The organism is Pseudomonas sp. Leaf59 (assembly GCF_920984685.1).
Lineage (GTDB): Bacteria > Pseudomonadota > Gammaproteobacteria > Pseudomonadales > Pseudomonadaceae > Aquipseudomonas.
On the sequence record NZ_CAKLBR010000010.1, the window covers coordinates 1 to 111,891 of the forward strand.

Annotated in this window: 111 protein-coding genes; 48 read left to right on the forward strand and 63 right to left on the reverse strand. The window is 62.4% G+C overall.

Going from position 1 to position 111,891, the window contains the following annotated elements; translation table 11 throughout:
• Window positions 1–301 precede the first annotated feature (301 nt).
• Both LUB09_RS12690 and LUB09_RS12695 read right to left on the reverse strand, forming a co-directional pair.
• Window positions 302–721 (reverse strand): hypothetical protein, encoded by a 420-nt coding sequence (locus LUB09_RS12690; protein WP_231422726.1) that lies wholly within the window; start codon window positions 719–721, stop codon window positions 302–304.
• Window positions 699–1,082, reverse strand: a complete 384-nt coding sequence (locus tag LUB09_RS12695) for a polymorphic toxin type 44 domain-containing protein (RefSeq protein ID WP_231422727.1) — start codon at window positions 1,080–1,082, stop codon at window positions 699–701. The genes LUB09_RS12690 and LUB09_RS12695 overlap by 23 nt, the downstream gene beginning before the upstream one ends.
• Before the next feature lie 211 nt (window positions 1,083–1,293).
• On the opposite strand from LUB09_RS12695, the gene LUB09_RS12700 reads away from it, so the two are divergent.
• Window positions 1,294–1,581 carry a HigA family addiction module antitoxin gene (locus LUB09_RS12700; protein ID WP_231422798.1) on the forward strand — a complete coding sequence of 96 codons (288 nt, stop codon included), beginning with the start codon at window positions 1,294–1,296 and terminating at the stop codon, window positions 1,579–1,581.
• Between the two features lie 136 nt (window positions 1,582–1,717).
• Here the strand turns inward: LUB09_RS12700 and LUB09_RS12705 are convergent, their stop codons facing one another.
• From LUB09_RS12705 to pilG, 6 genes are all read right to left on the reverse strand, one after another.
• A complete protein-coding gene (locus tag LUB09_RS12705; protein WP_209985903.1) occupies window positions 1,718–2,173 on the reverse strand; it encodes a chemotaxis protein CheW in 456 nt (151 codons plus the stop codon).
• Window positions 2,166–7,985, reverse strand: a complete 5,820-nt coding sequence (locus tag LUB09_RS12710; RefSeq protein WP_231422728.1) for an Hpt domain-containing protein — start codon at window positions 7,983–7,985, stop codon at window positions 2,166–2,168. Before LUB09_RS12710 ends, LUB09_RS12705 begins: the two co-directional genes overlap by 8 nt.
• 169 nt (window positions 7,986–8,154) lie before the next feature.
• Window positions 8,155–10,206: a methyl-accepting chemotaxis protein gene (locus tag LUB09_RS12715; RefSeq protein WP_231422729.1), complete on the reverse strand. Its 2,052-nt coding sequence runs from the start codon at window positions 10,204–10,206 to the stop codon at window positions 8,155–8,157.
• Window positions 10,203–10,727: a chemotaxis protein CheW gene (locus tag LUB09_RS12720; RefSeq protein ID WP_209985911.1), complete on the reverse strand. Its 525-nt coding sequence runs from the start codon at window positions 10,725–10,727 to the stop codon at window positions 10,203–10,205. The genes LUB09_RS12715 and LUB09_RS12720 overlap by 4 nt, the downstream gene beginning before the upstream one ends.
• Before the next feature lie 12 nt (window positions 10,728–10,739).
• Window positions 10,740–11,105, reverse strand: a complete 366-nt coding sequence (pilH, locus tag LUB09_RS12725) for a twitching motility response regulator PilH (protein WP_003234583.1) — start codon at window positions 11,103–11,105, stop codon at window positions 10,740–10,742.
• A 45-nt stretch (window positions 11,106–11,150) separates the two neighbouring features.
• Complete coding sequence (gene pilG, locus LUB09_RS12730) at window positions 11,151–11,558, reverse strand: twitching motility response regulator PilG (protein ID WP_003234584.1); 408 nt, start codon at window positions 11,556–11,558, stop codon at window positions 11,151–11,153.
• Window positions 11,559–11,795: 237 nt separating this feature from the next.
• Here pilG and gshB point away from each other — a divergent pair, with 237 nt between their 5' ends.
• The 7 genes from gshB to LUB09_RS12765 all read left to right on the forward strand — a co-directional run bounded on the left by gshB (window position 11,796) and on the right by LUB09_RS12765 (window position 17,682).
• Window positions 11,796–12,749, forward strand: a complete 954-nt coding sequence (gene gshB / locus LUB09_RS12735) for a glutathione synthase (RefSeq protein WP_057006529.1) — start codon at window positions 11,796–11,798, stop codon at window positions 12,747–12,749.
• A gap of 76 nt (window positions 12,750–12,825) precedes the next feature.
• Entirely contained in the window at window positions 12,826–13,731 is a 906-nt protein-coding gene (locus LUB09_RS12740; protein WP_209985913.1) for an energy transducer TonB, read from the forward strand.
• 67 nt (window positions 13,732–13,798) lie between these two features.
• Complete coding sequence (locus LUB09_RS12745) at window positions 13,799–14,368, forward strand: YqgE/AlgH family protein (RefSeq protein WP_231422799.1); 570 nt, start codon at window positions 13,799–13,801, stop codon at window positions 14,366–14,368.
• Window positions 14,368–14,805: a Holliday junction resolvase RuvX gene (ruvX, locus tag LUB09_RS12750; protein ID WP_003234589.1), complete on the forward strand. Its 438-nt coding sequence runs from the start codon at window positions 14,368–14,370 to the stop codon at window positions 14,803–14,805. Before LUB09_RS12745 ends, ruvX begins: the two co-directional genes overlap by 1 nt.
• Window positions 14,806–14,878: 73 nt before the next feature.
• On the forward strand, window positions 14,879–15,385 hold the full coding sequence (pyrR, locus tag LUB09_RS12755) for a bifunctional pyr operon transcriptional regulator/uracil phosphoribosyltransferase PyrR (protein ID WP_231422730.1): 507 nt from the start codon (window positions 14,879–14,881) through the stop codon (window positions 15,383–15,385).
• 24 nt (window positions 15,386–15,409) lie between these two features.
• Entirely contained in the window at window positions 15,410–16,414 is a 1,005-nt protein-coding gene (locus LUB09_RS12760; protein ID WP_209985919.1) for an aspartate carbamoyltransferase catalytic subunit, read from the forward strand.
• The gene (locus tag LUB09_RS12765) at window positions 16,411–17,682 is read left to right on the forward strand and encodes a dihydroorotase (protein WP_209985920.1); all 1,272 of its coding nucleotides are present in this window, start codon (window positions 16,411–16,413) and stop codon (window positions 17,680–17,682) included. Before LUB09_RS12760 ends, LUB09_RS12765 begins: the two co-directional genes overlap by 4 nt.
• Window positions 17,683–17,840: 158 nt before the next feature.
• On the opposite strand, the gene LUB09_RS12770 is transcribed toward LUB09_RS12765, so the two are convergent.
• Window positions 17,841–18,251: an NINE protein gene (locus LUB09_RS12770; protein ID WP_169793778.1), complete on the reverse strand. Its 411-nt coding sequence runs from the start codon at window positions 18,249–18,251 to the stop codon at window positions 17,841–17,843.
• Between the two features lie 268 nt (window positions 18,252–18,519).
• Here LUB09_RS12770 and LUB09_RS12775 point away from each other — a divergent pair, with 268 nt between their 5' ends.
• Window positions 18,520–19,158, forward strand: a complete 639-nt coding sequence (locus LUB09_RS12775) for a C40 family peptidase (RefSeq protein ID WP_209990544.1) — start codon at window positions 18,520–18,522, stop codon at window positions 19,156–19,158.
• 137 nt (window positions 19,159–19,295) lie between these two features.
• Here the strand turns inward: LUB09_RS12775 and LUB09_RS12780 are convergent, their stop codons facing one another.
• Window positions 19,296–20,330: a type IV pilus twitching motility protein PilT gene (locus LUB09_RS12780; RefSeq protein WP_231422731.1), complete on the reverse strand. Its 1,035-nt coding sequence runs from the start codon at window positions 20,328–20,330 to the stop codon at window positions 19,296–19,298.
• A gap of 57 nt (window positions 20,331–20,387) precedes the next feature.
• Between LUB09_RS12780 and LUB09_RS12785 the strand changes: the two genes are divergently transcribed.
• The 9 genes from LUB09_RS12785 (at window position 20,388) to LUB09_RS12825 (ending at window position 27,091) form a co-directional block, all read left to right on the forward strand.
• A complete protein-coding gene (locus LUB09_RS12785) occupies window positions 20,388–21,083 on the forward strand; it encodes a YggS family pyridoxal phosphate-dependent enzyme (RefSeq protein WP_231422732.1) in 696 nt (231 codons plus the stop codon).
• 24 nt (window positions 21,084–21,107) lie between these two features.
• Window positions 21,108–21,926, forward strand: a complete 819-nt coding sequence (gene proC, locus LUB09_RS12790; protein WP_231422733.1) for a pyrroline-5-carboxylate reductase — start codon at window positions 21,108–21,110, stop codon at window positions 21,924–21,926.
• Between the two features lie 25 nt (window positions 21,927–21,951).
• Window positions 21,952–22,539 (forward strand): YggT family protein, encoded by a 588-nt coding sequence (locus tag LUB09_RS12795; RefSeq protein ID WP_057006518.1) that lies wholly within the window; start codon window positions 21,952–21,954, stop codon window positions 22,537–22,539.
• A gap of 193 nt (window positions 22,540–22,732) precedes the next feature.
• The gene (metX, locus tag LUB09_RS12800) at window positions 22,733–23,872 is read left to right on the forward strand and encodes a homoserine O-succinyltransferase MetX (protein ID WP_209985929.1); all 1,140 of its coding nucleotides are present in this window, start codon (window positions 22,733–22,735) and stop codon (window positions 23,870–23,872) included.
• A 7-nt stretch (window positions 23,873–23,879) separates the two neighbouring features.
• Window positions 23,880–24,500: a methionine biosynthesis protein MetW gene (metW, locus tag LUB09_RS12805; protein WP_003234603.1), complete on the forward strand. Its 621-nt coding sequence runs from the start codon at window positions 23,880–23,882 to the stop codon at window positions 24,498–24,500.
• Between the two features lie 21 nt (window positions 24,501–24,521).
• Window positions 24,522–24,956, forward strand: coding sequence for a DUF4426 domain-containing protein (locus LUB09_RS12810; protein ID WP_209985931.1), 435 nt, complete (start codon window positions 24,522–24,524; stop codon window positions 24,954–24,956).
• Window positions 24,953–25,549 (forward strand): RdgB/HAM1 family non-canonical purine NTP pyrophosphatase, encoded by a 597-nt coding sequence (gene rdgB, locus LUB09_RS12815; protein WP_209985933.1) that lies wholly within the window; start codon window positions 24,953–24,955, stop codon window positions 25,547–25,549. Before LUB09_RS12810 ends, rdgB begins: the two co-directional genes overlap by 4 nt.
• Window positions 25,546–26,748 carry a radical SAM family heme chaperone HemW gene (gene hemW / locus LUB09_RS12820; RefSeq protein ID WP_231422734.1) on the forward strand — a complete coding sequence of 401 codons (1,203 nt, stop codon included), beginning with the start codon at window positions 25,546–25,548 and terminating at the stop codon, window positions 26,746–26,748. The genes rdgB and hemW overlap by 4 nt, the downstream gene beginning before the upstream one ends.
• Before the next feature lie 19 nt (window positions 26,749–26,767).
• Complete coding sequence (locus LUB09_RS12825) at window positions 26,768–27,091, forward strand: DUF3392 domain-containing protein (RefSeq protein WP_231422735.1); 324 nt, start codon at window positions 26,768–26,770, stop codon at window positions 27,089–27,091.
• Window positions 27,092–27,235: 144 nt separating this feature from the next.
• Here the strand turns inward: LUB09_RS12825 and trmB are convergent, their stop codons facing one another.
• The 4 genes from trmB to LUB09_RS12845 all read right to left on the reverse strand — a co-directional run bounded on the left by trmB (window position 27,236) and on the right by LUB09_RS12845 (window position 29,463).
• Complete coding sequence (gene trmB / locus LUB09_RS12830) at window positions 27,236–27,961, reverse strand: tRNA (guanosine(46)-N7)-methyltransferase TrmB (protein ID WP_209985936.1); 726 nt, start codon at window positions 27,959–27,961, stop codon at window positions 27,236–27,238.
• Between the two features lie 9 nt (window positions 27,962–27,970).
• Complete coding sequence (locus LUB09_RS12835; protein ID WP_209985938.1) at window positions 27,971–28,765, reverse strand: thiazole synthase; 795 nt, start codon at window positions 28,763–28,765, stop codon at window positions 27,971–27,973.
• A 48-nt stretch (window positions 28,766–28,813) separates the two neighbouring features.
• Entirely contained in the window at window positions 28,814–29,014 is a 201-nt protein-coding gene (gene thiS, locus LUB09_RS12840; protein ID WP_057006510.1) for a sulfur carrier protein ThiS, read from the reverse strand.
• Between the two features lie 71 nt (window positions 29,015–29,085).
• Window positions 29,086–29,463: a DUF423 domain-containing protein gene (locus LUB09_RS12845; RefSeq protein ID WP_209985941.1), complete on the reverse strand. Its 378-nt coding sequence runs from the start codon at window positions 29,461–29,463 to the stop codon at window positions 29,086–29,088.
• Between the two features lie 74 nt (window positions 29,464–29,537).
• Between LUB09_RS12845 and mtgA the strand changes: the two genes are divergently transcribed.
• The gene (gene mtgA / locus LUB09_RS12850; protein ID WP_231422736.1) at window positions 29,538–30,260 is read left to right on the forward strand and encodes a monofunctional biosynthetic peptidoglycan transglycosylase; all 723 of its coding nucleotides are present in this window, start codon (window positions 29,538–29,540) and stop codon (window positions 30,258–30,260) included.
• A 109-nt stretch (window positions 30,261–30,369) separates the two neighbouring features.
• On the opposite strand, the gene rpoH is transcribed toward mtgA, so the two are convergent.
• The 4 genes from rpoH to ftsY all read right to left on the reverse strand — a co-directional run bounded on the left by rpoH (window position 30,370) and on the right by ftsY (window position 34,406).
• Window positions 30,370–31,224: an RNA polymerase sigma factor RpoH gene (gene rpoH / locus LUB09_RS12855; protein ID WP_003234621.1), complete on the reverse strand. Its 855-nt coding sequence runs from the start codon at window positions 31,222–31,224 to the stop codon at window positions 30,370–30,372.
• Between the two features lie 130 nt (window positions 31,225–31,354).
• Window positions 31,355–32,377 carry a permease-like cell division protein FtsX gene (gene ftsX, locus LUB09_RS12860; protein ID WP_209985947.1) on the reverse strand — a complete coding sequence of 341 codons (1,023 nt, stop codon included), beginning with the start codon at window positions 32,375–32,377 and terminating at the stop codon, window positions 31,355–31,357.
• Window positions 32,374–33,045: a cell division ATP-binding protein FtsE gene (ftsE, locus tag LUB09_RS12865; protein ID WP_003176700.1), complete on the reverse strand. Its 672-nt coding sequence runs from the start codon at window positions 33,043–33,045 to the stop codon at window positions 32,374–32,376. Before ftsE ends, ftsX begins: the two co-directional genes overlap by 4 nt.
• Window positions 33,042–34,406: a signal recognition particle-docking protein FtsY gene (gene ftsY, locus LUB09_RS12870; RefSeq protein WP_209985951.1), complete on the reverse strand. Its 1,365-nt coding sequence runs from the start codon at window positions 34,404–34,406 to the stop codon at window positions 33,042–33,044. The genes ftsE and ftsY overlap by 4 nt, the downstream gene beginning before the upstream one ends.
• A 231-nt stretch (window positions 34,407–34,637) precedes the next feature.
• Between ftsY and LUB09_RS12875 the strand changes: the two genes are divergently transcribed.
• The 4 genes from LUB09_RS12875 to LUB09_RS12890 all read left to right on the forward strand — a co-directional run bounded on the left by LUB09_RS12875 (window position 34,638) and on the right by LUB09_RS12890 (window position 39,278).
• Entirely contained in the window at window positions 34,638–35,993 is a 1,356-nt protein-coding gene (locus LUB09_RS12875; RefSeq protein WP_231422737.1) for a M16 family metallopeptidase, read from the forward strand.
• Window positions 35,986–37,470, forward strand: coding sequence for a M16 family metallopeptidase (locus LUB09_RS12880; RefSeq protein WP_231422738.1), 1,485 nt, complete (start codon window positions 35,986–35,988; stop codon window positions 37,468–37,470). The genes LUB09_RS12875 and LUB09_RS12880 overlap by 8 nt, the downstream gene beginning before the upstream one ends.
• Window positions 37,470–38,087, forward strand: coding sequence for a 16S rRNA (guanine(966)-N(2))-methyltransferase RsmD (gene rsmD / locus LUB09_RS12885; RefSeq protein ID WP_209985960.1), 618 nt, complete (start codon window positions 37,470–37,472; stop codon window positions 38,085–38,087). The genes LUB09_RS12880 and rsmD overlap by 1 nt, the downstream gene beginning before the upstream one ends.
• 195 nt (window positions 38,088–38,282) lie before the next feature.
• Window positions 38,283–39,278, forward strand: coding sequence for a hydrolase (locus LUB09_RS12890; RefSeq protein ID WP_209985965.1), 996 nt, complete (start codon window positions 38,283–38,285; stop codon window positions 39,276–39,278).
• A gap of 58 nt (window positions 39,279–39,336) precedes the next feature.
• On the opposite strand, the gene LUB09_RS12895 is transcribed toward LUB09_RS12890, so the two are convergent.
• Window positions 39,337–40,191, reverse strand: coding sequence for a sulfurtransferase (locus LUB09_RS12895; protein ID WP_231422739.1), 855 nt, complete (start codon window positions 40,189–40,191; stop codon window positions 39,337–39,339).
• Between the two features lie 33 nt (window positions 40,192–40,224).
• Complete coding sequence (locus LUB09_RS12900) at window positions 40,225–40,896, reverse strand: TetR/AcrR family transcriptional regulator (protein ID WP_209985970.1); 672 nt, start codon at window positions 40,894–40,896, stop codon at window positions 40,225–40,227.
• Between the two features lie 145 nt (window positions 40,897–41,041).
• Here LUB09_RS12900 and LUB09_RS12905 point away from each other — a divergent pair, with 145 nt between their 5' ends.
• The 5 genes from LUB09_RS12905 (at window position 41,042) to LUB09_RS12925 (ending at window position 45,645) form a co-directional block, all read left to right on the forward strand.
• Window positions 41,042–42,469 (forward strand): coniferyl aldehyde dehydrogenase, encoded by a 1,428-nt coding sequence (locus tag LUB09_RS12905; RefSeq protein ID WP_231422740.1) that lies wholly within the window; start codon window positions 41,042–41,044, stop codon window positions 42,467–42,469.
• A 28-nt stretch (window positions 42,470–42,497) separates the two neighbouring features.
• Window positions 42,498–43,043, forward strand: coding sequence for a twin-arginine translocation pathway signal protein (locus LUB09_RS12910; RefSeq protein ID WP_209985977.1), 546 nt, complete (start codon window positions 42,498–42,500; stop codon window positions 43,041–43,043).
• A 43-nt stretch (window positions 43,044–43,086) separates the two neighbouring features.
• Window positions 43,087–44,682, forward strand: a complete 1,596-nt coding sequence (locus tag LUB09_RS12915; RefSeq protein ID WP_209985980.1) for a GMC family oxidoreductase — start codon at window positions 43,087–43,089, stop codon at window positions 44,680–44,682.
• Between the two features lie 103 nt (window positions 44,683–44,785).
• A complete protein-coding gene (gene coaD, locus LUB09_RS12920) occupies window positions 44,786–45,265 on the forward strand; it encodes a pantetheine-phosphate adenylyltransferase (RefSeq protein WP_003234650.1) in 480 nt (159 codons plus the stop codon).
• Between the two features lie 128 nt (window positions 45,266–45,393).
• A complete protein-coding gene (locus LUB09_RS12925) occupies window positions 45,394–45,645 on the forward strand; it encodes a YfhL family 4Fe-4S dicluster ferredoxin (RefSeq protein ID WP_003213796.1) in 252 nt (83 codons plus the stop codon).
• Window positions 45,646–45,769: 124 nt separating this feature from the next.
• Here the strand turns inward: LUB09_RS12925 and mutM are convergent, their stop codons facing one another.
• Window positions 45,770–46,582: a bifunctional DNA-formamidopyrimidine glycosylase/DNA-(apurinic or apyrimidinic site) lyase gene (mutM, locus tag LUB09_RS12930; protein WP_231422741.1), complete on the reverse strand. Its 813-nt coding sequence runs from the start codon at window positions 46,580–46,582 to the stop codon at window positions 45,770–45,772.
• 21 nt (window positions 46,583–46,603) lie between these two features.
• Complete coding sequence (locus LUB09_RS12935; RefSeq protein ID WP_231422742.1) at window positions 46,604–47,470, reverse strand: HDOD domain-containing protein; 867 nt, start codon at window positions 47,468–47,470, stop codon at window positions 46,604–46,606.
• A gap of 153 nt (window positions 47,471–47,623) precedes the next feature.
• On the opposite strand from LUB09_RS12935, the gene LUB09_RS12940 reads away from it, so the two are divergent.
• From LUB09_RS12940 to ilvD, 3 genes are all read left to right on the forward strand, one after another.
• A complete protein-coding gene (locus LUB09_RS12940; protein ID WP_209985989.1) occupies window positions 47,624–48,820 on the forward strand; it encodes a class I SAM-dependent rRNA methyltransferase in 1,197 nt (398 codons plus the stop codon).
• 176 nt (window positions 48,821–48,996) lie between these two features.
• On the forward strand, window positions 48,997–50,187 hold the full coding sequence (locus LUB09_RS12945; protein WP_209985992.1) for an MFS transporter: 1,191 nt from the start codon (window positions 48,997–48,999) through the stop codon (window positions 50,185–50,187).
• Between the two features lie 225 nt (window positions 50,188–50,412).
• Window positions 50,413–52,254 carry a dihydroxy-acid dehydratase gene (gene ilvD, locus LUB09_RS12950; protein ID WP_231422743.1) on the forward strand — a complete coding sequence of 614 codons (1,842 nt, stop codon included), beginning with the start codon at window positions 50,413–50,415 and terminating at the stop codon, window positions 52,252–52,254.
• A gap of 127 nt (window positions 52,255–52,381) precedes the next feature.
• Here the strand turns inward: ilvD and LUB09_RS12955 are convergent, their stop codons facing one another.
• Complete coding sequence (locus LUB09_RS12955) at window positions 52,382–53,440, reverse strand: haloacid dehalogenase-like hydrolase (RefSeq protein ID WP_209985998.1); 1,059 nt, start codon at window positions 53,438–53,440, stop codon at window positions 52,382–52,384.
• A gap of 242 nt (window positions 53,441–53,682) precedes the next feature.
• On the opposite strand from LUB09_RS12955, the gene LUB09_RS12960 reads away from it, so the two are divergent.
• Window positions 53,683–55,074: an L-cystine transporter gene (locus tag LUB09_RS12960; RefSeq protein WP_231422744.1), complete on the forward strand. Its 1,392-nt coding sequence runs from the start codon at window positions 53,683–53,685 to the stop codon at window positions 55,072–55,074.
• A gap of 34 nt (window positions 55,075–55,108) precedes the next feature.
• On the opposite strand, the gene LUB09_RS12965 is transcribed toward LUB09_RS12960, so the two are convergent.
• From LUB09_RS12965 to LUB09_RS12975, 3 genes are all read right to left on the reverse strand, one after another.
• Window positions 55,109–55,396: a type II toxin-antitoxin system RelE family toxin gene (locus LUB09_RS12965; RefSeq protein ID WP_209986002.1), complete on the reverse strand. Its 288-nt coding sequence runs from the start codon at window positions 55,394–55,396 to the stop codon at window positions 55,109–55,111.
• Window positions 55,386–55,625 carry a type II toxin-antitoxin system RelB/DinJ family antitoxin gene (locus LUB09_RS12970; protein WP_209986004.1) on the reverse strand — a complete coding sequence of 80 codons (240 nt, stop codon included), beginning with the start codon at window positions 55,623–55,625 and terminating at the stop codon, window positions 55,386–55,388. The genes LUB09_RS12965 and LUB09_RS12970 overlap by 11 nt, the downstream gene beginning before the upstream one ends.
• Before the next feature lie 63 nt (window positions 55,626–55,688).
• Window positions 55,689–56,201 (reverse strand): dihydrofolate reductase, encoded by a 513-nt coding sequence (locus LUB09_RS12975; RefSeq protein ID WP_209986006.1) that lies wholly within the window; start codon window positions 56,199–56,201, stop codon window positions 55,689–55,691.
• A 69-nt stretch (window positions 56,202–56,270) separates the two neighbouring features.
• Here LUB09_RS12975 and LUB09_RS12980 point away from each other — a divergent pair, with 69 nt between their 5' ends.
• Together LUB09_RS12980 and LUB09_RS12985 are read left to right on the forward strand one after the other, a co-directional pair.
• Window positions 56,271–57,650: a DUF2868 domain-containing protein gene (locus LUB09_RS12980; RefSeq protein WP_231422745.1), complete on the forward strand. Its 1,380-nt coding sequence runs from the start codon at window positions 56,271–56,273 to the stop codon at window positions 57,648–57,650.
• A complete protein-coding gene (locus tag LUB09_RS12985; protein ID WP_231422746.1) occupies window positions 57,643–59,010 on the forward strand; it encodes a DUF3482 domain-containing protein in 1,368 nt (455 codons plus the stop codon). The genes LUB09_RS12980 and LUB09_RS12985 overlap by 8 nt, the downstream gene beginning before the upstream one ends.
• Here LUB09_RS12985 and LUB09_RS12990 read toward each other — a convergent pair.
• The 7 genes from LUB09_RS12990 to LUB09_RS13020 form a co-directional block, all read right to left on the reverse strand.
• Window positions 59,007–59,561 carry a phosphonate degradation HD-domain oxygenase gene (locus LUB09_RS12990; RefSeq protein ID WP_231422747.1) on the reverse strand — a complete coding sequence of 185 codons (555 nt, stop codon included), beginning with the start codon at window positions 59,559–59,561 and terminating at the stop codon, window positions 59,007–59,009. The genes LUB09_RS12985 and LUB09_RS12990 overlap by 4 nt on opposite strands.
• Window positions 59,561–60,694, reverse strand: coding sequence for a TIGR03364 family FAD-dependent oxidoreductase (locus tag LUB09_RS12995; RefSeq protein WP_231422748.1), 1,134 nt, complete (start codon window positions 60,692–60,694; stop codon window positions 59,561–59,563). The genes LUB09_RS12990 and LUB09_RS12995 overlap by 1 nt, the downstream gene beginning before the upstream one ends.
• A gap of 124 nt (window positions 60,695–60,818) precedes the next feature.
• A complete protein-coding gene (locus LUB09_RS13000; protein ID WP_231422749.1) occupies window positions 60,819–61,841 on the reverse strand; it encodes a putative 2-aminoethylphosphonate ABC transporter substrate-binding protein in 1,023 nt (340 codons plus the stop codon).
• Window positions 61,842–61,860: 19 nt separating this feature from the next.
• Window positions 61,861–63,567, reverse strand: coding sequence for a putative 2-aminoethylphosphonate ABC transporter permease subunit (locus tag LUB09_RS13005; RefSeq protein WP_231422750.1), 1,707 nt, complete (start codon window positions 63,565–63,567; stop codon window positions 61,861–61,863).
• Window position 63,568: 1 nt separating this feature from the next.
• Window positions 63,569–64,633, reverse strand: a complete 1,065-nt coding sequence (locus LUB09_RS13010; protein WP_231422751.1) for a putative 2-aminoethylphosphonate ABC transporter ATP-binding protein — start codon at window positions 64,631–64,633, stop codon at window positions 63,569–63,571.
• A gap of 143 nt (window positions 64,634–64,776) precedes the next feature.
• Window positions 64,777–65,640: a LysR family transcriptional regulator gene (locus LUB09_RS13015; RefSeq protein ID WP_209986024.1), complete on the reverse strand. Its 864-nt coding sequence runs from the start codon at window positions 65,638–65,640 to the stop codon at window positions 64,777–64,779.
• A 16-nt stretch (window positions 65,641–65,656) separates the two neighbouring features.
• Window positions 65,657–67,882: a heavy metal translocating P-type ATPase gene (locus LUB09_RS13020; protein WP_231422752.1), complete on the reverse strand. Its 2,226-nt coding sequence runs from the start codon at window positions 67,880–67,882 to the stop codon at window positions 65,657–65,659.
• Between the two features lie 86 nt (window positions 67,883–67,968).
• Here LUB09_RS13020 and cadR point away from each other — a divergent pair, with 86 nt between their 5' ends.
• Window positions 67,969–68,409 (forward strand): Cd(II)/Pb(II)-responsive transcriptional regulator, encoded by a 441-nt coding sequence (gene cadR / locus LUB09_RS13025; protein WP_209986031.1) that lies wholly within the window; start codon window positions 67,969–67,971, stop codon window positions 68,407–68,409.
• Between the two features lie 135 nt (window positions 68,410–68,544).
• Here the strand turns inward: cadR and LUB09_RS13030 are convergent, their stop codons facing one another.
• Window positions 68,545–69,378, reverse strand: a complete 834-nt coding sequence (locus LUB09_RS13030; protein WP_122307967.1) for a thymidylate synthase — start codon at window positions 69,376–69,378, stop codon at window positions 68,545–68,547.
• Window positions 69,379–69,425: 47 nt separating this feature from the next.
• Window positions 69,426–70,238 carry a prolipoprotein diacylglyceryl transferase gene (lgt, locus tag LUB09_RS13035; RefSeq protein ID WP_003234701.1) on the reverse strand — a complete coding sequence of 271 codons (813 nt, stop codon included), beginning with the start codon at window positions 70,236–70,238 and terminating at the stop codon, window positions 69,426–69,428.
• A gap of 219 nt (window positions 70,239–70,457) precedes the next feature.
• On the opposite strand from lgt, the gene LUB09_RS13040 reads away from it, so the two are divergent.
• Complete coding sequence (locus LUB09_RS13040; protein ID WP_231422753.1) at window positions 70,458–71,204, forward strand: NRDE family protein; 747 nt, start codon at window positions 70,458–70,460, stop codon at window positions 71,202–71,204.
• A 125-nt stretch (window positions 71,205–71,329) separates the two neighbouring features.
• Here LUB09_RS13040 and ptsP read toward each other — a convergent pair whose 3' ends face one another.
• Together ptsP and LUB09_RS13050 are read right to left on the reverse strand one after the other, a co-directional pair.
• Entirely contained in the window at window positions 71,330–73,609 is a 2,280-nt protein-coding gene (gene ptsP, locus LUB09_RS13045; RefSeq protein ID WP_209986037.1) for a phosphoenolpyruvate--protein phosphotransferase, read from the reverse strand.
• 22 nt (window positions 73,610–73,631) lie between these two features.
• Window positions 73,632–74,111 carry an RNA pyrophosphohydrolase gene (locus tag LUB09_RS13050; RefSeq protein ID WP_003234706.1) on the reverse strand — a complete coding sequence of 160 codons (480 nt, stop codon included), beginning with the start codon at window positions 74,109–74,111 and terminating at the stop codon, window positions 73,632–73,634.
• Between the two features lie 143 nt (window positions 74,112–74,254).
• Between LUB09_RS13050 and LUB09_RS13055 the strand changes: the two genes are divergently transcribed.
• On the forward strand, window positions 74,255–74,911 hold the full coding sequence (locus LUB09_RS13055) for an HAD family hydrolase (protein ID WP_231422754.1): 657 nt from the start codon (window positions 74,255–74,257) through the stop codon (window positions 74,909–74,911).
• A gap of 200 nt (window positions 74,912–75,111) precedes the next feature.
• Here the strand turns inward: LUB09_RS13055 and LUB09_RS13060 are convergent, their stop codons facing one another.
• Both LUB09_RS13060 and ilvA read right to left on the reverse strand, forming a co-directional pair.
• Entirely contained in the window at window positions 75,112–75,525 is a 414-nt protein-coding gene (locus LUB09_RS13060; RefSeq protein WP_209986043.1) for a DUF2269 family protein, read from the reverse strand.
• Between the two features lie 40 nt (window positions 75,526–75,565).
• Window positions 75,566–77,080 carry a threonine ammonia-lyase, biosynthetic gene (gene ilvA / locus LUB09_RS13065; RefSeq protein WP_209986046.1) on the reverse strand — a complete coding sequence of 505 codons (1,515 nt, stop codon included), beginning with the start codon at window positions 77,078–77,080 and terminating at the stop codon, window positions 75,566–75,568.
• A gap of 137 nt (window positions 77,081–77,217) precedes the next feature.
• Here ilvA and rpiA point away from each other — a divergent pair, with 137 nt between their 5' ends.
• Complete coding sequence (gene rpiA / locus LUB09_RS13070) at window positions 77,218–77,889, forward strand: ribose-5-phosphate isomerase RpiA (RefSeq protein ID WP_231422755.1); 672 nt, start codon at window positions 77,218–77,220, stop codon at window positions 77,887–77,889.
• Window positions 77,890–78,021: 132 nt separating this feature from the next.
• Here rpiA and LUB09_RS13075 read toward each other — a convergent pair whose 3' ends face one another.
• The 4 genes from LUB09_RS13075 to LUB09_RS13090 form a co-directional block, all read right to left on the reverse strand.
• A complete protein-coding gene (locus tag LUB09_RS13075) occupies window positions 78,022–78,936 on the reverse strand; it encodes an SdiA-regulated domain-containing protein (protein WP_209986052.1) in 915 nt (304 codons plus the stop codon).
• A gap of 122 nt (window positions 78,937–79,058) precedes the next feature.
• Entirely contained in the window at window positions 79,059–79,985 is a 927-nt protein-coding gene (locus LUB09_RS13080; RefSeq protein ID WP_209986055.1) for an SdiA-regulated domain-containing protein, read from the reverse strand.
• A 358-nt stretch (window positions 79,986–80,343) separates the two neighbouring features.
• Window positions 80,344–81,009 carry a fumarylacetoacetate hydrolase family protein gene (locus tag LUB09_RS13085; protein ID WP_057006468.1) on the reverse strand — a complete coding sequence of 222 codons (666 nt, stop codon included), beginning with the start codon at window positions 81,007–81,009 and terminating at the stop codon, window positions 80,344–80,346.
• A gap of 22 nt (window positions 81,010–81,031) precedes the next feature.
• The gene (locus tag LUB09_RS13090) at window positions 81,032–82,426 is read right to left on the reverse strand and encodes an FAD-binding oxidoreductase (protein WP_231422756.1); all 1,395 of its coding nucleotides are present in this window, start codon (window positions 82,424–82,426) and stop codon (window positions 81,032–81,034) included.
• Between the two features lie 366 nt (window positions 82,427–82,792).
• Here LUB09_RS13090 and serA point away from each other — a divergent pair, with 366 nt between their 5' ends.
• On the forward strand, window positions 82,793–84,022 hold the full coding sequence (serA, locus tag LUB09_RS13095; RefSeq protein WP_057006466.1) for a phosphoglycerate dehydrogenase: 1,230 nt from the start codon (window positions 82,793–82,795) through the stop codon (window positions 84,020–84,022).
• A gap of 66 nt (window positions 84,023–84,088) precedes the next feature.
• On the opposite strand, the gene LUB09_RS13100 is transcribed toward serA, so the two are convergent.
• Window positions 84,089–84,529, reverse strand: coding sequence for a DUF4399 domain-containing protein (locus LUB09_RS13100; RefSeq protein WP_209986065.1), 441 nt, complete (start codon window positions 84,527–84,529; stop codon window positions 84,089–84,091).
• Window positions 84,530–84,659: 130 nt separating this feature from the next.
• Here LUB09_RS13100 and LUB09_RS13105 point away from each other — a divergent pair, with 130 nt between their 5' ends.
• Window positions 84,660–85,133 carry a transporter substrate-binding domain-containing protein gene (locus LUB09_RS13105; RefSeq protein ID WP_231422757.1) on the forward strand — a complete coding sequence of 158 codons (474 nt, stop codon included), beginning with the start codon at window positions 84,660–84,662 and terminating at the stop codon, window positions 85,131–85,133.
• A gap of 266 nt (window positions 85,134–85,399) precedes the next feature.
• On the opposite strand, the gene LUB09_RS13110 is transcribed toward LUB09_RS13105, so the two are convergent.
• A complete protein-coding gene (locus LUB09_RS13110) occupies window positions 85,400–86,032 on the reverse strand; it encodes a 2OG-Fe(II) oxygenase (RefSeq protein WP_209986070.1) in 633 nt (210 codons plus the stop codon).
• A 131-nt stretch (window positions 86,033–86,163) separates the two neighbouring features.
• Between LUB09_RS13110 and LUB09_RS13115 the strand changes: the two genes are divergently transcribed.
• Window positions 86,164–86,916 (forward strand): DUF2059 domain-containing protein, encoded by a 753-nt coding sequence (locus LUB09_RS13115; RefSeq protein WP_209986074.1) that lies wholly within the window; start codon window positions 86,164–86,166, stop codon window positions 86,914–86,916.
• A gap of 105 nt (window positions 86,917–87,021) precedes the next feature.
• On the opposite strand, the gene LUB09_RS13120 is transcribed toward LUB09_RS13115, so the two are convergent.
• On the reverse strand, window positions 87,022–87,957 hold the full coding sequence (locus tag LUB09_RS13120) for an alpha/beta hydrolase (RefSeq protein ID WP_209986077.1): 936 nt from the start codon (window positions 87,955–87,957) through the stop codon (window positions 87,022–87,024).
• A gap of 99 nt (window positions 87,958–88,056) precedes the next feature.
• On the opposite strand from LUB09_RS13120, the gene LUB09_RS13125 reads away from it, so the two are divergent.
• The 3 genes from LUB09_RS13125 to LUB09_RS13135 all read left to right on the forward strand — a co-directional run bounded on the left by LUB09_RS13125 (window position 88,057) and on the right by LUB09_RS13135 (window position 89,507).
• Window positions 88,057–88,641 carry a DUF6436 domain-containing protein gene (locus tag LUB09_RS13125; protein ID WP_231422758.1) on the forward strand — a complete coding sequence of 195 codons (585 nt, stop codon included), beginning with the start codon at window positions 88,057–88,059 and terminating at the stop codon, window positions 88,639–88,641.
• Window positions 88,642–88,740: 99 nt separating this feature from the next.
• Complete coding sequence (locus tag LUB09_RS13130; RefSeq protein WP_209986083.1) at window positions 88,741–89,097, forward strand: EamA family transporter; 357 nt, start codon at window positions 88,741–88,743, stop codon at window positions 89,095–89,097.
• Window positions 89,097–89,507, forward strand: a complete 411-nt coding sequence (locus tag LUB09_RS13135) for a DMT family transporter (RefSeq protein ID WP_209986087.1) — start codon at window positions 89,097–89,099, stop codon at window positions 89,505–89,507. Before LUB09_RS13130 ends, LUB09_RS13135 begins: the two co-directional genes overlap by 1 nt.
• A 3-nt stretch (window positions 89,508–89,510) precedes the next feature.
• Here LUB09_RS13135 and LUB09_RS13140 read toward each other — a convergent pair whose 3' ends face one another.
• Together LUB09_RS13140 and LUB09_RS13145 are read right to left on the reverse strand one after the other, a co-directional pair.
• A complete protein-coding gene (locus LUB09_RS13140; RefSeq protein ID WP_231422759.1) occupies window positions 89,511–90,389 on the reverse strand; it encodes a hypothetical protein in 879 nt (292 codons plus the stop codon).
• Window positions 90,386–91,492 (reverse strand): GNAT family N-acetyltransferase, encoded by a 1,107-nt coding sequence (locus LUB09_RS13145; RefSeq protein ID WP_231422760.1) that lies wholly within the window; start codon window positions 91,490–91,492, stop codon window positions 90,386–90,388. The genes LUB09_RS13140 and LUB09_RS13145 overlap by 4 nt, the downstream gene beginning before the upstream one ends.
• A 149-nt stretch (window positions 91,493–91,641) precedes the next feature.
• On the opposite strand from LUB09_RS13145, the gene LUB09_RS13150 reads away from it, so the two are divergent.
• Window positions 91,642–93,996, forward strand: a complete 2,355-nt coding sequence (locus LUB09_RS13150) for a penicillin acylase family protein (RefSeq protein WP_231422761.1) — start codon at window positions 91,642–91,644, stop codon at window positions 93,994–93,996.
• Window positions 93,997–94,029: 33 nt separating this feature from the next.
• Here LUB09_RS13150 and LUB09_RS13155 read toward each other — a convergent pair whose 3' ends face one another.
• Window positions 94,030–94,995 carry a GlxA family transcriptional regulator gene (locus LUB09_RS13155; RefSeq protein ID WP_231422762.1) on the reverse strand — a complete coding sequence of 322 codons (966 nt, stop codon included), beginning with the start codon at window positions 94,993–94,995 and terminating at the stop codon, window positions 94,030–94,032.
• Window positions 94,996–95,232: 237 nt separating this feature from the next.
• Between LUB09_RS13155 and LUB09_RS13160 the strand changes: the two genes are divergently transcribed.
• On the forward strand, window positions 95,233–95,874 hold the full coding sequence (locus tag LUB09_RS13160) for an HD domain-containing protein (RefSeq protein WP_231422763.1): 642 nt from the start codon (window positions 95,233–95,235) through the stop codon (window positions 95,872–95,874).
• Between the two features lie 112 nt (window positions 95,875–95,986).
• On the opposite strand, the gene LUB09_RS13165 is transcribed toward LUB09_RS13160, so the two are convergent.
• The 8 genes from LUB09_RS13165 to LUB09_RS13200 form a co-directional block, all read right to left on the reverse strand.
• A complete protein-coding gene (locus LUB09_RS13165) occupies window positions 95,987–96,871 on the reverse strand; it encodes an ABC transporter permease subunit (RefSeq protein ID WP_231422764.1) in 885 nt (294 codons plus the stop codon).
• Entirely contained in the window at window positions 96,868–97,788 is a 921-nt protein-coding gene (locus LUB09_RS13170) for an ABC transporter permease subunit (protein WP_057006456.1), read from the reverse strand. The genes LUB09_RS13165 and LUB09_RS13170 overlap by 4 nt, the downstream gene beginning before the upstream one ends.
• Entirely contained in the window at window positions 97,785–98,927 is a 1,143-nt protein-coding gene (locus LUB09_RS13175) for an ABC transporter ATP-binding protein (protein WP_057006455.1), read from the reverse strand. Before LUB09_RS13175 ends, LUB09_RS13170 begins: the two co-directional genes overlap by 4 nt.
• Window positions 98,928–98,992: 65 nt before the next feature.
• Window positions 98,993–100,087 (reverse strand): polyamine ABC transporter substrate-binding protein, encoded by a 1,095-nt coding sequence (locus tag LUB09_RS13180; protein ID WP_209986121.1) that lies wholly within the window; start codon window positions 100,085–100,087, stop codon window positions 98,993–98,995.
• A gap of 151 nt (window positions 100,088–100,238) precedes the next feature.
• Window positions 100,239–101,333 (reverse strand): polyamine ABC transporter substrate-binding protein, encoded by a 1,095-nt coding sequence (locus LUB09_RS13185; RefSeq protein ID WP_209990556.1) that lies wholly within the window; start codon window positions 101,331–101,333, stop codon window positions 100,239–100,241.
• Window positions 101,334–101,418: 85 nt separating this feature from the next.
• Window positions 101,419–102,783 (reverse strand): aspartate aminotransferase family protein, encoded by a 1,365-nt coding sequence (locus LUB09_RS13190; protein ID WP_231422766.1) that lies wholly within the window; start codon window positions 102,781–102,783, stop codon window positions 101,419–101,421.
• Between the two features lie 54 nt (window positions 102,784–102,837).
• The gene (locus LUB09_RS13195) at window positions 102,838–104,196 is read right to left on the reverse strand and encodes a glutamine synthetase family protein (protein WP_057006451.1); all 1,359 of its coding nucleotides are present in this window, start codon (window positions 104,194–104,196) and stop codon (window positions 102,838–102,840) included.
• A gap of 79 nt (window positions 104,197–104,275) precedes the next feature.
• On the reverse strand, window positions 104,276–104,515 hold the full coding sequence (locus LUB09_RS13200) for a hypothetical protein (protein ID WP_231422767.1): 240 nt from the start codon (window positions 104,513–104,515) through the stop codon (window positions 104,276–104,278).
• Between the two features lie 278 nt (window positions 104,516–104,793).
• Here LUB09_RS13200 and LUB09_RS13205 point away from each other — a divergent pair, with 278 nt between their 5' ends.
• Window positions 104,794–106,170 (forward strand): glutamine synthetase family protein, encoded by a 1,377-nt coding sequence (locus LUB09_RS13205; protein ID WP_003234758.1) that lies wholly within the window; start codon window positions 104,794–104,796, stop codon window positions 106,168–106,170.
• A 220-nt stretch (window positions 106,171–106,390) separates the two neighbouring features.
• Window positions 106,391–107,020, forward strand: coding sequence for a TetR/AcrR family transcriptional regulator (locus LUB09_RS13210; RefSeq protein ID WP_209986129.1), 630 nt, complete (start codon window positions 106,391–106,393; stop codon window positions 107,018–107,020).
• Window positions 107,021–107,129: 109 nt separating this feature from the next.
• Here LUB09_RS13210 and LUB09_RS13215 read toward each other — a convergent pair whose 3' ends face one another.
• The 6 genes from LUB09_RS13215 to ssuE all read right to left on the reverse strand — a co-directional run bounded on the left by LUB09_RS13215 (window position 107,130) and on the right by ssuE (window position 111,799).
• The gene (locus LUB09_RS13215; RefSeq protein ID WP_003176783.1) at window positions 107,130–107,345 is read right to left on the reverse strand and encodes a TOBE domain-containing protein; all 216 of its coding nucleotides are present in this window, start codon (window positions 107,343–107,345) and stop codon (window positions 107,130–107,132) included.
• A gap of 19 nt (window positions 107,346–107,364) precedes the next feature.
• Complete coding sequence (ssuB, locus tag LUB09_RS13220) at window positions 107,365–108,171, reverse strand: aliphatic sulfonates ABC transporter ATP-binding protein (protein WP_209986133.1); 807 nt, start codon at window positions 108,169–108,171, stop codon at window positions 107,365–107,367.
• Window positions 108,168–108,956: an aliphatic sulfonate ABC transporter permease SsuC gene (ssuC, locus tag LUB09_RS13225; protein ID WP_209986136.1), complete on the reverse strand. Its 789-nt coding sequence runs from the start codon at window positions 108,954–108,956 to the stop codon at window positions 108,168–108,170. Before ssuC ends, ssuB begins: the two co-directional genes overlap by 4 nt.
• 9 nt (window positions 108,957–108,965) lie before the next feature.
• Window positions 108,966–110,114 carry an FMNH2-dependent alkanesulfonate monooxygenase gene (gene ssuD / locus LUB09_RS13230; protein WP_231422768.1) on the reverse strand — a complete coding sequence of 383 codons (1,149 nt, stop codon included), beginning with the start codon at window positions 110,112–110,114 and terminating at the stop codon, window positions 108,966–108,968.
• 25 nt (window positions 110,115–110,139) lie between these two features.
• The gene (locus LUB09_RS13235) at window positions 110,140–111,108 is read right to left on the reverse strand and encodes a sulfonate ABC transporter substrate-binding protein (protein ID WP_209986141.1); all 969 of its coding nucleotides are present in this window, start codon (window positions 111,106–111,108) and stop codon (window positions 110,140–110,142) included.
• 97 nt (window positions 111,109–111,205) lie between these two features.
• Complete coding sequence (ssuE, locus tag LUB09_RS13240; protein WP_057006445.1) at window positions 111,206–111,799, reverse strand: NADPH-dependent FMN reductase; 594 nt, start codon at window positions 111,797–111,799, stop codon at window positions 111,206–111,208.
• Window positions 111,800–111,891 lie beyond the last annotated feature (92 nt).

Consider the following 111,891-nt stretch of genomic DNA (forward strand, 5'->3'; position numbering starts at 1 on the left):
CACCCTTGCCTCTGGCTAACACTTCCCCTTGCCGGGTGTGTAGAGGACTTTCACCTCCAAGTCACCAGCGTGGCCACCACAGCCAAACTGGTTGCGCTTCGCGCAACGCGCCATGCCTGGCGCACCATAAAAAACGCCCGCTGAATGGCTATGGGCGTTTATGCGCCGACATGTAACCGGACTTGCACGTCCGTGTCACCGTTTTTTGCGATGACGGGACGAAGACTAGGCGCGCGGGCCGTGCTCAACAAGTTCATGCTCAGCCCAAAATCCTGCAGGAAAATTCCGAGAGCCCGCCGCTCTACAATTTCATTTCTATGTTCAAAGCCCCCAAACCCTCAAGCGGGTAGCTGCGGTACTCATAAACCTCCCCGCGCACTATGAGGTGGGTGATTCCATCCACTTGACTCACTTGGACATCAGGCTCTTTGGTTTTCAAAAAGAAGGGTGCCGAAACCAGCGTTGTCAGTATTTCCTGATCGCTACCCAAGTTCTTGTGAACGTAGTACCTGTAGGAAAATCCCACTGTCGCGCCGCCCTGGCCGTCGCGTACCCCATAAATTGAGCTGCCGTTGCCCAAGGTGTATTTCAAAACCACTTCGTCCAGATCCGGGGTACCGGATGACATGATCCAATTGCCCCCTATGTAAATCAGGCAGGCCACCAGCAAGCAGTTTCGCAGGACCGGCAAGAGCCCCTTAATAGCCCTGAGAAATTGCATATTCAATACCTCTTTTTATCCAATATTGATCACGAGGGTCATCGCCAAAAGGGTCACCGCCCCACCATGATCCAAACTCAGGCCTGGTAGTTTTTGCGAATGTTTGAGCGACACCTGCTGCCCGTAACAGCACATGCTCGGGAATACCCAATACCGTACCTGTAGCACCGTAATTGAAATTACCAAAAGCTTCGTACTGACGCCCTCGCTTCTTGTAGTTCCATGGCCCGGCAGCCCTGACCTGGGAATAGAACCAGGAATAGGCGAATGCCGAGCCTGGCTGAAGATGAATACGCTTGCATTCGGATATCGCCATGTTTTCAAAAATTGAAACACCAGGCGGCATAAGTGGTACGGCCATTTGCGGGTCCTTGCTGGCAGTGAGGAGCGCAGAAATTAACCACTTCACTCACGCCTGAAAACCCAATAAATCAAAGTGCGGAACACGCCTACAGCAATGACATACTATTCTGACAAGACCTTCAGGTTGTTACTCGGAACCTGTCTCTCTAGTCTTTTTTCGTCCAAACCCATCACGGGCGAACATCATGAATCCGAACCCTAAACCCAATATTGGCATGCACAACCCACCTCACCCAGGCGAAATTTTGCTTGAGGATGTGATCCCTGCCGTAGGCATCACCATCACTGAAATGGCAAGGCGCCTGGGCTTCGCCCGTGAGACGTTTTCCAGGATCTTGCATGGCCATGCCCCAATCAGCCCGGACCTTGCAGTCAGGTTGGAGCGCGCCGGTGTGAGTACCGCACAGCTATGGTTATCGATGCAAAGCGCCTACGACCTGTGGCAGGCAGAACACCATGAGCAGCCGTTGATTGAGCGGTTTGCGCGGATCGATTGAAGGCTGAAGCCGAGCGCAATTCACTGTGGGAGGGGGCTTGCTCCCGATAGCAGGCGATCGGTTGATGAATAGGCAACTGACCCACCGCTATCGGGAGCGGCCCCCCTCCCACATGGAATCTTCACACGGCATGTCATCAGGCGAGGCCGGACTCGACCAGCAGCGCTTCAAGCCCCATCAAATCCGGCACTCTCGCCACATGCTCGCCCACCTGCACCGCCGCCAGCTCCAGCGGGCACAGCGGCACGTCGACGTAGCTCAATTCGCTGTCGAGTTTGTACGAGCGGGGAATGCCCTGGATCACCAGCGCAATGAACTTCAGCGTTGGCCGCCCGCCGAGGGCGTTCAGCACCACGATGCGCGAACGCTCGCCGGTCAGGCTGGCTTCGCCGCACACCGCTTCAAAGCTGATCAACGGAATCTGCCGATCACGCCAGGTCACTTGCCGCAGATACCACGGCGGCGCATCACTGGCCGGCTCTCCACGCTGAAAGTCGATCAACTCGGCAATGGCGACGTTAGGCAACACCAGGTGCCGATCAGCCAGGGGCAGCAGCAGGCCGGTAAGTTGGCTGGCGCGGTGGTCAAGCATGGGACTTGCTCCAATAGGCGATGCTTTCCAGCAGCACCGACTCCTGGTACGGCTTGCCCAGGTAGTCGTTGACGCCGATGGCCATGGCGCGGTCGCGGTGTTTCTGGCCGGTGCGCGAGGTGATCATGATGATCGGCAGGCGCATCAGCCGTGGGTCGTTGCGCATCTGGATCGCCACTTCGAAACCGTCCATGCGCGGCATTTCGATGTCGAGCAGCATCAGGTCCGGGGTGTGCTCCTCAAGCACGGCCAGGGCGTCGATGCCGTCCTTGGCGGTGAGCACGTTCATGCCGTTGCGCTCCAGCAGGCGGCTGGTGACTTTGCGCACGGTGACCGAATCGTCCACCACCAGCACCAGCAGCGGACGCTTTTTCAGCGGGTCGTTGAGCACCAGCGGCACGTCCAGCGCCTGCGCCGGCAAGGCCGGTTGCCGCACGCGGATATGCGCCAGCAGGTCGATGATCAACACCACGCGACCATCGCCCAGGATCGTTGCGCCGGACAGCCCCTGCACCCCGGCAAACTGCGGCCCCAAGCCCTTGACCACAATCTCGCGTGTGCCCGCCATGGCATCCACATGCACCGCCACGCGGCGCTCATTGCAGTGCACCAGCAACACCGGTACCGGTTGGTACTCGCCCAGCAGTTTCGGGCGGCCGACGGTGTGCAACAGGTCGCCCAGGTAGAACAGCTCATAGCGCTGGCCGGCGTATTCGTAACACGGCGGGTCCTGCTGATAATGCCCGGCCAGTTCATGGGGGGGCACGCGCACCAGGCCTTCAATGGTGTTGAGCGGGATCGCGTATTGATCGTCCGCGCACTGCACCATCAACGCCCGGTTGACCGACACGGTGAACGGCAGGCGAATGCGAAAGTGCACGCCCGCTCCCGAGGTCGAATCGATCACCATCGAGCCGCCCAGCTGGCGCACCTCTTCATGCACCACGTCCATGCCCACGCCACGCCCGGAAATCTGCGTGATTTTCTCGGCGGTAGAAAACCCCGGCTGCAGGATGAACTGCAACACGTCGCGGTCGCTCATCTCCTGATCGGGCTTGAGCAGCCCGCGCTTGATCGCCTTGCGCCGCACCGCGTCGAGGGGCACGCCGGCGCCGTCGTCGCGCATGTCGAACACGATGTCGCCGCCTTCGTGGGTCAGGTCCAGGGTGATGCGGCCCGTCTCGGGCTTGCCCGCCAACAGGCGCGCCTCACGCGATTCCAGGCCGTGGTCGACGGCGTTGCGCAGCATATGCTCGAGCGGCGCAACCATGCGCTCCAGCACGTTGCGGTCCATCTCGCCCTCGGCATTGCCGACCACGAACTCCACGTCCTTGCCCAACTCTTGCGCCACCTGGCGCACGATGCGCTTGAGGCGTGGCAGCATGCGTTCGAACGGCACCATGCGGGTGCGCATCAGGCCTTCCTGCAAGGCGGTGTTGATGCGCGCCTGTTGCTGCAACAGGTCATGGGCATCCTGGTTGCGGCGCTCAAGGGTTTCCTTGAGATCCAGCAGGTCGCTGGCCGACTCGGACAGCGCGCGGGACAACTGCTGCAACTGTGAATGGCGGTCCATTTCCAGCGGATCGAATTCTTCATAGCCCAGGCGCTCGGCCTCGGCCTGCTGGCGGCTGAGCAGGCGGCCCTGGGTTTCGATGTCGAGCCGGCGCAGTTGGTCGCGCATGCGCTCGATGGTGGTTTCCACCTCGCTCAACGCGGCGCGCGCGTCGTTGACCTGCTGTTCGATGCGGCCCCGGAAGATCGAGGTTTCGCCGGCCAAATTGACCAGATCGTCGAGCAGGTCGGCGGAGATCTTCACCATGTCGGCGTTGGGGTCGACGGCCGTTTCGGTCTTGCCCGCCGGCAACGCCACCGGCCCCAGCGGTTCCGCGCTGGGCTGCACCAGGCTTCTGATGCGCGTGATCAGTTTGTCCACCGAGCCCACCGGCAGGCCATCGGCGACCGCGTCGATCATCTGCGCCAGGCGGTCGTGGCAGCCTTGCAGCAAAGCGAACAGCTCGGCCGACGGCGCAAGCAACCCGGCCGACAGCCCTTCGTAGAGAAATTCCAGCTCATGGGCCAGGTCGCCAATCGGCGCGATCTCGACCATGCGCGCGCCGCCCTTGAGGGTGTGCAGGTCGCGCAGCAGGGTTTCCACTTCCTGGCGACCGCCCGGCTCGGCCTGCCAGCGCAGCAGCGCGGCGCCGGAACTGTCGAGGATATCGGCCGCTTCTTCGAGGAAGATATCCAGCAGCTCGGGGTCGGCACTGGCGGCCTGCGGTGCGGCAACCGGTGCAGCCGGCGTACTGGCCTGGCGAAACGCACGCAACGCGTCGATCAGTTCGCGGCTGTCGCCCAACGGCTGATGGTCGTGCAGCTCTTCCAACTGCAAGGCCAACTGCTCGTGACTGGCCATCAGCAGGCGCGACAGTTCGGCCGAGTAGCTGTAGCGGCGGTCCACCAGGCCTTCGTACAGGCACTCAAGTTCCTGGGCGAGGTCGCCCACCGGCTCGATTTCGGCCATGCGCGCGCCACCCTTGAGGGTGTGCAGGTCGCGTTGCAGGGAGGACAGCGGCGCGGCGTTTTCCGGGTCCAGCAGCCAGCGTTTGAGCGACTGGCCGGCACTGTCGAGAATGTCCACCGCCTCTTCGAGGAAGATCTCGACGATCTCGTCGTCCATCGCCGTTGCCTGCTCCAACTGCGCCGTGGCGGCGCCCAGTTCGGCGATGTTCGGGGCGTTGTGGCCGTCGCGGGTGATCAGCCCGGTGGCGGACGGGTCGAGTGCATCGTCAAGCAGCTCGCGCAGGGCCTGCAAACGGGCCGGTGCCGGGCTGATTTCCTGGCCGGCGGCCAACTGGTCGAGCATGTTGATCAATGCTTCGTGGGCCTGTTCGGCCTCATGAAAAAACCGCGCGCTGACCGCCAGGCTGCTTTCTTCCACCGCGCCATACAGGTCAAGCAAGGCTTCACACAGGGCATCGATGGGGTGCAGGTCAGCAAGGTGCGCGCCCTCCCCCAGGGTGGTCAATTCGTCCAGCAGCGCGCTCAGCTCCTGGCGCTCGCCGGGGTGCTGCTGCCAGCGGCGCAGCAGGCTTTCGGCATCCAGCAAAATGTCCATGCCCTGGGCCAGGAAGTTGCTGATCAACTGCGGGTCGCGCTTGATGCGCAGGCCCGTGCCGGGGGCGTCGAGCAAGGCTTGAAGCTGCTGGTCGAGCAGCGCCTGGGTGCGGTTGATCAGCGCTGCCGCGCCTTTGATCGGCGCCAGCGGGTCGCGGTGCAACTGGCGCAGGCCTTGCTGGAACAGGCCTTCGGCTTCCAGCAGCAATTCCACTTCGTCCAGGTCCAGCGGCAGGCGGTGGGCCTTGTATTCACGGGTCAGGTGATCGAGCGGACGCGCCAGTTCGGCGATGGGCAACACACCGGCCATGTAGGCGCTGCCCTTGAGGGTGTGCAGCGCGCGTTGCAGGGCGTCGCTGACGTGCAGCGGAACGTGCTCGGCGGCCTGGTGCAGAAAGTGATTGAGGCTCTCGAGGTGGCTCTGGGCTTCGTTGCGGAAAATCTCCAGCAGCATCGGGTCGTGGGGTTCGACCGTGTGGGTCGGCGTGCCGCTGGCCAAGGCGTGGGCACGCGCAGCCAGGGCGTCGACTTCATCGCGCTGGCGCTGGTCGCCGCTGGCAAAATCGGCGATCAGTTCCGGCAGCAGGGCCACGGTTTCATCCAGCACCTCTTGCACGTCGGCGCCGAGGACCACGCTGCGCTCCAGCACGCGGTTGAGCAGGTTTTCCACCGCCCAGGCCAGCTCGGCCAGTACCAGCGCGCGCACCATGCGGCCGCTGCCCTTGAGGGTGTGAAAGGCGCGGCGCATTTCGGCCTGGGCGGTTTTGTCGGCACTGTTGGGCAGGTCACGGTGCAGCACCTCGAGGACTTCGTCGGTTTCTTCGAGGAAGACTTCGCGCAGTTCGTCGTCGATGGGGGCTTCGTCGGCCGGCGGCGGCAACAGGCTGCCGGGGCGTTGTCGGGCCGGCGGGTTCAGGCGTGAGGTGGGGCTGGCCAGGGCGTCGAACTGCGACTGGCTCGGCGCCTCATCGCTCGAAAGCGCACCCTCCGGCGCCACCAGCGCCTGGCGCCAGGGTTTGGCCGCAGGCAGGTAACCCAGCGCGGTCAGGCCCTGGGTGGCCATCTCCAGCACCCGTTCGCCGTCGGCGTCGGGGTCCTGGAGCATGCGTTCGAGGTAGTACTCCAGGCCGCTGATCACCTCGGCGAAATGCTCCAGCTGCACCTCGGACGGTGCGCCATCGTTGACCATCAGCTGTTCATTCACGTAGTCGGCGCAGCCGCGCATCAGGCTCGCCGCGCGGGGCAAAGGGATCATGGCCAGCGCGCCACGCACCTGGCTCAGCAGCTCCGGCAGCGACTCCAGGTGCTGGCGGTCCCAATCCGCTTCGAGGCAATCGATCACCAGCTCTCTGGCCTGCTTGAGGCACTGGCAGGATTCGCGGATCACCAACTGGTGAATCTGGGTCAGGTCGGTGGTGGGCAGGCGGCTCTCCTCGCGGCCCTGCGCCTCCACGGTGCCGACCATGCCCGCCAGCGTGGCTTCGACGTAGAGCAACGCGCCCGCCACGTCCATCAGCACCGGATCATTGGGCTCGCGCTGACCCTGGGCCAGGCTCTGCACCACGGCCAACTGGTCGATGATCACTTTGCGCGGCTGACCGAAGCCCAGTACCGCCAGGGTGTCGGCGATCTGGCGCAGCGGCGCCAGCAGCGCGTCGAGGTCGCCGATGTGCTGGCGGTCGCTGCGCACGAACAGGTCCAGCCGTTCCTTGACCCGCACCAGCTCTTCACACAACGCACCGAGCACCGACCCCATGGCATTGCGGTCCGGTCCGGCCAGGCGCGCACGCTCGGCATCCACCAGCGCGCTGTCGGGCAAGGCGTCATCCAGGCCGTAGCGTTCCTTCAAACTCTGCATGCGCGGGGTTGGCCGGGTGACCTTGGCCACATAAAACAACAGGCTCTTGAGCAAGCCATCCGGTGCGGGCTGGTTGATGCCGCCAATGCCTTGGGCGAGCAGGCGCTTGAGTTGTTTGCCACTGGCCTTGAGCAGGCTGCGCAACGCCGGGCTGTTGGCGATTACGCCGGTGAGCATGCCCTCGACCAGCGCCGAGGTGACTTGCCACAAGGGCAACAGCGGCGCGCCCTGGCACAGCGCTTCGAGGCGCGCGAACACCCGCGCCATGTCTTCCAGGTTGCTCGGGCCGTGGTCCTCGCGCAGCAACCCGGCCAGCGCCTGCTGCAACCATTGCTGCCACTGGCGCAATTGCTCGTGAAGCTCGGGCTGATCGCGCTGGGCCAGGGCGTCGTCGGGCAGCGGCGCAATCGACAGCAACTGCGGGCTGAACAGGCTGGTTTCCGACAGCAGGCTTTCGCCACGGGCGCTGCGCAGGTCGTTGAGCAACGGCAGCACCACCAGCGGCAAATCGCGGCGGGCGCTGTGCACGCGGTCCAGGTACAGCGGCAGCTGGCCGAGGGCCTGTTGCAGCAGGCGGAGGCTTTCGTCGCGCTGGCTGACGCGCTCGGCCTGCAGCGCCAGGGCCAGTTCCTCGATCTCTTCGGCGAGCAGCGCCGCGCCGTAGAACTCGACCATTTGCAGCGCGCCATGCACTTGATGGATGCACGCCAGGCACTCGCCCAGGGCGTCGGCGTCGCGGGTTTCGACAAACGCGTCCAGCGCCGAACGGGCCTGCTTCAGGGTTTCGGCAATGTCGCCCTTGACCCATTCGAGGGCCACGTAGTCGTGCCGATCAACCATAACTGCTCCGCTTAGAATTCGTGGGTTGCTGGTGTTGCCAAGATCTCGACAGTAAAGGAGATCCCAGGTGGCAGGGGGCTTGCTCCCGATGGCGGTGGGTCAGGCACCTGATTCATTGACTGATGTACCGCTATCGGGAGCAAGCCCCCTCTCACCTTTGAATCGCATTTCAATCGTCGACCGGTTTGGGCGGCGGAAGAGTGAATCCCGACACCGAACGCCGCAACTGGCTGGCCATTTTTGCCAGGTTGCCGATGCTCTCGGCGGTCGCCGTCGAGCCCGAGGAGGTCTGGGTGGTGATCTGCTGAATCACGTTCATGGTCAGGGAGATCTGCCCCGCCGACGACGTCTGTTGCTGCGCCGCATTGGAAATACTCTGGATCAGCGCCGCCAGGGTCTTGGACACGCCTTCGATCTCCTCCAGCGCCACGCCGGCGTCCTGGGCCAATCGCGCGCCACGCACCACTTCGGTGGTGGTCTGCTCCATGGAAATCACGGCTTCGTTGGTGTCGGCCTGGATCGCCCGCACCAGGGTTTCAATCTGCCGGGTGGCCGCCGATGAGCGCTCGGCAAGGCGCTGCACTTCATCGGCTACCACGGCGAACCCGCGCCCGGCGTCACCGGCCATGCTCGCCTGGATCGCGGCGTTCAGGGCGAGGATGTTGGTCTGGTCGGCGATGTCGTCGATCAGGCTGACGATATCGCCGATTTCCTGGGACGACTCGCCCAGGCGCTTGATGCGCTTGGCGGTGTCCTGGATCTGTTCGCGAATGTTGTCCATGCCGTGGATGGTGTTGTGCACCACCTCGTTACCCTTGTTGGCGATCTCCACCGAGCGCTCGGCCACCGCCGAGGATTCGGCGGCGTTGGCCGAGACGTGGTCGATGGACTGGGCCATCTGGTTGATGGCGGTGGAAGCTTCGGCGATCTGCTGGGCCTGATGCTCCGAGGCCTGCGCCAGGTGCATGGCGGTGGCCTGGGTCTCTTGCACGGCACCGGCCACCTGGCCCGCCGTGAGGTTGATGGTGGCGACCAGATCGCGCAATTGATCCACGGAATAGTTGATCGAGTCGGCAATGGTGCCGGTGAAGTCCTCGGTCACCGAGGCCGTTACGGTGAGGTCGCCATCGGCCAGGTCTTCGATCTCATCGAGCAGGCGCATGATCGCGTTCTGATTGCGCTCGTTCTTCTCGGCGGTTTCACGCAGTTGACGGTTGGTTTCGCGCACCATCACCAGGCCGATCAGGATGATCGAGGTCAGCGCCAGCAAGCCCAGCATGTAGCCGCCTAGGGTGTCGAAGCTGCGTCCGCTGGCGAGGTTTTCGAAACCGATGGCCAGGTGCGAGGCTTCATCGAGCAGGGTCTGCGACAGGTTGAAGATATTGCTCGCCGAGGCGCGCACCTGGAACAATTGCGGCGAGGTCTCGAGGATTTCATCCACCGAGCCGGACACGAACTCGAACAGCTCGGCGATTTCTGTCAGCCGCGCGCGGGCGTCACGGTCTTCGACCTGGGTGATGCGCAGCCCGGGATTGCCGTTGAGCATGCCATTGAGCACCACGCCAAAGCGGTTGGCGTCGCGGCCGAAGGCATCGGCGGCCTGCACGGCGGTTTCGTCGCCGGCAAGCACGGTGTTGACCGCACCCAGGATGCGTTCGGCCAGCAACGACTGGCGCTGGGCCAGGGCCACCTGGCTGGCTGGGGCGCCGCGCTGCAGCAGGATGTCGACGACCTTCTCCGATTCCATCTGCAATTGCGGCACGGTTTCGGCCAGGGTCGCGGCCACCTGATGCAGGGACAGCACCGTCTGTTCGCTGGCGAGGATTGCGTCGGTGTTTTTCAGCAGCGCTTCCCAGTCGGTCTGCACCGCGCGCATTTCGTTGCGCACGGCGCTGGGCGCGGCGGGCAGGCCGGTGTCGCGGTCGCCTTTTTTCAGGTAGCCCCAGCGCTGCGCGAAGTCGTTGCGCGCTTCGGTGAGCAGCTTGAACGCCGCCGCCTTGCCGGCGGCGGCTTCGGTCGCGTTCTTGGCGATGCGCTGGGACAGCACGCGCAGCTCGCCGGCGTGGCCGATGTACTGTTTGTCGTAGGTGGACTGGGTGTTGAGGTACGCGAAGTTGGCGAACAGCAGCATGATGAACACGATCAACGCGATGAACAGCACGATGATCTGTGAACGGCTGCGCGACGCGGCCTGGGGCCTGGGCGTGGTCGGGGTGGTCATGCGGCAACATCCATAAAGCCCGGGGCCTCGGCCAGGGCGAAGGGGCTGAACACCTGCCATTGCGGCTCGCCGTCGAAGCGGCCCTGGATATACGGCGCGTCGGGGCGGGCATCGCTCACCCGCGCGTCTTGTGCGAAATGCTGCATCCCCACCACCTCATCCACCAGCAGACCGACAAACAGCTCGTTGACCTCCACCACCAATACCCGCCGCTGCTTGCGCACCCTGGACAGCGGCAGGCCGAGGAACCCGCCCAGGTCCATCACCGGCAACAGTCGCCCGCGCAGGTTGGCCACGCCCTTGACCCAGGGTTTCACGCCGGGCATCAAGGTGCAGCGCGGTTCATGCAGCACCTCGGCGACTTCGCCGATGGGTGCCACGTACCAGTGCTGCCCCAGGCGAAAGCCGATGCCGCTCCAGCGTTGCAGGCGGGTTTCCTGGGACGGCAGGTCGGCGGCCAGCAGGCGACAGCGGCGGTCGATGTCCAGCAGCAGCTCGAAGGCAGTGTGCGACTCGGTCATGATGGCGTGCCGTCAGCCGGCCAGCACCTTGTTGAGGGTGGCAATCAGGGTGTCTTCGTCGACCGGCTTGGTCAGGTAATCCTTGGCGCCCTGGCGCGCGCCCCAAATCTTGTCGGTTTCCTGGTCTTTGGTGGTGATGATGATGATCGGGATGCCGTTGGTTTCCGGCTCCTTGGACAGTTGGCGCGTGGCCTGGAAGCCGTTGAGGCCAGGCATCACGATGTCCATCAGCACGGCGTCGGGTTTTTCCTGACGGGCCAGGGCCACGCCGTCCGCGCCGTTCTCGGCTTTCAGCACCTGATGGCCGTGCTTTTCCAGCATGCCGGTGAGTTTGTACATTTCGGTCGGCGAATCGTCGACGATCAGAACACGTGCCATGGTTTTCCCCACTACATTGGTCGGCGCCGGCCCACGGGGGCGGCGTCAGTGTGCTTGTTCTACTGCGGCGAACCCGGGCACGCAGGCCTTGATCGCGCCCAGCAGTTCTTCCTTGCTGAACGGCTTGGTCAAAAACTGATCGACCCCCACGATGCGCCCCTTGGCCTTGTCGAACAGACCGTCCTTGGACGACAGCATGATCACCGGGATCGCCTTGAACGCCGGGTTGTTCTTCACCAGCGCGCAGGTCTGGTAGCCATCCAGGCGCGGCATCATGATGTCGACGAAAATAATGTGCGGGTGATGATCGACAATCCGGGCCAGGGCATCGAAACCGTCGATGGCCGTGATCACGTCGCAGCCCACGTTCTTCAACAGGGTTTCGGCGGTGCGGCGGATCGTTTTCGAATCGTCGATCACCATCACTCTCAAGGCGTTGGAATGCTGTTCCATAGTTGCTCTACCATCGCCACAGCGAATCGGTTTTTCGTGCGTGCTGCCTGATGACGCACAGCATGAGCGCCGCAAGCCTTGGAATTCAAGGGCTGGTGCGCCGTGGCAGTCTTTTTAGCACAGTCTCGGGGTGCAATCTATCGAGGCACCCGCGCGGTGGTTTTTCCTTGACCCACAACAGCCGCAGCGCCACTCTGACGCCACTTTTTATGCGCCTATCTGCAGAGGAAATCCCCCATGAGCGTTCGCGTCGGCATTGTCATGGACCCTATCGCCAGCATCTCCTATAAAAAGGACAGCTCGCTGGCCATGCTGCTGGCCGCCCAGGCACGCGGCTGGACGCTGTTCTATATGGAGCAGCGCGACCTTTACCAGGGCGACGGCGAGGCCCGTGCGCGCATGCGCCCGCTGCAGGTGTTTGCCAACCCCGGGAAGTGGTTCGAGCTGCAAGACGAAATCGACAGCCCGCTGAGCGATCTGGACGTGATCCTGATGCGCAAGGACCCGCCGTTCGACATGGAATTCGTCTATTCCACCTACCTGCTGGAGCAGGCCGAGCGCGCCGGCGTGCTGATCGTCAACAAGCCGCAGAGCCTGCGCGACTGCAACGAAAAACTGTTTGCCACGCTGTTCCCGCAGTGCACGCCGCCCACCGTGGTCAGCCGTCGTGCCGATGTGCTGCGTGAATTTGCCGCCAAACATGGGGATGTGATTCTCAAGCCGCTGGACGGCATGGGCGGCACCTCGATTTTCCGTCACCGCGCCGGCGACCCCAACCTGTCGGTGATCCTGGAGACCCTGACCGTGCTGGGCACCCAGCAGATCATGGGCCAGGCCTACCTGCCGGCGATCAAGGACGGCGACAAGCGCATCCTGATGATCGACGGCGAGCCGGTGGATTACTGCCTGGCGCGGATTCCGGCGGCGGGCGAGACCCGCGGCAACCTGGCGGCGGGTGGCCGTGGTGAAGCGCGTCCGCTGTCGGACAAGGATCGCTGGATTGCAGAGCAGGTCGGCCCGACCCTGCGCGAGAAGGGCCTGCTGTTTGTCGGCCTGGACGTGATCGGTGAGAACCTCACCGAAATCAACGTGACCAGCCCGACCTGTATTCGCGAGATCGATAATGCATTTGGCACGAACATCGGCGAAATGCTGATGGCTGCGATTGAGCGCAAGCTGCAATCCAAGTGACATAGACAGCCGGACACACACCAACATTGCGTTATCATGCCCCACCTGTGAAACGCGCGATGTTGGTTTTTTTGTCATGACGCTCCCGCCCGAACTGCCCCCAGAACTCTCCCACAGCGGCGTGCGCCCGGCTGATCGGCTCGGCTTTACCCTGTTTATGGCAGCGTTGATTCACCTGGCATTGATCCTCGGTGTGGGCTTTACCATGGTCGAGCCCAGACAGATCACCCAGACGCTGGAAATCACCCTCGCCACGTTCAAGAGCGAAAAGGCGCCCGAGAAGGCCGATTTTCTCGCCCAGGAAAACCAGCAGGGCAGCGGCACGCTCGACAAGAAAGCCGTGCCCAAGACCACTGAAGTGGCGCCCTTCCAGGACAACAAGGTCAATAAGGTCTCCCCGCCGCCGGCGCCAAAGCCCGAGGTCAGGCAGGCCGCGCCCAAGCCTGCGGTGACTACCGTCGCGCCCAAACCGCAGAAAGCGCCGGTGCAGCGCGAAAAGACCAAAACCGACCCGCAGCCCGAACCGGCAAAGCCGGCACCGACGTTCGACAGCTCGACCCTGTCCGACGAGATTTCCAGCCTGGAAGCCGAACTGGCCCACGAACAACAGCTGTACGCCAAGCGCCCGCGTATCTACCGGCTCAACGCTGCTTCGACCATGCGCGACAAAGGTGCCTGGTATAAGGACGAGTGGCGCAAAAAGGTCGAGCGCATCGGCAACCTGAACTACCCGGAAGAAGCGCGGCGTCAGCAGATTTACGGGAATTTGCGCCTATTGGTGTCAATCAACCGTGATGGCACGCTGTATGAAGTGCAGGTGCTGGAGTCCTCCGGCCAGCCGCTGCTGGACCAGGCCGCCCAGCGCATCGTGCGCCTGGCCGCGCCTTTTGCGCCGTTTTCCGGCGACCTGAACGACGTGGACCGCCTGGAAATCATCCGCACCTGGAAATTCGCCAAGGGTGATCGGCTGTACAGCAACTGATGACAATTGCCTTGTGCAATTCATCCCCGGCTTGTCAGGTCGCCCCTCCACCGCCACACTACCGGACATGAAAAATGTCAGCCCGACCTACCTCAAGCACCACTTCCTGATCGCCATGCCCCACATGGCCGACCCGAACTTTGCGCAGACCTTGACCTACATCGTCGAGCACACCGCCAATGGTGCCATGGGGTTGGTGGTGAACCGCCCGCAGGAACTGAACCTGGCCGATATCCTTGAGCAACTGCGCCCGGACATCGACGCGCCCGCCCGTTGCCAGGACGTGCCGATCTACATCGGCGGGCCGGTGCAGACCGATCGCGGCTTCGTGCTGCATCCGACCGGGCCGACGTTCCAGGCCACGGTGGACCTGGACGGTGTGTCGCTGTCCACCTCCCAGGACGTGCTGTTCGCCATCGCCGACGGCGTGGGCCCGGAGCAAAGCGTGATCACCCTGGGCTACGCCGGCTGGGAAGCCGGGCAACTTGAAGCGGAGCTGGCGAGCAACGCCTGGCTGACCTGCCCGTTCGACGCCGACATCCTGTTCAACACCGCCAGCGAACTGCGCCTGGAAGCGGCCGCCGCCAAGCTGCGGGTCAACCTCAATCTGCTGACCAGCCAGGCGGGGCACGCCTGATGGCCTTGCGCTTGATCCTCGGGTTTGACTACGGCACCAAACAGATCGGCGTGGCCGTCGGCCAGGTGATCACCGGCCAGGCACGCGAGCTGTGCACTTTGAAGGCCCAGAACGGCGTACCGGACTGGAATCAGGTCGAAGCCCTGATCAATGAATGGAAGCCCGACGCGGTGGTGGTCGGCCTGCCTTTGAACATGGACGGCACCCCCAGCGAGATGTGCCTGCGCGCCGAAAAATTCGCGCGCCGCCTCAATGGCCGCTACAACCTGCCCTTCTATACCCACGATGAACGCCTGACCACCTTTGAAGCCAAGGGTGAACGCCGCGACCGTGGTGGGCAGAAGGGCAGCTACCGCGACAACCCGGTAGACGCCATCGCCGCCGCCCTGTTGTTGCAGGGCTGGCTGGATGAAAACACGGCTTTATTTGCATCCTGACTGACGCGGCATGCCGCGTCTTTTTACGTTTGAGCCCGGACCTTGCCTGCGCGAGGCCTACCAAGGAGCCCCCATGAGCCTGCCCAATCCCGCCGAACTGATCACCCAGATGGCGACACGCCTCAGGGCCCACCTGGAACACCGTGGCATCAGCGAACCGCGCTTCATCGGCATTCGCACCGGCGGCGTGTGGGTGGCCCAGGCGTTGCTGACCGAGCTGGGCAGCGAGTCGCCGCTGGGCACTCTGGACGTGTCGTTCTACCGCGACGACTTCAGCCAGAACGGCCTGCACCCGCAAGTGCAACCTTCGGCGCTGCCGTTTGAGGTGGACGGCCAGCACCTGGTGCTGATCGACGACGTGCTGATGAGCGGCCGCACCATTCGCGCAGCCCTCAACGAGCTGTTCGACTACGGGCGCCCGGCCAGCGTGACGCTGGTGTGCCTGCTGGACCTGGACGCCGGCGAGTTGCCGATCAGCCCCGACGTGGTCGGCGCGACACTGTCTTTGGCTGCCCACCAGCGGGTAAAATTGTCCGGTCCCACGCCGCTCGAACTCGAACTGCAAGACCTCGCCCTTTAAACCGCCTTGTAAAGAGTCCCCGCGATGACGCCTCTAGATGCCAAGCGCCCGCTGCAGCTCAATGCTCAGGGTCAGTTGCAACATTTCTTGTCCCTCGACGGTTTGCCCCGCGAACTGCTCACCGAAATCCTCGACACCGCCGACTCGTTCCTCGAAGTCGGCGGACGCGCGGTGAAGAAGGTCCCGCTGCTGCGCGGCAAGACCATCTGCAATGTGTTCTTCGAGAACTCCACGCGCACCCGCACCACCTTTGAACTGGCGGCCCAGCGCCTGTCGGCCGACGTGATCACGCTGAACGTGTCCACCTCGTCGGCGAGCAAGGGCGAAACCCTGCTCGACACCCTGCGCAACCTCGAAGCCATGGCCGCCGACATGTTCGTGGTGCGCCACGGCGACTCCGGCGCCGCGCACTTCATCGCCGAGCACGTGTGCCCGCAGGTGGCGATCATCAACGGCGGCGACGGCCGTCACGCCCACCCGACCCAGGGCATGCTCGACATGCTCACCATCCGGCGGCACAAGGGCAGCTTTGAAAACCTTTCGGTGGCCATCGTCGGCGACATCCTGCACTCGCGTGTGGCGCGCTCGAACATGCTGGCCCTCAAAGCCCTGGGCTGCCCGGATATCCGCGTGATTGCGCCCAAGACCCTGCTGCCGATCGGCATCGAGCAATACGGCGTCAAGGTCTACACCAACATGACAGAAGGCCTCAAGGACGTGGACGTGGTGATCATGCTGCGCCTGCAACGCGAACGCATGTCCGGTGGCCTGCTGCCGAGCGAGGGCGAGTTCTACCGCCTGTTCGGCCTGACCACCGCACGCCTGGCCGGCGCGAAACCGGATGCCATCGTGATGCACCCGGGCCCGATCAACCGGGGCGTGGAGATCGAGTCGGCGGTGGCCGACGGCAACCAGTCGGTGATTCTCAACCAGGTGACCTACGGCATCGCCGTGCGCATGGCGGTGATGTCCATGGCCATGAGCGGGCAAACCGCGCAACGTCAATTCGAGCAGGAGAACGCCCAGTGAAGCTCAGCATTCTTGGCGCGCGCGTAATCGACCCGGCCAGTGGCCGGGATCACGTCACCGATCTGCATCTGGAAGCCGGCAAGATCATTGCCATCGGCGCCGCCCCCGGCGGCTTCAGCCCCAGCCAAACCATCGACGCCAACGGCCTGGTGGCCGCGCCGGGCCTGGTGGACCTGAACGTCGCCCTGCGCGAGCCGGGCTACAGCCGCAAGGGCAGCATCGCCAGCGAAACCCGCGCCGCCGCTGCCGGCGGCGTGACCAGCCTGTGCTGCCCGCCGCACACCAAGCCAGTGCTGGACACCTCGGCGGTGACCGAGCTGATCCTCGACCGCGCCCGCGAGGCCGGCAATTGCAAGGTGTTCCCCATCGGCGCGCTGAGCAAAGGCCTGGACGGCGAGCAGCTTGCAGAACTGATCGCCCTGCGCGACGCCGGTTGCGTGGCCTTCGGCAACGGCCTGGAAAGCTTTCGCAGCACCCGCACCCTGTGCCGTGCCCTGGAATACGCGGCCACGTTCGACCTGACGGTGATCTTCCATTCCCAGGACCGCGACCTGGCCGAAGGCGGCCTGGCCCATGAGGGCGCCGTGGCCAGCTTCCTCGGCCTGCCCGGCATCCCGGAAACCGCCGAGACCGTGGCCCTGGCGCGCGACCTGCTGCTGGTGGAACAAAGCGGCGTGCGCGCGCATTTCAGCCAGCTGACCAGCGCACGCGGGGTTGCCCTGATCGCCCAGGCCCAGGCCCGTGGCTTGCCGGTGACGGCGGACGTGGCGCTGTACCAGTTGATCCTCACGGATGAAGCGCTGATCGACTTCTCCAGCCTGTACCACGTGCAGCCGCCACTGCGCACATTGACCGACCGCGAGGGTTTGCGGGCGGCGGTCAAATCCGGCGTGGTCTCGGCGATTTCCAGCCATCACCAGCCCCACGAACGCGACGCCAAGCTGGCGCCGTTTGGCGCGACCGAGCCGGGTATCAGCAGCGTTGAGCTGTTGCTGCCCCTGGCGATGACCCTGGTGGAAGACGGCTTGCTGGACTTGCCGACGTTACTGGCACGCCTGAGCAGCGGCCCGGCCGAGGCCTTGCGCCTGCCGGCGGGCAAACTGGCAGTGGGTGCGGCGGCGGACCTGGTGCTCTTTGACCCGGCCAGCTCGACGATTGCCGGGGAGCATTGGTTGTCCAAGGGTGAGAATTGCCCGTTTATCGGGCATAGCCTGCCGGCGACGGTGCGTTATACCTTGGTCGACGGCCGCATCAGCTACCAGGCCTAAGCCTATCTGCAGTGGGCACAGTAAATGTGGGAGGGGGCTTGCTCCCGATTGCAGTGGGTCAGCAACAGATGAGCTGACGGGTCCACCGCTATCGGGAGCAAGCCCCCTCCCACATTTGAGCTCCATCAGGCTTATGAGCGCCATCAGGGTTACGCGATTTATCGGCCGCTGTTGCGCTCGGCATTGCGGATCGAAATCTGCGTATTCAAGGTCCAGAAGTCATACAAAACCCCTACCAGGAACAACCCGCCGGTCAGCAGGTAGATCAGGCCGGTGATCCATTTGCCCTGGTACATGCGGTGCACACCGAACACGCCCAGAAACGCCAGCAGAATCCACGCAATGTTGTATTCGACAGGCCCGGCGGTAAAACGCAGGTCGGCTTCACGGTCCATGGCCGGGATCAGGAAGAAGTCGATCAGCCAGCCGATACCCAGTAAGCCCAGGGTGAAAAACCAGATCGTTCCGGTCACGGGTTTGCCGTAATAAAAGCGATGGGCGCCGGTAAAGCCGAAAATCCACAGCAGGTAACCGATCACCTTGCTGTGGGTGTCTTGCTGCTGGCCAATCTGTTGATAGGTGTTCATCGCGTACCTCATTTGCCTCGATAGATAAATTTTTTCACTTTCTTTGTGACTTTTTTACAGGCGCCCGACGTACGGCAAATGGTATCTTCCCTGCCCTGAAAGCCTTATGCCACCTGACTTGTGTCCGACAATGGCCGTCAATCGTCGCCGTTTTCCTGATTTTGCCGTCAAGGTCCAGTCGACAAACGGCCTGAGATCGACACAAAAAGCTGTTATAAAGTTGCGCGCTAACCCATATGAGCCACGCCGAATGCGACCTTTCTTCAAGACATGGCTAACCATCTGCCTATTAATGCCACTGGCCGCCCACGCCACCAATCGTGAGCAACGTCTTCCCAACGTTAACGGTTTCACCCCTAAAGTTCATAGCACCCCAGTCAACGCCAAATCAGCCAAGCTGACCGTCAAGCGCCCGACTCAACTGAGCAAGGCACACGGTAAAGCCACTCCAGCGCTGATGGCCGGCAACGCCAAACAGAGCAGCACCGTTCTCAGCCGCGCCGTGAATGTGCTCGGTACTCCTTATCGTTGGGGCGGCAGCAGCCCAAGTAAAGGGTTCGACTGCAGCGGCTTGGTGAAATATGCCTTCAATGACGTCAAGGCGGTGGATTTGCCGCGTACCTCCAACGCCATGGCCGCCGGCCACGGGCAGAAGGTTGACCGCAAGGACCTGAAGCCGGGCGACCTGCTGTTCTTCAAGCTGAAGAGCCGCCAGGTTAACCACGTTGCCATTTACCTGGGCAACGACCGCTTCATCCACGCACCACGCCGTGGCAAGTCGGTGAGCATCGACACGCTGAAAAAGCCGTTCTGGGACAAGAACTACGTGATCGCCAAGCGCGTGCTGCCCAAAGAGCAGAACAACAACCTGCGGATCGTGCAGCGCTGATTTTCCAGGCTCATAGGCAGTAAATGTGGGAGGGGGCTTGCTCCCGATGGCAGTGGGTCAGCTAAAGATGAGCTGACTGGTACACCGCTATCGGGGGCAAGCCCCCTCCCACATTTGGGTTTCATTGTCCTTGAGACCTATATATCCCCAGGCACCGTTGCCTTCTCGCGTGCGTCCTCCCGGCTGATCAGCCCCTCGCTCACCAGCGCCTTCAGGCTCATGTCCAGCGTCTTCATCCCCACCGCCCCGCCGGTCTGAATCGCCGAAACCATCTGCGCCACCTTGTCCTCGCGGATCAGATTACGAATGGCCGGCGTGCACAGCATGATTTCATGGGCCGCCACGCGCCCACCGCCAGGTTTCCTGACCAGCACCTGTGACACCACTGCCTGCAGCGATTCCGCCAGCATCGAGCGCACCATGGCCTTTTCCCCCGCCGGGAATACATCCACCAGCCGGTTCACGCTCTTGGCCGCCGAGGTGGTGTGCAGGGTGCCGAACACCAGGTGCCCGGTCTCCGCCGCCGTCAACGCCAGGCGAATGGTTTCCAGGTCGCGCAGTTCGCCGATCAGGATCACGTCCGGGTCTTCGCGCAGCGCCGAGCGCAGCGCCGTCGAGAAGCTGTGGGTATCGCGGTGCACCTGGCGCTGGCTGATCAAGGCCATGTTCGGCCGGTGGATAAACTCGATGGGGTCCTCCAGCGTAAGGATGTGCTGGCGCCGATGCCGATTGAGGTCATCGATCATCGCCGCCAGCGTGGTGGACTTGCCCGAGCCTGTGGGCCCGGTCACCAGCACCAGGCCGCGCGGCAAGCGGGCGATGCGCTGGAAGACTTCGCCCAGCCCCAAACTTTGCAGGCTCCGGACCTCGCAGGGAATGGTGCGAAACACCGCCCCCACGCCACGCGACTGCTGGAATACGTTTACCCGGAACCGCGCCACGCCCGGCAGCTCGAACGCAAAATCCGTTTCAAGAGATGTTTCGAAATCCTTTTGCTGGTGTTGATTGAGCAAAGGGCTCAACAAGTCCGCTACTTGCGGTGGTGAAAGCACCGGCCAATCCAATGGCCATACCTCGCCATCAATACGCAACATCGGCACCAGACCCGCCGACAGATGCAGGTCGGAGGCGCCACGGCGCACGCTGGCCGCCAGCAATTGAGTGATATCCATAGGGCTTTCCATTTCCAGTAGAATGCCGCGGACTCCATATCCACGGGTGCATCTTGAATGTCGACGATAGCAGACAACATCGGCCAGGTTAGCCAGCGCATCCGCGCCGCCGCCGAGGCCGTGCAACGTGACCCGAGCAGCATCCACCTGCTGGCCGTGAGCAAGACCAAACCCGCCGAGGCCGTGCGCGAGGCCTATGCCGCCGGGGTGCGCGACTTCGGCGAGAACTACCTGCAGGAAGCGCTGGGCAAACAGGCGCAATTGTCCGACCTGCCCTTGAGTTGGCACTTCATCGGCCCCATTCAATCGAACAAGACGCGCGCGATCGCCGAAAACTTCGCCTGGGTGCATTCCGTGGACCGCCTGAAAATTGCACAACGCCTGTCCGAACAACGCCCGGCTGACCTGCCGCCGCTCAATATCTGCATCCAGGTCAACGTCAGTGGCGAAGCCAGCAAGTCCGGCTGCACGCCCGCCGACCTGCCGGCCCTGGCGAACGCCATCAGCGCCCTGCCGCACCTGACGCTGCGAGGCCTGATGGCGATCCCTGAGCCGACTGAAGATCGCGCCGCACAGGACGCCGCGTTCGCCAGCGTGCGCGAGTTGCAAGCCAGCCTGAATCTGGCGCTGGACACACTTTCCATGGGCATGAGCCACGACCTCGCGTCGGCCATCGCCCAGGGCGCCACCTGGGTGCGGGTCGGTACCGCGCTGTTTGGCGCCCGCGACTACGGCCAGCCGTCACATGGCTGACGTTCATTTAGCTAAGGACCTGTCATGAAAGACACGCGTATTGCCTTTATCGGTGCCGGTAACATGGCGGCCAGCCTGATCGGCGGCCTGCGGGCCAAGGGCCTGGACGCCGCGCAGATCCGCGCCAGCGACCCGGGCGAAGAGACCCGCGCGCGCGTCAGCGCCGAGCACGGTATCGAGACCTTCGCCGACAATGCCGAGGCCATCCAAGGCGTCGATGTCATCGTGCTGGCGGTCAAGCCACAGGCCATGAAGGCTGTGTGCGAAAGTCTGCGGCCAAGCCTGCAGCCGCATCAGCTTGTGGTATCGATTGCCGCCGGTATCACCTGTGCCAGCATGCACCACTGGCTCGGCGCCCAGCCGATCGTGCGTTGCATGCCCAATACCCCGTCGCTGCTGCGCCAGGGCGTGAGCGGCCTGTACGCCACCGCCGAAGTCAGCGCCACACAGCGCGACCAGGCCCAGGCGTTGCTGTCTGCCGTGGGCATCGCTGTATGGCTTGCGCAGGAGCAGCAACTGGATGCGGTCACCGCCGTGTCCGGCAGCGGCCCGGCGTACTTTTTCCTGCTGATCGAAGCCATGACCGCCGCCGGCGTCAAACTGGGCCTGCCCCATGACGTGGCAGAACAGCTGGCCGAGCAAACAGCGCTGGGCGCGGCAAAAATGGCTGTCGCCAGCGAGGTGGACGCCGCCGAACTGCGCCGTCGCGTGACCTCGCCGGGCGGCACCACGCAAGCGGCCATCGAATCGTTCCAGGCCGGGGGCTTTGAAGCCCTGGTTGAAACAGCACTGAGTGCTGCGGCACATCGTTCGGCCGAGATGGCCGAGCAACTGGGCAAATAGTCGTCCCTTACCAAGGTAATCAAACATGCTCGGAATCAATGACGCTGCCATCTTCATCATCCAGACCCTGGGCAGCCTGTACCTGCTGATCGTGCTGATGCGCTTTATCCTGCAACTGGTGCGGGCGAACTTCTACAACCCGCTGTGCCAGTTTGTGGTCAAGGCCACGCAGCCGCTGCTCAAGCCACTGCGCCGGGTGATCCCGAGCCTCTTCGGCCTGGACATGTCGTCGCTGGTGCTTGCGCTGCTGCTGCAAATGCTGCTGTTCGTGGTGATCCTGATGCTCAGTGGCTATCAGGCCTTTACACCGCTGCTGTTGCCGTGGGCGCTGATCGGGGTGTTCTCGCTGTTTTTGAAGATCATTTTCTGGTCGATGATCATCAGCGTGATCCTCTCGTGGGTTGCACCGGGTAGCCGCAGCCCGGGCGCGGAGCTGGTGTATCAGATCACCGAGCCGGTGCTCGCGCCGTTCCGTCGCCTGATTCCCAACCTGGGCGGCCTGGATATTTCGCCGATCTTTGCGTTTATCGCCATCCAGCTGCTGCAAAGCTGGGTGATTCCGCGCCTGGCGTTTTATGCGTTCATGCCAAAAGAGCTGTTCGGTCTGATCTGACAATGCGGTAAAAAATGTGGGAGGGGGCTTGCTCCCGATTGCGATGCATCAGTCAAATACATGCTGACTGACCCACCGCAATCGGGAGCAAGCCCCCTCCCACATTTGTATCTGTGCACTGGCGCAGGCCTTTGCTTGCCGCTGGCCCCCCCGCTCTTTAGACTTACGCCTCATTTAAACGAGAGCAGGGTCGATGTCAGCTGCCTTCCCCCCCGATTCTGTTGGACTGGTCGTGCCCCAAGTGGCGCACTTCAGCGAACCGCTGGCCCTTGCCTGCGGCCGGTCGCTGCCGGCCTATGACCTGATCTATGAAACCTACGGCCAGCTGAATGCCACGGCGAGCAACGCCGTGCTGATCTGCCACGCCCTGTCCGGCCATCACCACGCCGCCGGCTTCCACAGCGCCGACGAGCGCAAGCCGGGCTGGTGGGACAGCTGCATCGGCCCCGGCAAGCCCATCGATACCCATAAGTTCTTCGTGGTGAGCCTCAACAACCTCGGCGGCTGCAACGGATCCACCGGCCCGAGCAGCCTCAACCCGGAAACCGGCAAGCCGTTCGGCGCCGACTTTCCGGTGCTCACCGTGGAAGACTGGGTGCACAGCCAGGCGCGCCTGGCCGACCTGCTCGGCATCAAGCAGTGGGCAGCGGTCATCGGCGGCAGCCTGGGCGGCATGCAGGCCCTGCAATGGACCATCACTTACCCGGATCGCGTGCGCCACTGCCTGGCTATCGCCTCGGCGCCAAAGCTGTCGGCGCAGAACATCGCCTTCAACGAAGTGGCACGCCAGGCGATCCTCACCGACCCCGAATTCCACGGTGGTTCGTTCCAGGAAGCCGGCGTGATTCCCAAGCGCGGCCTGATGCTGGCGCGTATGGTCGGGCACATCACTTACCTGTCCGATGACTCCATGGGCGAGAAATTCGGCCGGGGTCTCAAGAGCGAAAAGCTCAACTATGACTTCCACAGCGTCGAGTTCCAGGTGGAAAGCTACCTGCGTTATCAGGGCGAGGAGTTCTCCGGACGCTTTGACGCCAACACCTACCTGCTGATGACCAAGGCCCTGGACTACTTCGACCCGGCGGCCAACCATGACGATGACCTGGCGAAAACCTTCGAGCACGTCACCGCCAGCTTCTGCGTGATGTCGTTCACCACCGACTGGCGCTTCTCGCCGGCACGCTCACGCGAGCTGGTGGACGCCCTGATGGCCGCCAAAAAGGATGTCTGCTACCTGGAGATCGACGCACCGCAAGGCCATGACGCCTTCCTGATTCCGATCCCGCGTTACTTGCAGGCCTTCAGCAATTACATGAACCGCATCATTTTGTGAGAACGCCATGAGAGCCGACCTGGACATCATCCAAGACTGGATCCCCGCCGGCAGCCGCGTGCTCGACCTGGGCTGCGGCGATGGCGAACTGCTGAGCTGGCTGCGCGACCACAAGCAAGTCACCGGCTACGGCCTGGAAAACGACCCGGACAACATCGCCCAGTGCGTGGCCAAGGGCATCAACGTGATCGAGCAGGACCTGGACAAGGGCCTGGGCAACTTTGCCAGCAACAGCTTCGACATCGTGGTGATGACCCAGGCCCTGCAAGCGGTGCACTACCCGGACCGCATCCTCGACGAAATGCTGCGGGTCGGTCGCCAGTGCATCATCACCTTCCCCAACTTCGGCCACTGGCGCTGCCGCTGGTACCTGGCCACCAAGGGCCGCATGCCGGTCTCGGATTTCCTGCCCTACACCTGGTACAACACGCCGAACATCCACTTCTGCACCTTCGAAGACTTCGAAGCCCTGTGCGGCGAGCGTGAAGCCAAGGTGATCAACCGCCTTGCCGTCGATCAACAGCACCGCCACGGCTGGGCGAGCAAGCTATGGCCCAACCTGCTGGGCGAAATTGGTATCTACCGGGTCAGCAGTCCTGGCCTGACCGACCACAAGATTGCCGTCTAATCATTTTCAAGAGGAACGCTCATGAGTCGCCTGGCTGTTTTTCTATTGACCGCATGCCTGGGCGCCAGCGCCATGGCCGCCGACGTTATCGATCCCAACCGCACCAAGGAATTCGGCGATATCACCGTGCGTTACAACACCTTCACCTCCAGCTTCCTGCAACCTGAAACCGCCCAGGCCGTGGGTGTGGTACGCAGCAAGAACAAGGGTTTGATCAACGTGTCGGTGTTCAAGGGCGTGACCCCGGTGACGGCGCAGGTGACGGGCACCCTCAAGGACTTGAGCGGCAAGAGCGAAGTGCTGACGTTCAAGCAGATCACTGAAAAGGGCGCGACCAACTACCTCGCGCCCTACTCGGTGCCGCAACAGGAATACAAGACTTTCACGATCAACGTTGAAACCGGCGGCAAGGCCCACAGTTTCAACTTTGTCCAAGAACTTTTCCCGGCCGAATGATGAACCTCACCCAACTCGTACTGGCCAGCCATAACGCCGGCAAACTCAAAGAACTCCAGGCCATGCTCGGTGAATCCGTGCAACTGCGCTCGGTTGGCGAATTCAGCCAGGTTGAGCCGGAAGAGACCGGCCTGTCATTCGTCGAGAATGCCATCCTCAAGGCACGCAACGCAGCACGCCTCTCGGGCCTGCCGGCGCTGGCGGATGATTCGGGGCTGGCGGTGGATTTCCTCGGCGGCGCGCCGGGCATCTACTCGGCGCGCTATGCCGACGGCAAGGGCGACGCGGCCAACAACGCCAAGCTGCTGGACGCCCTCAAGGACGTGCCGGACGCGATGCGTGGCGCGCAGTTCGTCTGCGTGCTGGCGCTGGTGCGCCATGCCGATGACCCGTTGCCGATTCTGTGTGAAGGCCTGTGGCACGGGCGTATCCTGCACGCCGCCAGCGGTGAGCATGGTTTTGGTTATGACCCGCTGTTCTGGGTGCCGGAGCGCAATGTCTCCAGCGCCGAGCTGAGCCCGGCCGACAAGAACCAGATCAGCCATCGCGCCCGCGCCATGGTGTTGCTGCGTCAGCGCCTGGGCTTGAAATGACGCAGAACACCTCTGCGCAGCCGCTGATCCACGGCGGCGCGCAAACACCCCGGGCGGCCTTGCCGGTGCTGCCGCCCCTGGCGCTGTACATCCACATTCCGTGGTGCGTGCGCAAATGCCCGTATTGCGATTTCAACTCCCACACCGCGAGCGCCGTGCTACCGGAAGAGGAGTACGTGGACGCGCTGCTGGCCGACCTCGACCAGGACCTGCACGCCGTTTACGGCCGGCAACTGAGTTCGATCTTCTTCGGCGGCGGCACGCCCAGCCTGTTCAGCGCGGCGGCGCTGGGACGCCTGCTCGAAGGCGTGCAGGCGCGCATCCCGTTTGCCAGCGATATCGAGATCACCCTGGAAGCCAACCCCGGCACGTTCGAGCAAGAGAAGTTCGTGGCGTACCGCAAACTGGGGATCAATCGCCTGTCCATCGGCATCCAGAGCTTCCAGCAGCAAAAACTCCAGGCCCTGGGCCGCATCCATAATGGCGACGAAGCGGTCCGCGCGGCGGGTATGGCGCGCCAGGCCGGGTTCGACAACTTCAACCTGGACCTGATGCACGGCCTGCCGGACCAGTCCCTGGACGATGCGTTGAGCGACCTGCGCCAGGCCATTGCGCTGAAGCCGACGCACCTGTCCTGGTACCAGTTGACCCTGGAACCCAACACCGTGTTCTGGAACCAGCCGCCCGCGTTGCCGGAAGACGACACGCTGTGGGATATCCAGGAAGCCGGTCAGGCGCTGCTCGCCGAGCACGGTTATGCGCAATATGAAGTGTCGGCCTATGCCCAGCCGGGCCGCCCGGCGCGGCATAACCTCAATTACTGGAGCTTTGGCGACTTTATCGGCATCGGTGCCGGCGCCCACGGCAAGCTCAGCCACCCGAACGGGCGCATCGTGCGCACCTGGAAAACCCGCGCGCCGAAGGACTACCTCAACCCGGCCAAAAGCTTCCAGGCCGGGGCGAAAGAGCTGACTAACGACGAGCTGCCGTTCGAGTTCCTGATGAACGCCCTGCGCCTCACCGAAGGTGTCGACGCCCGGCTCTACGCCGAACGCACCGGCCTCGACCTGGCCAGCCTCGACGCGGCGCGCCGCGACGCAGAACAAAGTGGCTTAATGCAGGTCGAACCGTCACGCCTGGCGGCGACCGACCGCGGGCAACTCTTTCTCAATGACCTGCTGCAGAAATTTCTGAGCTGACGCTTCTTAAGGAAATCGAATGGATCTGGTACTCGACCTGCTCGCCACCGCATCCCGCTGGAGCCGCAGCAACCTGTCGGAAATCTCACTGGCCCTTGTGGGCTGCTTGCTGGTGCTGTTCGGCGCCGACATCAAAGGCTGGGTGGAAGGCCGCCTGGGCAGCATCGCCGGCGCCTTGCGCGTGCCCTTGATGGCGTTGCTGTGCCTGATCGGCAGCGGCGCCGCACTGATCTACGCCACGCCGTGGATTGTGCGCGGGCTGGGCCAGTTCAATAACTACAGCCTGGCGCCGGTGCTGCTGGTGGTGCTGGTGTTGATTGGGGTTGTGGCGGACCGTCGCTGACCTCCAACTCAGCACAAAGATACAAGCGGGAGGGGGCTTGTTCCCGATAGCGGTACATCAGTCACTTCAATGTCGACTGACACTCTGCTATCGGGAGCAAGCCCCCTCCCACATTGGATTGCATTTCAAGTCAGGGCCGGCGGGTCAAGCCAGCTTTTCGAACTTCAAATCCCACACTCCATGCCCCAACCGCTCGCCGCGACGTTCGAACTTGGTGATCGGCCGCTCGGCCGGGCGGGGTACGCATTTGCCGTCTTCAGCGAGGTTGCGATAGCCCGGCGCGACGTTCATCACTTCCAGCATGTATTCGGCATAGGGCTCCCAGTCGGTGGCCATGTGCAGGATGCCGCCGACTTTCAGCTTGCTGCGCACCAGTTCCGCGAAAGAAGCCTGGACGATGCGGCGCTTGTGGTGACGGGCTTTGTGCCATGGGTCGGGGAAAAACAGCATCAGGCGGTCGAGGCTGTTGTCGGCGATGCAGCGGTTGAGCACTTCAATCGCGTCGCAGTCATAGACTCGCAGGTTGGTCAGGCCCTGGGTGAGCACGCCATTGAGCAGCGCGCCGACACCTGGGCGGTGCACTTCCACACCGATGAAGTCCTGCTCCGGCGCGGCGGCGGCCATTTCCAGCAGGGAGTGACCCATGCCGAAGCCGATTTCCAGGGAACGCGGGGCCGAGCGGCCGAACACCTGGTCGTAGTCCACCGGCGCGTCGGCCAAGGGCAGCACGAACAAAGGCGTGCCCTGCTCCAGGCCCTTCTGCTGGCCTTCGGTCATGCGGCCGGCGCGCATCACGAAGCTCTTGATGCGGCGGTGTTTGGAGTCGTCGGCAGCGTCCACGGTGTTCGGCGTTTCGTTTGATTCAGTCATCAATGGCTCTTACTTGATCAGACCATCCAGCGGCGAAGAGGCGCTGGCGTAGAGTTTTTTCGGCATGCGCCCGGCGAGGTAAGCCAGACGGCCCGCGACGATGGCGTGTTTCATGGCTTCGGCCATCATGATCGGTTGCTGGGCATTGGCGATGGCCGAGTTCATCAGCACCGCTTCGCAGCCCAGCTCCATGGCGATGGTGGCGTCGGAGGCGGTGCCCACGCCGGCATCCACCAGCACCGGAATGTTCGCTTCTTCGAGGATGATCTGCAGGTTGTACGGATTGCAGATCCCCAGGCCCGTGCCGATCAGGCCGGCCAGCGGCATCACGGCGATGCAGCCGATTTCGGCGAGTTGGCGGGCGATGATCGGGTCGTCGCTGGTGTAGACCATCACGTCGAAGCCTTCCTTGACCAGGGTCTCGGCGGCCTTGAGGGTTTCGATCACGTTGGGAAACAGGGTTTTCTGGTCGGCCAGCACTTCCAGCTTCACCAGGTTGTGGCCGTCCAGCAGCTCGCGGGCCAGGCGGCAGGTGCGCACGGCTTCGATTGCGTCGTAGCAACCGGCGGTGTTGGGCAGGATGGTGTAGCGATCCGGCGGCAGGATATCCAGCAGGTTCGGTTCGCCCGGGTTCTGGCCGATATTGGTGCGGCGCACGGCAACAGTCACGATTTCGGCGCCCGAGGCTTCGATGGCCAGGCGGGTTTCTTCCATGTCGCGGTATTTGCCGGTGCCGACCAGCAGGCGGGACTGGTAGGTACGACCGGCCAGGACGAAGGGCTTGTCGCTACGAACGATGCTCATGGGAAATCCTCGTGATGGGGTGAGGTTCTGCAGAATGCGAGGTGGCGATTAGCCGCCGCCGATGGCGTGGACCACTTCGACCTGGTCACCGTCGGCGAGCGCAGTGGCGGCGTGCTGACTGCGCGGGACGATATCCTGATTGAGCTCCACTGCGACACGGCGCCCGGTCAGTTCCAGGCGGGTCAGCAGGGCCTCGACGGAGGCGCCGTCGGGCAGTTCAAAGGGGTCGCCGTTCAACTGAATGCGCATGCCAGGGGCCGCCATCGTTTTTAGGGGCCAGCATTCTAGCTTGATTGGCGTTGCCGGCCCAAGCCCCTCGGTCAGATCGCCTGCAAGCGCCACGCCGCCAGACCGAGGAAGAACCAGCCAAGCAGGAATGCCAGCCCGCCGAACGGGGTGATGATACCGAGCTTGCTGATGCCGGTCAGGGTCAGTGCGTACAGGCTGCCGGAAAACAGCAGGATGCCGACCACAAACGCGATGCCCGCCCAGGTCACCATACGGCCGGGGATATGCGCGGCCAGCAGCGCCACCCCGAACAGCGCCAGGGCGTGCACCAGCTGGTAGGTCACGCCGGTCTGGAAAATCGCCAGGTACTCGGCGCTCAGGCGGTTTTTCAGGCCATGGGCGGCAAAAGCTCCCAGGGCCACGCCGGTAAAGCCGAAAAAGGCAGCCAACATCAGAAAGCTACGCAGCATGTGGAACTCCAATCAGACGCATCGGGCAGGGTCTGTATAATGGCCCGCTCAACGGGTTCGGCCAAGCCATCTCTATGCTGCGTGTCCTCTTCAGTCGTTTTCTCAAAGTCGTGAAATGGTTTGCCATCGGCAGCGTTTTGCTGGTGCTGCTGCTGCGCGTCGTGCCGCCGCCGTTTACGGCGCTGATGGTGGAGCGCAAGGTCGAGTCGTGGTTCGACGGCGAACCCATTGACCTGCAACGCAGCTGGGCGCCGTGGGATGACATTTCCGACGACCTCAAGCTGGCGGTGATGGCCGGTGAAGACCAGCGCTTCCCGCAGCATTGGGGGTTCGATTTCGGCGCGATCCAGGCGGCCATCGTGCACAACGAGCGCGGTGGGTCGATTCGCGGTGCCAGCACGTTGAGCCAGCAGGTGTCGAAGAACCTGTTTCTGTGGTCTGGCCGCAGTTATCTGCGCAAGGGCCTGGAGGCCTGGTTTACCGGCCTGATCGAGGTGCTGTGGCCCAAGCAACGGATTCTTGAGGTGTACCTCAACAGCGTGGAATGGGATGACGGCGTGTTTGGCGCAGAGGCGGCGGCGCGGCATCATTTTGGGGTGAGTGCCAAGGGGCTTTCGCGGCAGCAGGCCAGCTATCTGGCGGCGGTGTTGCCCAACCCACGGGTGTGGAGCGCCAGCCATCCAACGGCGTATGTGGCGCGGCGGGCGGCGTGGATTCGTCAGCAGATGAATCAACTCGGTGGCGATGGCTACCTGCTTGAGCTGAACAACTCCCGCAAGGCACCCTGGTCCGACTGACACAACACCTGAACCAATGTGAGAGGGGGCTTGCTCCCGATAGCGGTGGATCAGTCAGCTTATCTGTAGCTGACCCACCGCAACCGGGAGCAAGCCCCCTCCCACCTATTTAAGCGGCGATCGACAGCTTCAGCTTGTTCATCGCGCTTTTCTCAAGCTGACGAATCCGCTCAGCCGACACGTTGTACTTCTGCGCCAGGTCGTGCAGCGTGGCTTTTTCTTCCGCCAGCCAGCGCTGGTAGAGGATGTCACGGCTGCGGTCGTCCAGCACTTCCAGCGCTTCGTGCAGGTTGTGATTGGCGTTGTCGCTCCAGTCGGCGTCTTCCAGTTGACGCGCCGGGTCGTACCGGTGGTCTTCCAGGTAGTTGGCCGGCGATTGAAAAGCGCTGTCGTCGTCCGCTTCCGCGGCCGGGTCGAAGGCCATGTCATGGCCTGTCAGGCGGCTTTCCATCTCGCGCACTTCACGGGGCTCCACACCAAGGCTTTCGGCCACGCGGTGGACTTCCTCGTTGTTCAGCCACGCCAGGCGCTTTTTCTGGCTGCGCAGGTTGAAGAACAGCTTGCGCTGGGCCTTGGTGGTCGCGACTTTCACGATGCGCCAGTTGCGCAGGATGAACTCGTGGATTTCCGCCTTGATCCAGTGCACGGCAAACGACACCAGGCGCACACCCATTTCGGGGTTGAAACGCTTGACCGCCTTCATCAGGCCCACATTGCCTTCCTGAATCAGGTCAGCCTGGGCCAGCCCGTAGCCGCTATAGCTACGGGCGATATGTACGACAAAACGCAGGTGGGCGAGCACCATCTGCCGAGCCGCCCCCAAATCCTGCTCATAGTAGAGACTCTCGGCCAGTTCACGCTCCTGCTCGGGCGTCAGCAATGGAATGCTGTTGACCGTGTGCACATAGGCTTCCAGGTTTCCACCCGGAACCAGGGCATACGCAGGTTGCAAAGAAGTGGTCATACGAAAAAACCTCCGACTCACATAACTCGTGCAGTTCAGCACTGCGAAAATTGACCGGGGAACCGTAGGACAAGTTCCCTAAACCGCTGATACGGTCAATAGAAACGAAACCACATTAATCCGGCATTAACTACTTGGGCGCCAGCTCACGTAAATGCCGCGCCACGGCAATCCAGGCACCGATATAACCCAACAATACCGCGCCAAGCAAGAGCGAGAGACCATCGGCCACCGGCACCCCGGCCAGGGCAAAATCACTGCCGTACAAGCCGGCAAGCCCTGTTACCGCGTCATTCAGCCAGTCCAGGCCAAAAGCCAGCACGCCCCAGGATAAAAACCCGGCACCCAGGCCATAAAGCGCGCCCATGTACAGAAAAGGACGACGCACATAGCTGTCTGTGCCGCCGACCAGTTTAATCACTTCTATCTCGGTGCGACGGTTTTCAATATGAAGACGAATGGTATTGCCTATCACCAAAAGTAATGCAGACACCAACAACACCGTCAACCCGAACACAAAGCGGTCACCCAGCTTGAGAATCGCGGCCAGCCGCTCTACCCAGACCAGATCAAGTTGCGCCTGTTGCACCTTGGGCATCTGCGCCAGTTTCTGGCGCAGGGCCTCCAGGGTCGGCTTGTCGACTTCATCGGGCGTCACCAGCACCACGCCCGGCAGCGGGTTCTGCGGCAGCTCCTTGAGCGCCTCACCCAGGCCGGACTGCTGCTGGAATTCTTCAAGGGCCTGGTCGCGGCTGACGTACTCGGCATCCGCTACGCCCGGCATATTCTTGATTTCATCGCGCAACGCTTCACCCTGCTGGGTGCTGGCATCCAGATTCAGGTACAGCGAAATCTGCGCCGCACGCTGCCACGAACCGCCCAGGCGCTCCACGTTATTGAGCAGCAGCGACAAGCCCATCGGCAGGCTGAGGGCCACGGCCATCACCAGGCAGGTAAAAAAGCTGCCAACCGGCTGCTTGCCCAGCCGGCGCAAGCTGTCGAGCAGGCTGGCGCGATGGCTTTCGATCCAGGCGTGCAGCAGGGTGCTGAAGTCCGGGCCGTCATCGTCGTCGCGTTTTTTCTTGCTCGGTTGCGGATCGGCCGGTTTCGGCGCCACGCGTTCGGATACTTTTGGACTGCGTGTAGCACTCATACGCCTGCCTCCCCATCACCAATCAGGCGACCGCGCTGCAACGTAAGCATGCGGTGGCGCATGCGCGCGATCAGCGCCAGGTCGTGGCTGGCGATCAGCACGCTGGTGCCCAGGCGGTTGATGTCTTCGAACACGCCCATGATCTCGGCCGCCAGGCGCGGGTCGAGGTTACCGGTAGGTTCGTCCGCCAGCAGCAGGGCCGGACGGTGCACGATGGCGCGGGCGATGCCGACGCGCTGTTGCTGACCGGTGGAGAGGTCACCGGGGTAGAGGTCGGTCTTGTCCGACAGCGCCACACGCTCCAGGGCCGAATCCACGCGTTTGATGATCTCGGCCTTGGACAGCCCGAGAATCTGCAATGGCAGGGCAACGTTGTTGAACACCGTGCGATCGAACAGCAACTGGTGATTCTGGAACACTACGCCGATCTGGCGGCGCAGAAACGGGATCTGCGCATTGCTGATGGTGGCCAGGTCCTGGCCGGCCAGCAGCAGTTTGCCGGTGGTCGGGCGCTCCATGGCCAGCAGCAGACGCAATAACGTACTTTTACCGGCACCGGAGTGACCGGTGACGAAAAGAAACTCGCCGCGCCGCACCCGAAAGCTCAGCTCATGCAAGCCCACATGCCCGTTGGCATAGCGTTTACCGACTTGCTCGAATCGAATCATGAACGCTCCCGCTCGGCAAACAGTGCCTGTACAAAGGGTTCGGCTTCAAAGGTGCGCAGGTCGTCGATGCCCTCACCGACGCCGATATAACGAATCGGCAACCCGAACTGCTTGGCCAGGGCAAAAATCACACCGCCCTTGGCCGTGCCGTCGAGCTTGGTCAGGGCCAGGCCGGTCAGTTGCACCGTCTGATTGAATTGCTTGGCCTGGCTGATGGCGTTCTGACCGGTCCCGGCGTCGAGCACCAGCAGCACTTCATGGGGGGCGTCGGCATCCAGCTTGCCGATCACGCGGCGCACCTTCTTCAGCTCTTCCATCAGGTTGTCTTTGGTGTGCAGGCGACCGGCGGTGTCGGCGATCAATACGTCGATATTGCGCGCCTTGGCGGCCTGCACAGCGTCGAAAATCACCGAGGCGGAATCGGCGCCGGTGTGCTGGGCAATCACCGGGATCTTGTTGCGCTCGCCCCACACCTGCAACTGCTCCACCGCAGCGGCACGGAAGGTGTCGCCAGCGGCCAGCATGACTTTCTTGCCTTCGAGCTGCAGCTTTTTGGCCAGCTTGCCGATGGTGGTGGTCTTGCCGGCGCCGTTGACGCCCACCACGAGGATCACGAACGGTTTGTTCGGGGTGATCACCAGCGGCGCTTCCACCGGCTTGAGCATCGCGGCCAGTTCGGCCTGCAAGGACTTGTACAGCGCGTCGGCGTCGGTAAGTTGCTTGCGCGCGACCTTCTGGGTCAGGCTCTGGATGATTACCGCTGTGGCTTCAACGCCCACGTCGGCGGTGAGCAGACGGGTTTCGATGTCTTCCAGCAGTTCGTCATCGATGGTCTTGCGACCCAGGAACAGGCTGGCCATGCCTTCGCCGATGCTGGCGCTGGTCTTGCTCAGGCCTTGCTTGAGGCGGGCGAAAAAGCCGGTCTTGCCGGCTTCGACGGCAACGGGTTCCGGCGCGATGACTGCAGGCACGGCGGCGTCGAAGACGGGCGCGGGCTCAGGTACCGGTTCAGCCACCACGGGAATCGGCGGCGCAACGTGCTCAGCAAGCACGTCTTCAACCAGCGCCACGGGCTCTTCGGCCACGGGCAGTTCGGGCCACGGCTCGGGTTCGGGTTCCGGCTCGGGTTCCGGCGCCACCTCGGCCACCGGCTGCAACACCGGCTCAACGATAGGCAACACCACCGGCGCCGGCGTCTGGGCAACCGGCTCGGCTTCTACTATAGGTTCGGGGATCGGTTCAGCGTGAACCTGCGGCTGCGGCTCGACGGTATCCTGCGGTTTCTTACGCAGCCAGCCGAACAGGCCTTTCTTCTCGCCAGCCGCAGCTGGGGTCTTCTTGTCGTCGTTGGAACCAAACATGGAGACGGCTATCTCAAGGTAGCGATGCGCCAGGGGCACGTCGGTAAATAAAATTCGATGCGTAACAGACTGTTTTTCAGCCAGCTCGTTCATGCGCAACATTTTGTAAGGCCTAAATAGGGCCTTAACGGTACCGCCGCAGTGGCCGTCCGCAAATCCGACCAGTATCCTAGCACCTCCTCGCCCGCCGACGCTAAGACCAAGCGGGTAGCCCAACAGGTTTAAAAACGAATGAATGCTCTAGCCCGCCGCGCCGCAGGCCTGCTGTTCGGTACAGTTTGTCTGCCTCTTTCAGCTTTGGCTGCCGATCCACAACCCACCCATGAATTCACCCTCGACAACGGCCTCAAAGTGGTCGTGCGCGAAGACCATCGCGCGCCGGTGGTGGTTTCCCAGGTCTGGTACAAGGTTGGCTCGAGCTACGAAACCCCCGGCCAGACAGGTTTGTCCCACGCCCTGGAGCACATGATGTTCAAGGGCAGTGCCAAAGTGGGCCCGGGCGAAGCTTCGCTGATCCTGCGCGACCTGGGCGCTGAAGAAAATGCGTTCACCAGCGATGACTACACCGCGTATTACCAGGTGCTGGCCCGCGACCGCCTGGGCGTCGCCTTCGAGCTGGAGGCCGACCGCATGGCCAGCCTGCGCCTGCCGGCCGACGAGTTCAGCCGCGAGATCGAGGTCATCAAGGAGGAACGCCGCCTGCGCACCGACGACAACCCCATGTCCAAGGCCTTCGAGCGCTTCAAGGCCATGGCTTTTCCGGCCAGCGGCTACCACACGCCGACCATCGGCTGGATGGCCGACCTGGACCGCATGAAGGTCGAGGAGCTGCGCCACTGGTACCAATCCTGGTACGTGCCCAACAACGCCACCCTGGTGGTGGTCGGCGACGTGACCCCGGACGAGGTGAAGACCCTGGCCCAGCGCTACTTCGGCCCGATCCCCAAGCGTGACCTACCACCTGCCAAAATCCCGCTGGAGCTGGCTGAACCCGGCGAGCGCCTACTGACCCTGCGTGTGCAGACCCAACTGCCGAGCGTGATCCTCGGTTTTAACGTGCCTGGCCTTGCCACTGCCGAAGACAAGCGCTCCGTGCAAGCCCTGCGCCTGATCTCGGCCCTGCTCGACGGCGGCTACAGCGCGCGTATCTCGGAACAACTGGAGCGTGGTGAAGAGCTGGTGTCCGCCGCCTCCACCCGCTACGACGCCTACAGCCGTGGCGACACCCTGTTCATCCTGTCGGCCACGCCCAACCAGCAGAAGAAAAAGACCATTGCCCAAGCCGAAGCCGGCCTGTGGCGGCTGCTGGAAGACTTGAAAGCCAAGCCACCGACCGCCGAAGAGCTGGAGCGAATTCGCGCCCAGGTCATCGCCGGCCTGGTGTACCAGCGTGACTCCATCACCAGCCAGGCCACGGCCATTGGTTCCCTGGAAACCGTGGGCCTGTCCTGGCAGCTCATGGACACCGAGCTTGCCGACCTGCAAAGCGTGACCCCGGAAGATATCCAGAAGGCTGCACGTACCTATTTCACCCGCGGACGTCTGAGCGTCGCCCATGTTTTGCCTGAGGAGACCGCTCATGAGTGATCGCAAAAGCCTGATCCTGCCCGGCCTGATCGCCGTCACCCTGATGGCGGCCACTGCCGTGTACTTCCTGCGCCCGAGTGAATCGGTGGCCAGCCCTGCGCTGGAAAAAGCCCAGTCCGCCAACAAGCTGCAGTCGCTGGCCGAGCTGGACGGCAAGGCGCCGACCAACCGCAAGCTTGACGTACAAAGCTGGACCACCGCCGAAGGCGCCAAGGTGCTGTTCGTCGAAGCCCATGAGCTGCCGATGTTCGACATGCGCATCCTGTTCGCCGCCGGCAGCAGCCAGGACGGCGACGTGCCGGGCCTGGCGCTGATGACCAACGCCATGCTCAACGAAGGCGTGCCGGGCAAGGACGTCAGCCAGATCGCCAGCGGTTTTGAAGGCCTGGGCGCCGGCTTTGGCAATGGCACCTACCGCGACATGGCGCTGGTGTCCCTGCGCAGCCTGAGCGCCAGCGACAAGCGCGATGCAGCGCTGGCGCTGTTCGACGCCGTGATCGGCAAGCCGACCTTCCCCGCCGATTCCCTGGCGCGGATCAAGAACCAGATCCTCGCCGGCTTCGAATACGAGAAGCAGAATCCCGCCAAACTGGCGAGTCTTGAGCTGTTCAAGCGCCTGTATGGTGACCACCCTTACGCGCATCCGAGCGAAGGCAACGCCGACAGCGTGCCAAAGATCAGCCAGGCGCAATTGCAGGCGTTCCATGCCAAGGCCTATGCGGCGGGCAACGCAGTGATTGCAGTGGTGGGCGACATGACCCGTGCGGAAGCCGAGGCCATGACCGCAAAGGTGTCTGCCTCGCTGCCCAAGGGCCCGGCGCTGGCGAAGATCGCCCAGCCGACCGAACCGAAGGCGGGCCTGAGCCATATCGAGTTTCCGTCCAAGCAGACGCACCTGCTGTTCGCCCAATTGGGCATCGACCGGGCCGACCCGGACTACGCGGCCTTGTCTCTGGGCAACCAGATCCTCGGGGGCGGTGGCTTTGGCACTCGCCTGATGAGCGAAGTACGCGAGAAACGCGGCCTCACTTACGGCGTGTACTCGGGCTTCTCGCCGATGCAGGTGCGCGGTCCGTTCATGATCAACCTGCAGACCCGCGCCGAAATGAGCGGCGGCACCCTGCGCCTGGTTGAGCAAGTGCTGGCTGATTACCTCAAGACCGGCCCGACGCAAAAGGAGCTCGATGACGCCAAGCGCCAACTGGCCGGCAGCTTCCCGCTGTCCACCGCGAGCAACCTCGATATCGTCGGCCAGCTGGGCGCTATGGGTTTCTACAACCTGCCGCTGAGCTATCTGGAAGATTTCATGAAACAATCCCAGGCCCTGACCGTAGAGCAGGTCAAGGCGGCCATGAACAAACACTTGAGCGCCGACAAGATGGTCATCGTGACCGCCGGCCCGACGATTGCGCAAAAGCCACTACCGCCCCCCACTGATAAACCCGCCGAGCAGCCGCTCGGGGTTCCGGAGCACTAATGGCCAGTTCATCTCGCCCGAAAAAGCCTGTCCACAACGTGCATAACGGTGTGGGCCAACTGCGCATCATTGGCGGTGAATGGGGCAGCCGCAAGCTGAGCTTCCCCGACGTCGTGGGCCTGCGCCCGACGCCTGACCGCGTGCGTGAAACCCTGTTCAACTGGCTTGCGCCGTACATCGCGGGCGCCAGGGTGCTGGACCCGTTTGCTGGCAGCGGCGCGCTGTTTCTGGAGGCGCTGTCCCGTGGCGCGTCCCAGGCCCAGGCGCTGGACGCGAGCAACGTGGCGGTCTCCAGCCTCAAGGAACACCTGGGCACCCTGCGCTGCACCAACGGCCAGGTGCAGACCGCCGATGCGCTGCGCTACCTGGAAACCCAGGTGGCCAGCGCATACGACGTGGTGTTCCTCGACCCGCCGTTCAACCAGAACCTGCTGCCGACGGTGTGCACGCTGCTCGAAGATCGCCAATGGCTGGCGCCGGATGCGTGGATCTACACCGAGAGCGAAACCGCACCGTCCACCCTCGGCCTGCCGGGCAGTTGGCGCCTGCACCGGGAGCAGAAGTCCGGCCGGGTGTATTACGCGCTGTGGCATCGGTTGGTCGAAAGCGCGGTCTGAGCCGGCGGTTTCTGTTTGTGGCTGGTGGGCGTGCCCCGCGTTGGGCTGCGCAGCAGCCCCAGTCACAACACTGAGGTTATTCTGTTAGAACACTGTTGCAGGTTTTGGGACCGCTTCGCAGCCCAACGCGGGGCAAGCCCGCTCGCCACAGTAAGCCTGCTCGCCATAACAGGCTTGTACGCCAAAGAGAGTGCAATGACTCCCTCCACCGACCTGTTCAAACCCGCTTTCGGCCTCGGCAACCCCCACCTGCAAACCTTGTGGGGACCGCTGTGGCGCCCCACTACGCACCTCGAACGCCAACGCGAACGCCTGTGGCTGGACGACGGTGATTTTCTCGATATTGACTGGCACGGACCTCACGACGCCAAGGCACCGCTGGTGCTGGTATTGCACGGGCTCACCGGTTCGTCCAACTCGCCCTACGTCGCCGGCCTGCAAAAGGTCCTCGCCGCCCAGGGCTGGGCCAGTGCCGCGCTGAACTGGCGCGGCTGTTCCGGCGAGCCGAACCTGTTGGCGCGCAGCTATCACTCCGGGGCCAGCGAGGATCTGGCGGCAGCGATTGCCCATCTGCAGGCCAAGCGGCCGTTGGCGCCGCTGTACGCGGTGGGCTATTCGCTGGGCGGCAATGTGCTGCTCAAGCATCTGGGGGAAACCGGCACGGCGTCAGGGTTGCAAGGCGCCGCGGCGGTATCGGTGCCGTTTCGCCTGGACCAGTGCGCCGACCGCATCGGCCTGGGTTTTTCGCGGGTCTATCAGAAGCACTTCATGCGCGAAATGCTGGCGTATATCCGCGTCAAGCAAAGCCGCTTCACGCAGGATGGCCGCACGGACGGCCTGAAAACCCTGGAAGCCCTGGGTTCCCTGGAAAAGATGCGCACGTTCTGGGACTTCGATGGACGGGTGACTGCGCCGCTGCATGGTTTCATCAGCGCCGAGGATTACTACCGCAAGGCGTCGAGTCGCTATTACCTGGGCGGTATCCGAACGCCGACCCTGATTATCCAGGCGGCGGACGATCCGTTCGTGTTTGCCCATAGCCTGCCCGAGGCCAGCGAGTTATCGGATTGCACCGAGTTCGAATTGCTGGCCAAGGGCGGGCATGTGGGCTTCGTGGACGGTTCGCTCAAGCGCCCGACCTATTACCTCGAACGCCGCATCCCCCAATGGCTGCTGACACAACAGCAATAAAAATGTGGGAGGGGGCTTGCTCCCTCCCACAATTGCTTGCGTTTACAGGCCAGGCCGCTCAGTCGCCCGTGGCAATGGCCCGCGCGGGATCCGTGATCCACTCACTCCACGACCCCGCATATAACTGGCCCAACGGGTAACCCGCCAAACCCAGGGCGAACAGGTTATGGCAGGCGGTGACGCCGGAACCGCAATACGCCACCAGTTCCTTGGGCGACCGCCCCTGCAACTGCGCGGCAAACCGCTGCTTGAGCTGCTCGACCGGCAGAAACCGCCCATCACTGCCCAGGTTCTCGTTGAATGCCGCGCACTGCGCCCCGGGAATGTGCCCGGCAATCAGGTCGATGGGCTCAACGTCGCCACGAAAACGCGCCGGGGCCCGCGCATCAATCAGGGTCAGGCCCGGCTGGCCCAGGCGTTTTTGCAGATGCTCGCCATCCAGCACCAGGCCATGATCGGGCGTGCCGGTAAAGTCGCCCGGCTCGATCACCGGCGCGTCCAGGCTCAAGGGTAAGCCGGCGGCATGCCAGGCCTTCAAGCCACCGTCCAGGATAAACACGCCGTCCCGCTTGCCCAGCCACACCAGCAACCACCAGGCGCGGGCGGCAAAGGCGCCAGGGCCGTCGTCATACAGCACCACCTCGGTATCGGCACTGATGCCCCACGCGCGCAGTTGTTCAGCGAGGGTCTGCGCCTGCGGCAGTGGGTGACGCCCGGTCACGCCTTTGGTCACCGGGCCGCTGAGATGGCGTTCAAGGTCAGCATATTGCGCGCCTTCGATATGCCCTTCGGCATAGCTGCAACGCCCGTAATCCGGGTCTTCCAGGGCAAAACGGCAATCGAGGATTACCAACGCGCCACGCGTTTGGCGCTCGGCCAGGTGCTGGGGGCTGATCAGTTGGGCAAGCGGCATGACAGACTCCTGTAAACAGATTCGGGAAAGGTCCTATTTCACTTCATCCAGCGCCTGATTCAACGGCACGTAAAACTCCTTGAACAGCCCATCCACCGCTTCTTTGGCCTGGGGCGTGACAAACCCCGCCTCCAGCACCAGCACCTGATACACCCCGCGCTTGATCGCTTCGGCACTCAAATGGGTGGAGTTTTCGTTGGTGGTGCACAAAAAGCGCACCCAAGAGGTGAGGATGATCCAGGCGTTGAGGGTCAGGGCTTCGGTCTGGATCGGGTCCATATTGAGGATGCCGGCATCGACAAACCCCTGATAGATGGCCCCGCCCTGGGTCAGGCAGCGCTGGGAAAATCGCCGGTAGCCGGTGGCCATTTCGGGGTCGCTTTCCAGCAGGTGTTCGAGGTCACGGTGCAGGAAACGGTAGCGCCACATGCCGGCCAGCACGGCCTGCAGGTAAAAGCGCTTATCTTCCACACGCATCGCGCGGCCCTGGGGCGGGCGCAGGAAACTGTCCACCAGCGCTTCGTATTCGCGGAACAGCACGGCGATGATCGCCTGCTTGTTGGGGAAGTGGTAGTACAGGTTGCCCGGCGAAATTTCCATATGGGCGGCGATGTGGTTGGTGCTGACACTGCGCTCACCCTGCTGATTAAAAAGCTCCAGGCTGGTGTGCACAATGCGTTCGCTGGTCTTTACTCGTGGTGCCATGGGGGATCAGCTTCCATACACGGAATGGGGCATCTTACGGCCTAACCGTGCCGGGATAAATCCGCATAGGGCTGCAATGTTATTTGACAATTTAGAGCAATGACTCTAAAAATCCAGGCAGACCAATAACAATCGGGGCTGCACCATGTCTGCCACTGTTGCCTACCTGCAGGACTCCCAGGCGCTGGACCAGCTTCAGCCGCTGTTCGACGCCCAGCGCCGCGCCTACGCCGCCAACCCGATGCCGCCTGCTGCGCAGCGCCAGCAATGGCTCAAGGCCTTGCGCGAATTGCTCAGCGATGAACGCCAGGCGTTGATCCGCGCGATCAGCGAGGATTTCAGCCACCGCAGCGCAGACGAAACCCTGTTCGCCGAGCTGATGCCCAGCCTGCATGGCATCCACTACGCCAGCAAACACCTCAAGGGCTGGATGAAACCGTCGCGCCGCGCCGTAGGCATTGCCTTCCAGCCCGCGTCAGCCAAAGTCATCTACCAACCGCTCGGCGTGGTCGGGGTGATTGTGCCCTGGAATTACCCGCTGTACCTGGCCATCGGCCCGCTGGTCGGAGCGCTGGCGGCCGGTAATCGGGTGATGTTGAAGCTCAGCGAGTCCACCCCCGCCACCGGCGAGCTGCTCAAAACGCTGCTGGCGAAGATCTTCCCCGAAGACCTGGTGTGCGTGGTGCTGGGCGAAGCCGATGTGGGCGTGGCGTTTTCCAGACTGCGCTTCGACCACCTGCTGTTCACCGGCGCCACCAGCATTGGCAAGCATGTGATGCGCGCGGCCGCCGAGCACCTCACGCCAGTCACGCTGGAGCTGGGCGGCAAGTCGCCGGCGATTGTCTCCGCCGATGTGCCGCTCAAGGATGCCGCCGAGCGCATCGCTTTCGGCAAAGCCTTGAATGCCGGACAAACCTGTGTGGCGCCGGACTACGTGCTGGTGCCGGAGCACCGCGTGGACGCTTTCGTGGAGGCCTACGGCAAGGCGGTTCGCGGGTTCTATCCGACGCTGGTCGACAACCCGGACTACACCGCGATCATCAACGAACGACAGTTGGCGCGGCTCACTGCCTATGTAAAGGACGCCACCGACAAGGGCGCCACGCTGGTCCCGCTGTATGACCAGAGTCAGGCACGGCGCATGGCCCACAGCCTGCTGCTGAATGTCAGCGACGACATGACGGTGATGCAGGACGAAATCTTCGGCCCGGTATTGCCCGTCGTGCCCTATCGCGACATCGACCAGGCCTTTGCCTACATCAACCAACGCCCTCGCCCGCTGGCGCTGTATTACTTCGGCTACAACAAGCGCGAACAAGACCGAGTGCTGCACGAAACCCATTCGGGCGGCGTCTGCCTGAACGACACCCTGCTGCACGTGGCCCAGGACGACCTGCCGTTTGGCGGCATCGGCCCATCGGGCATGGGCCACTACCACGGCCACGAAGGCTTTCTCACCTTCAGCAAAGCCAAGGGTGTGTTGGTCAAGCAACGCCTGAACGCGGCGAAGCTGATCTACCCGCCCTACGGCAAATCGATCCAGAAGCTTATTCAGAAGTTGTTTGTTCGCTGATTCCGCCACCCACGGGACAACAATAACAATGAACCCCAGCCTGACTGATTCCCCCGCGCTGTCACGGCGCGGCATCCTGAAAATCGGCCTGTGCGCCAGTGCTTTCCTGGCTACCGCAGGGCTAGGCGCCAGCCTCAGCGGCTGCTCCGCCAGCACCCCGGCCAGCGGCTTTGCGATGCTGCGCAGCAGCGACCTGCCATTTTTGCGGGCGGTGATGCCGGTGTTGCTCGACGGTGTTGCCAGCGTTCAGGAGGTCGCCGCCGGGATTGAAGACGCGCTCAAAAAGCTCGATTACAGCCTGCAATACCTGTCGCCGGAGATGTTCAAGCTCACCCAGCAGTTGTTCGACGTCCTCGCCATGGGCATTACCCGCGGCCCGCTGACCGGCATCTGGGGCAGTTGGGAAAACGCCAGCAGCGAGCAGATCCGTCACTTCCTGCTGCGCTGGGAGAACAGCTACCTCAACCTGCTGCGCATGGGCCAGGGCTCGTTGCTCAAGCTGGTGATCATGGCCTGGTATTTCCGGCCGGCGTCCTGGGCCCATTGCGGCTACCCCGGCCCGCCTCACCTCTGACAGTGACCGCAATTTCGCACAACAAAAACAAGAGTGCCCACCTATGCCCGTACCCGATCTGTTCCGCGACGGCCTGGCCCGTGGCTGGAAAACCCACAACGGCGCCGCCCTCGACCGCGACCTGAGCCTGGAAGCCGACGTCGCGATCATCGGCAGCGGCGCCGGTGGCGGCACCACCGCCGAGATCCTCAGCGCCGCAGGCTACAAGGTGCTGCTGATCGAGGAAGGCCCACTCAAGACCAGCAGCGACTTCAAGCTGCTGGAGGACGAGGCCTACGCCAACCTGTATCAGGAGGGCATCGGACGCATGAGCAAGGACGGCGCCATCACCATCCTGCAAGGCCGGGCCGTGGGCGGGACCACGCTGATCAATTGGACCTCCAGCTTTCGCACGCCGGACGCCACCCTCGCCCACTGGGCCAGCGAATACGCGGTGACGGGCCACAGCAGCAGCGAGATGGCGCCCTGGTTCGAAAAAATGGAGCAGCGCCTGGGCATTGCGCCCTGGGCACTGCCGCCGAACGCCAACAACGATGTGATCCGCAAGGGCTGTGAAAAACTCGGCTACAGCTGGCACGTGATCCCGCGCAACGTGCGTGGTTGTTTCAACCTGGGCTACTGCGGCATGGGCTGCCCGGTGAATGCCAAGCAGTCGATGCTGGTGACCACCATTCCCTCCACCCTGGAGCAAGGCGGCGAGCTGCTCTACCTCGCTCGCGCCGAGCAGTTCAACTACAGCGGCGATGCCATCAGCAGCCTGGAATGCGTGGCCATGGACGAGCGTTGCGTGGCGCCGACAGGGCGCAGGATCACGGTGAAAGCCAGGCATTACGTGCTGTCGGGCGGCGGCATCAACAGCCCGGCGCTGCTGATGCGCTCCAACGCGCCGGACCCGCATTCGCGGCTCGGCAAGCGCACCTTTCTGCACCTGGTGAACTTCTCTGCGGGGCTATTTGATGAGGTGATCAACCCGTTCTACGGCGCGCCGCAGTCGATTTATTCCGACCATTTCCAATGGCAGGACGGCGTTACCGGCAAAATGTCCTACAAACTGGAAGCACCGCCCCTGCACCCCGGGTTGGCCAGCACACTGTTTGGCGGCTACGGCAGCGCGAACGCGCTGGACATGGGCCAGTTACCCAACACCCACGCCATGCTTGCGCTGTTGCGCGACGGGTTTCACCCCGACAGCCCGGGAGGCACCGTCGGTTTACGCGGTGATGGCACGCCGGTGCTCGACTATCAGGTCTCGCCCTACGCCTGGGACGGCCTGCGCCGCGCGTTTCACAGCATGGCCGAGATTCAGTTCGCGGCGGGCGCCAGGTCGGTCAAGCCGCTGCACCATGACGCGCGCTATGTGAACAGCCTGGCCGACGCCCGCCGCATGATTGACGAACTGAGCCTGGAACTGCACCGGACCACCCTGGGCAGCGCCCATGTGATGGGCGGGTGTGCCATGGGCGAAGACCCGAAAAACGCGGTGGCCGACAGCCTCGGACGCCATCACCAGTTGCGCAATCTGTCGATCCACGATGGCTCGCTGTTCCCCACCAGCATTGGCGCCAACCCGCAATTATCGGTGTACGGCTTGAGCGCCAAACTGGCGACGGCGTTGGCCGAACGTCTGAAAACGGCATGAAAATACCGCCGATCAGCGGTATGTATCTACATAAGTTGACTTTCCCGACCGGGATGGCTGCGATACCATCCGGTTCCCCAACGGACTCCGCCAGGACGACGCGATGAACCGAGTGTTGTATCCAGGAACCTTCGACCCGATTACCAAAGGCCATGGCGATCTGGTCGAGCGCGCCTCTCGCCTGTTCGACCATGTGATCATCGCGGTCGCTGCCAGCCCCAAGAAAAACCCGCTGTTTCCCCTGGAGCAGCGCGTGGAACTGGCGCGTGAGGTCACCCGGCACCTGCCCAACGTCGAAGTGGTGGGCTTTTCGACGTTACTGGCGCATTTCGCCAAGGAGCAGAACGCCAATGTGTTCCTGCGAGGCCTGCGCGCGGTGTCGGATTTCGAATACGAATTCCAGCTGGCCAACATGAACCGCCAACTGGCACCGGACGTCGAGAGCCTGTTCCTCACGCCTTCGGAGCGTTACTCGTTCATTTCGTCGACGCTGGTGCGGGAAATCGCCGCGCTGGGCGGAGATATCACCAAGTTCGTTCACCCCGCCGTGGCGGATGCGCTGACACTGCGCTTCAAGAAGTAGGGGCTGCCAGGCGTCTCTCGCCTATTGCCGCAGGTCATGTGCGCTCGCACTGCGGGCGCCAATGCGGCACAATTGCGCGCATTAGTCGTTTTCAGTTGCCTTGGCTGACAGCCCTGGCAGGAGTTTCCATGTCCCTGATCATCACCGACGATTGCATCAATTGCGACGTCTGCGAACCTGAGTGCCCGAACGCTGCGATTTCCCAGGGCGAAGAGATCTACGTGATCGACCCCAACCTGTGCACCCAGTGCGTCGGCCACTACGACGAACCGCAGTGCCAGCAGGTGTGTCCGGTGGATTGCATTCCGCTGGATGAGGCCCACCCTGAAACTGAAGAGCAGTTGATGGAGAAGTACCGGTTGATTACCGGCAAGGCCTGAACAGTTGGGTTGCCCTGCAGGGCCTCATCGGGAGCAAGCAGCCTCCCACACTGGACCGAGTTGAAGACGACCCCATGTGGGAGGGGGCTTGCTCCCGATGGCAATCTCAGCCATCACCCGGCAATCAGCGCTGACACCTGGGGCAAAACACACTCGCCCGCTGCCCCAGCAGCACATTGCGCAACTCGGTCCCGCACACCTTGCACGCCTCGCCGCCCCGGCCGTAGGCGAACAGCTCCTGCTGGAAATACCCCGGCTGCCCGTCACCGCCAATAAAGTCGCGCAACGTGGTGCCGCCGCGCTCGATGGCAGCCGCCAGCACCCGCTTGATCTCGATCGCCAGCTGCAAATAACGCGCCCGCGAAATACCGCCCGCCGCCCGACGCGGATCGATCCCGGCCGCAAACAGCGCTTCGGTCGCATAGATATTGCCCACGCCCACCACCACCGCGTTGTCCATGATGAACGGTTTGATCGCCATCGACCGCCCACGGGACATCTGGAACAGCCGCTCGCCGTCAAACAGGTCGGTCAACGGCTCCGGCCCCAGGCTCAGCAGCAACGCGTGGTTGTGCGGGTCCTGGCTCCAGAGCATGGCGCCGAAACGGCGCGGGTCGGTGTAGCGCAGCGCCAGGCCCGATTCCAGCTCGATATCCACATGCTCATGCTTGGCCGCCGGCAGCCCGATTTCAACCATGCGCAGGTTGCCCGACATGCCCAGATGGCTGATCAGCGTGCCCACTTCGGCATTGATCAACAGGTACTTGGCCCGCCGCTCCACCCCCACGATGCGCTGCCCGGACAGGCGCACATCCAGGTCCTCCGGGATCGGCCAGCGCAGGCGCCGTTCGCGCACCACCACGCGACTGACGCGCTGGCCTTCCAGGTGCGGCGCAATCCCGCGACGGGTGGTTTCGACTTCGGGTAACTCGGGCATGTGTACCTCTTGGCTGACGGGTCAGTTCGCGCCCAGCTCGCGGATCGACAACTTCATGCTTTCAAAGTCGTAGTCCGACAGGCCGACGTAATCGAGCACCAGGTGACCGATGGCATTCCACTCATGGTCTTCTGCCTGACCGCCCAGCACGCGGTGAGAGGAACAGATGTGCTCGGCCATCTTCAGGATCGCCAGCAGGTTTTTAAGCTGCGGAGTGTGCGACGACTCATCGCTGAAAATCGCCAGGGCGTTATGGTGATTGGCGATAGCGTCGGTCACATGCTCCGGCAGGCGCCAGGACTTGGCGGTGTAGTAGCCGACCACCGCATGGTTGGTGTTGAACGCGTTGTTCTCGGTGTCGACCACCCGACAGTCGGGGCCGGCATTGGCGTAGGCCTGCTCGAGCACCGTCATGTAGTCGGGGAAGCGCTTGAGCATCAGCGGCACGCCGCAATCGTGAAACAAGCCCAGGGCGTAGGCTTCATCGACGGTCTGCGAGCCGGTGCGCTTGGCCAGGGTGAGGCAGGTCATGGCCACGTCCTGGGCGGTGTCCCAGAAGCGATTGAGGGTGACGATGGTGTCATCGCTCATCTCGCCCTTGATCGACTGCGCATTGATCAGGTTGATGATCGAGCGGCTGCCCAGCAGGTTCACCGCGCGCTGGATCGAGGCGATCTTGTTGCTCAGGCCGTAATACGGTGAGTTGACGATTTTCAGCAACGCGCCGGACAGGCCAGGGTCCTGGGCGATCAACCGGGCGATGACGCCCAGGTCCGGATCGGGCATGTACTGCTCCATCTGCAAATCCACCATGATCTGCGGTTGGGGCGGTACGCTGATACCTTGCAGGGCCTGCTGGATCTGCTCGGCGGAAAGCTCTTGGGACATAAGTACATACTCTGGGCTAGGCGGCGATTCTAACCTTTATGAAGACTTCGCCGACACCCAAATACCGAACTGAAACCGCTCCCACATGTCCGGCGGCGGGGCGAGTTCCTACACAACACGGTATACTCCCGCTCTTTTTTCCGGAGCGACGTCATGTCCCTGCCAAGCCTGCGTCTCAAAGCCAACGCCGATCGTCGTTTGCGCAACGGCCACCTGTGGGTCTACAGCAACGAAATCGACGTGGCCGCCACCCCACTCAACGGCTTCCAGGCAGGCGACCAGGCCATCCTCGAAGCGGCCGGCGGCAAGACCCTGGGCATCGTGGCCATGAGCCCCAACAACCTGATCTGCGCCCGCCTGCTGTCCCGTGACATCAAGTTGCCTTTGGACAAATCCCTGCTGGTGCACCGCATCAACGTCGCCCTGTCCCTGCGTGATCGCCTGTTCGACAAGCCGTTTTACCGCCTGGTCTACGGCGATTCCGACCTGCTGCCAGGTTTGGTGGTCGACCGTTTCGGCGACATTCTGGTGGTGCAGATCGCGTCAGCGACCATGGAAGCCCACAAAGAAGACGTAATTGCCGCGCTGACCCAAGTGCTCAAGCCCAGCGGCATCCTGTTCAAGAACGACTCCGCCGCGCGCGACGCCGAAGGCCTTAACCGCTACGTCGAAACCGTGTTCGGCCTGGTGCCGGAGTGGGTGGCGCTGGAAGAAAACGGCGTGAAATTCGAAGCCCCGGTAATCCAGGGCCAGAAGACCGGCTGGTTCTACGACCACCGCATGAACCGCGCGCGCCTGGCCCCGTATGCCAAGGGCAAACGCGTGCTCGACCTGTACAGCTACATCGGCGGCTGGGGCGTGCAAGCGGCCGCGTTCGGCGCCAGCGAAGTGTTCTGCGTCGACGCTTCGTCTTTCGCCCTCGACGGCGTGGAGCGCAACGCTGCGCTGAACGGCGTTGCCGAGAAGATGACCTGCATCGAAGGCGACGTCTTTGAGGCGTTGAAAGAACTCAAAGCCAGCGAAGAACGCTTCGACGTAATCGTCGCCGACCCACCGGCCTTCATCAAACGCAAAAAAGACATGAAAAACGGCGAAGGCGCCTACCGCCGCCTGAACGAGCAAGCCATGCGCCTGCTCAGCAAGGACGGCATCCTCGTCAGCGCCTCGTGCTCCATGCACCTGCCGGAAGACGACCTGCAAAACATCCTGCTCACCAGCGCCCGCCACCTGGACCGCAACATCCAGATGCTCGAACGCGGCGGCCAGGGCCCGGACCACCCGGTGCACCCGGCGATTGTCGAGACGCGGTATATCAAGAGCATTACGTGCCGGTTGCTGCCTAACAGCTGATAGAACGCAGATCAAATGTGGGAGCAAACCGCTCCCACATCTGCTTATGTGGCGCCATGAAGATTTTTCTTACGGCTGCGCACTACGCGAATCAGGGAAGCTTCCCACCCGGTTTTGATTGAATTCGATTTTTCGCAGACTACTATCGGTCTCTGGTTTTAAACCGGAAAACCCCCATGTCTGCACTCGCATCAACTACGCAAAAAACATCCTTCGTCACGCTACTGATGACCATGACACTGCTCGCGGTCTTCCCACTCGACGTGGTACTCCCCTCCTTCCCCGCGCTGTCCAGTCAATTTCACACAACACCTTCCGAGGTTGCTCAATCAGTGAGCATTTTCGCCCTGGGCCTGGCCGTTTCGCTGCTGTTGATCGGGCCGTTGTCCGACATGTTCGGTCGCAAAAAACTGTTGTTGATCGGCATCGCTGTGTCAGCAGCCGGCGCAGTGGGTTGCTTGCTGGCCCCGACGTTCGGCTGGTTTGTCGGCTTTCGCGTGCTTCAAGCGGTGGGATGCGGGGCGTTCGCCTTGTCGCAGGCGCTGATCCAGGACGTGTTTGCGGGCCGGGAGCTGGAGCGAATTCGAATATGGATGACCACCGCCGGCGGGATTTTCATCTCCAGCTCGCCGCTGATGGGCACCTGGCTACAACTTTACGGCGGCTGGGAGGCGAGTTTTTATGTCTTCATCATGCTCGCCACTGCGGTATGGCTCTGGTCTGCACGCCTGATGCACGACTCGCGCAGCACTCATCGCCCTTCATTGCGGCAGTTTTTCAGCGGCTATTGGCTGCTGTTTTCCGACTTTCGTTTCGTCGGCTATTGGCTGATTTCCGCCCTGGCTTTTGCCTGCCATTTCTCGTTTATCGTCATGTCACCCGTGATCTTCATGGAGCGCCTGAACCTCTCGGCCTATCAGTTCGCCTGGGCACTACTGCTGTACGGCGCGGCTTACGTATTGGGCGGCGTCATGGCCAGCATCCTGCACCGCAGGATGACCGGCGACAGGCAGATCAACGCAGGCCTGTTGCTGATCGCTTTTTCGGGACTGGTCATGCTCTGGCTGGCCTGGCAATGGGGCCTGTCTGCCGCCGCCGTTTTAATCCCCATGCTGATCTGCACCGCCGGCACTACCATTTGTCGCCCCATCGCCAACTCCAGGGCCATGACGCTCTACCCGCAGCTCGCCGGCACAGCGACCTCCGCCGGCAGCCTGCTGATTTTCATGTGCGGCGGCCTGATCAGCCTGGTGGTCAACCTGGCCAGCGCCAACCTGACCACGGCCCTCGCCCTCTGCTTCTTAATCCTCAGCGCCGTCGGGCTCGGCTTGAACGCGCTGATCCGTGATCGTCCGCACGTCCTGTAGCCGCTATCTTCACATCCGGGCCATTCCCTCAAACCCCCAGCGGTGTAGAATCGGCGCTATTCATCGCCAGTCATCCCCCGGCGGGTTTATGAGCTCAAGGCCCAGCATGCGGCGATCCCGCAACGCGAGAGGCAACTTTTGCGCACACAGCCATTTTCTGAGTGTGTCAGACGTCCATAGAAGCTCACTCCCCTCAAGAACCTGATTAGCCGCCCGGAGTGCTCCATGCCAGATTACCGCTCGAAAACATCCACCCATGGCCGCAACATGGCCGGCGCGCGCGCACTGTGGCGTGCCACGGGGATGAAGGATGACGACTTCAAGAAGCCGATCATCGCGATTGCCAACTCCTTTACCCAGTTCGTGCCCGGCCACGTGCACCTCAAGGACCTGGGCCAATTGGTCGCCCGCGAAATCGAACGCGCCGGCGGTGTAGCGAAAGAATTCAACACCATCGCCGTGGACGACGGCATCGCCATGGGCCATGACGGCATGCTCTATTCGCTGCCGAGCCGCGAGATCATCGCCGACTCCGTCGAATACATGGTCAACGCCCACTGCGCAGACGCCATCGTGTGCATCTCCAACTGCGACAAGATCACCCCTGGCATGCTGATGGCCGCCCTGCGCCTCAACATTCCGGTGATCTTTGTGTCCGGCGGCCCGATGGAAGCCGGCAAGACCAAACTCGCCTCCCACGGCCTCGACCTGGTGGACGCCATGGTCATCGCCGCCGATTCCAGCGCCTCTGACGAGAAGGTCGCGGAATACGAACGCAGTGCCTGCCCGACTTGCGGTTCGTGCTCTGGCATGTTCACCGCCAACTCGATGAACTGTCTGGTCGAAGCCCTGGGCCTGGCCTTGCCGGGCAACGGTTCGACACTGGCCACCCACAGCGACCGCGAGCAGTTGTTCCTGCAGGCCGGCCGTACCATCGTCGAGCTGTGCAAGCGTTACTACACCGAGAACGATGAGTCGGTATTGCCGCGCAACATCGCCAACTTCAAGGCGTTCGAAAACGCCATGACCCTGGATATCGCCATGGGCGGTTCCACCAACACCATCCTGCACTTGCTGGCCGCCGCTCAAGAGGCCGAGATCGATTTCGACCTGCGCGACATCGACCGTCTGTCCCGCCACGTGCCGCAGTTGTGCAAGGTCGCGCCGAACATCCAGAAGTACCACATGGAAGACGTGCACCGCGCCGGCGGGATCTTTTCGATCCTCGGCTCCCTGGCCCGTGGCGGCCTGCTGCACACCGACCTGCCGACCGTGCACAGCAAATCCCTGGCCGAAGGCATCGCCAAATGGGACATCACCCAGACGGACGACGAAGCGGTGCATCACTTCTTCAAGGCCGGCCCGGCGGGTATCCCCACGCAGACCGCGTTCAGCCAGTCGACCCGTTGGGACACCCTGGACGACGACCGTGAAAACGGCTGCATTCGCAGCGTCGAGCACGCCTATTCCCAGGAAGGCGGCCTGGCCGTGCTGTACGGCAACATCGCCGTCGACGGATGCGTGGTGAAAACCGCCGGCGTGGATGAGTCGATCCATGTGTTCGAAGGTCGCGCCAGGATCTACGAAAGCCAGGACAGCTCGGTACGTGGCATCCTCGCTGACGAAGTGAAGGAAGGCGATATCGTGATCATCCGCTACGAAGGCCCGAAAGGCGGCCCAGGCATGCAGGAGATGCTCTACCCCACGTCCTATCTGAAATCCAAGGGCCTGGGCAAAGCCTGCGCCCTGCTCACCGACGGCCGTTTCTCCGGCGGCACCTCGGGCCTGTCCATCGGCCACGCTTCACCGGAAGCAGCTGCCGGCGGCGCGATTGGCCTGGTGCAGGATGGCGACAAGGTGCTGATCGACATTCCGAACCGCTCGATCAACCTGTTGGTCAGCGATGAAGAACTGGCGGCACGCCGGGTCGAGCAGGACAAGAAGGGTTGGAAGCCGGTGGAGAAGCGTCCGCGCAAAGTCACCACCGCCTTGAAGGCTTACGCGCTGTTGGCCACCAGTGCCGACAAGGGCGCGGTGCGTAACAAGGCGATGCTCGACGGCCTGTAAGCTCGCCCAAAAAATGCCCCGCCAGCTGCGGGGCATTTTTTTGCCTGGAGAAAGTCCCCGGGCAATGAGGATCAAACATGTGGGAGGGGGCTTGCTCCCTCCCACAGTTGCCTGTGTACACCCGGAGTTACTGAATCTCGTCAGGCTTGACGATCACCCAGTTCTTGTCTGCCGTCACCGGCAACCCTTCCTTGGCCTGCGCCGCTGCGTGCTTGGCCATCATGCCGTTCAGTTGGGTCATGTATTTGTCCTTGCGGTTGATCCACAGGTGGATGCCGCCCTTGGCCACGTCCACGTCGTGAAACAGCATGTAGCCATCGCTGGTCGGTGTGTCGCCGCCGACGATCACCGGTTTTTTCCATTCGTCGATGTAGGTGAGGATCGCCGCGTGCTTGCCGGCCATCCAGGTCGCCGGGGTCCACAGGTAAGGGGTGAGTTCCAGGCCAAGGTTGGCCTTCTCGTCATACTTGCCGGCGGCGATCTGTTTACGTGCGGTGGTCAGCTCGCCGGTCTTGCGGTCCTTGAGCAGGGTGCTCACGCCGATGACGTTTTCGGGTTTGACGTTGTAGCCGTACTTCGGATCGGCCGCGACCATGCGCACCAGCTCCTCGGACGCGGCAGTCATCACGTACACCTCGATGCCGTTTTCCATCAGCTTGTTGTACAGCTCGGCCTGGCCGGTGAAGACCTTCGGCGGCTGCACCTCGGATTTCTTCACCACGTCGCCTTCGAAATAGCTGACCGGCACCGGTTTGCCGGACGCCATCAGCTCATCCACCTGCACCTTCAGCTCCTTGAGGGTGAAGCCGGAGAACACCTGGGCCACCCACGGGTAGCAGACCATGTCGTCCACTTCGCACAGACGATAGTAGTAACTGAACAGGCTTTCCTTGTGCTCGGCGGTGTCTTTGAACGGCATCAGCTTGAGCGAGGGGTCGAGACTGTCACGCGTAATCAGCCCCTTGTTTTCCATGTAGGGCAGCAGGGACTCTTCGAGGTCGTAGCGGTAGCTGGTGTTGTCCATGTCGAAGACCGCGTAGTTACCCTTGTTGGCGTTGGCCGCGATCATTTCATTCAATTGCTTGGCGGCCGGCGCAGGCCAGTGTTTCAACTCGGTGGCGGCGAACGCCTGACTGGCGAGACCGAGGCAAAGTGCGGCGGCAAGAAGTTTCGGCGCGAGCTTCATAGGCGTTGGTTCCCTGAGTGAAAGACACCGACCCTAACAAATCCCTGTGACAGTTCCCATGTCGTGCACGACCGTGCACATCGTGATTGCGGCAGACACATACGCCTGAACGTCACATGCTTATTCCAAAAACGACAGTCACCATTCCATATCGGTATTAAATCAATATATTTCAAGGTGTTAGCCTTCCCGGTTCGCAATCGCAGGCTCTCGCGATTGGCTGCCTTCTCATTGGAGCTTCAATGAATCTGCCCCTGATCCTCAACTTGCTGGTGTTCGTGGCCCTGCTGCTGGGCCTGGCACAAACCCGTCGCACGAACTGGAGCCTGGCGAAAAAGGTGCTGTTTGCCTTGGCGCTCGGCGTTGCGTTCGGTGTGGTATTGCACGCCATCTACGGCGCCGGGCACCCTGTGCTCAAGGCCTCGATCGGCTGGTTCGACCTGGTCGGCAACGGCTACGTGCAACTGCTGCAAATGATCGTGATCCCGCTGGTGTTCGCCTCGATCCTCAGTGCCGTGGCGCGCCTGCATAACGCTTCGTCCCTGGGCAAGATCAGCTTCCTGACCATCGGTACGCTGCTGTTCACCACGGCAATTGCGGCATTGATCGGCATCGGCCTGACCAACCTGTTCGGCCTCACCGCCCAAGGGCTGGTGGCCGGCACCCAGGAAATGGCGCGCCTGCAAGTGATCCAGAGCGATTACGCGGGCAAGGTCGCCGACCTGAATATCCCGCAATTGCTGTTGTCGTTCGTGCCGGCCAACCCGTTCGCCGACCTGGCCCGGGCCAAACCAACGTCGATCATCAGTGTGGTGATCTTCGCCGCGTTCCTCGGGGTTGCCGCGCTGCAACTGCTCAAGGACGACGTGGAAAAAGGCCGCAAGGTCGTCAACGCCATCGACACTCTGCAAGCCTGGGTGATGCGCCTGGTGCGCCTGGTGATGAAACTGACGCCGTATGGTGTATTGGCGCTGATGACCAAGGTGGTCGCCAGCTCCAACCTGCAGGACATCATCAAGCTCGGCAGCTTCGTCGTGGTGTCGTACCTGGCCCTGGGCCTGATGTTTGTGGTGCACGGCGTGCTGCTGTCGCTGGCCGGGGTCAACCCGCTGCGGTTTTTCCGCAAGGTGTGGCCGGTGCTGACCTTTGCCTTCACCAGCCGCTCCAGCGCGGCGGCGATTCCGCTGAGCATTGAAGCGCAGACCCGTCGCCTGGGCATCCCGCAATCCATCGCCGGCTTTGCCGCCTCGTTCGGCGCGACCATCGGCCAGAACGGCTGCGCCGGTCTCTACCCGGCGATGCTGGCGGTAATGGTTGCGCCAACCGTGGGCATCAACCCGCTGGACCCGCTGTGGATCGCAACCCTGGTGGCGATTGTGACCTTGAGTTCGGCCGGTGTGGCTGGGGTGGGCGGCGGCGCGACCTTTGCCGCGTTGATCGTATTGCCAGCGATGGGCTTGCCGGTGTCACTGGTGGCGCTGCTGATTTCCGTGGAACCGCTGATCGACATGGGCCGCACGGCGCTGAACGTGAACGGCTCAATGACGGCCGGCGCGATTACCAGCCAGATCATGGGGCAGACGGATAAGGCCTTGCTGGAGGCCGATGAGCATGCGGAGTTAGCGCAGGCCTGACGAAATAAGCTGGCAGGGAGTTCATCACTCCCTGCTAGCTCAAACGATCAGCCGCTTTTCGGTAAACCTCATCACGCTCACGCCTATCTACAGCCACCACGAACACCGTGATCTCCCGATCTATCACTTGATAGACCAATCGATAGCCGCTGCTGCGGAGCTTGATTTTGTAGCAATCGGGCAAACCATGCAGACGGCTGGCCTCAATGCGTGGATTGATCAATATTTCAACCAACTTCTTTTTAAACTGCTGACGAACGGTATCGCCCAGTTTGTGCCACTCCTTCAAAGCTCGTGCATCAAACTCGAGTTCATAGGTCATCCAACGAAACCTTTACTCGCTGCGGTACTGCCAGCCGCTCCCGAACGGTTGCCAATAATGCTTCATCCTCTTCAGTCATAAGGACTGGTTTGAACGGTAATTGGCCTCGCTCTGCTACGTACTGCAAGGCTTGACGCATTAATTCCGATGGGGTGACGCCGAGCTTTTCCAGCTCGTGATAAGCACGAGCCTTCAGTTCGTCATCGATACGTACGTTGATAGAGGCCATCAGGCAGCCCTCACTGTAAAGACATTAGTCATTACAGTGGCGCAAGAAGCCTTTTTTTGCAAGTCAGGCTTTTTCCCACACTTCGAAGTTGTACGCCGGCTTTTCCCCCTCAGCCGCATTCTCGACAGTCGACACCAGCGTCCACTGGCTGCGATCAAACTCGGGAAACCACGCATCCCCCTCCGGGCTCAGCGCCACTCGCGTCAGATAAAGCCGATCTGCCTGTTCCAGCCCCTGCGCATACAATTGCGCGCCGCCGATCAGCATCAGCTCGTCCACACCTTGCGCCAGCGCCCATTGTTCAGCGCACTGCACCGCCGCTTCCAGCGACGGAAAAACTTGCGCACCTTCGAGCGCCAAGTCGGTCTGACGGCTGACCACCAGGTTCAAGCGCCCCGGCAACGGTCGGCCCAGGGAATCCCAGGTCTTGCGCCCCATGATGATCGGCTTGCCCAGGGTGGTGGCCTTGAAATATTTGAAATCCCCCGGCAAATGCCAGGGCATGCTGTTGTCGACGCCGATCACGCGGTTTTCACCGAGGGCTGCGATCAGGCTTAAAGGGAGAGTTTTTTTCATGGCGACGAGAATACCAGACCCGCCAGACTGCGGTTATGCTCCAGGCTCACTTGTTCAACAGGACCGCGCGTGACAGCACTGACCCCCCTGCAAAAACTTTGGCTGACGGAAGCCGTGCGCCTGCGCGAAGAACACGCCGGCCCCCTGGAAGACCTCGAAGCCAACCGCTTGGCCCGCGCGGCCGGTGGCGACCTGCCGACACGTATTGTGCACCGCGCCCTGCACCTGGCCGAGCGCGACGGGCTGAGCGCCGCCCTCACCCGCTGGCTGCAAGGCGCGCGTCTGGCGCTGGTATTGCTGGCCATCGTGGCCGTGATCAGCGGCGCCGGCCTGGGGTTTGCCGCGCTGGGTAACGGCCTTGTACCCGTGAATGTGTTTTGGGCCCTGGGCAGCCTGCTCGGCTTGAACCTGATCCTGTTGATGAGCTGGGCACTGGGCCTTTTGTTTGCCGGCGAACACAGCGCCAGCCTCGGGCGCCTGTGGCTGTGGCTCAGCGAAAAACTTGCACGCGATGCCAGGGTCGCCCAACTGGCGCCCGCCTTGTTGCTGCTGTTGCAACGCCGCAAACTCAATCGCTGGGCAGTCGGCGTGCTGGTCAACAGCCTGTGGCTGCTGGCCCTGCTCAGCGCCCTGGTGATTGTGCTGACACTGCTCGCCACCCGCCGCTACGGCTTCGTGTGGGAAACCACCATCCTCAGTGCCGACAGCTTTGTCGCCGTGACCCAGGCCCTTGGCGCCGCGCCCGCCGCGCTCGGTTTCAACGTGCCGAACGTCGAGATGATCCGCGCCAGCGGCGACGCCGCGCTGAATATCGAAAGCGCCCGCCAGGCCTGGGCTGCCTGGCTGGTCGGGGTGTTGCTGGTGTACGGCGTGCTGCCAAGACTGGTCCTCGCTTTGCTGTGCCTGTGGCGCTGGAAACACGGGCGCGCCGCCCTGAGCCTGGACCTCAACCTGCCCGGCTACAGTCAACTGCGCGAGCGGCTGATGCCGAGCAGCGAGCGCCTTGGGGTCAACGATGCCGCGCCGCAACAGCTGCATCACATCACCGGCGGCATCAGCGACCTGGCGAGCGACGGCGCGCTGCTGGTGGCCATCGAACTGGACGATCAACGCAGCTGGCCGCCCAAACTGCCCGCCAACGTAAAGCACGCTGGCATCCTCGACAGCCGCGAATCGCGCAACACGCTGCTGGAACAACTCACGCGCTTTCCGCCCGCACGCCTGGCCATCGCCTGCGACCCGCGCCGCTCGCCGGATCGCGGTAGCCTGGCGCTGATCGCTGAACTGGCGCGCAGTGCCACCGCCACCCGCGTGTGGCTGCTGCAAGCGCCGCCCGGCCAGGCGTTGGACGCCGAGCGCCTGGGCGATTGGCACAGCGCGCTGCAACAGCTGGAACTGCCCTTCGCCGACAGCGCGCCACTGAACTGGCTGGAGACCGGTCATGACTAAACCGCTGACACTCGCCGTGGTCGGCCACACCAACGTGGGCAAGACCTCGCTGCTGCGCACCCTCACCCGTGACGTGGGGTTCGGCGAGGTCTCCCATCGCCCCAGCACCACGCGGCATGTGGAAGGCGCGCGCCTGTCGGTGGATGGCGAAGCCTTGCTGGAGCTGTACGACACGCCTGGCCTGGAAGATGCCATCGCCCTGCTCGACTATCTGGAACGCCTCGACCGTCCCGGCGAACGCCTCGATGGCCCGGCGCGTCTGGCCCGCTTCCTCGACGGCAGCGAAGCGCGCCAGCGTTTCGAACAGGAGGCCAAGGTGCTGCGCCAACTGCTGGCCTCGGACGCCGGCCTGTATGTGATTGACGCCCGCGAGCCGGTGCTGGCCAAGTACCGCGATGAGCTGCAGGTGCTGGCCAGTTGCGGCAAACCGTTGCTGCCGGTGCTCAATTTTGTCAGCAGCAGCGAGCACCGCGAGCCCGACTGGCGCGAAGCCCTGGCGCGCCTCGGCCTGCATGCGCTGGTGCGTTTCGACAGCGTGGCGCCGCCCGAAGACGGTGAACGCCGCCTGTACGAAAGCCTGGCCCTGCTGCTGGAAAACGCTCGACCACAACTGGAACGCTTGATTCTCGACCAGGACGCCCAACGCCAGGCCCGCCAGCAAAGCGCCGCCCGCTTGATCGCCGAGCTGTTGATTGATTGCGCCGCATGCCGACGCAGCGTGGTGACCGAAGATGAGCAGCAAGCCGTCGGCGATCTGCGCAAAGCCGTGCGCCAGCGCGAACAAAAATGCGTGGAGGCGTTGCTCAAGCTGTTCGGCTTCCGCCCCCAGGACGCCGCCGCCAGCGACCTGCCACTGCTGGACGGGCGCTGGGGTGATGACCTGTTCAACCCGCAAACCCTCAAGCAATTGGGCGTGCGCGTCGGCGGCGGGATCGCTGCCGGCGCAGCAGCGGGTGCTGGCGTGGATTTACTGGTCGGTGGCCTGACCCTCGGCGCCGCCGCGCTTGCCGGCGCAATTGCCGGCGGCGCGCTGCAAACCGCACGCAGCTACGGCAGCCGCCTGCTGGGCAAGATCAAGGGCCAGCGCGAACTGACCGTCGACGACAGCGTGCTGCGTCTGCTCGCGTTGCGCCAGCGCCAGTTGCTCAAGGCCCTGAACCTGCGCGGCCATGCGGCGATGCACAGCATCAAGGTCGACACGCCCCAGGACAAAACCTGGCGCGAAGGCAAGCTGCCGGACGCACTGCACAAGGCCCGCGCCTACCCGCAATGGTCGTCCCTCAACCCCGGCGCAAGACTGAGCCAGGCCGAACGCCACGAACAGGTCGAAGCCCTGGCAGGGCGACTGGACGAGCCCTAGCCCGCCAACACCTGCCGTGCCTTGACCTTGAGCAGGTCGAGGTCGAGTACCGGCACCTGCACGGCTTTAGCCTGCTCGTCCCAATGACGCAGGCGCAGGCTAACCGCGCAGAGCGGGTCCTGTTCAAAGGCCAGCGCCTCTTCGGCGCTCATCACGCCGCCCTGATAAGCCAGGGTGCGCCGGCTGGCTTCGCTTAGCCGCGCGTAATAACCCGGCTGACTGAAGGTGAGGTAACGCTTGGCCTGCACGTGGTATTCCACCAGCCGGGCCAGGCGCTCGCTGAAACCGGCACGGCGCAGGTAGTCCGCGCCCAGTCGCTCATGGCTGAGCACGCCATAACCGCCCATGTTCTCGCCGCCCTGCCCGCACAAGTGGCCGATATCGTGGAAGAACGCCGCCAGCACCACTTCATCGTCAAAACCCTCGGCCATCGCCAGTTGCGCGGCCTGGGACATGTGCTCGAGCTGCGACACCGGCTCGCCGATGTAATCCGCCGTGCCGTGCTGCTCGTACAGGCCGAATACCTCGGCTATCGCCTGCTCCCGGTCCATCACGCCTCCCCCCACAACGTGGTGATATTGCGCTCGCCAAGCGCCGGGCCCACGCTCATGCCCACGCCGGTGTGCATCAATGCCGCGCTTACGCCCGGTGCCGTGCGCAGGAATGAAAACGGACCCGGCCCCCGCGAGCCATAGACGCCCTGCCAACGTTCGCTCACCTGGACCTTGCAGCCCAGGGTCTGCTCGGACAGTTCGATCAGCCAGTCGTCGACCTGCTCGGCATTGAACGGCGAGGCATCGCTGCCGTAGTCGTGGGAGTCGCCGATGATCAGTTCGCCATGGGGCGTAGGGCTGATCAGCAGGTGAATGCCGTGTTCATGCAGGTGCGGCGCCTCGCGCAGTATCTGCGCCTGCACCGGCGCGGCTTCGGGCAAGTCGGCAAACGCGCCGTAGTGCACACAACTGAGGCCCGTGAGCAAGGCATGTTGCAGGTTCAGATTGCGCGCAGGCCGGGCGCGCAGCATTTGCAGGCGGCAGATATGCGGGTTGAGTTGGGCGATCGGCTCGGCCAACAGGGTCTGGTAGTCGTGGCCGGAGCAGACAATGATCTGCTCACCGCGAAAACTCCCCGCCGTGCTGTGCAACTGGCCGGGTTCGACGTCGCGCACCAGCGTGGAAAAATAAAACTCCACGTTCAGCGCCTGGCTGAGGTAGTGGATCAGCGCCGGGATCGCTTCGCGCGAATACAGCTGCTGATCGTCCTTGCCATGCAGCGCGGCGCGGTGATGGCGGAACTGGCCGTCGTAGAGGCCGCGCATCGCGGCGCCCTGCAACAGCTCGACGTTGTAGCCGTATTGACAGGCACGCCCGGCGCAGAAGGCTTCAAGCAGGTGCTCTTCGGCTTCGGTGCGGGCGAACAGGTACGCGCCATTGCGCTTGAGTTGCAGCCCGGCAACCTCGGCCCAGTGGCCCCAGATGGCGCGGCTTTCGCGTGCCAGGTCAAGCATCGTGCCTGGCGGCTGCCCGGTGACCAGGGCCTGGCCGAAGTTGCGCACCGAGGCGCCCAGCGGCGTGGCGCTGCGCTCGAACACCTTGACCTTGAGGCCGCGCTTGGCGGCGGCGTAGGCGTGGGACAGGCCGAGGATGCCGGCGCCGACGATTAACAGATCACTGTGTTGTGTCATGGAGTGATGCCCTGAATGTGAGACCGCTATCGGGAGCAAGCCCCCTGCCACAGTTGCTGTGCGAACACATTCAAATGTGGGAGGGGGCTTGCTCCCGATGAGGCCATCAGCCTTAAAGAAAACCTTACTGGCCCGCCACCTTCTCCGACTTGCCGTCATAGCGCTTGCGCCACTCGGTGAGGATGCTGTCGCGGTTCTTCGACGCCCACGCAAAGTCATTCTTGATCAGGCGCTGCTCGTAGTCCGCCGGCAATTCGGTCTGCGGTTTAGCGATGCCCGGTTGGGCGAGCACGGCGAAGTTGTCCTTGTACAGGTCCATCGCCGCCGGGCTGGCGGAGAAGTCGGCGAGCTTTTTGGCCGCGTCGGCGTGGGCGGTGCCCTTCATCACAGCGGTGGCTTCAATGTCCCAGCCCAGGCCTTCCTTGGGCAGGATGATGTCCAGCGGCGCGCCCTGGCGTTTCAACTGCACGGCCGGGTATTCAAACGAGATACCAATCGGGAATTCCCCGGAAGCGGCCAGCTTGCACGGCTTGGAGCCGGAGTGAACGTATTGGCCGATGTTCTGGTGCAGGTCGTCCATGTACTGCCAGCCCTGCTTCTCGCCGAAAGTTTGCAGCCAGGCGCTGACGTCGAGGAAGCCTGTGCCGGACGATGCCGGGTTAGGCATCACGATCTTGCCCTTGTACTCGGGCTTGGTCAGGTCCTGCCAGCTCACCGGTTTGGTCAGGCCCTGTTTCTCGGCTTCAACGGTGTTGAAGCAAATGGTCGCCGCCCACACGTCCATGCCGACCCAGGCCGGAGGGTTGGCGGCGTCGCGGTAGTTTTTGCCGATCTTGTCCAGATCCTTCGGCGCGTAGTTTTCAAGCATACCCTGCTGATCGAGGATCGCCAGGCTCGATGCCGCCAGTCCCCACACCACGTCAGCCTGCGGGCGGGCTTTTTCGGCCAGCAGCTTGGCGGTGATGATGCCGGTGGAGTCGCGCACCCATTTGATCTCGACGTCAGGGTTGGCTTTTTCGAAGGCTTGTTTGTAGGTCTTCAACTGCTCGGCTTCGAGGGCCGTGTACACGGTCAGTTCGGTCTTGGCGAAGGCATTCAGGCTGAATGCGGTGAGGACGGCAGCGACCAGCGTCAGGGGCTTGAACATGGAACACCTCCTTCAAGGGTTATTGGCCGGGCGCGCTCTGGCGCCAGGCTTGAGAGCGGCGCAACGCGCCACGTGAGGCCCACGCCAGCAACAGCGAGACGCTGCCTGAGGTGAACAGAATCAGGGTCGACATCGCCGCCGCGCCGCCCACATTGCCGGCGTCGTCCATGTTCAACACGGCGACGGCGGCGAGGATGGTGTCGGGGCGGTAGAGGAAGATGGCGGCGGACACGGTGGTCATCGCCGACACAAACAGGTAGCGCACGATGTCCAGCAGCGCCGGCAGGCAGATCGGCACAGTTACGCGCAAATAATGGCGGTACAGCGGCGCCTTGAGGGACAGCGCAGCGGCTTCGAACTCGGCGTCCAACTGGCGCAGCGCAGTGGTGGCGGTCATCTGCGCGGTGGTCAGATAATGCGCAATGGTGCACACCACCAGCAGGGTCATGGTCCCGTAGAACACATGCAGCGGGTTGCCGTTGAGATTGAAAAAGAACACGTAGCCCAGGCCCAAAACCAGACCCGGCACCGCCATCGGCACAAAGCTGAGCAGGCGCAGGGCCAGGTTCAGGCCCTTCTGACCCTTGGTTTTTTCCATCAGGTAAGCGCCGGTGAAGATCAGCACGCTGCCGATCAATGCGCTGCACAGCGCCAGGATCAGGCTGTTGCGATAGGCCAGCCAGCCGCCGCCGGCGGTGTCTTCGAACTGGTAGTGACTGAGCGACAACGACAGGTTGTACGGCCAGAATTTCACCAGCGAGGAGTACACCGCCATGCCGAAGACCAGCAACAGCGCGGCGCAGATCAGCACCACGATGGCCAGGTAGCAGGCGTCCCGTGCCCGCGATGGCGCCGGCCGGAAGACTTGGGCGCGGCCGCTCATGGCGTCGCCATGGCGACGGCGCAACCAGGTATCCACGCCAAAGCTGAACAGCGCCGGCAGCAGCAACACCATGCCGATCAACGCGCCGCGCCCAAACTGTTGCTGGCCGACCACCGCTTTGTAGGCTTCCAGCGCCAGTACCTGATAATCACCGCCCACCACCACCGGCACGCCGAAGTCGGTGATGGTCAGGGTAAACACCAGGCAGAACGCCGCGAACACTGCCTGGCGCGTGGCTGGCCAGGTGATGCTGCGAAACGCCCGGGCGGGGCTGGCGCCCATGCTGGATGCGGCATCGAACAGCCGCGCATCCGCCAGCGAGAGCGCCGAGAGCAGAATCATCAGGGCGTGTGGGAAGGTATAGATCACCTCCCCCAGCACGATCCCCCAGAAGCCGTAGATATTGTCCGCGAGCAAGCCGCGCAGCAGGCCCTGGTTGCCGAACAGGTAGACCAGCGCAATCCCCGGCAGCATCGACGGGGCCATCAGCGGCAGCAACGACAGGCCGCGCCAGATCGGCTTGGCGGGGATCAACGTGCGTTGCAGGGCGTAGGCAAACAGGTAGGCCAGCGGTACGACAATCGCCGCCACGCTGAGGGAGACTTTCAGGCTATTGCCCAGCAACCAGTGGAAGTTGTCGCTGGTGACCAGTTCCCGCGCCGCTACCAGCCCGCCGCCCTGCCCGGCCTCGCTGCTGAAGCCGCGCCAGAAGATCGCCAGCAATGGCAGCAGGACCGCAACGCCCAGCAGCAGCAACCACACCAGCTTGCCGCCGAGCACGAACAGGCGGTCGCCCATTTCAGCGCGGGACACCTGGCGCGGTAACGTCATGACCGCCGCCATCTTAGGCGAACACCTGCAGGCTGCGCGGTGGCAGGGCCACCCAAATGTGCTGGGCGCCCAGGCGCGGCATGGCTTCCGGGGCCAGTTCGGCCAGCAGCGGGTGGCCGGGCAAGTGCTCCAGCTCGAAGCTCATGCGGCAGCGGTTGCCGAGGAACGTGATCTCGCGCACCTTGGCCGGAAACAGGTTTTCTTCATGCACAGGCGGGTTGACGCTGATGGCTTCCGGGCGGCAGAACAGCCGCCCGGAGGTGGCCACGCCCGCGTCGTCGGCCAGGCGCATGTTCAACCCGCCGACCTGAGCGTGGCTGGCACTGTTGCGGCTGAACGGCAGCCAGTTGCCCTGACCGACAAACTCGGCCACGAACGGCGTGGCCGGACGGTCGTAGATCGCCTGAGGTGTGGCGTATTGCTCGACCTTGCCGTTGTTCATCACGGCAATGCGGTCGGCCATCAACATGGCTTCGTCCTGGTTATGGGTGACCATCAGCGTGGTGACGCCCAGCCGCCGTTGCAGTTGGCGCAGCTCGGTGCACAGGTGCTCGCGCACCCGGGCGTCGAGCGCCGACATGGGTTCGTCCAGCAACAGCAACGACGGCGCCGGGGCCAGGGCGCGGGCCAGGGCCACGCGTTGCTGCTGGCCGCCGGAGAGTTGCCCGGGGTATTTCTTTTCACTGCCGACCAGGTCCACCAGTTCGAGCATCTGGCCGACGCGCTGGCGCACTTCATCGCGGCCGCTGCCGGTGAGGCCGTAGCCGATGTTCGCTTCGACGGTGAGGTTGGGAAACAGCGCGTAGGACTGGAACAGAATGCCGTAGTCCCGTGCCTGGGGCGGCAACAGCGATACGTCGCGCTCGCCCAGGTAAAGCTCACCGCTGTCCTGGCGCTCAAGGCCGGCGATGCAGCGCAGCAAGGTGGTCTTGCCGCAACCGGACGGGCCCAGCAGGCACACCAGCTCGCCGGCGGCGACGTCCAGGGACACGTTGTCCAGCGCGGTGAAGGCACCGAAGCGTTTCTGGATACCGCGCACGCGCATCGGCGCACCGGGGTTGTTCAGGGCTGTGTTCATGGGGGCACCTCATCAAACGGATGAAGGCCATGCTAGGGGGGCAATGCGTCGCGGGTGTGGCAGGAAGGCAAAACCCGGTGATAGTGGTATTGGTGGGTTTGGGTAGGGCTTAAGGAATGAGTTGTCTGGGCCACCACAAAACCTCAGAGCGGCGACATTTCCTGCGCCAACCCCAGAAACGCCGCCGGCAAGCGCGCGCCCTTCCTCTCCTTGAGGCAGTACAGATACTCCGGAATCTGCGGCGCATTCTCGATGGTCAGCACGCGCAATTGCGGGTCATGGGGCACTTCCTGTCGCGCAATGATGCTGATACCGATATTGCGCAGCACCGCCTCGCGGATCGATTCGCGGCTGCCGATTTCCAGCAGCGGGCCGTAACTCACGCCAGCGCCCTGCAACATTTCTTCGGTCAGTCGGCGCGTGGTGGAGCCTGCTTCGCGCATCAACAAGGTGTGCCCGGCCAGCGCCGTCAGCGGCACATGATCGAGCGCAGCCAGCGGATGATTGCGATGCACCGCCAGCACCAGCGGGTCGCTGCCCAATACGCGACGAATCAGCCGTGGGTCTTCCAGCAGCTGCGAAGACGCGGCGACGTCGACGCGGTAGTCATCCAGCGCTTCAAGCACCTGCTGCGAGTTGCCGATTTCCACCGACACGTCCACCAGCGGCAGGCGCTCGCGGAAGGCTTTGACCAGGTCAAGAATGTAGTACGGCGCCGTGGCGGCAATTCTCAGCGCGCCCTGCACCTGGCCGTTGTTGCGCAGGAAAAACTCGATATCCGCTTCCTGCTGCAACAGCGCCTTGACCATCGGCAGCATCCGCGCGCCGTCGTCGCTGACCGTCAGGCGGCGCCCGCCACGGTAGAACAGCTCAATGCCGTACTGGCTTTCCAGATGACGGATCTGGGTGGTGACGGTGGGCTGGCTCAGGCCGAGCTTTTTTGCCGCCTGGGTGATGCTGCCCAGGCGGGCGACCATGAAAAACGCTTTCAGCTCGGCACTCAGCACACCCGCCCCTCATCGTTTATTTGCGCAACAGGCGCAGGCCATTGAACACCACCAGCAGGCTCACGCCCATGTCGGCGAACACCGCCATCCACATGGTGGCCATGCCAAGGAAGGTGACGGCCAGGAAGATCGCCTTGATCACCAGCGCCAGGGCGATGTTCTGCTTGAGGATACGCGAGGTTTGTCGCGACAAACGAATGAATGCCGGGATCTTGCGCAAGTCATCGTCCATCAGCGCGACGTCGGCGGTTTCGATGGCGGTGTCGGTGCCGGCTGCCGCCATGGCAAAGCCGATTTCGGCGCGGGCCAGGGCCGGGGCGTCGTTGATGCCGTCGCCGACCATGCCGACGCGGTGGCCCTGCTGGTAGAGGGTTTCGATGGCTTGCAGCTTGTCGGTGGGCAACAGGTCGCCCTGGGCCTGGTCGATCCCGACCTGGGCGGCAATCGCCTGCGCTGTGTGGGTGTTGTCGCCGGTGAGCATCAGGGTCTTGATGCCCAGCTCGTGCAATTGCCGGATGGCTTCGCGGCTGCTGTCTTTCACCGTATCGGCCACGGCGAACAGCGCAAGCGGGCCGGACGCGTCGAGCAGCAGCACCACGGACTTGCCTTGTTTCTCCAGGGCGAACAGCTTTTCTTCCAGTTCGGGCGAGCACAGGCCCAGGTCTTCCACCAGGCGATGGTTGCCCAGGTGGTAGGTCTGGCCATTGATATCGCCGCGCACCCCGCGACCGGCCAGGGCTTCGAAGTTATCCACAACGTGCACCGGCAGTTTCTTATCCACAGCCGCATTGGCGATTGCCAGCGACACCGGGTGATCGGAACGCCCGGCCAGGCTGGCGGCAAGCGCGGGGGCGCTGTCTTCGACGGTGGGGAACAGCGCCAGGTAATCGGTTTGCACCGGCTTGCCGTGGGTAATGGTGCCGGTCTTGTCCAGGGCCAGGTAGTCGAGTTTGTAACCGCCCTCCAGGTACACGCCGCCCTTGATCAGGATGCCCTTGCGCGCCGCCGCCGCCAGGCCACTGACGATGGTCACCGGGGTGGAAATCACCAGCGCGCAGGGGCAGGCCACCACCAGCAGCACCAGGGCACGGTAGATCCAGTCCACCCAGACGCCGGCCATGAACAACGGCGGGATGATCGCCACGCCCAAGGCAAACAGGAACACCACGGGGGTGTAGATCTTCGAAAAGCTGTCGACAAAGCGTTGGGTCGGCGCGCGGGCGCCCTGGGCCTGTTCCACGGCGTGGATGATCCGCGCCAGCGTGGAGTTGTTGGCCGCGGCCGTCACCTTGTATTCCAGAGAGCCGGCCTGATTGATGGTGCCGGCGAAGACCTTGTCGCCCACGGTCTTTTCAATGGGCAGGCTTTCACCGGTGATCGGTGCCTGGTCGATAGTAGACTGGCCGGCGGTGACTTCACCGTCCAGGCCAATGCGCTCGCCGGGTTTAACCCGCACGATGGCGCCGAGATCGATACCTTTGACTTCCTTTTCGACCCAGCTGCCGTCCGCCTGCTGCACCGTCGCCTGCTCCGGCGTCATCTGCATCAAGCCGCTGATGGCATTGCGCGCGCGGTCCAGAGACTTGGCTTCGATCAACTCGGCCACGGTGAACAGGAACATCACCATCGCCGCTTCCGGCCACTGACCGATCAACACGGCGCCGGTCACCGCGATGCTCATCAGCGCGTTGATGTTGAGGTTGAGGTTCTTCAGGGCGATCCAGCCCTTTTTGTAGGTGGTGAGGCCGCCGCTGAGGATCGAAACCAGTGCCACCAGCGCAATCAGCCAGGTCGGCGCCACGCCGGAAAAATGCAGCACCTCGGCGCCCAGCGCACCGACGCCGGACAACGCCAGCGGCCACCAGTGTTTTTTCGCCGGCGGCTCGGCGGCCGGCGTGCCCTCTTCAATCGGATCGGCCTGCATCCCCAGGGACTTGATCGCCTCGACGATCGGCGCGGTGCTCGGCAGGTCATGGGTGACGCCGAGGATACGGTTGATCAGGTTGAATTCCAGCTGCTGCACGCCGGCCAGCTTGCCCAGTTTGTTCTGGATCAGCGTCTGCTCGGTGGGGCAGTCCATCGCTTCGATACGAAAGGTGCTCAGGCGCGAGCCCGCCGAGGGTGCCTCGCTCAGTTGCACCCGCGCCGGCGCCGGCTCACTGGAACAGCAGGCGCCGCCATGGTTGTGCACGGGCGTGAGTTTTTTGGGTGCATGATCGTGGGTGTGCAGAGAATCGCTCATTCTGTCGCGTCCTTATAAGGTGCCTGTTGCCAAGTAAAGACCCTGTAGCCACTATAGGGTCAAGCACCCATTTGGAGATTGCTGCAATGAAGATCGGCGAATTGGCCAAACACACCGACTGCGCGGTGGAAACTATCCGCTACTACGAGAAGGAAGGCCTGCTGCCGCCCCCGGCGCGCACCGATGCCAACTACCGCGTATACACCCAGGCGCACACCGAGCGGCTGATCTTCATCCGCAACTGCCGCAGCCTGGACATGACCCTCGAAGAAATCCGCAGCCTGCTTGGCCTGCGCGACAGCCCCCAGGATCAGTGCGAAAACGTGAATGCGTTGATTGATGAGCACATCCACCATGTGAAAGCACGGATCGACGGGCTGCTGGCGTTGCAGGAACAACTGCTCGACCTGCGCCAGCGCTGTGGCGGCGGCCCGGAATGCGGGATTCTGCAGCGGCTGGAGGTAAGCGGGAGTGTGCAGGCCAGCGAAGCGGAGCCTTCACACGTGGGCCGCAGCCACGGGCACTGATACCGCCGGGATTAACACCAGATCCAAATGTGGGAGGGGGCTTGCTCCCGATTGCAGAGTGTCAGTCAACAGATGCTTGAATGACACACCGCTATCGGGAGCAAGCCCCCTCCCACACTTGACCGAGAACGACGCTTAGATCGCGACGTCAGCCTTGATGCTCGGATCGGCGTCGTAGCCCACGATCTCGAAATCTTCAAACCTGTAATCGTAGATCGACGCAGGCTTGCGCTTGATCACCAGCTCCGGCAGCTTCTTCGGCGTGCGCGCCAGCTGAGTGCGGATCTGCTCCATGTGGTTGCTGTAGGCGTGGGTGTCGCCGGTGGTGACGATGATCTCGTGAGGGATCAGGTCGCACTGCTGGGCCAGCATGTGGGTGAGCAACGCGAGCGCGGCGGTGTTGTACGGCAGGCCGAGGAACACGTCGGAGCTGCGGATATACAACTGCATCGACAGGTGGCCGTCATGCACGAATGCCTGGTACAGCAGGTGGCACGGCGGCAGGGCCTGCTTGCCGTTGCGCGCGTTTTCCTGAGGGCTTTGGGTTTCGTCGGGCAGGTACTCGACGTTCCAGCCGTGAAACAGGATGCGGCGGCTGTTGGGGTTGGTCTTGAGCGTGTGCACCATGTAGTCGATCTGGTTGATGGTGCCACCGTCTTTGGTCGGCCAGGCGGTCCACTGCTCACCGTACACCGGGCCGAGGTCGCCGTCTTCGGTGGCCCATTCGTCCCAGATTTTTACGCCGTTTTCATTGAGCCACTTGATGTTGGTGTTGCCGCTCAACATCCAGATCAGTTCGTTGGCGATGCTTTTGAAGTGCAACTTCTTGGTGGTCAGCAGCGGGAAGCCGTCGGCCAGGTTATGCCGATACTGACGGGCGAACACGGCTTTGGTGCCGGTGCCGGTGCGGTCGCCCTTGGTCAGGCCATTGGTCACGACGTCGTTCAGCAGTTCGAGATATTGCTTCATGTGCTTACCTGTATCGTTGAAGCCGAGGCGCGCCTCGGCATTCGTATTTAAAGCGCGGCGTTCTTGATGCCTTGCGGGCGGTTGTAGGCCCACCACAGCATGCCCAGGCCGGCGATGATCATCGGCAGGCTCAGCACTTGCCCCATGGTCAACCAGCCCCACGCCAGGTAGCCCAACTGGGCGTCCGGCACCCGCACGAACTCGACGATGAAGCGGAAGATCCCGTAGAACAGAGCGAACATCCCCGAAACGGCCATGGTCGGGCGTGGCTTGCGCGAGAAGATATAAAGGATAAGGAACAGTGCCACACCTTCCAACGCGAACTGGTACAACTGCGACGGGTGGCGCGGCAGTTGCGCCGGGTCGCTGAACGGCGGGAACACCATGGCCCACGGCACGTCGGTCGGCTTGCCCCACAATTCGGCGTTGATGAAGTTACCGATACGCCCGGCGCCCAGGCCAATCGGCACCATCGGCGCGACGAAGTCCATCAGTTGGAAAAACGACTTGCCGTTGCGGCGGCCAAACCACCAGGCGGCGATCATCACGCCGATAAAGCCGCCGTGGAACGCCATGCCGCCCTTCCACACCTCGAAGATCAGCGTCGGGTTGGCGACGTACGCCGGCAGATCGTAGAACAACACGTAGCCCAGTCGCCCGCCGACGATCACGCCCATCGACAACCAGAAGATCAGGTCGGAGAGCTTTTCCTTGGTCCAGGTCGGGTCGAAGCGGTTCAGGCGCCGGGACGCCAGGAACCAGGCACCGCCGATGCCGACGAGGTACATCAACCCGTACCAGTGGATTTTCAGCGGACCAATGGCCAGGGCCACCGGGTCGATCTGCGGGTAAGGCAGCATTGCGACTCCTCGTTAAATACAGTTAGTCATGACGCACCGGACCATGCCGATGCGCGATTAAGCCTGCGTTACAGCGGCCAGATCAAATCAGGAAGTTCACATACACACCCAACAGCCCGGCATGTTAACGGATGGAAGGTGCGCGGCCCAACTGCGTTGTCATGGAACGCCTGCGGTTGTGTGGGTAGAGTGGCCAAAAACACAACAGGGAATCACCCGATGTGCCTGATTGTCTTCGCCTGGCGGCCGGGCCATGCCCAGCCGCTGATCGTCGCGGCCAACCGCGATGAGTTCTACGCACGCCCCACTCTGCCGCTGGCCCAATGGCCGGACGCGCCTGATGTTTACGCCGGCCGTGACCAGGAAGCCGGCGGCACCTGGCTGGGAATCAGTGCCGACGGGCGCTTTGCCGCCCTGACCAATATCCGCGAGCCGCACCAGCCGCCGGCACGCACCTCACGCGGTGAGCTGGTGGCACGGTTTCTCAGTGGTTCGCAGCCCATTGACCAATATTTGGCCGAAGTTAATCGCCGTTCGATTGAATATGCCGGGTTTAACCTGCTGCTGGGTACGCGGGACGAGATGTGGCACTACAACGCCAACGAGGGCCAGCCGACCCGCTTGAAGCCTGGGGTTTATGGTTTGTCCAATGCCGGCCTGGACACACCCTGGCCGAAGTTGCTCAAGGCCAGAGCGGCGCTGCGCGAGTTGCTGGAAGACCCACAGCCGCAAGCCTTGCTGGCGATCATGAGCGACCCGCAGACCGCACCGTTTGCGCATTTGCCGGATACCGGCGTGGGGTTGGCCACCGAGAGTCTGTTATCCAGCGTGTTTATCGCCAGCGCCAGTTACGGAACGCGGGTGAGTACAGCGCTGATTGTGAATGCCGACGGTACGCGGCGCATGGTGGAGCGCAGTTTCGGCCCGCAGGGTGGGCGGTTGGGTGAAATCGAACTCAACCTCTAATCCCAAAACAGATTCAATGTGGGAGGGGGCTTGCTCCCGGTAGCGGTCTATCAGTCAAGTAGTGGTTGACTGACACTCAGCTATCGGGAGCAAGCCCCCTCTCACATTTGGATCGTCTGCAGCATTCAGAGCGTCTTGGCAGAACCCGGGTTGATCATCCGCGTCAGCCCCAGGTTTTTCAGCGCCAGTTGCAGCGAGCTGTGGATAACTTGCGGATTGTCGATGGTCATCAACTCGGCCAGCAGCTCTTTGGCCATGCCCAGTTCCACCTGACGCAGCATCCACTTCACCTTCGGCAAGTTGGTGGCGTTCATCGACAGGCTGTCAAAACCCATCGCCATCAACAGCACCGCTGCTGCCGGGTCGCCGGCCATTTCGCCGCAGATGCTCACCGGCTTGCCCTCGGCATGGGCGTCGCGCACCACATGTTGCAGGGCTTGCAGCACCGCCGGGTGCAGGTAGTCGTAGAGGTCGGCCACGCGCGGGTTGTTGCGGTCCACGGCCAGCAGGTATTGGGTAAGGTCGTTGGAGCCGACCGACAGGAAGTCCACCTGCCGCGCCAGCTCCTTGGCCTGGTACACCGCCGCCGGGATTTCGATCATCACGCCAATCGGCGGCATCGGCACGTCCGAGCCTTCGTCGCGCACTTCGCCCCAGGCACGGTGGATCAGGTGCAGCGCCTCTTCCAGCTCGTGGGTGCCGGAGATCATCGGCAGCAGGATGCGCAGGTTGTTCAGGCCTTCGCTGGCCTTGAGCATGGCGCGCGTCTGCACCAGGAAGATTTCCGGGTGGTCGAGGGTCACGCGGATGCCGCGCCAACCGAGGAAGGGGTTGTCTTCCTTGATCGGGAAATACGACAGGGATTTATCGCCGCCGATATCGAGGCTGCGCATGGTCACCGGCAACGGGTGAAACGCTTGCAGTTGCTCGCGGTAGATCGCCAGCTGTTCCTTCTCGCTCGGGAATCGCTGGTTGATCATGAACGGCACTTCGGTACGGTACAGCCCAACGCCTTCGGCACCGCGCTGTTGCGCGCGGGCGACGTCGGCCAGCAGGCCGGTGTTCACCAGCAGCGGCACGCGGTGGCCGTCGAGGGTCACGCATGGCAGTTCGCGCAGCGAATCGAGGCCCAGCGCCAGTTGTTTCTCTTCTTCCACCACTTCGGCGTACTGCTTGCGCAGCAGCTCACTGGGGTTGGTGAAGACTTCACCGCGATGGCCATCGACGATCATGTCGATGCCGTCGACCTTGGAATACGGCAGTTCCACCAGGCCCATCACCGTCGGGATACCCATGGCCCGGGCCAGGATCGCGACGTGGGAGTTACCCGAACCCAGTACCGACACCAGGCCCACCAACTTGCCCTCCGGCACTTCGCCGAGCATGGTGGCGGTCAGTTCTTCACTGATCAGGATGGTGTTGTCGGGGTAGACCAGATTGGTGGTGCGGTCTTCCTGCAGGTAGGCCAGCAGACGGCGACCGAGGTCGCGCACATCCGAAGCGCGTTCGCGCAGGTAGGCGTCGTCCATCAATTCGAAACGGTTGACGTGATCGGTGACCACCTGGCGCAGTGCGCCCTGGGCCCACTGGCCGGTCTTGATCACGGTCTTGACTTCGTTACCCAGGGACGCGTCGTCGAGCATCATCTGGTACACGTCGAACAGCGCACGCTCTTCGGGGCGCAGTTGGGTGGCCAGCTTGGTCGACAGGTTGCGCATGTCGGCGCGCACGCCTTCCAGGGCGGTCTTGAACAGTTTGATTTCGGCGTCAATGTCCTTGACGGTCTTGTCCGGCACCACATCGAGGTCGGCCGGCGGCAACATGACCACGGCCGTACCGACCGCTGCGCCCGGCGAACCCGGCACGCCAATGAACTTGGCCTCCTGGATACCCTTGCCCTCACGGCCCAGGCCGCGAATCGAGCCCGTCGCCTCGGCGTGGGCGATAACCCCGGCGAGCTGCGCGCTCATGGTCACGAGGAAGGCTTCTTCCCCTTCATCGAACTGACGACGTTCCTTTTGCTGGATAACCAACACGCCGACGACGCGGCGGTGGTGAATGATCGGTGCGCCGAGGAAGGACGCGTAGCGCTCTTCGCCGGTTTCGGCAAAGTAGCGGTAACGGGGGTGATCGGCTGCGTGCTCAAGGTTGAGGGGTTCTTCACGCGTCCCCACCAGGCCCACCAGCCCCTCGTTGGGCGCCATGCTGACCTTGCCGATGGAGCGCTTGTTCAGGCCCTCGGTGGCCATCAGCACAAAACGGTTGGTCTCGGGGTCCAGCAGGTAGACCGAGCAGACCTGGCTGCCCATGGCTTCCTTGACGCGCAACACAATAATCCCCAACGCCGCCTTGAGATCCTTGGCGGAGTTAACTTCCTGGACGATCTTGCGCAGCGTATTGAGCATGGCTCGGGGTCGAACTCCGTCGTCAGTCGCGCGATAAAAGGCGCGGGGCAAGCTCTTTGAGCGCGCGACGATACACTTCGCGCTTGAATGTCACCACCTGGCCCAACGGGTACCAATAGCTGACCCAACGCCAGCCATCGAACTCCGGTTTACCGGTCAAATCCATCCGCACCCGTTGCTCGTTGGAGATCAGGCGCAAAAGAAACCATTTCTGCTTCTGGCCGATGCACAGCGGTTGGCTGTGGGTACGCACCAGGCGTTGCGGCAAACGATAGCGCAACCAGCCACGGGTGCAGGCCAGAATTTGCACATCTTCGCGTTCAAGGCCCACTTCTTCGTTCAACTCACGGTACAAGGCGTCTTCAGGGGATTCGTCGGGGTTGATTCCGCCTTGAGGAAACTGCCAGGCATCCTGGTTGATTCGGCGAGCCCATAGCACCTGTCCGGCATCATTCGTAAGAATAATCCCGACATTAGGACGGAAACCATCGGGGTCGATCACGGCAACAACCTCGCAAACGCATGTCGCCGCATTGTTCCACAAAGGTTGATCAAGCGGCAACGAGGCTTCTTAGCTTATGTGCACTCTTGTGAAAAGTCCGTATTCTGGACGCCTTTTTACAGACTTTTCAGCGAGTAACTGCAATGCGCCTGGCTTTATTCGACTTGGACAACACCCTTCTCGGCGGTGACAGCGACCACGCCTGGGGCGATTACCTCTGCGAGCGCGGGATTCTCGACGCGGTGGCCTACAAGGCGCGTAACGATGAGTTCTATCAGGACTACCTGGCCGGCCGGCTCGACAATGCCGCCTACCTCAACTTCAGCCTGGAAATCCTCGGCCGTACCGAGCGGGCCCAGTTGGATGAATGGCATCGCGACTTCATGCGCGACTGCATCACGCCACTGATGCTGCCGCTGGCGGAACAGCTGCTGGCCAGGCACCGCGCCGCCGGCGACAAGCTGGTGATCATCACCGCGACCAACCGCTTCGTCACCGCGCCGATTGCCGAACTGCTGGGGGTCGAGACGCTGATCGCTACTGAATGCGAAGAGGTTGATGGGCGTTACACCGGGCGCAGCACCGACGTACCGTGCTTTCGCGAAGGCAAGGTGACGCGCTTGAACCGTTGGCTGGAAGAGACGGGCTACAGCCTGGAAGACAGCTATTTCTACAGTGATTCGATGAATGATTTGCCGCTGCTGGAGCAGGTGACACACCCGGTGGCGGTGGACCCGGACCCGAATCTGCGGGCTGAGGCCGAAAAGCGTGGCTGGCCGGTAATTACCCTGCGCAGCTGATATTGCTCCTGTGGCGAGCGGGCTTGCCCCGCGTTGGGGTGCGAAGCGCCCCCAATCAAGCAAAACGCGGTGTACCTGATACGGCTCAGCGTCTGGCTTTGGGGCTGCTGCGCAGCCCAACGCAGGACAAGCCTGCTCGCCACAGGGAATCTGCGCTTAACTGAACGGCATTAGGGCAAGCCCGCTCGCCACAAAAAATCTCAAACCGGCTTGGCCCCCATCAACCCGGCAATCACCACAAACCCCACCAGGCTGACCACCGCCAGCACCCGCGTGAAGTTCAGGCTGCCACCCTCACCCCTGCGCAGACGATTGAGCCGCGCCACCAGCCAGAACCAGGCCAGCGCGGCCACGGTATACACAATACTCGAGCCCAGAATCCAGGTTTGCCCCAGCGGCCAGCCCGTCAGGTGTGCCAGCCACCAGCCGGTGAACGGCATGCTCACCACGCACACACCCATCAATAACCATACAAACACCCACGGGCGTTGCAGGGTCACCGCCGGGCCTGCGCTGCGTTTGCGCCAGGCCAGCAGCGCCAGGCCAATACCGCTGAGCAACAGCAATACCGTGGCAGCAATGTGGATAACTTTCAGGGTGATCAGGGTTTCCATCGCTCGTATTCCTTAAAAGGTTGCGCCTGCAGCGTAGTCGCTAACCGAGGAAGAGTGTGTAGGCCGGGTTCTCGCTTTCATCCCAGTACGGGTAGCCAATCGCCTCAAGGGCCGCCGGCACCAGGTGACGCTCGTCCGCCGGCACTTGCAGGCCGGCGACCACACGGCCGTCTGCCGCACCGTGGTTACGGTAGTGAAACATCGAGATGTTCCAGCGCCCGCCCAGTTTATTAAGGAAGTTGAACAAGGCCCCCGGCCGCTCCGGGAACTCGAAACGGAACACCAATTCATTGCTGACGTGCGCCGCATGCCCGCCGACCATATGGCGAATGTGCAATTTGGCCAGTTCGTTTTCGGTCAGGTCCACCACCGGGAAACCCTGCTGGGTGAGGCTGGCGATCAGTGCGCTGCGCGGGTCGTTGTCCGGGTGGGTCTGCACGCCGACAAAGATGTGCGCCTCGCTGCCGGAGTGGTAGCGGTAGTTGAACTCGGTGATCTGGCGCTTGCCCACAGCCTCGCAGAACGCCTTGAAGCTGCCCGGCCGTTCGGGGATGGTCACGGCGATGATGGCTTCGCGGCCCTCGCCCAGTTCGGCGCGCTCGGCCACATGCCGCAGGCGGTCGAAGTTGACGTTGGCGCCGGAGTCGATGGCAACGAACGTCTGCCCGCTGACGCCACGGGTCTCCACGTATTTCTTGATGCCGGCCACACCCAACGCGCCGGCCGGCTCGGTGATGGAGCGGGTGTCGTCGTAGATGTCCTTGATCGCCGCGCAGATTTCATCGGTGCTGACGGTGATCACTTCATCCACATAATCCTTGCAGATCTCGAAGGTGTAATGGCCGATCTGCGCCACCGCCACGCCATCGGCAAACAGGCCCACGGTCGGCAGCACCACGCGTTCGCCGGCGGCCATGGCCTCTTGCAGGCAGTTGGAATCGTCCGGCTCGACGCCGATGACCTTGATCTCCGGGCGCAGGTATTTCACGTACGCCGCGATGCCGGCGATCAGCCCCCCGCCGCCCACCGGCACGAAAATCGCGTCCAAGGGCCCTGGGTGCTGGCGCAGGATTTCCATCGCCACGGTGCCCTGCCCGGCAATGGTGTGCGGATCATCGTAGGGGTGGATGTAGACGTAGCCTTGTTCGTCGACCAGCTTGAGCGAGTAGGCCAGCGCCTCCGGGAAGGAGTCGCCGTGCAGCACCACGATGCCGCCCCGGGAGCGCACGCCTTCGACCTTGATCTCGGGCGTAGTCTTGGGCATCACGATAGTGGCTTTGACCCCCAGCACCTTGGCCGCCAGGGCCAGGCCCTGGGCGTGGTTGCCCGCCGACGCGGTGACCACGCCGCGCGCGCGCTCCTCGCTGCCGAGCTGGGTGAGCTTGTTGTAGGCGCCGCGAATCTTGAACGAGAACACCGGCTGCAAGTCTTCGCGTTTGAGCCAGACCTTGTTGTCCAGGCGTTCGCAAAGCTGCGGGGCGATCTGCAACGGGGTTTCTACGGCAACGTCGTAAACGCGCGAGGTGAGGATCTTTTTGACGTAGTCTTCAAGCATCGTCGGCAATCACTGGGCGAGTGGGACAGGACCGATGAGTCTAACCCGGCCTTTGGCCGTAGGACCACACGAATCCCGAGGTTTTGTTGGGTTATACTCGCCGCCCTCGATAACTCCCCGCCCGTTCCGGAGCCCGCATGACCCAGGATCAACTCAAACAGGCAGTGGCCCAGGCCGCCGTCGATTTAATCCTTCCCAGACTCGACGACAAAAGCGTCGTCGGTGTCGGCACCGGCTCCACCGCCAACTGCTTTATCGATGCGCTGGCCCTGCACAAGGGCGCGTTCGACGGCGCCGTGGCCAGCTCCGAAGCCACCGCCGCGCGCCTCAAGGGCCATGGCATTCCTGTGTACGAGCTCAACACCGTTAGCGACCTGGAGTTCTACATCGACGGCGCCGATGAGAGCGACGAGCACCTGAACCTGATCAAGGGCGGCGGCGCAGCCCTGACCCGCGAGAAAATCGTCGCGGCCGTGGCCAAAACCTTTATCTGCATCGCCGATGCCAGCAAGCTGGTGCCGGTGCTCGGCGCTTTCCCGCTGCCGGTGGAGGTGATCCCCATGGCCCGCAGCCACGTGGCCCGCGAGCTGGTGAAGCTGGGCGGCGACCCGGTGTACCGCGAAGGCGTGCTGACCGACAACGGCAACATCATCATTGACGTGTTCAATATGCAGATCACTGATCCGGTGGGGCTGGAAACGCAGATCAATGCCATTGTCGGCGTGGTTACCAACGGCCTGTTCGCTGCTCGCCCGGCGGATGTGTTGTTGCTGGGCACTCCTGAAGGCGTGAAAACCCTCAAAGCCTGACACAGTCGCTAAATGTGGGAGGGGGCTTGCTCCCGATAGCGGTGGCTCAGTCACATCTGTGTTGACTGACACACTGCTATCGGGAGCAAGCCCCCTCCCACATTGGATCTCCCACATTGGATCTTCAGCGGTTCAAGCGTCCGGTTTCTTGAATACATAAAACAGGTTCGGTTCGCTCACCAGGTACAGGCTGCCCTGGTCGTCCATGGCGATCCCTTCGGCCTGGGGCACGCGTTTCTTCAATCCATGGCGTCCATTGAGCAACGACAAGGTGCTCAATGGGCGACCGTCGATATCCAGCTCCAACACCAGAAACGACTCATCCGACAGCGCCAGCAAATGGCCGCTGCGCTCGTCGTACTGCAGGCTCGACAGGTCGCGCACGAACAGCCCGGCATCGCGCTTGGGGTTATTGATCACGTGCACCGAGTAGGTTTTTTCCGCTTTGAAATGGGGAAACCCGTGGACCTCGTAGATCAGCATCGGGTCGCGCTCCTTGGCGACGAACAGGCGCTTGCCCACCGAGTCGTAGGCCAGGCCTTCAAAGCCCTTGTTGCTGCCCATGTGCACGCCCAGGGTCATTTGCTCGGCGTCGGCCGCGTCGAGAAATTGCGTGTCATCGTCCACGTGCACCTTGATCAGCCGTTGCTGGCGCTCATCGCTGATCACGTAGATGTTGTCGCTGATGAACTCCACCGCCTCGGCATCGCCAAACCCTACCAGCGCAATACGCCGCAGGATCCTGCCGTCCAGGGACAGCTCGATCAGTTCGGCGTTTTTGTTGGTCACGGTAAACAGGCTTTTGCGCACCGGGTCGTAGGTGAGCGCCGAGACATCGTCGTCCAGGCCCTCGATTTTCTGCGCTTCGAGGGTGACCTGGTAGTCGTTCAGGCCGATGGAGCGCTGGTCGGCCGGCTGGCGCCACACTTGCCAGTTGAACCAGGCCCGTTCGAACAGGCGAAACTGCTGGGCGACGACCACGCCGGCCACCAGGGCGATCAACAACAGGATGAGAAAAGCAGGTTTGGGACGGGCAAGTCGACGCATCGGGGCGGGCTCGGAGAAAAAAACTGGCGAATAGATATCAAGGTCGCCTGAATTTAAACTTAAACGCGCCCGGCTGTCTGGCGAATGCCGTTTACAGGGATCAAACCGACGCAATCCGCCGGTTATTGATGCTTTTCGAAACGGTAGAACAGGTTGGGCTCACTGACCATGTAGAGGTTGCCCTCGTCATCCATGGTCACCCCTTCGGCACGGGGAATGGTGTTCTTCAGGCCGTTGAAACCACCGAGCAGGGTCATGAAGCTGACTTGCTTGCCATGCTCGTCCAGCTCCAGCAGCAGGTGCGAGTCGGCTGACAGCACCAGCAGGTGGCCGGTACGCGGGTCGACCGCCAGGGCCGAGAGGTTGCGTACATCCAGTTCGTTGCTGCTCAGCTTCTGCTTGGCGCCGACCAGGGTCTGGCTGCCATCGCTTTTCCAGGTGAACAGCGCAGGCGGGCGCTCTTCGCCGAGCACCAGTTGCTGGTTGCGCGGGTCCCAGGCGACGGCTTCAAAGGCCTTGTTCTGGTCCTTGGACGGGCCCAGGTCATAACTGGGGAAATCGGCTTTGTTCAGCGCAGTGGTACCCGCATCGATCCTGACGATGGTAAGGCTGTGCTGACGCTCGTCGACCACGGCGATCAGGCCGTTTTCCATCACCGTCACGGCTTCCGGGTTGTTCCAGCCATTGAGCGGCATCTTGCGCAGAACGTCGCCTTGCAGGCTCAGCTCGACCAGAAACGGGTTCTTGCCCATCACCGAAAACAGCGTTTTGCTGTGCGGATTGTAGGAGACGTCCGACGCCTCATCCCCTTCCATCCCGGGCAGCAATTTGGCATCGATCACCGCGTGATAGTCCGGCAGCCAGATGCTTTGCTGGCGTTCTGCCGGGGATTCGAAGCGTTCCAGCACCCACAGCACGCCCCGGTCGTCCCAATGCATGGCCCAGGCCACGCCATACAGCACCGCAGCGGCCAGGAATACCCAGGAATACCAGCGCATGAAACGGCGGGGGCGAAGCGTGGATTTGGAGGTAGGCAGAGGCACGGCCATGGGTCGCTTTTCCGGAAAGTCAGCGGTAGGGAATAGCACAGGATGCGAAGGGCTGCGCGTTAGAAGCGAGGATTATCCAGACGGCGTGTGAAAAAAATGCAAAGACGGTAGTGCTGTGGCGAGCGGGGTTGCCCCGCGTTGGGCTGCGCAGCAGCCCCAAAACTATGCGCTGCGCAGTGTCAGGTGTACCGCGCTTTTGTTGATTGGGGGCGCTTCGCACCCCAACGCGGGGCAAGCCCGCTCGCCACAGCAAGCCCGCTTGTCACAACGGGCGCGCTTGCTACAGAGGCTCCGGTTTGCTGCACGACAGCGCTAAGGCGAAGATTTGCGGAGCCTCCCACAGGTTTTGACCAAGCTTTTAGCGAACGACGCTTTCGAAGCGGGTGCCGCCCGCCAGTTCCAGCACCAGTTCATCGCCCACATTCAGCGGGCCCACGCCGGCGGGAGTGCCGGTGAGGATGACGTCGCCAGCCTGCAGCGAGAAGCAGCCGGCCATGTGCTGGATCATCGGGATGATCGGGTTGAGCATCAGCGCGCTGTTGCCGTCCTGGCGCACTTCGCCATTGATGGTCAGGCGGATGCCGATGTCGGTGACGTCCGGGTACGTGCTGCTCACCACGAAGGGGGCAATCACCGCCGCGCCGTCGAACGACTTGGCGATTTCCCAGGGCAAACCCTGGGATTTGAGTTCGGCCTGCTTGTCGCGAAGCGTCAGGTCCAGGGCCGGGGCGAAGCCGGAGATGGCGTCCAGCACTTCTTCACGGTTGGGGTTGTTCGACAGGGGCTTGCCGATCAGCACCGCGATTTCCGCCTCGTAGTGCACCGAGCCGCGCTCGGTGGGGATGGCGAAACCGCCCTCCAGCCCGACCACGCAACTGCCCGGTTTGATGAACAGCAGCGGTTCGGTGGGCACCGGGTTGTTCAGCTCCTTGGCATGTTCGGCGTAGTTACGCCCGATGCACACCACTTTGCCCAACGGGAAGTGGATATTGGTGCCGTCGATATACTTGTGCTGGTAGCTCATGGAACGACTCCTTCAGGTGCGTTTAAACAGCGAAGATCTTGCCGGGGTTCATGATCCCGTTCGGGTCGAATACCGCTTTCACGGCCTTCATGTATTCGATTTCAACCGGTGAGCGGCTGTAGGCCAGGTAATCGCGCTTGGTCATGCCCACGCCGTGTTCGGCGGAGATCGAGCCGTTGTACTTCTGCACGGTTTCGAACACCCACTTGTTCACGGTGGCGCACTTGGCGAAGAACTCATCCTTGCTCAGGTTTTCCGGCTTGAGGATGTTCAGGTGCAGATTGCCGTCGCCGATGTGGCCGAACCAGACGATTTCGAAGTCGGGGTAGTGCTCGCCAACGATCGCATCGATTTCCTTGAGGAAGGCCGGGACCTTGGAGACCGTCACCGAGATGTCGTTCTTGTACGGCGTCCAGTGGGAAATGGTCTCGGAGATGTACTCGCGCAGTTTCCACAGGTTATGCAGTTGGGTGTCGCTCTGGCTCATCACGCCGTCCAGCACCCAGCCCTGCTCCACGCAGTGCTCGAAGGTTTCCAAAGCATGGTTGGCGACGTCTTCGGTGGTGGCTTCGAATTCCAGCAACGCGTAGAACGGGCAATCGGTCTCGAATGGGGCGGGCACGTCGCCACGGCCCATGACCTTGGCCAGGGCCTTGTCGGAAAAGAACTCGAAGGCGGTCAGGTCCAGCTTGCCCTGGAACGCGTGCAGCACCGGCATGATCGAGTCGAAGTCGGTGGTGCCCAGCACCATGGCCGTGAGGTTTTTGGGCGCTCGGTCCAGGCGCATGGTGGCCTCGACCACAAACCCCAGGGTACCTTCGGCGCCGATGAACAGCTGGCGCATGTCATAGCCGGTGGCGTTCTTGATCAGGTCGCGGTTCAGTTCCAGCACATCGCCCCTGCCGGTGACGACCTTCATGCCGGCCACCCAGTTGCGGGTCATGCCGTAGCGAATCACCTTGATTCCGCCGGCATTGGTGCCGATGTTGCCGCCAATCTGGCTGGAACCGGACGAGGCGAAGTCCACCGGGTAATACAGGCCGTTTTCCTCGGCGACGTTCTGCAATTGCTTGGTGACCACGCCCGGCTGGCAGACGGCGGTGCGGTCGGTGAGGTTCACGTCGAGAATCTGGTTCATGTAGTCGAACGACACCACCACCTCGCCATTGGCCGCCACCGCCGCCGCCGACAACCCGGTACGCCCGCCGGACGGTACCAGCGCGAACTTGCGCTCATTGGCCCAGCGAACGATGGCCTGCACCTGTTCGATGGTCTTGGGAAAGACGATGGCGGTGGGCGCCGGGGCGAAATGCTTGGTCCAGTCCTTGCCGTAGGTTTCCAGGGAGTCGGCATCGGTCAGCACCTTGCCGGGCTCAACCAGGGTCTTCAGCTCATCAATCAGGGCAACCTGGGTCATCGACAGAACTCTCGAACAATTCATGGTCATCCTGAGAACGCTTCACGTCGCAGGAATAGGTGTTTAGCGGGGTGCGTATGCTAGCATACCGCCCCCGCAGGACAGACCCAAAGGGCGTTTCTGCGGTGACGGCTTTCCTGCCGTCCGGGTCAGCTCTGTGCCCTGATTTACCAATACGTTTCTGTTTGGCGAGTGGCTGTTGTCGTCAGGCAAGGCGCCGCGACGACTCATAGCTTGCTATGGGGAGGAGCGGCAACGCAGCATGACGGCAACAGACGCCGTCAAACGGAAACAGTATTGGTGAATCAGGGCACATCCGGCTATTCGATTCCCTGCCATTTTTCTCCGGGATACAGGTTTACGCAGATGAGCAAGACTTCTCTCGATAAGAGCAAGATCAAGTTCCTTCTTCTGGAAGGCGTCCACCCATCGGCCGTCGACGTCCTGAAGGCCGCCGGGTACACCAGCATTGAGTACATCACCAGTTCTCTGCCGGAAGCCCAACTGAAGGAAAAGATCGCCGACGCGCACTTTATCGGCATTCGCTCCCGCACTCAGCTGACCGAAGAGATCTTCGATCACGCCAAGAAACTCGTGGCGGTCGGCTGTTTCTGCATCGGCACCAACCAGGTTGACCTGAACGCTGCGCGCGAGCGCGGCATCGCGGTGTTCAACGCACCGTACTCCAACACCCGTTCCGTTGCGGAGCTGGTGCTGGCCGAGGCCATCCTGCTGTTGCGCGGTATCCCCGAGAAGAACGCTTCCTGCCACCGTGGCGGCTGGATCAAGAGCGCGGCCAACTCCTTCGAGATCCGTGGCAAGAAGCTGGGCATCATCGGCTACGGCTCGATTGGTACGCAGCTGTCGGTGCTGGCCGAAGGCCTGGGCATGCAGGTGTTCTTCTACGACACCCTGACCAAGCTGCCATTGGGCAACGCCACTCAGGTGTCGAGCCTGAACGAGCTGCTGGGCATGTCCGATATCGTCACCCTGCACGTACCGGAAACGTCCGAGACCCAGTGGATGATGGGCGAGAAGGAAATCCGCGCAATCAAGAAAGGCGGGATCCTGATCAACGCCGCGCGCGGCACTGTGGTCAAGCTGGACGCTCTGGCCGACGCGATCAAGGACAAGCACCTGATCGGCGCCGCCATCGACGTGTTCCCGGTGGAGCCGCGCTCCAACGACGACGTCTTCGAAAGCCCGCTGCGTGGACTGGACAACGTGATCCTGACGCCGCACATCGGCGGTTCCACCGCTGAAGCCCAGGCCAACATCGGTCTGGAAGTGGCCGAGAAGCTGGTCAAGTACAGCGACAACGGTACCTCGGTGTCGTCGGTGAACTTCCCGGAAGTGGCCCTGCCGGCTCACCCTGGCAAGCACCGCCTGCTGCACATCCACCAGAACATTCCAGGTGTGATGATGGAGATCAACAAGGTGTTTGCGGAAAACGGCATCAACATCTCCGGTCAGTTCCTGCAGACCAACGAGAAGGTCGGCTACGTGGTGATCGACGTCGATGCCGAGTACTCGGACCTGGCGCAGGAGAAGCTGCAGCACATCTCCGGCACTATCCGCAGTCGCGTATTGTTCTGACGTTTCACGCCGCACAAAAAATGGGAGACCCGCAGGGGTCTCCCATTTTTTTTAGCCGAACAACGCTTACTTGACGTTAACGGTGATGACCTTGGACACCACGGTCGGGTTGAACTGCATGTGCAGCTTGTCGCCCGCCACCAGTTGCAAGGTGTGCTTGCCCGGGGTGAGGGTCAGTTCGGTTTCGGTCTGGGCCTTGCCGTAATGGATCACGGTGTCGGTGGCCGGGATCGGCAGCTTGGCGTCCGGCAATTCCTTCTGATCGATCAGCAGGTGATGGTGACCGGTGCCGGCGGCCTGCTCGGTGGCCGGGGCCAGCGTCAAGCCTTCCATGCCGAACTTGACGGTGAAGGTCTTGTCGACGGTGGCGCCGTCCTTGGGCGAGACGATAAACACCTTGGCACCCTCGGGTGGAGCGCTGCGCGGGATGCCGTCAGCGGCGCCAGCCAACATCGATGCACCCAGCAGCAGGCTGGCCAGGGCGGTACGAGACATAAGGGCTTTCATTCGCTTCTCCAGTTTTGTATGAAATCTGTAGGTTCAGGACAACTTCGCGACATATTGCTGTCCAAGGCACTCGACACCCTGACAAAGCGATGCTGATCGGCGCCTCGCACATTCGAATCTAGGAGTGACCATGCGCTTCTCGCCTGGCCTGTTACTGTTGCTACCCCTCTTGAGCCCCTTGGCTCACGCCGAGTTGATCGACGATATCAACGATCGCGGCGAACTGCGCATCGTCCTGCAAGCCAATACGCCGCCTTACAACTTCAAGGACGGCGACAAGCTCACCGGTTTTGAAGTGGAGCTGGGCGAACAACTGGCCAAGGAGATGGACCTGCGCCCCTCGTTCATCACCACCGATGACGCCGACATGCTGTCGGGCGTGGAAACCGGCAAGTACGACGTGGCCATCAACCATATCGCTATGACTGCCGAGCTTGAGGATCGTTTCGATTTCAGCGAGGCGTACAGCGAGAAACCCGAGCTGGCGATTCCGTTTCAGAAGGGCAACCCGGCGTTCAAGGTGAGCCTGGACAACGCGTTGCATCGGGTGAAGGCCGATGGCCGGTTGAAGGCGATGTGGCAGAAATGGTTAAAGCCTGAGTAACACGCGGTGAATGTGCAAGGCGCTGGAGCCTCTGTGGCGAGCGGGCTTGTTGTGGCGAGCGGGCTTGCCACGCGTTGGGGTGCGCAGCGCCCCCAATCAAGGAAAACGCGGTGTGCCTGACACTGCACTGCGCATGATTTTGGGGCTGCTGCGCAGCCCAACGCGGGGCAAGCCCGCTCGCCACAAAGATGTGGTTACCTGAAATTTCAAGTTTTGAATCAGCACATTATTTTTTGATAAGCGCTGGGTCCCGGCCGAGTCAGTGCTTAGAAAGGCTCATTGCCCCGCCGGCGAAACCAGCCCGTAAGCGACAGCCGTTCGCGCGTGGCGGGCAACACTTCGTGGGGCACTTCGCCCGACAGGAACACCACCAGGCTGCCGCCGGTGGGCACCACATCGTGTTCGGTGCCGCCCTTGAGGTACATGCGCAACTGGCCGCCGTGCTCGGGCAGCCAGGCGTCATTCAGGTAGATAACGGCCGATACCATGCGCCGATCATCGTCGCGAAAACGGTCTACATGCCTGAGATAAAACGCGCCGGGCGGGTACATCGCAAAATGGCTTTCGAAATCTTCCAGGCCCAGGAACAGGCCACGGTTCATGGCCAGGCGCAGGCTGTCCATCACGGCCATGTAAGTGTCGCAGACGGCGGCGTCGCCCTCCTCCAGCCACTGGATATGGTCACCGCGAATCCCCTCACGAATCTCCTGCGTCGGGCCGCGCCCCACGGCCGCAGGCGCCAGCTCACCTTCGGCCGCACGTTTACGGCACTCAGCCGCCAACTCCAGGGTCAGAACCTCGGGCAGGAAGGCGTGCTGCTGCGACCAGCCTTTTTCGGCCAGGTCGTCGACAATGCGTTGCAGCAAGGGGTGATCGAGGGGTATTTGCATGGCGCGCATAGTATCCATACGCCTGGGAATTCGACAGCGCCGTCGAGCGACTGAACACACTTTAGTCAGGTGACTGATAGGACTTCTCGACAAATCCTACGCCCGACACGGACAATAGTGGCCGACTGACAGGAGTCCTTATGCGTCGTTTGTTTTTTTCCTTGCTGATGTTCTGCGTGTTGCCCGCCTGGGCAGACAGCCATGACCAGTTGTACAAGGTTGCCGGCTGGGCCGAACAACGTGCGCATTTCAATGACGCCCTCAGCGCCGCCCAGCAGCGCTACCGCAACAGCCTGCCGCCGGCGGTGTACCAGGCGCTGGTGGACAACAGCAACAAACGCTTCGCCGCCCAGGCCATGGACCAGCGGGCCGAGGCGCAATTGCGCAAGCACCTGGCCGACCCGCAACCGGCGCTGAGTTTTTTCCAGTCGCCGCTGGGCCGCAAGATCGTCGCCGCCGAGTTGCTCGCCACGCGCCGTGACCAACTGGCGAAAAACGCCCAGGGCCTGCCGAAAATCCAGGCCGACGCCACCCGCAGCCTGATCATCGGCCACCTGGCCCAGGCGTTGCCCGCCCGTGAAGCCGGTGCGGAAGTCAGCCTGGCGATTGCCGGCGTGGCGGCCGACAGCCTGAGCCAAATGATCCCCGGCTTGCTCGGCGGCGGGCAGGCCCAGGGCATGTTGAACGGCCAACGCGAACGGCTGATGCAGCAGATCGATAAGGACCTGAACAACACCTTGCTCTACGTCTATCGGGATTTGTCCGACCCGGAGCTGGAAGAATTCGCGACCTTTGCAGAGTCACCGCAGGGCAAGGCGTATTACCAGGCGGCGCTGGCGGCGATCCGGGCAGGATTGGCGGTGGGCCAAAGCACTTCAAGCCTGACACCGTAAAAAATGTGGGAGGGGGCTTGCTCCCGATAACAGAGTGCCAGTCGACACCAGGGCGACTGATGCACCGCTATCGGGAGCAAGCCCCTTCCCGCATTGCGAGCTGGATTACTTCAGGTGGTCCGTCAAATAGCGGAAGTACGCTTCGCGAATCGGCGCAATCTCATTGGCCAGGTGATGCCTCCCCTTGGCCAGCATCAGCACCTCGGGTTGCTCGAACTTGCTGCGCAGCACCTGCAGGTTGTGCTGCCAGTCTACCGTCATGTCTTCCTCGCCCTGCACAATCACCACTCGCCTTGCGCTGCGTGGCGCCGCTTCGATGCGCTTGATCCATTGCACCAGCGCTCCCACCCAGGCGGTGGGCAGTTGCCGGGGTTGCAGCGGATCGGCTTCAAGAAACGGTTTGAATTCGGGGTCGTGGGTGTTCTCGCTGAACCGCCGCGCGATGCCTTTGACGAATGGCCGCAGCAGGTAATAGCTGAGCTGCGACCAGCCCCAGGCGCGCGGGCGCACCAACGGGGACAGCAGCAGGACCTTGCCCTGGGCCGGACTGTCGGCGCCGTGGCTGAGCAAGTGGTCCACCACCACCGCGCCGCCGGTGCTTTGCCCGAACAGATGCCAGGGCTGCGGCAAGTGCAACGCCTGGGCCTGCTCGAACAACCCATGCACCACGTGCTGATACACCGCGAAATCATCGATGCTGGCACGCGTGCCGCTGGACAGACCGTGCCCGGGCAGGTCGCAGGCGATCACCACAAAACCCTGTTCCAGCGCCCAGTCCACCACATGCCGATACAGCCCCATGTGGTCATAGAAGCCATGAAACAAAAACATCGTCGCCACCGGCACCGGCGGCCACCATACCTGCGCCACCACCTCGAACCCGTCCACCTCGAAGCGCCCCAGACGGCTCACCACCTTGCGCGAAGGCAAGTCGAGCCCGTAGAAACGCTGGTACACCCGCGCCTCGGCTGACAGCGGTTGCGCATCCACCAGCGGGCGCAGACTCGCGCGCAGGTGATCGGGGTCAAAGGTGACAGGCATAAAGGGTTCCAGACTCACGGTGAAGATGAAGATCGAGCTGCGATATTCATCTGTCGAGGCAGGCATGGCAAGCTACGCGACCCTTGAGGATCGATCCGAATGCGACAGCCCTACCGTTCCGTCCTGTTCGCCGGCCTGTTGCTGGTCCTCTGCACCGGCGTGCTGTGGGCGGCGTATGCCTGGTTTCAGGGCCGCTACCTGCGCGCCTTCAGCGCACACACGGCGGTATTCTCTGGCGATGCGCTGCGCCTGCCCGCCGAACTTGCCGGCCCCGGCCCGATTCGCCTGGTGCACTTCTGGGACCCGGCCTGCCCGTGCACGGTCGGCAACCAGCAGCACCTGGGCGACCTGATCGAGCACTACGCGCCCAGGGGCGTCGAGTTCTATGCCGTGCAAAAGCCCGGCAGCCATGGCCAGTTGCCCGCCAACCTGCTGGCGCTCAAAGCCCTCGACGCGCTGCCCGGCGCCGAGCAGATACCGGCCAGCCCGGCCGTGGGTATCTGGGACCGCAGCGGCAAGCTCGCCTATTTCGGGCCGTACAGCGAAGGGCTCACGTGCAACGCCAGTAACAGTTTTATCGAACCGATCCTGCAGGCGCTGGAGGACGGCCGCGAGGTCAACGCCACCCACACCCTCGCGGTGGGCTGCTATTGCTCGTGGAGTTCGGCCCGTGTTGCGCCCTGAACAGGCAACCTGAACGTAGGCTGTTGCGCCGGCGAACTTCGAAAACCGCGGCGTCCGGCTGCGGTATGTTGGCCGCTCCCAGACCACCGCACAGACCCCATGAGCCAACTGACTTTCATCCTCTGGATTCTCAACGTCATCGTTGATACGTCCGGCCAACTGGCCTTCAAGGCCGCCGCCACCCACAGCGCGGAATTTTCCGGCATGGCCCACTGGCGCCACATGCTGGCGCGTCACTGGTTCTGGATCGGCATCGGCCTCTATGTGATCGAGTTCGTGCTGTGGCTGGCCTTTCTGTCGCTGGTGCCGTTGTCGGTGGCGGTGATGCTGGGCTCGTTCAATATCGTGGTGATCATGATTGCCGGTCGCCTGTGGTTCAAAGAAAGCCTGACCAAATGGCGCTTGATCGGCATCCTGCTGATCGCCCTGGGCACTGTCGTTGTGGGGTTCGGCTGATGAAACGTTTTTATATCCTTGGTTTTCTCTCGCTGATCTTTTTCGACACCCTGGCCCAGGTCAGTTTCAAGTACGCCTCGATCCACGCCGAACCCCTGGCGATGGATGTGGCCTGGCTGGTCCGCGTGTTTGGTCACCCCTGGATCTACGGCGCGTTTGTCGGCTATATCGGTGCGTTCTTCACCTGGATGACCTTGATGAAACACGCGCCCATCGGCCCGGCGTTCGCGGCGTCCTACCTGGAGCTGATCAGCGTGACGCTGGTGTCGGTGTGGCTGTTCAACGACACGCTGACCCTTCCCAAGGTCATCGGCGGCCTGCTGATCGTGGCGGGCATTCTGTGTCTGGCGCGCCAGGAAAGCCCCGAGGCCAAGACGGGCGAGACGGCGCTGGAAACCTCGCCCTCCTGAGGGTTACCGCGCAGCCCAACCTTGATGAATCTGCCGGACCAGCCGCGCATTCAGCGCGTTCTGTTGCTGCTGCCAGATCCGCACCTGATCCGGCGGTAGCGCCACCTGGCCGTCCGACGCACTCAACCAACGCTTGAACGCACCCTGATAATGGTATTCGGACACGTCGCCAGTGATGTCGGCGCCGATAATCCGACCCTGACAGGCCTCGATCAATGCCGCCAGGTGATGCTCCAGAAACTCACCCTGATCCCAATTGGTGTTCACCACGTCCGGGCTCAGCACGTCCTTGTCGATGGACAGGTACACCGGCAGCGCTCGATCAAACTGCGCCAGAAACGCGCTCATCAGCGCATCGGCATGGCTGAAGGCGCGATTGCCGCGGCCACAGCCCACCCAGTTCATCCAGCGCGTATCGACGTTAACGTTCCAGTAGGTCAGCTTGCCCTTGAGCAGCGGCGACCAGTGATTTTCCCAGGCGTGCCCCAGGCCAATGTCCTGCGAGCCGATACCCAGCACATGCACATGCTCGACCTGCGGCAGACGGCTGGCCCAGTACACCCATGAACCGCAGTGGATGCCGAACGGGTAGCGCATGTTATCGGGGTGGTTGTCGCAGATGATCAGCTGGAATTTCTGCTGCGTGGGCAGGCGCTTGAGCAGCAGATGACTGAGGTGGTGATAGTCGCCGCTACCAGTGAACACACAGCCATGCTCGTCGGGCATTCGCGTATCGAGGGCTTTTTCCAGCGCGTGGAATTGCCTCCAGCGGCAGCCGAAGCGGATGGTTTCCTGCCAGGCCTGCAACGGCAGGTGCACCGCGTCGGAAATGTCACTCACGGCCCCGTCAAAATCGAGGATCAGCGGTGCGAGGGCCTTCATGACGTGTGTTCCTGATGCCATTGGGTGTCGCTTTCAAAGTGATGACGCCAGCGGTTGCCCAGCTTGCGCAGCAGCGGGTTGCGCACCCACACCAGATGGCGGGTGAAGGTGAAGCTGGCGCCGAGGCTGGCCTTGACCTCAGGGTCGGTCCAGCCCGCCACGTAAAAATCCAGGCCCTGGGCAATGGCGTATTCCAGGTTCACGAACCAGCTGACCACGTACAGGTTGAAGTCCAGCGCCAGCGGGTAGTTGAGGCCGATGTACTTGTCGAGCAGCTTGCCGTCCTGCACGTAGCACAGGTTGTAGCCGACCAGTTCGTCGCAATGCCAGTAACAGAACACACGCCCATGGCTGTGGGCGTCGCGCAGCAGTTCGGTAAAGAACGCCGGGGTGAGCAGGTCAAAATGGATCTCGCTCTGGTCGTATACCGCGCGGTACAGCCCGTAGAGGCGCGCCAGCCAGGCGTCGTCGTTGAAGCGCGCGTCGCCGGTTTGCAGCACTTCGATGTGCAGCGCCTCACGGCTGCGCAGTTTGCGCCGGATATTGCGGCGACGGCTGTGGGACAGACGCGCGAGGTAGTCGTCGACGCTGCTGAAGTTGATCGGCACATACGCCAGCGCCTGGCCTTCCAGGCTGATGAAGCCGCGACGTGTGCAGTCATCGATCAGGAGTTGCGCGTAGTGGTTGTCGGCCTCGCTCAGCAGCGGCGATTGGCACGGCACGTCCTTGACGATGGTGAGCGCACGTTGCGGCGCGCATTCATGCTGCAACCATTGGGCAAGGTCCTGGGGCGACACGCCCTGGGGGAACGGCGCATATTCGCTGACGGTGGTGCCCACAAAACAGCTGTCGATCCGCAACCAGGCATGCCAGAGCCCGTAGCCTGGCCAGCCGCGCACACGTTCCACGAAGCTGTCGTCGGCGGTGGTCAGCAGGTCGAAGGGGGTGAAGAAGTACGGCAGGCCCTGATGGGAAACCTGCGCGTCAAAACCCACCGGCGGGTGCCGCAAAAAACCTGCAATCAGCGAGGGGGCTTCCAGGCAGCCGATATAGGCAACCTCGGGACGCAGCGGAGCGGGTAACGGTTGCAGGGCGCAGGTCATGGCAAAAAAGCTCGAAAGTATCCCGCGCCATAGTGCCCCAGCGGGGCGCGGGCCACTTGAACCTCGGCTGTCGAGGCGGCAATCGGCATTTCATCGCTAAACCCATTAGACTTCGATGACCTTTGAAGGCGACTGACCAAGGACCGTCCATGAAACGCAGCCTGATCGTGCTTGCCCTGCTGATCGTCGCCGTCATGGCCGGCGTTGGCGGCTATGTCTACAGCAAACAACCTACCCGCCAGGGCACGCAGACGCTGGCCAACCTGCAAGGCTCGGTCACGGTGCGCTATGACGAGCGTGGCGTGCCGCACATTCGCGCCGGCAACGAGGCCGATCTGTATCGCGCCCTCGGCTATGTGCAGGCCCAGGACCGGCTGTTCCAGATGGAGATGATGCGGCGCCTGGCCCGTGGCGAACTGGCCGAGGTGCTGGGGCCCAAACTGCTGGAGACCGACAAGCTGTTTCGCAGCCTGCGCATTCGCGAGCGCGCCGCTGACTACGTGGCGCACATGGACCACGAGTCCGCGACCTGGAAAGCCCTGCAAGCCTACCTCGACGGCATCAACCAGTATCAGGCCGGCCACCCCAGCCCCCTGGAGTTCGACGTGCTGGGCATTGCCAAGCGGCCGTTCACCGCCGAGGACAGCGTCAGTGTTGCCGGGTACATGGCCTACAGCTTTGCCGCCGCGTTTCGTACCGAGCCGTTGCTGACCTATATCCACGACCGGTTGGGCAGCGACTACCTGAAGGTCTTCGACCTCGACTGGCAGCCCAGGGGCGCCCTGAACCTGGCAGACAGCGACTGGCAACACCTCGGCGCCCTTGCCCGGTTGAGCGATCAGGCCCTGGCCGACAATGGTTTGCCGCAGTTCGAAGGCAGCAACGCCTGGGCCATCAGTGGCAGCCGCACCCAGAGCGGCAAGCCGTTGCTGGCGGGCGACCCGCATATTCGTTTTTCGGTGCCGGCGGTGTGGTACGAGGCGCAGCTGTCGGCGCCGGGCTTTGAGCTGTACGGCTACCACAACGCGCTGTCGCCGATGGCGTTTCTGGGGCACAACCTGGACTTCGGCTGGAGCCTGACCATGTTCCAGAACGATGACCTCGACCTGATCGCCGAGAAGACCAACCCGGACAACCCCAACCAGGTCTGGTACCACGGCCAATGGGTCGACATGACCCGCAGCGAACAGCAGATTGCAGTCAAGGGCCAGGAGCCGGTCACCCTCACCCTGCGCCGCTCGCCCCACGGCCCGATCATCAACAGTGTGCTCGGCGATAACAGCGGCACGACGCCGATTGCCATGTGGTGGGCGTTTCTCGACACCGACAACCGCAGCCTCGAAGGCTTCTACGAACTCAACCGCGCCGACACCCTGGCCAAGGCGCGCGCGGCATCTTCCAAAGTGTCGGCGCCGGGCCTGAACATCGTGTGGGCCAATGCCAAGGGCGACATCGGCTGGTGGGCGGCGGCGCAATTGCCGATGCGGCCGCCGGGCGTGAATGCCGGGATGATCCTCGACGGCAGCACACCGGAAGGCGACAAACTGGGCTTCTACCCGTTCAGTGCCAACCCGCAGGAAGAGAACCCGGCGCGGGGTTACGTGGTGTCCGCCAATGCCCAGCCGGTATCGCCCACCGGCATGGAAATCCCTGGTTATTACAACCTGCCCGACCGTGGCCAGCAGTTGAATGCTCAGTTGAGCGACAACAGCGTGAAGTGGAACGTCACCAACAGCCAGGCTCTGCAACTGGGCACCACCACGGCGTTCGGCCCGCGCCTGCTGGCGCCGTTGTTGCCGGTGCTGCGCGAGGTGGTCAAGGACCCGGCCCAGTTGCAGCTGGTGGAGCAACTGGCGGCGTGGAAAGGCGATTATCCGCTCGAGTCCACCAGTGCCACGCTGTTCAACCAGTTCCTGTTCAACCTGGCCGAGGCGGCCTTCCACCCCAAACTCGGCGACGCACTGTTCAAGACCCTGCTCAGCACCCGCGTGATCGACGCCGCGCTGCCGCGCCTGGCTGCGTCCGCGGACTCGCCCTGGTGGGACGGCAAGCGCGCCGACACCGTCAAGCGCGCGTGGGACAACAGCCTGAGCCATCTCAAGGCTACATTCGGCGACGACCCGACGCAGTGGCAATGGGGCAAGGCGCACACCCTGACCCACGGCCATCCGCTGGGCTCGCAACAGCCGCTGGACCAGATCGTTAACGTCGGCCCGTTCGCCGCGCCCGGCACCCACGAAGTACCGAACAACCAGTCAGCCAATATCGGTCCGGCGCCCTGGCCCGTCACCTACGGCCCCTCCACCCGCCGCCTGATCGACTTCGCCGACGCCGCCCACGCCCTCACCATCAACCCGGTCGGGCAAAGCGGCGTGCCGTTCGACGCGCATTACAGCGACCAGGCACAAACCTACATCGAGGGCGGTTACGAACAGGCGCACTTCACCGACGAGGAAGTCACCGCCAACACGCGCGGCACGCTCAAGCTGCTGCCAGCGCGATAGGCATTGGTCGAGGGGTACTCTCAAACCGGCGCCTCACACCGGTGCGGCGAAGTTGAGCCTGAACCGCTGCGGCGTCACCCCCAGCCGGCGGCTGAACACGCTGCGCATGTGCTGTGCATCGCGAAAGCCGCACTGATAAGCCACCGTCTTGAGCGGCGCGCGGGTGCTTTCGAGCATCACCCGCGCGGCATCCACGCGTGCACGCTCGACGAACTCCGCCGGGGTGATGTGCGCTTCACGGGCGAACACCCGGGAGAAATTGCGCGCACTCATGCTGGCCGCCCTTGCCAGATCGGCGATGGTCAAATCCCCGGTTAAATTGGCCAACACATACAACTGCACCCGAGCCACCGCCGAGGAGGTGTCGGCATGGGGTGTGAGAAATGGGCTGAACTGCGACTGCCCGCCCGAACGCTGGGTGAACACCACAAGGCGCTTGGCAACGCTCAAGGCCACCTCCGGCCCGTGATCCTGGGCCAGCAGGTACAACGACAAATCGATACCCGCCGTCACACCGGCCGAGGTGTAGAGGTTGCCGTCCTGCACGTAAAGACGGTCGGCCTCGACCCGCGCCGAGGGGCACAGGCGCGCCAGGTCAGCGGCATCGTTCCAATGCGTTGTCACGGTTTTCCCGCCCAGCAAACCGGCACGCGCGAGCATGAACGCGCCGTTGCAGATCGACCCGAAGCGCTGCGACCGGGCCGCTGCGCCGCGCAACCAATCATAGAACTGCGCGCCGAAGTCCTCGAAGGGCAACTGCGGGCCGCCGGCGACCAGCAGCAGATCACAGGTTTGCAGAGCTTCGCTGTAGTGCTTGTGGGCTTGCAGCGACAACCCATTGGAAGCGGCCATCACGCCGTGACCCACACCGATCACTTCCAGTTGGTAATGGTCCTCGGGCGCCAGGAATCGGTTCGCCTCGCAGAACACATCCATGGGTCCGCTCACGTCCAGCGACTGGACGCCAGGGAAGATCAGGATGGCGACGGTTCTATGCATGACGACACCTTTATAGGGCTGACCCGACACCCCTGTGGGAGCTGACTTGCCTGCGATGCAGACACCTCGGTGTATCAGGTATATCGAGGTGATGCTATCAGGCAAGCCACCGCCCCCATTCGACCGAGTACACCCCTGGCACGATGTGTCGGCATATTGGCCGCAATCGCACCCTCGCCGCGATGGCCGCCCGGCAGGTGCGCGACCAGACTGGGTGCTTCCCACAGGAGAACAACCATGACCACGACCATCGCCGGCATCAAGATCCCCGACAGCGCCCTGGCCAGGGCCGCTACCGACTACATCCGCGACATCGAGTCCGACCTGCTCTACCACCACTCGCGCCGGGTGTTCCTGTTTGGCGCATTGAGCGGTGAACGCAAGCAGTTGGCGTACAACCCTGAGTTGCTGTACGTCGGCGCGATGTTCCATGACCTGGGCTTGATGGAAGGCCATCGCAGCGACGACGAGCGCTTCGAAGTGGACGGCGCCAATGCGGCGGCGAAGTTTCTCAAGCCTTACGGGCTGAGCGATGACGATATCGAGCAGGTATGGCTGTCCATCGCCCTGCACACAACCCCGGGGGTGCCGCAGCATCTGCGCCCCACGGTGGCGCTGGTAACCGCCGGTGTGGAAATGGACGTGCTGGGCATGGACTACGCCGCGTTCAGCAGCGCGCAACGCGAGGCTGTGGTGCATGCGCATCCACGCGGTGAGGGGTTCAAGGAGTGCATCATCTGTGCATTTGCCGACGGCTTGCGCCATCGTCCGCAGACCACGTTTGGTAACGTAAAGACCGATGTTCTGCTGGACCAGGTGCCGGGGTTCAAGCCGACGAATTTTGTACAGGTGATTCGCACCTCGCCGTGGGCAGCGTAATCAACTTGAAATGCAATTAAAGGTGGGAGGGGGCTTGCTCCCGATAGCAGTGGGTCAGTCTCACTTCAATTGACTGACACCCTGCTCTCGGGAGCAAGCCCCCTCCCACACTTTAAATCGGAGCCGGCGCGCGGCGTTTGTCGGGCTGTTTCCAGCCTTCGGCGGCGGCTTCTTCGATGGCTTGCTGGATCGCCTTCTTGCGATGCTCTTCGGCACGCCGGCTGAAGAACCACACCAGAAACGTCACCAGCGACACCGCCAACAGAATCAGACTCGCCACGGCGTTGATCTCGGGTTTGACCCCCAGGCGCACCGCCGAGAACACTTCCATCGGCAAGGTGGTCGAACCCGGCCCCGACACGAAGCTGGCCAGTACCAGGTCGTCCAGCGACAGCGCAAACGACATCATGCCGCCCGCCGCCAGCGACGGCGCGATCATCGGGATGGTGATCAGGAAGAACACCTTCCACGGCCGCGCGCCCAGGTCCATCGCCGCTTCTTCAATCGACAGGTCCAGCTCACGCAGGCGCGCCGATACCACCACCGCCACGTACGCCGCGCAGAAGGTGGTGTGGGCGATCCAGATGGTGACGATGCCACGTTCCTGGGGCCAGCCGATCAACTGCGCCATCGCCACGAACAGCAGCAACAGCGACAGACCGGTGATCACTTCGGGCATCACCAGCGGCGCGGTGACCAGGCCGCCGAACAGCGTGCGGCCCTTGAACTGGCTGATGCGCGTCAGCACGAAGGCCGCCAGCGTACCCAGCGCCACCGCCGCCACCGCCGTGTAGCAGGCGATTTCCAGCGAGCGCGCCACCGAGCCCATCAACTGGGTGTTGTCCAGCAGGCCCACGTACCATTTGATCGACCAACCGCCCCACACCGTCACCAGCTTGGATTCGTTGAACGAGTAGATCACCAGGATCAGCATCGGCAAGTAGATGAACAACAAGCCTGCGACCAGCATGAAGCTGGAGAAACGAAAGCGTTTCATATCTTGCCCTCCAGCTCTTTGGCCTGGCTGCGGTTGAACAGGATGATTGGCACGATCAGGATCGCCAGCATCACCACCGCCAGGGCGGACGCCACCGGCCAGTCACGGTTATTGAAAAATTCCTGCCACAGCACTTTACCGATCATCAGGGTTTCCGGGCCGCCGAGCAGTTCGGGGATCACGAACTCGCCCACCACCGGGATAAACACCAGCATGCAACCGGCAATGATGCCGTTCTTGGACAGCGGCACGGTGATTTTCCAGAAGCTGTTGAAGGTGCTCGAACCCAGATCGGATGCGGCTTCCAGCAGGCTCTGATCGTGCTTCACCAGGTTGGCGTACAGCGGCAGGATCATGAACGGCAGGTACGAATAGACCACGCCGATGTACACCGCAATGTTGGTGTTGAGGATCTGCAGCGGCTCGCTGATCAGCCCCATGGACATCAGGAAGCCATTGAGCAGACCGTTGTTGCTGAGGATGCCCATCCACGCATACACGCGGATCAGGATCGCGGTCCAGGTCGGCATCATGATCAGCAGCACCAGCACCGTCTGCATCTCTTTGCGCGCGGTGGCGATGGCGTAGGCCATCGGGTAACCGACCAGCAGGCACAGCAGCGTGCTGAAAAACGCCATTTTCAGCGAGCCGAGGTAGGCGGCGATGTACAGCTCGTCCCCCGCCAGCAGACTGTAGTTGGCCAGGTTCAGCACCACTTGCAGCTTCTGCTCAACGTAGGTGTAGATCTCGGTGTACGGCGGGATCGCCACATCGGCTTCGGCAAAGCTGATTTTCAACACGATGAAAAACGGCAGTGCGAAAAACAGGAACAGCCACAGGAACGGAATCCCGATGACCACCTGCTTGCCACTGGGGACGAGGCGGTTCAAGCGCCGCTTGAGTTTTTTTGTGTTCATGAGCGCAGTACCACGCCGCTGTCGTCTTCCCACCACACGTACACCTGATCACCCCAGGTAGGGCGCTGGCCACGGCGCTCGGCGTTGGCGACGAAGGACTGCACCAGCTTGCCGCTCGGCAGCTCCACGTAGAACACTGAGTGACCGCCCAGGTAAGCGATGTCGTGCACCTTGCCGCTGGACCAGTTGTGTTCGCAGGTCGGCATCTCTGAGGTGACCAACAGTTTTTCCGGGCGGATGGCGTAGGTCACCGACTTGTCTTCCACCGCAGTGGCGATGCCGTAGCCCACGTAGATGTCGCGGTCCAGGTCCGGGCATTTGAGCACCGCGTGGCCTTCGGCGTCGTCCACCACCTGGGTTTCGAAGATGTTGACGTTGCCGATGAATTCACACACCAGACGGCTGGTCGGCGTCTCGTAGATATCGATCGGGCTGCCGATCTGCGCGATCCAGCCCAGGTGCATGATCGCGATGCGCTCGGCCATGGTCATGGCCTCCTCCTGGTCGTGGGTGACCATCACGCAGGTCACGCCGACGCGCTCGATGATCTCCACCAGCTCGAGCTGCATCTGCGAGCGCAGTTTCTTGTCCAGCGCGCCCATCGGCTCATCGAGCAGCAGCAGTTTCGGGCGCTTGGCCAGGGAGCGGGCCAGGGCCACGCGCTGGCGCTGACCGCCGGACAACTGGTGCGGCTTGCGCTTGGCGTACTGGCTCATCTGCACCAGCTTGAGCATCTCGGCCACGCGGGCGTCGACTTCGGCCTTGGGGATCTTGTCCTGCTGCAGGCCGAAGGCGATGTTCTGCGCCACGGTCATGTGCGGGAACAGCGCGTAGGACTGGAACATCATGTTGATCGGCCGCTCGTAGGGCGGCATGTCGGTGATGTCCACACCGTCGAGGTAGATGCGGCCTTCGGTCGGGCGCTCGAAACCTGCAAGCATGCGCAGCAGGGTGGACTTGCCCGATCCCGAACCGCCGAGCAGGGCGAAAATCTCGCCTTTCTTGATTTCCAGGGACACATCGTCCACGGCAATCGTCTCGTCGAACTTCTTCGTGACCCGGTCGATTTTGACCAGCACCTTCTTCGGTGTCTGGTCGCCCTCGAGGGCTTTCTTGTAGGCGCCGGAGGCAACAGCCATTTACGAAACTCCCAAAAAAAGAGTGCAGTTCGCCCAATGCGGGCGAACCCTGGATAGTTTGAGCGCTACTTGCCCGTCTTGACCTTGGTCCAGCTACGGGTCATCAAGCGTTGCACCTTCGGGGGTAGCTCGAAGTTGACGAATGTCCGGTCGAGAACCGCCTGCGGTGGGTAAACCGCTGCGTCGGTGCGTATCGATTGCTCCATCAGTGTGTCCGACCCTGGGTTAGGGTTGGCGTAGCCGACGTAATCACTGACCTGGGCGATCACCTCAGGTTGCAGCAAATAGTTGATGAAGGCGTGGGCTTCCTTGACGTTGGTGGCGTCCTTGGGAATCGCCAGTACGTCGAACCACAGGTTGCCGCCTTCCTTGGGAATCGCGTAGGCGATGTTCACGCCCTTGCCTGCTTCGGCCGCACGGGCCTTGGCCTGGAACACATCGCCGGAGAAACCGGCCGCCACGCAGATATTGCCGTTGGCCAGGTCCGAGATGTATTTGGAGGAATGGAAGTAGGTCACGTAGGGCCGTACTTTGAGCAGCTTCTCTTCGGCCTTCTTGTAGTCGGCCGGGTTGGTGCTGTTGGGATCCAGGCCCATGTAGTTGAGCACCGCCGGCAGCATCTCATCGGCCGAGTCCATGAACGACACGCCGCAGCTGGCGAGCTTCTTCATGTTTTCCGGCTCGAACAGCACCGCCCAGGAGTCGATATGGTCGACGCCCAGCACCTCTTTCACTTTATCGACGTTGTAGCCGATGCCGTTGGTGCCCCACAGGTAAGGCACAGAATACTGGTTACCCGGATCGTTCTTTTCCAGACGCTTGAGCAACGCCGGGTCAAGATTGGAATAATTAGTCAGCAATGACTTGTCGAGCTTCTGGAACGCCCCAGCCTTGATCTGCTTGCCGAGAAAGTGGTTGGACGGCACTACCACGTCGTAGCCGGTGCGTCCGGCCAGCAGCTTGCCTTCCAGGGTTTCGTTGGAATCAAACACGTCGTACACGGGCTTGATGCCGGTGGCCTTTTCGAAGTTGGCCAGGGTGTCGGGGCCGATGTAGTCCGACCAGTTATAAATATGCACCGTCGGTGCAGCCTGCACGCTGACAGCCAGCGTGATACCTGCACCCACCAGCAAGGCTTTGCGAAATAAAGAAATTGGCAAGTGGAGGTCCTCTTCAATAGTTGGCCCTGAAGTTGTTGCCCGGCAACAAAACCGGCGCGCAACTTACCTTCGATAAACCGATCCGGCAAAACTTTCTTTCATTTAATTAATGTGTGGGAGGGCGTTTGCGCCCTCCCACGGGTAGCAGGGCTTACTTGCCCGACTTGATCTTGGTCCAGCTGCGCGTCATCTCGCGCTGGGTAGCGGCCGGCAGGTCGGCAATTGCATACAGCTTGGCTTGCACGTCCGCTGGCGGGTAGATGCCCGGGTCGCTGGTGATGTCTTTATCGACCAGTGCAGTAGCCTTCTCGTTACCGTTCGGGAAACGCACGCTGTTGGTGATCGACGCCATCACTTCCGGCTTGAGCAGGTAGTTCATGAACTTATAGGCGGCATCGACGTTTTCGGCATCCTTGGGAATGGCGACCATGTCGAAGAAGCTGCCGGCGCCTTCCTTGGGAATGTCGTAGGCCACCTTGACCTTGCCGCCGGCTTCGGCCGCACGGGATTTGGCCTGCTGGATGTCACCCGAGTAACCCACGGCTACGCAGATGTTGCCGTTGGCCAGGTCCGAGATGTACTTGGACGAGTGGAAGTAGCCGATCGAAGGACGGATTTTGAGGAACAGCGCTTCAGCTTGCTTGAGGTCGTCTTTCTTCTGGCTGTCGGTTGGCAGGCCCAGGTAATGCAGGGCAATCGGCAGCATTTCGGTGGGCGAATCGAGGAAGCTCACGCCGCAGCTTTTCAGCTTGGCGATGTTCTCGGGCTGGAGCAGCACGTCCCACGAGTCGATCTTGTCCACGCCCAGCGCAGCCTTGACCTTCTCCGGGTTGTAGCCGATGCCGATGGAGCCCCACATGTACGGGAACGCGTGCTTGTTGCCCGGGTCGCTGACCGACACAGCTTTGAGCAGGGATTTGTTCAGGTTGCTGTAGTTGGGCAACTTGGACGTGTCCAGTTCCTGGTACACACCGGCCTTGATCTGCTTGGCGAGGAAATTGTTCGACGGCACGACGATGTCGTAACCGGACTTGCCCGCCAGCAACTTGGCTTCCAGGGTTTCGTTGCTGTCGAACACGTCGTACACCACTTTGATGCCCGACTCTTTTTCAAAGTTGGCGATGGTGTCCGGTGCAATGTAGTCGGACCAGTTGTACACGTGCAGCACTTTACTGTCTGCCTGGGCCGCGCCCGCCATTGCGCCCATCAGGGACAAGGCGAGGAGGGTCTTGCCAGCGTTTTTCAAACCTGATGCCTTCATTATGGTGATGCTCCGATTTTTTCTTTATTAGCCACAGCCTGCGTTATTTGATGCGTGCTGAGACTAGCACTTAGCCCTGCAATTGGGCCAAGGTCAGGTCCAGGCAGGTACGCGCCTTGGTCACCAGTTCGTCAATTTCCGCGTGGCTGATCACAAGCGGCGGAGAAATGATCATGGTATCGCCCACGGCACGCATGATCAGGCCGTTGTTGAAGCAAAAGTTACGACAGATCATGCCTGCGCCACGGCCTTCATAACGCTTGCGCGTGGCCTTGTCCTGCACCAGCTCAATCGCACCCAGCAAGCCAACACCGCGTACTTCGCCCACCAACGGATGATCCGCAAGCTCGCGCAGACGTTTCTGCAAATAGGGTGCCGTTTCATCCTGCACACGCTGGATGATTTTTTCGTCGCGCAGAATGCGGATGTTTTCCAGCGCCACCGCCGCCGCCACCGGATGCCCGGAGTAGGTGAAGCCGTGGTTGAAATCGCCGCCTTCATTGAGCACGGCCACCACGTCGTCGTGCACGATCAGCCCGCCCATGGGGATGTAGCCCGAGGTCAGGCCCTTGGCGATGGTCATCATGTGCGGCTTGAGCCCGTAGAAGTCGCTGCCGAACCACTCACCGGTTCGGCCGAAGCCGCAGATCACTTCGTCGGCGACAAACAGAATGTCGTACTTCGCAAGAATTTCCTTGATGCGCGGCCAGTAGGTCGCAGGCGGCACGATCACGCCACCCGCGCCCTGGATCGGCTCGGCAATAAAGGCGCCGACGTTGTCCACGCCCAGCTCCAGGATCTTGGCTTCCAGCTGGTCGGCGGCCCACACGCCGAAAGCCTCCGGGCTCATGTCGCCGCCTTCGCCAAACCAGTACGGCTGAGCGATGTGGGTAATGCCAGGGATCGGCAGGTCGCCCTGTTCGTGCATATAAGTCATGCCGCCCAGGCTGGCGCCGGCCACGGTGGAGCCGTGGTAGCCATTCTTGCGGCTGATGATGGTTTTCTTGTTCGGCTGGCCTTTGATCGCCCAATAGTGGCGGACCATGCGCAACATGGTGTCGTTGCCTTCGGAGCCGGAGCCGGCGAAAAACACGTGATTCATGCCGGCGGGCGCGACGTCGGCGATAGCCTTGGCCAATTCCAGGGCCGGCGGGTGGGCGGTCTGGAAGAACAGGTTGTAGTACGGCAGGGCTTTCATCTGTTTGGCGGCGGCATCGGCCAGCTCATCGCGGCCGTAGCCGATGGCCACGCACCACAGGCCGGCCATGCCGTCGAGGATCTTGTTGCCTTCGCTGTCCCACAGGTAAACACCGTGGGCCTTGGTGATGATCCTCGGGCCTTTCTCTTTCAATTGCTTGAAGTCGCTGAACGGCGCCAGGTGGTGATCGTTGCTCAAGGCTTGCCATTCACGGGTTTGCGGGTTGTTGCTGGACATACAGGTCTCCTGGTTCGGTGAAGGGCGCGCCGTCTGCACAGCGCGCCCGGCGCATCAGACGGCGAAGAGCAGGAATTCCCGCTCCCACGAACTGATCACGCGCTTGAAGTTTTCATGCTCGGCCCGCTTGACCGCGACGTAGCCGGTGATGAATTTCTGCCCGAGGTATTTCTCGATGGTCTTGCTGTTTTCCATGCGTTCCAGAGCGTCTTCGATGGTCAACGGCAGGCGCAGGTTGCGTCGCTCGTAGCCTCGGCCCACCACTGGCGCACTGGGGTTGTGCTGCTCGACCATGCCGATGTAGCCACACAGCAGGCTGGCGGCAATCGCCAGGTACGGGTTGGCGTCGGCGCCTGGCAGGCGGTTTTCCACGCGACGGTTCTGCGGGCCGGCATCCGGTACACGCAGGCCGACGGTGCGGTTCTCCTCGCCCCACTCCACGTTCACCGGCGCCGAGGTGTCGGGCAGGAAGCGGCGGAACGAGTTCACGTTGGGCGCAAACAGCGGCAGCAGTTCGGGGATGAATTTCTGCAGGCCGCCGATGTGATTGAGGAACAGCTGACTCATGGTCCCGTCTTCGTTGGAGAAGACGTTCTTGCCGGTGGCAATATCAATGATGCTCTGGTGCAGGTGCATCGCGCTGCCCGGCTCGCCGGTCATGGGTTTGGCCATGAAGGTGGCGGCCACGTTGTGCTTGAGCGCGGCTTCGCGCATGGTGCGTTTGAACACCAGAATCTGGTCGGCCAGGGACAGCGCGTCGCCGTGACGGAAGTTGATTTCCATCTGCGCGGTGCCGTCTTCGTGGATCAGGGTGTCGAGGTCCAGCTCCTGCAATTCGCACCAGTCGTAGACGTCTTCGAACAGCGGGTCGAATTCGTTGGCCGCTTCGATGGAGAAGGACTGGCGACCGGTCTCCGGGCGCCCGGAACGGCCAATTGGCGGTTGCAGCGGGAAGTCCGGGTCTTCGCAGCGTTTGGTCAGGTAGAACTCCATCTCCGGCGCCACGATGGGCTGCCAGCCTTTGTCGGCGTAGAGCTTGAGCACTTTCTTGAGCACGTTGCGCGGCGACAGCTCGATGGGATTGCCTTGCTTGTCGTAGGTGTCGTGGATCACCTGGGCGGTGGGCTCGATGGCCCAGGGCACGAGGAACACGGCGTTCTGGTCGGGGCGGCAGATCATGTCGATGTCGGCCGGGTCGAGCAGTTCGTAATAGATGTCGTCTTCGACATAGTCGCCGGTCACGGTCTGCAACAGCACGCTCTCGGGCAGGCGCATGCCTTTTTCGGCGATGAACTTGTTGGTCGGCGAGATCTTGCCTCGGGTGATACCGGTGAGGTCGCCAATCATGCATTCGACTTCTGTGATCTTGTGGTCTTTCAACCAATCGGTGAGCTGGTCGAGGTTGTTACTCATAAATGCCTCTGGGCTGGGTCTCCTGGCGTCCATTAAAGGCCAGGCGTTGGTTGACGCAGCATCCGCGTCGTTTTTTCGTTCAGGGTAGGAGCTTACCTGCCATTTGCTGCAACGTTGCATTCCTCAGGCCAACCTTGTGCGTAATTTTGATCGGCGCGGCGGTCATCTGCGGCGTGATCGCAATCGAGGAGGCAAAAAAGAGGAAGACCCGGGCGTCAAGAATATTGGCCGGTGCGCGGTGCTTGGCGAGGCATAAATGGAGAGATGACAGGACTTGTCTGATACAGGTCAAGACGCCAACTGGCGGAAGGCGAGACATGAAGCACCCCGGTATTATTGCTGTTATGGGTTTGAATCGAGCTTAGCCTTGTTCATTTTTTTACACAACACCCCCGTAAAAAATACAACACGGCCCGCTTTAGGCTGCGACTCCCCAGCCGCGCAAACCCAAAAAAGCGCCGCAAAAAGCCCCAAAAAAGGCCACGCGGCGCTTTTTCAGGGCAAAAAAGGCCTCGCTTGACTTCGGCATGCCGTTCGGGTTGACTGAAACCAGAAAAGATCAATGATTGATATTTTTAACAACAAAGGTGTTGCATCATGTCGGTACCCCCGCGTGCCGTTCAGCTTAACGAAGCGAACGCGTTCCTTAAGGATCATCCTGAGGTTCTGTACGTAGACCTTCTAATTGCGGATATGAATGGTGTGGTGCGCGGCAAGCGCATCGAACGCACCAGCCTCCACAAGGTTTACGAGAAGGGCATTAACCTGCCTGCCTCTTTATTTGCCCTGGATATCAACGGCTCGACGGTGGAAAGCACCGGCTTGGGTCTGGACATCGGCGATGCTGACCGAATCTGTTATCCGATCCCCGACACCCTGTGCAATGAACCCTGGCAAAAGCGCCCGACCGCGCAATTGCTGATGACCATGCACGAACTGGAAGGTGAACCTTTCTTCGCCGATCCTCGCGAAGTGCTGCGCCAGGTGGTGAGCAAGTTCGACGATCTTGGCCTGACCATCTGCGCCGCCTTCGAGCTTGAGTTCTACCTGATCGACCAGGAGAACGTGAACGGCCGCCCCCAACCGCCCCGCTCGCCGATCTCCGGCAAACGTCCGCACTCGACACAGGTCTACCTGATCGACGACCTCGACGAGTACGTCGACTGCCTCCAGGACATTCTGGAAGGTGCCAAAGAGCAAGGCATCCCGGCCGACGCCATCGTCAAGGAAAGTGCCCCGGCGCAGTTCGAAGTGAACCTGCACCACGTTGCCGACCCGATCAAGGCCTGCGACTACGCGGTACTGCTCAAGCGACTGATCAAGAACATCGCCTACGACCATGAGATGGACACCACCTTCATGGCCAAGCCCTACCCGGGCCAGGCTGGCAACGGTTTGCACGTACACATTTCGATCCTGGACAAAGACGGCAAAAACATCTTTGCCAGCGAGGATCCCGAGCAGAACGCCGCATTGCGTCACGCGATCGGCGGTGTGCTCGAGACCCTGCCCGCCCAGATGGCGTTCCTGTGCCCGAACGTCAACTCCTACCGTCGTTTCGGCGCACAGTTCTACGTGCCGAACTCGCCGTGCTGGGGCCTGGACAACCGCACCGTGGCGATTCGCGTGCCCACCGGTTCGTCCGATGCCGTGCGTATCGAACACCGCGTGGCTGGCGCCGATGCCAACCCTTACCTGCTGATGGCTTCGGTCCTGGCGGGCGTGCACCACGGTCTGACCAACAAGATCGAGCCGAATGCACCGGTGGAAGGCAACAGCTACGAGCAGAACGAACAAAGCCTGCCGAACAACCTGCGCGATGCCTTGCGCGAGCTGGACGACAGTGAAGTGATGGCGCGGTACATCGATCCCAAATACATCGATATTTTCGTCGCCTGCAAGGAAAGCGAGTTGGAAGAGTTTGAACACTCCATCTCCGACCTTGAGTACAACTGGTACCTGCATACCGTTTAAGCGGTTGCGGTAGTTGAAAAGACGCTGCTGACTTCGGTCAGTGGCGTTTTTTTTGGGTTTATTCGGGGACACCGAGGTGGATTCATCGGGGGCAATCCCCCTCCCACACTGGATCTGTGACCACATTCAAAATGTGGGAGGGGGCTTGCCCCCGATAGCGGTCTGGCAGACAACACACCTTCCTACTCATACAATGCCTGCTGCCTTGTAGGAGACTTCCATGTCCACCCGCCCCACCGTCACTCGCAAACCCCGCGCCCGCAGCCAGGCGCGGATCGACACGATCCTGGATGCCGCCCGCGCGTTGCTGGCCGCCGAAGGCGTGGCCGGTTTGTCGATCTACAGTGTGGCCAAGCGCGCGCAGATTCCGGCGGCGTCGGTGTACCACTTTTTTGCCAGTGTGCCGGCGTTGCTGCAAGCGTTGACGGCGGATGTGCACGCGGCCTTCCGTGCGGCCATCGAGGCCCCCATCGAGCATGACTCGCTCAAGCAATGGCGCGACCTGTCCGCTGTCGTCGAGCAGCGCATGCTTAGCATCTACGCGCATGATGCTGTCGCGCGCCAGTTGATCCTCACCCAGCACGGGCTCACTGAAGTGACCCAGGCCGACCGTCAGCATGATCTGGAGTTGGGGGATTTGATGCTGGCCGTGTTCAACCGCCACTTCGAGGTGCCGACGCTACCCAACGATGTGGACGTGTTTGCATTGGCGCTGGAGTTGAGCGACCGCGTGTATGCGCGCTCGGTGCATCAGCATGGGCGGATTACGCCGCGCATGGCGGAGGAAGGGATGCGGGTATTTGATGCGTATGTGGGGCTCTACTTGCCGGCGTACTTGCCCAAGCGGTAAGGGTGGCTGGGCGCGCCTCATCGGGGGCAAGCCCCCTCCCACACGTTGACCTGTGAACACATTCAAAATGTGGGAGGAGGCTTGCCCCCGATGACGGCCTCAAGAGCACTCACAACTTGGCAATCGACACCTCAGTGGATTTCACAAAGGCGATCACTTCACTGCCGATCACCAGTTCCAGCTCCTTGACCGAGCGCGTGGTGATCACCGACGTGACGATGCCCGAGGCGGTCTGCACGTCGATCTCCGACAAAACGTCGCCGACCACGATTTCCTTGATGGTGCCCTTGAACTGGTTGCGCACGTTGATGGCTTTGATAGTCATGGTGTTTTTCCTGTGTGGGTTATTGAGCCCAACGCAATTGCGTCGGCAGCGGTGAAACAGGTTCGGGTTCCGGCGGCACGCCGGGCAAGGACAGCACGCGGTTGAGCACTTCGGCTTCCAGTGCGGCCAGACGATGTGAACCACGGGCACGCGGGCGCGGCAGGTCGACGGTGAGGTCCAGGCCGATTTCGCCGTCTTCGATCAGGATCACCCGATCGGCAATCGCCACGGCTTCGCTGACGTCGTGGGTGACCAGCAACACGGTGAAGCCGTGCTTTTGCCAGAGGTTTTCGATCAGTTGCTGCATCTCGATACGGGTCAGGGCATCCAGTGCGCCCAGGGGCTCGTCGAGCAGCAGCAGGCGCGGTTGGTGGATCAGCGCGCGGGCCAGCGCCACCCGTTGCTTCTGCCCGCCGGACAACGCCGCCGGCCATTCATCGGCACGCTCGGCCAGGCCCACCGCCTCCAGCGCGTCCAACGCCCGCGGGCGCCAGTTGCCCTTGAGGCCCAGGCCCACGTTGTCGATGATCTTTTTCCACGGCAGCAGGCGCGCTTCCTGAAACATCAGCCGCGTGTCTTCGATCGCCTCGTCGAGCGGCGCAGACCCGGCCAGCAACTGGCCGCCGCTGGCTTTATCCAGGCCCGCCAGCAGGCGCAGCAAGGTGCTTTTACCGCAGCCACTGCGACCGACCACGGCGACGAACTGACCGGCAGGGATATGCAGATCGATCTCTTTGAGTACTTCCCGCGCACCAAAGGACTTGCGCAATTTGCGCACCGCGAGCGGGATGCCCTTGAGCAGGCGCGGAGGTTGTTGAGCAGTCATGCCGCACCTCCCTTATGCACTTGATAGGCCGGGTGCCAGCGCAACCAGACCCGTTCCAGGCCACGCGCGGCCAGGTCGGCCAGTTTGCCGAGGATCGCGTACAACACGATGGCCAGCACCACCACGTCGGTTTGTAGAAATTCCCGCGCGTTCATCGCCAGGTAGCCGATGCCGGAGCTGGCCGAGATGGTTTCCGCCACGATCAGCGTCAACCACATGAAGCCCAGGGCAAAGCGCACGCCCACCAGGATCGACGGCAACGCGCCGGGCAGAATCACCTGCCAGAACAGGCTGAAACCGGACAAGCCATAGCTGCGCGACATTTCCACCAGTGCCGGGTCGACGTTGCGGATGCCGTGATAGGTGTTGAGGTAGATCGGGAACAGCGTGCCGAGGGCGACCAGGAAAATCTTCGCCGTCTCATCAATGCCGAACCACAGGATCACCAACGGAATCAGCGCCAGGTGCGGCACGTTGCGGATCATCTGCACCGAGCTGTCCAGCAAACGCTCGCCCCAGGTCGACAGACCGGTGATAAAGCCCAGCGCCAGGCCGATGCCGCCGCCGATCACGAAGCCCAGGCCGGCCCGCCAGCCACTGATGGCCAGGTGCGTCCAGATTTCGCCGCTGCGCACCAGGTTGACCCCGGCCTCAATCACCGCGCTGGGCGCCGGCAGAATGCGCGTCGACAACCAGCCCGCCGACACCGACAACTGCCACACCGCCAGCAACAGAATCGGCAGCACCCAGGGCGCCACGCGATGGCTCAATTTTTCAACATTCATGGCGTCCCCTCAGCTCTGTGACGCGGCTTTGGGAAGAATGTCGTTGGCGACCATTTCGCCGAACGGGCTGACATAGCCGGTGCTTTTCGGCTGCTCGGCCCGTTCGATATCCAGGTGCGGGAACAGCAGCTCAGCCACGCGATACGACTCTTCCAGGTGCGGGTACCCGGAGAAGATAAAGGTGTCGATGCCCAGGTCCGCGTATTCCTTGACCCGCGCCGCAACCGTCGGGCCATCGCCCACCAGCGCAGTGCCCGCACCGCCACGTACCAGACCGACGCCGGCCCACAGGTTGGGGCTGACTTCGAGGTTGTCGCGGCTGCCACCGTGCAAGGCGGCCATGCGCTGCTGACCCACCGAGTCGAAGCGCGCCAGGGAGGCCTGGGCGCGGGCGATGGTTGCGTCGTCCAGTTGGGAGATCAGTTTGTCGGCGGCTTTCCACGCCTCTTCGTTGGTTTCGCGCACGATCACATGCAGGCGAATGCCGAAGCGCACGGTGCGCCCGTGCTTGGCGGCCTTGGCGCGAACTTGCTCGATCTTTTCTGCCACTGCCGCCGGCGGCTCGCCCCAGGTCAGCACCATCTCCACCTGTTCGGCGGCCAGGTCCTGGGCGGCTTCGGAAGACCCGCCGAAGTACAGCGGCGGGCGCGGTTGCTGGATCGGCGGGTAGAGCAGCTTGGCGCCTTTGACGCTGATGTGCTCGCCGTCGTAATCCACGGTTTCACCTTCCAGCACACGGCGCCAGATGCGAGTGAACTCCACCGAGGCCTGGTAGCGCTCTGCGTGGCTCAAGAACAGGCCGTCGCCGGCCAGCTCTTCCGGGTCGCCACCGGTCACCAGGTTGAACAACGCACGGCCGCCGGACAGACGATCCAGGGTTGCGGCCTGACGCGCGGCCACCGTCGGCGAAATGATGCCGGGGCGCAGAGCGACGAGAAATTTCAAGCGCTGGGTCACCGGGATCAGCGAGGCGGCTACCAGCCATGAGTCTTCGCAGGAACGTCCGGTGGGAATAAGCACCCCGCCGAACCCGAGGCGGTCAGCAGCCTGGGCGACTTGCTGCAGGTAGCCGTGGTCGACGGCACGCGCGCCTTCGGCGGTGCCAAGGTAATGGCCGTCGCCGTGGGTAGGCAGGAACCAGAAAATATTGAGGCTCATGGAGTTGTCTCCTGAAGAAATCGAATTACGGCGCTGTGGCCACGGTGGCGGGCGGTGTCCAGATCACGTCCTTGATGCTCAAGGGCTTGGGAATCAATTTGAGCTGGTAGAAGGTGTCGGCGATTTTCTGCTGGGCGGCGACCACTTCCGGGGTCAGGAACAGCGCACCGTAGCCCTGGCGTTTCACCGAGGTCAGGGTGATGTCGGCCGGCAGGCCAAGCAGCGGCGCCACCTGAGCGGTGACTTCCTGCGGGTTGGCCTTGGACCATTCGCCGACTGCGCGCACTTCTTCCACCAGCGCCTTGATCACCTCCGGGTGCTGTTGCGCGTAGGGTTTGGTGGCGAGGTAGAACTGGTGGTTGTCGGCGATGCCGGTGCCGTCACGCAGGGTGCGCGCCTGCAGCTGTTTCTCGGCGGCGGCCTGGTACGGATCCCAGATGACCCAGGCGTCGACACTGCCCCGCTCGAACGCCGCGCGGGCATCGGCGGGCGGCAGGAATACGGTCTGCACGTCGGTGTATTTGAGCCCGGCATCTTCCAGGGCACGCACCAGCAGGTAGTGCACGTTGGAGCCTTTGTTGAGCACGACTTTTTTGCCCTTGAGCTCGGCCACCGACTTGATCGTGGAATCCTTGGGCACCAGGATCGCTTCGCTGGTAGGCGCCGGCGGCTCGTAGGCCACGTAGAGCAGATCGGCACCGGCCGCCTGGGCGAACACTGGCGGGGTTTCGCCGGTAACGCCGAAGTCGATGGCGCCGACATTCAGGCCTTCAAGCAACTGCGGGCCGCCGGGAAATTCCGTCCATTGCACCTGCACGCCTTGGGCAGCCAGGCGTTTTTCCAGGCTGCCCTTGGCCTTGAGCAGCACCAGGGTGCCGTATTTCTGATAGCCGATCCGCAAAGTTTCGGCGGCCTGGGCGTTAACAATGACGCCGAAGGACACAGCCGCAGCAAACAGTGCGACCAGACCACGACGCAAGATGACAGTGCGCATGGCGCTCTCTCCAAATAGTGCGATGAGGGGGTTGGCTGCACCTGCTTGGCCGTTGGCGGCTGAGTAAGGTGAGTGTTACCGGATGTCGGGGTGAGGCTTAAATGCTCCAGCGAGCACTCAACAAACGTTCATTCAACACGTCCGGATCCAGCGGTTTTGGGCGGCGGGCCATGGCGCTGTAGAGCTGCTCAACGGCTTCGCGCAGTCGCGCCTCAAGCACCGGCACCAGTTGTGCCTGGACACTGCCCTCGCCGTAGGCGATCTGGCTGTCCTCAGCGAAAATGCCGTGCAGCAATTCCTGAGCCTTGAGCGCCGACAGCACCGGCTTCAAGGCGTAGTCCACCGCCAGCATGTGGGCGATGCTGCCGCCGGTGGCCATCGGCAGTACTACCTTGTGCGCCAGGGCGCGTTCGGGCAGCAGGTCGAGCACGGTTTTCAGCGCGCCGGAGAACGAGGCCTTGTACACCGGCGTGGCGATCACCAGGCCGTCGGCATTGGCCACCTGTTGCAACAGGTCGATCACCTTGGGGCTGTCGAAGCGCGCATGCAGCAAGTCTTCGGCCGGGAAGTCCCGAACCTGGTAACTCACCACTTCGACGCCTTTGTCTTGCAACCACTGACGGGTTTTTTCCAGCAGCACCCCGGAGCGGGAACGCTGACTGGGACTGCCTCCGAGTGTTACGACCAACATGCAGGAATTCCTTTGAGCAAGTGCCGGCGTTCGCTGTGTGGCGATGGCGCCAAGATGGGACAGACCTTAGCAGCAGATTTATATATCTATAA

Coding starts and splice junctions, on each gene's coding strand:
- LUB09_RS12875 (WP_231422737.1), top strand. CDS start 34,638: ATGAATGCTCTAGCCCGCCGCGCCGCAGGCCTGCTGTTCGGTACAGTT.
- metW (WP_003234603.1), top strand. CDS start 23,880: ATGAGAGCCGACCTGGACATCATCCAAGACTGGATCCCCGCCGGCAGC.
- LUB09_RS13155 (WP_231422762.1), bottom strand. CDS start 94,995: ATGCATAGAACCGTCGCCATCCTGATCTTCCCTGGCGTCCAGTCGCTG.
- LUB09_RS13210 (WP_209986129.1), top strand. CDS start 106,391: ATGTCCACCCGCCCCACCGTCACTCGCAAACCCCGCGCCCGCAGCCAG.
- LUB09_RS13125 (WP_231422758.1), top strand. CDS start 88,057: ATGCGACAGCCCTACCGTTCCGTCCTGTTCGCCGGCCTGTTGCTGGTC.
- LUB09_RS12945 (WP_209985992.1), top strand. CDS start 48,997: ATGTCTGCACTCGCATCAACTACGCAAAAAACATCCTTCGTCACGCTA.
- LUB09_RS12720 (WP_209985911.1), bottom strand. CDS start 10,727: ATGACCGAGTCGCACACTGCCTTCGAGCTGCTGCTGGACATCGACCGC.
- ftsE (WP_003176700.1), bottom strand. CDS start 33,045: ATGATTCGATTCGAGCAAGTCGGTAAACGCTATGCCAACGGGCATGTG.
- LUB09_RS13105 (WP_231422757.1), top strand. CDS start 84,660: ATGCGCTTCTCGCCTGGCCTGTTACTGTTGCTACCCCTCTTGAGCCCC.
- hemW (WP_231422734.1), top strand. CDS start 25,546: ATGACGCAGAACACCTCTGCGCAGCCGCTGATCCACGGCGGCGCGCAA.
- LUB09_RS12690 (WP_231422726.1), bottom strand. CDS start 721: ATGCAATTTCTCAGGGCTATTAAGGGGCTCTTGCCGGTCCTGCGAAAC.
- gshB (WP_057006529.1), top strand. CDS start 11,796: ATGAGCGTTCGCGTCGGCATTGTCATGGACCCTATCGCCAGCATCTCC.
- LUB09_RS12740 (WP_209985913.1), top strand. CDS start 12,826: ATGACGCTCCCGCCCGAACTGCCCCCAGAACTCTCCCACAGCGGCGTG.
- coaD (WP_003234650.1), top strand. CDS start 44,786: ATGAACCGAGTGTTGTATCCAGGAACCTTCGACCCGATTACCAAAGGC.
- trmB (WP_209985936.1), bottom strand. CDS start 27,961: ATGACTGAATCAAACGAAACGCCGAACACCGTGGACGCTGCCGACGAC.
- LUB09_RS12915 (WP_209985980.1), top strand. CDS start 43,087: ATGCCCGTACCCGATCTGTTCCGCGACGGCCTGGCCCGTGGCTGGAAA.
- LUB09_RS12760 (WP_209985919.1), top strand. CDS start 15,410: ATGACGCCTCTAGATGCCAAGCGCCCGCTGCAGCTCAATGCTCAGGGT.
- ssuE (WP_057006445.1), bottom strand. CDS start 111,799: ATGTTGGTCGTAACACTCGGAGGCAGTCCCAGTCAGCGTTCCCGCTCC.
- pilG (WP_003234584.1), bottom strand. CDS start 11,558: ATGGAACAGCATTCCAACGCCTTGAGAGTGATGGTGATCGACGATTCG.
- LUB09_RS13090 (WP_231422756.1), bottom strand. CDS start 82,426: ATGACCCAGGTTGCCCTGATTGATGAGCTGAAGACCCTGGTTGAGCCC.
- LUB09_RS12810 (WP_209985931.1), top strand. CDS start 24,522: ATGAGTCGCCTGGCTGTTTTTCTATTGACCGCATGCCTGGGCGCCAGC.
- LUB09_RS12825 (WP_231422735.1), top strand. CDS start 26,768: ATGGATCTGGTACTCGACCTGCTCGCCACCGCATCCCGCTGGAGCCGC.
- LUB09_RS13145 (WP_231422760.1), bottom strand. CDS start 91,492: ATGACCTGCGCCCTGCAACCGTTACCCGCTCCGCTGCGTCCCGAGGTT.
- serA (WP_057006466.1), top strand. CDS start 82,793: ATGAGCAAGACTTCTCTCGATAAGAGCAAGATCAAGTTCCTTCTTCTG.
- LUB09_RS12900 (WP_209985970.1), bottom strand. CDS start 40,896: ATGGCACCACGAGTAAAGACCAGCGAACGCATTGTGCACACCAGCCTG.
- LUB09_RS12925 (WP_003213796.1), top strand. CDS start 45,394: ATGTCCCTGATCATCACCGACGATTGCATCAATTGCGACGTCTGCGAA.
- LUB09_RS12990 (WP_231422747.1), bottom strand. CDS start 59,561: ATGGACCGGGAGCAGGCGATAGCCGAGGTATTCGGCCTGTACGAGCAG.
- LUB09_RS13175 (WP_057006455.1), bottom strand. CDS start 98,927: ATGGCTGTTGCCTCCGGCGCCTACAAGAAAGCCCTCGAGGGCGACCAG.
- LUB09_RS13100 (WP_209986065.1), bottom strand. CDS start 84,529: ATGAAAGCCCTTATGTCTCGTACCGCCCTGGCCAGCCTGCTGCTGGGT.
- LUB09_RS13165 (WP_231422764.1), bottom strand. CDS start 96,871: ATGAAACGCTTTCGTTTCTCCAGCTTCATGCTGGTCGCAGGCTTGTTG.
- ftsY (WP_209985951.1), bottom strand. CDS start 34,406: ATGTTTGGTTCCAACGACGACAAGAAGACCCCAGCTGCGGCTGGCGAG.
- ssuC (WP_209986136.1), bottom strand. CDS start 108,956: ATGAATGTTGAAAAATTGAGCCATCGCGTGGCGCCCTGGGTGCTGCCG.
- ftsX (WP_209985947.1), bottom strand. CDS start 32,377: ATGAGTGCTACACGCAGTCCAAAAGTATCCGAACGCGTGGCGCCGAAA.
- proC (WP_231422733.1), top strand. CDS start 21,108: ATGAAAGACACGCGTATTGCCTTTATCGGTGCCGGTAACATGGCGGCC.
- LUB09_RS12795 (WP_057006518.1), top strand. CDS start 21,952: ATGCTCGGAATCAATGACGCTGCCATCTTCATCATCCAGACCCTGGGC.
- ssuD (WP_231422768.1), bottom strand. CDS start 110,114: ATGAGCCTCAATATTTTCTGGTTCCTGCCTACCCACGGCGACGGCCAT.
- LUB09_RS12780 (WP_231422731.1), bottom strand. CDS start 20,330: ATGGATATCACTCAATTGCTGGCGGCCAGCGTGCGCCGTGGCGCCTCC.
- mtgA (WP_231422736.1), top strand. CDS start 29,538: ATGCTGCGTGTCCTCTTCAGTCGTTTTCTCAAAGTCGTGAAATGGTTT.
- LUB09_RS13150 (WP_231422761.1), top strand. CDS start 91,642: ATGAAACGCAGCCTGATCGTGCTTGCCCTGCTGATCGTCGCCGTCATG.
- LUB09_RS13040 (WP_231422753.1), top strand. CDS start 70,458: ATGTGCCTGATTGTCTTCGCCTGGCGGCCGGGCCATGCCCAGCCGCTG.
- LUB09_RS12845 (WP_209985941.1), bottom strand. CDS start 29,463: ATGCTGCGTAGCTTTCTGATGTTGGCTGCCTTTTTCGGCTTTACCGGC.
- LUB09_RS12785 (WP_231422732.1), top strand. CDS start 20,388: ATGTCGACGATAGCAGACAACATCGGCCAGGTTAGCCAGCGCATCCGC.
- pilH (WP_003234583.1), bottom strand. CDS start 11,105: ATGGCACGTGTTCTGATCGTCGACGATTCGCCGACCGAAATGTACAAA.
- LUB09_RS13135 (WP_209986087.1), top strand. CDS start 89,097: ATGAAACGTTTTTATATCCTTGGTTTTCTCTCGCTGATCTTTTTCGAC.
- LUB09_RS13235 (WP_209986141.1), bottom strand. CDS start 111,108: ATGCGCACTGTCATCTTGCGTCGTGGTCTGGTCGCACTGTTTGCTGCG.
- LUB09_RS12715 (WP_231422729.1), bottom strand. CDS start 10,206: ATGACCACCCCGACCACGCCCAGGCCCCAGGCCGCGTCGCGCAGCCGT.
- ilvD (WP_231422743.1), top strand. CDS start 50,413: ATGCCAGATTACCGCTCGAAAACATCCACCCATGGCCGCAACATGGCC.
- LUB09_RS12905 (WP_231422740.1), top strand. CDS start 41,042: ATGTCTGCCACTGTTGCCTACCTGCAGGACTCCCAGGCGCTGGACCAG.
- LUB09_RS13170 (WP_057006456.1), bottom strand. CDS start 97,788: ATGAACACAAAAAAACTCAAGCGGCGCTTGAACCGCCTCGTCCCCAGT.
- LUB09_RS12775 (WP_209990544.1), top strand. CDS start 18,520: ATGCGACCTTTCTTCAAGACATGGCTAACCATCTGCCTATTAATGCCA.
- LUB09_RS13205 (WP_003234758.1), top strand. CDS start 104,794: ATGTCGGTACCCCCGCGTGCCGTTCAGCTTAACGAAGCGAACGCGTTC.
- LUB09_RS13075 (WP_209986052.1), bottom strand. CDS start 78,936: ATGCGTCGACTTGCCCGTCCCAAACCTGCTTTTCTCATCCTGTTGTTG.
- LUB09_RS13080 (WP_209986055.1), bottom strand. CDS start 79,985: ATGGCCGTGCCTCTGCCTACCTCCAAATCCACGCTTCGCCCCCGCCGT.
- ruvX (WP_003234589.1), top strand. CDS start 14,368: ATGGCCTTGCGCTTGATCCTCGGGTTTGACTACGGCACCAAACAGATC.
- LUB09_RS12935 (WP_231422742.1), bottom strand. CDS start 47,470: ATGTCCCAAGAGCTTTCCGCCGAGCAGATCCAGCAGGCCCTGCAAGGT.
- LUB09_RS12940 (WP_209985989.1), top strand. CDS start 47,624: ATGTCCCTGCCAAGCCTGCGTCTCAAAGCCAACGCCGATCGTCGTTTG.
- LUB09_RS12835 (WP_209985938.1), bottom strand. CDS start 28,765: ATGAGCATCGTTCGTAGCGACAAGCCCTTCGTCCTGGCCGGTCGTACC.
- LUB09_RS13115 (WP_209986074.1), top strand. CDS start 86,164: ATGCGTCGTTTGTTTTTTTCCTTGCTGATGTTCTGCGTGTTGCCCGCC.
- LUB09_RS12910 (WP_209985977.1), top strand. CDS start 42,498: ATGAACCCCAGCCTGACTGATTCCCCCGCGCTGTCACGGCGCGGCATC.
- LUB09_RS13120 (WP_209986077.1), bottom strand. CDS start 87,957: ATGCCTGTCACCTTTGACCCCGATCACCTGCGCGCGAGTCTGCGCCCG.
- LUB09_RS13190 (WP_231422766.1), bottom strand. CDS start 102,783: ATGTCCAGCAACAACCCGCAAACCCGTGAATGGCAAGCCTTGAGCAAC.
- ptsP (WP_209986037.1), bottom strand. CDS start 73,609: ATGCTCAATACGCTGCGCAAGATCGTCCAGGAAGTTAACTCCGCCAAG.
- LUB09_RS12710 (WP_231422728.1), bottom strand. CDS start 7,985: ATGGTTGATCGGCACGACTACGTGGCCCTCGAATGGGTCAAGGGCGAC.
- LUB09_RS12705 (WP_209985903.1), bottom strand. CDS start 2,173: ATGCTTGACCACCGCGCCAGCCAACTTACCGGCCTGCTGCTGCCCCTG.
- mutM (WP_231422741.1), bottom strand. CDS start 46,582: ATGCCCGAGTTACCCGAAGTCGAAACCACCCGTCGCGGGATTGCGCCG.
- ssuB (WP_209986133.1), bottom strand. CDS start 108,171: ATGACTGCTCAACAACCTCCGCGCCTGCTCAAGGGCATCCCGCTCGCG.
- cadR (WP_209986031.1), top strand. CDS start 67,969: ATGAAGATCGGCGAATTGGCCAAACACACCGACTGCGCGGTGGAAACT.
- metX (WP_209985929.1), top strand. CDS start 22,733: ATGTCAGCTGCCTTCCCCCCCGATTCTGTTGGACTGGTCGTGCCCCAA.
- LUB09_RS12970 (WP_209986004.1), bottom strand. CDS start 55,625: ATGGCCTCTATCAACGTACGTATCGATGACGAACTGAAGGCTCGTGCT.
- rsmD (WP_209985960.1), top strand. CDS start 37,470: ATGGCCAGTTCATCTCGCCCGAAAAAGCCTGTCCACAACGTGCATAAC.
- LUB09_RS12745 (WP_231422799.1), top strand. CDS start 13,799: ATGAAAAATGTCAGCCCGACCTACCTCAAGCACCACTTCCTGATCGCC.
- LUB09_RS13055 (WP_231422754.1), top strand. CDS start 74,255: ATGCGCCTGGCTTTATTCGACTTGGACAACACCCTTCTCGGCGGTGAC.
- LUB09_RS12985 (WP_231422746.1), top strand. CDS start 57,643: ATGACTAAACCGCTGACACTCGCCGTGGTCGGCCACACCAACGTGGGC.
- LUB09_RS13215 (WP_003176783.1), bottom strand. CDS start 107,345: ATGACTATCAAAGCCATCAACGTGCGCAACCAGTTCAAGGGCACCATC.
- LUB09_RS13200 (WP_231422767.1), bottom strand. CDS start 104,515: ATGTCTCGCCTTCCGCCAGTTGGCGTCTTGACCTGTATCAGACAAGTC.
- LUB09_RS12695 (WP_231422727.1), bottom strand. CDS start 1,082: ATGGCCGTACCACTTATGCCGCCTGGTGTTTCAATTTTTGAAAACATG.
- ilvA (WP_209986046.1), bottom strand. CDS start 77,080: ATGCTTGAAGACTACGTCAAAAAGATCCTCACCTCGCGCGTTTACGAC.
- LUB09_RS13000 (WP_231422749.1), bottom strand. CDS start 61,841: ATGTTCAAGCCCCTGACGCTGGTCGCTGCCGTCCTCACCGCATTCAGC.
- LUB09_RS13130 (WP_209986083.1), top strand. CDS start 88,741: ATGAGCCAACTGACTTTCATCCTCTGGATTCTCAACGTCATCGTTGAT.
- lgt (WP_003234701.1), bottom strand. CDS start 70,238: ATGCTGCCTTACCCGCAGATCGACCCGGTGGCCCTGGCCATTGGTCCG.
- LUB09_RS13140 (WP_231422759.1), bottom strand. CDS start 90,389: ATGAAGGCCCTCGCACCGCTGATCCTCGATTTTGACGGGGCCGTGAGT.
- LUB09_RS12895 (WP_231422739.1), bottom strand. CDS start 40,191: ATGCCGCTTGCCCAACTGATCAGCCCCCAGCACCTGGCCGAGCGCCAA.
- LUB09_RS13010 (WP_231422751.1), bottom strand. CDS start 64,633: ATGAACACAGCCCTGAACAACCCCGGTGCGCCGATGCGCGTGCGCGGT.
- LUB09_RS13160 (WP_231422763.1), top strand. CDS start 95,233: ATGACCACGACCATCGCCGGCATCAAGATCCCCGACAGCGCCCTGGCC.
- LUB09_RS13195 (WP_057006451.1), bottom strand. CDS start 104,196: ATGAGTAACAACCTCGACCAGCTCACCGATTGGTTGAAAGACCACAAG.
- LUB09_RS12880 (WP_231422738.1), top strand. CDS start 35,986: ATGAGTGATCGCAAAAGCCTGATCCTGCCCGGCCTGATCGCCGTCACC.
- rpiA (WP_231422755.1), top strand. CDS start 77,218: ATGACCCAGGATCAACTCAAACAGGCAGTGGCCCAGGCCGCCGTCGAT.
- LUB09_RS12975 (WP_209986006.1), bottom strand. CDS start 56,201: ATGAAAAAAACTCTCCCTTTAAGCCTGATCGCAGCCCTCGGTGAAAAC.
- LUB09_RS13060 (WP_209986043.1), bottom strand. CDS start 75,525: ATGGAAACCCTGATCACCCTGAAAGTTATCCACATTGCTGCCACGGTA.
- LUB09_RS12890 (WP_209985965.1), top strand. CDS start 38,283: ATGACTCCCTCCACCGACCTGTTCAAACCCGCTTTCGGCCTCGGCAAC.
- thiS (WP_057006510.1), bottom strand. CDS start 29,014: ATGCGCATTCAGTTGAACGGCGACCCCTTTGAACTGCCCGACGGCGCC.
- LUB09_RS12960 (WP_231422744.1), top strand. CDS start 53,683: ATGAATCTGCCCCTGATCCTCAACTTGCTGGTGTTCGTGGCCCTGCTG.
- LUB09_RS13110 (WP_209986070.1), bottom strand. CDS start 86,032: ATGCGCGCCATGCAAATACCCCTCGATCACCCCTTGCTGCAACGCATT.
- LUB09_RS12995 (WP_231422748.1), bottom strand. CDS start 60,694: ATGACACAACACAGTGATCTGTTAATCGTCGGCGCCGGCATCCTCGGC.
- LUB09_RS13030 (WP_122307967.1), bottom strand. CDS start 69,378: ATGAAGCAATATCTCGAACTGCTGAACGACGTCGTGACCAATGGCCTG.
- rdgB (WP_209985933.1), top strand. CDS start 24,953: ATGATGAACCTCACCCAACTCGTACTGGCCAGCCATAACGCCGGCAAA.
- LUB09_RS13005 (WP_231422750.1), bottom strand. CDS start 63,567: ATGGCGGCGGTCATGACGTTACCGCGCCAGGTGTCCCGCGCTGAAATG.
- LUB09_RS12965 (WP_209986002.1), bottom strand. CDS start 55,396: ATGACCTATGAACTCGAGTTTGATGCACGAGCTTTGAAGGAGTGGCAC.
- LUB09_RS13085 (WP_057006468.1), bottom strand. CDS start 81,009: ATGAGCTACCAGCACAAGTATATCGACGGCACCAATATCCACTTCCCG.
- LUB09_RS13020 (WP_231422752.1), bottom strand. CDS start 67,882: ATGAGCGATTCTCTGCACACCCACGATCATGCACCCAAAAAACTCACG.
- pyrR (WP_231422730.1), top strand. CDS start 14,879: ATGAGCCTGCCCAATCCCGCCGAACTGATCACCCAGATGGCGACACGC.
- rpoH (WP_003234621.1), bottom strand. CDS start 31,224: ATGACCACTTCTTTGCAACCTGCGTATGCCCTGGTTCCGGGTGGAAAC.
- LUB09_RS12955 (WP_209985998.1), bottom strand. CDS start 53,440: ATGAAGCTCGCGCCGAAACTTCTTGCCGCCGCACTTTGCCTCGGTCTC.